Annotated in this window: 100 protein-coding genes, 1 pseudogene and 1 riboswitch (1 of these 102 cut by a window edge); of the genes and pseudogenes, 58 read left to right on the top strand and 43 right to left on the bottom strand. The window is 71.2% G+C overall.

From position 1 onward, the window contains the following. The 7 genes from ACIRHA_RS30110 to ACIRHA_RS30080 form a co-directional block, all read left to right on the top strand. Positions 1-267 carry the final stretch of a serine/threonine-protein kinase gene (locus tag ACIRHA_RS30110; RefSeq protein ID WP_403852447.1) on the top strand. 1743 nt of this gene lie to the left of the window's left edge, so the window shows 267 of its 2010 coding nt (coding positions 1744-2010); its start codon lies off the left edge, out of view; it ends in the stop codon at positions 265-267. Positions 268-353: 86 nt separating this feature from the next. Continuing rightward, on the top strand, positions 354-2477 hold the full coding sequence (locus tag ACIRHA_RS30105) for a protein kinase (RefSeq protein ID WP_403852444.1): 2124 nt from the start codon (positions 354-356) through the stop codon (positions 2475-2477). 135 nt (positions 2478-2612) lie between these two features. Next, positions 2613-4298: a serine/threonine-protein kinase gene (locus tag ACIRHA_RS30100; RefSeq protein ID WP_403852871.1), complete on the top strand. Its 1686-nt coding sequence runs from the start codon at positions 2613-2615 to the stop codon at positions 4296-4298. 66 nt (positions 4299-4364) lie between these two features. Next, positions 4365-5957, top strand: coding sequence for a serine/threonine-protein kinase (locus ACIRHA_RS30095; RefSeq protein WP_403852441.1), 1593 nt, complete (start codon positions 4365-4367; stop codon positions 5955-5957). A 72-nt stretch (positions 5958-6029) separates the two neighbouring features. Beyond that, complete coding sequence (locus ACIRHA_RS30090) at positions 6030-7715, top strand: serine/threonine-protein kinase (protein ID WP_403852438.1); 1686 nt, start codon at positions 6030-6032, stop codon at positions 7713-7715. 132 nt (positions 7716-7847) lie between these two features. Then, positions 7848-9476 (top strand): succinic semialdehyde dehydrogenase, encoded by a 1629-nt coding sequence (locus ACIRHA_RS30085; protein WP_403852435.1) that lies wholly within the window; start codon positions 7848-7850, stop codon positions 9474-9476. Positions 9477-9520: 44 nt separating this feature from the next. Further along, complete coding sequence (locus ACIRHA_RS30080; protein WP_403852432.1) at positions 9521-11338, top strand: GMC oxidoreductase; 1818 nt, start codon at positions 9521-9523, stop codon at positions 11336-11338. A gap of 83 nt (positions 11339-11421) precedes the next feature. Here the strand turns inward: ACIRHA_RS30080 and ACIRHA_RS30075 are convergent, their stop codons facing one another. Together ACIRHA_RS30075 and ACIRHA_RS30070 are read right to left on the bottom strand one after the other, a co-directional pair. Then, on the bottom strand, positions 11422-11784 hold the full coding sequence (locus ACIRHA_RS30075) for a hypothetical protein (protein WP_403852429.1): 363 nt from the start codon (positions 11782-11784) through the stop codon (positions 11422-11424). A 336-nt stretch (positions 11785-12120) separates the two neighbouring features. Further along, entirely contained in the window at positions 12121-12381 is a 261-nt protein-coding gene (locus tag ACIRHA_RS30070; RefSeq protein WP_403852426.1) for a chorismate mutase, read from the bottom strand. Between the two features lie 336 nt (positions 12382-12717). On the opposite strand from ACIRHA_RS30070, the gene guaA reads away from it, so the two are divergent. Both guaA and ACIRHA_RS30060 read left to right on the top strand, forming a co-directional pair. Then, the gene (gene guaA, locus ACIRHA_RS30065; protein ID WP_403852424.1) at positions 12718-14298 is read left to right on the top strand and encodes a glutamine-hydrolyzing GMP synthase; all 1581 of its coding nucleotides are present in this window, start codon (positions 12718-12720) and stop codon (positions 14296-14298) included. A gap of 181 nt (positions 14299-14479) precedes the next feature. After that, positions 14480-15271: a class II aldolase/adducin family protein gene (locus tag ACIRHA_RS30060; protein WP_403852421.1), complete on the top strand. Its 792-nt coding sequence runs from the start codon at positions 14480-14482 to the stop codon at positions 15269-15271. Between the two features lie 38 nt (positions 15272-15309). On the opposite strand, the gene ACIRHA_RS30055 is transcribed toward ACIRHA_RS30060, so the two are convergent. Continuing rightward, complete coding sequence (locus ACIRHA_RS30055) at positions 15310-16188, bottom strand: DUF4429 domain-containing protein (RefSeq protein WP_403852418.1); 879 nt, start codon at positions 16186-16188, stop codon at positions 15310-15312. Positions 16189-16339: 151 nt separating this feature from the next. Between ACIRHA_RS30055 and ACIRHA_RS30050 the strand changes: the two genes are divergently transcribed. Both ACIRHA_RS30050 and ACIRHA_RS30045 read left to right on the top strand, forming a co-directional pair. Continuing rightward, positions 16340-17611 carry a hypothetical protein gene (locus tag ACIRHA_RS30050; protein WP_403852416.1) on the top strand — a complete coding sequence of 424 codons (1272 nt, stop codon included), beginning with the start codon at positions 16340-16342 and terminating at the stop codon, positions 17609-17611. A gap of 102 nt (positions 17612-17713) precedes the next feature. Beyond that, positions 17714-18238: a DoxX family protein gene (locus ACIRHA_RS30045; RefSeq protein ID WP_403852414.1), complete on the top strand. Its 525-nt coding sequence runs from the start codon at positions 17714-17716 to the stop codon at positions 18236-18238. Between the two features lie 109 nt (positions 18239-18347). Here the strand turns inward: ACIRHA_RS30045 and ACIRHA_RS30040 are convergent, their stop codons facing one another. Then, on the bottom strand, positions 18348-18584 hold the full coding sequence (locus tag ACIRHA_RS30040) for a hypothetical protein (protein WP_403852412.1): 237 nt from the start codon (positions 18582-18584) through the stop codon (positions 18348-18350). Beyond that, entirely contained in the window at positions 18574-19890 is a 1317-nt protein-coding gene (locus ACIRHA_RS30035; protein WP_403852409.1) for a PspC domain-containing protein, read from the bottom strand. Before ACIRHA_RS30035 ends, ACIRHA_RS30040 begins: the two co-directional genes overlap by 11 nt. 221 nt (positions 19891-20111) lie before the next feature. On the opposite strand from ACIRHA_RS30035, the gene ACIRHA_RS30030 reads away from it, so the two are divergent. The 3 genes from ACIRHA_RS30030 (at position 20112) to ACIRHA_RS30020 (ending at position 22808) form a co-directional block, all read left to right on the top strand. Beyond that, complete coding sequence (locus tag ACIRHA_RS30030; RefSeq protein WP_403852407.1) at positions 20112-21419, top strand: PspC domain-containing protein; 1308 nt, start codon at positions 20112-20114, stop codon at positions 21417-21419. Further along, positions 21416-22099 (top strand): LuxR C-terminal-related transcriptional regulator, encoded by a 684-nt coding sequence (locus tag ACIRHA_RS30025; protein WP_389270347.1) that lies wholly within the window; start codon positions 21416-21418, stop codon positions 22097-22099. Before ACIRHA_RS30030 ends, ACIRHA_RS30025 begins: the two co-directional genes overlap by 4 nt. 64 nt (positions 22100-22163) lie before the next feature. Further along, on the top strand, positions 22164-22808 hold the full coding sequence (locus tag ACIRHA_RS30020) for a LysE family translocator (protein ID WP_403852869.1): 645 nt from the start codon (positions 22164-22166) through the stop codon (positions 22806-22808). Positions 22809-22831: 23 nt separating this feature from the next. Here ACIRHA_RS30020 and ACIRHA_RS30015 read toward each other — a convergent pair whose 3' ends face one another. Continuing rightward, positions 22832-23872, bottom strand: a complete 1041-nt coding sequence (locus ACIRHA_RS30015) for an NlpC/P60 family protein (protein WP_403852404.1) — start codon at positions 23870-23872, stop codon at positions 22832-22834. Between the two features lie 294 nt (positions 23873-24166). Here ACIRHA_RS30015 and ACIRHA_RS30010 point away from each other — a divergent pair, with 294 nt between their 5' ends. Then, positions 24167-24520 (top strand): hypothetical protein, encoded by a 354-nt coding sequence (locus ACIRHA_RS30010; RefSeq protein WP_403852401.1) that lies wholly within the window; start codon positions 24167-24169, stop codon positions 24518-24520. Positions 24521-24560: 40 nt separating this feature from the next. Here the strand turns inward: ACIRHA_RS30010 and ACIRHA_RS30005 are convergent, their stop codons facing one another. Continuing rightward, positions 24561-25745: an NlpC/P60 family protein gene (locus tag ACIRHA_RS30005; RefSeq protein WP_403852398.1), complete on the bottom strand. Its 1185-nt coding sequence runs from the start codon at positions 25743-25745 to the stop codon at positions 24561-24563. Between the two features lie 7 nt (positions 25746-25752). After that, a riboswitch (cyclic di-AMP (ydaO/yuaA leader) is annotated at positions 25753-25905 on the bottom strand. A gap of 185 nt (positions 25906-26090) precedes the next feature. Between ACIRHA_RS30005 and pcrA the strand changes: the two genes are divergently transcribed. After that, the gene (pcrA, locus tag ACIRHA_RS30000; protein ID WP_403852394.1) at positions 26091-28604 is read left to right on the top strand and encodes a DNA helicase PcrA; all 2514 of its coding nucleotides are present in this window, start codon (positions 26091-26093) and stop codon (positions 28602-28604) included. A gap of 70 nt (positions 28605-28674) precedes the next feature. Here the strand turns inward: pcrA and ACIRHA_RS29995 are convergent, their stop codons facing one another. Continuing rightward, on the bottom strand, positions 28675-30330 hold the full coding sequence (locus ACIRHA_RS29995) for a M23 family metallopeptidase (RefSeq protein ID WP_403852391.1): 1656 nt from the start codon (positions 30328-30330) through the stop codon (positions 28675-28677). A gap of 242 nt (positions 30331-30572) precedes the next feature. Next, the gene (locus tag ACIRHA_RS29990) at positions 30573-31571 is read right to left on the bottom strand and encodes a lipase family alpha/beta hydrolase (protein WP_403852388.1); all 999 of its coding nucleotides are present in this window, start codon (positions 31569-31571) and stop codon (positions 30573-30575) included. Positions 31572-31974: 403 nt separating this feature from the next. On the opposite strand from ACIRHA_RS29990, the gene ACIRHA_RS29985 reads away from it, so the two are divergent. Then, positions 31975-32397, top strand: coding sequence for a cobalamin B12-binding domain-containing protein (locus tag ACIRHA_RS29985; RefSeq protein WP_403852385.1), 423 nt, complete (start codon positions 31975-31977; stop codon positions 32395-32397). Positions 32398-32554: 157 nt separating this feature from the next. On the opposite strand, the gene ACIRHA_RS29980 is transcribed toward ACIRHA_RS29985, so the two are convergent. Together ACIRHA_RS29980 and ACIRHA_RS29975 are read right to left on the bottom strand one after the other, a co-directional pair. Further along, positions 32555-34120: a DUF5691 domain-containing protein gene (locus ACIRHA_RS29980; protein ID WP_403852382.1), complete on the bottom strand. Its 1566-nt coding sequence runs from the start codon at positions 34118-34120 to the stop codon at positions 32555-32557. Between the two features lie 353 nt (positions 34121-34473). Next, positions 34474-35868 carry an SWIM zinc finger family protein gene (locus ACIRHA_RS29975; RefSeq protein ID WP_403852379.1) on the bottom strand — a complete coding sequence of 465 codons (1395 nt, stop codon included), beginning with the start codon at positions 35866-35868 and terminating at the stop codon, positions 34474-34476. Between the two features lie 188 nt (positions 35869-36056). On the opposite strand from ACIRHA_RS29975, the gene ACIRHA_RS29970 reads away from it, so the two are divergent. The 7 genes from ACIRHA_RS29970 to sucD all read left to right on the top strand — a co-directional run bounded on the left by ACIRHA_RS29970 (position 36057) and on the right by sucD (position 45886). After that, positions 36057-37214 (top strand): AAA family ATPase, encoded by a 1158-nt coding sequence (locus ACIRHA_RS29970; RefSeq protein WP_403852376.1) that lies wholly within the window; start codon positions 36057-36059, stop codon positions 37212-37214. Continuing rightward, positions 37211-39490 (top strand): DUF5682 family protein, encoded by a 2280-nt coding sequence (locus tag ACIRHA_RS29965; RefSeq protein WP_403852373.1) that lies wholly within the window; start codon positions 37211-37213, stop codon positions 39488-39490. Before ACIRHA_RS29970 ends, ACIRHA_RS29965 begins: the two co-directional genes overlap by 4 nt. A gap of 71 nt (positions 39491-39561) precedes the next feature. After that, entirely contained in the window at positions 39562-40761 is a 1200-nt protein-coding gene (locus ACIRHA_RS29960) for a VWA domain-containing protein (protein ID WP_403852867.1), read from the top strand. Between the two features lie 72 nt (positions 40762-40833). Next, positions 40834-42087 carry a hypothetical protein gene (locus tag ACIRHA_RS29955; protein WP_403852370.1) on the top strand — a complete coding sequence of 418 codons (1254 nt, stop codon included), beginning with the start codon at positions 40834-40836 and terminating at the stop codon, positions 42085-42087. Positions 42088-42176: 89 nt separating this feature from the next. Next, positions 42177-43394, top strand: coding sequence for a hypothetical protein (locus tag ACIRHA_RS29950; RefSeq protein ID WP_403852367.1), 1218 nt, complete (start codon positions 42177-42179; stop codon positions 43392-43394). 411 nt (positions 43395-43805) lie between these two features. Next, a complete protein-coding gene (sucC, locus tag ACIRHA_RS29945; RefSeq protein ID WP_403852364.1) occupies positions 43806-44984 on the top strand; it encodes an ADP-forming succinate--CoA ligase subunit beta in 1179 nt (392 codons plus the stop codon). A 20-nt stretch (positions 44985-45004) separates the two neighbouring features. Next, a complete protein-coding gene (sucD, locus tag ACIRHA_RS29940; protein WP_403852361.1) occupies positions 45005-45886 on the top strand; it encodes a succinate--CoA ligase subunit alpha in 882 nt (293 codons plus the stop codon). A gap of 72 nt (positions 45887-45958) precedes the next feature. Here sucD and ACIRHA_RS29935 read toward each other — a convergent pair whose 3' ends face one another. Then, positions 45959-47149, bottom strand: a complete 1191-nt coding sequence (locus ACIRHA_RS29935; RefSeq protein ID WP_403852358.1) for a helix-turn-helix domain-containing protein — start codon at positions 47147-47149, stop codon at positions 45959-45961. A gap of 122 nt (positions 47150-47271) precedes the next feature. On the opposite strand from ACIRHA_RS29935, the gene ACIRHA_RS29930 reads away from it, so the two are divergent. Then, positions 47272-48612 carry a DUF6350 family protein gene (locus tag ACIRHA_RS29930; RefSeq protein ID WP_403852355.1) on the top strand — a complete coding sequence of 447 codons (1341 nt, stop codon included), beginning with the start codon at positions 47272-47274 and terminating at the stop codon, positions 48610-48612. A gap of 171 nt (positions 48613-48783) precedes the next feature. Here ACIRHA_RS29930 and ACIRHA_RS29925 read toward each other — a convergent pair whose 3' ends face one another. Further along, on the bottom strand, positions 48784-49578 hold the full coding sequence (locus ACIRHA_RS29925; protein WP_403852352.1) for a hypothetical protein: 795 nt from the start codon (positions 49576-49578) through the stop codon (positions 48784-48786). 238 nt (positions 49579-49816) lie between these two features. Here ACIRHA_RS29925 and purN point away from each other — a divergent pair, with 238 nt between their 5' ends. Next, a complete protein-coding gene (gene purN / locus ACIRHA_RS29920) occupies positions 49817-50500 on the top strand; it encodes a phosphoribosylglycinamide formyltransferase (RefSeq protein WP_403852349.1) in 684 nt (227 codons plus the stop codon). Next, positions 50497-52080 carry a bifunctional phosphoribosylaminoimidazolecarboxamide formyltransferase/IMP cyclohydrolase gene (gene purH, locus ACIRHA_RS29915; RefSeq protein WP_403852346.1) on the top strand — a complete coding sequence of 528 codons (1584 nt, stop codon included), beginning with the start codon at positions 50497-50499 and terminating at the stop codon, positions 52078-52080. Before purN ends, purH begins: the two co-directional genes overlap by 4 nt. A gap of 116 nt (positions 52081-52196) precedes the next feature. Here the strand turns inward: purH and ACIRHA_RS29910 are convergent, their stop codons facing one another. Continuing rightward, complete coding sequence (locus ACIRHA_RS29910; RefSeq protein ID WP_403852343.1) at positions 52197-52907, bottom strand: RDD family protein; 711 nt, start codon at positions 52905-52907, stop codon at positions 52197-52199. A 230-nt stretch (positions 52908-53137) separates the two neighbouring features. Between ACIRHA_RS29910 and ACIRHA_RS29905 the strand changes: the two genes are divergently transcribed. The 12 genes from ACIRHA_RS29905 to ACIRHA_RS29850 all read left to right on the top strand — a co-directional run bounded on the left by ACIRHA_RS29905 (position 53138) and on the right by ACIRHA_RS29850 (position 67846). Then, positions 53138-54001, top strand: a complete 864-nt coding sequence (locus ACIRHA_RS29905; protein WP_266713264.1) for a bifunctional methylenetetrahydrofolate dehydrogenase/methenyltetrahydrofolate cyclohydrolase — start codon at positions 53138-53140, stop codon at positions 53999-54001. Between the two features lie 91 nt (positions 54002-54092). Further along, the gene (locus tag ACIRHA_RS29900) at positions 54093-54533 is read left to right on the top strand and encodes a DUF3017 domain-containing protein (protein ID WP_403852340.1); all 441 of its coding nucleotides are present in this window, start codon (positions 54093-54095) and stop codon (positions 54531-54533) included. Positions 54534-54821: 288 nt separating this feature from the next. Then, on the top strand, positions 54822-55868 hold the full coding sequence (locus ACIRHA_RS29895; RefSeq protein ID WP_403852338.1) for a DUF2690 domain-containing protein: 1047 nt from the start codon (positions 54822-54824) through the stop codon (positions 55866-55868). Positions 55869-56131: 263 nt separating this feature from the next. Beyond that, complete coding sequence (locus ACIRHA_RS29890) at positions 56132-57124, top strand: malate dehydrogenase (RefSeq protein ID WP_403852335.1); 993 nt, start codon at positions 56132-56134, stop codon at positions 57122-57124. A gap of 196 nt (positions 57125-57320) precedes the next feature. Further along, positions 57321-59081, top strand: coding sequence for a hypothetical protein (locus ACIRHA_RS29885; protein WP_403852332.1), 1761 nt, complete (start codon positions 57321-57323; stop codon positions 59079-59081). After that, positions 59068-59433, top strand: a complete 366-nt coding sequence (locus ACIRHA_RS29880; protein ID WP_403852329.1) for a hypothetical protein — start codon at positions 59068-59070, stop codon at positions 59431-59433. The genes ACIRHA_RS29885 and ACIRHA_RS29880 overlap by 14 nt, the downstream gene beginning before the upstream one ends. Next, positions 59430-60245, top strand: coding sequence for a hypothetical protein (locus tag ACIRHA_RS29875; protein ID WP_403852327.1), 816 nt, complete (start codon positions 59430-59432; stop codon positions 60243-60245). Before ACIRHA_RS29880 ends, ACIRHA_RS29875 begins: the two co-directional genes overlap by 4 nt. A gap of 201 nt (positions 60246-60446) precedes the next feature. Next, entirely contained in the window at positions 60447-61949 is a 1503-nt protein-coding gene (locus tag ACIRHA_RS29870) for an aldehyde dehydrogenase family protein (protein ID WP_403852324.1), read from the top strand. A gap of 153 nt (positions 61950-62102) precedes the next feature. Then, the gene (locus ACIRHA_RS29865) at positions 62103-63644 is read left to right on the top strand and encodes a GMC family oxidoreductase (protein ID WP_403852321.1); all 1542 of its coding nucleotides are present in this window, start codon (positions 62103-62105) and stop codon (positions 63642-63644) included. Then, positions 63644-64909, top strand: coding sequence for a glycine betaine/L-proline ABC transporter ATP-binding protein (locus ACIRHA_RS29860; RefSeq protein WP_403852319.1), 1266 nt, complete (start codon positions 63644-63646; stop codon positions 64907-64909). Before ACIRHA_RS29865 ends, ACIRHA_RS29860 begins: the two co-directional genes overlap by 1 nt. Further along, the gene (locus tag ACIRHA_RS29855; protein WP_403852316.1) at positions 64909-66876 is read left to right on the top strand and encodes an ABC transporter permease; all 1968 of its coding nucleotides are present in this window, start codon (positions 64909-64911) and stop codon (positions 66874-66876) included. Before ACIRHA_RS29860 ends, ACIRHA_RS29855 begins: the two co-directional genes overlap by 1 nt. A gap of 4 nt (positions 66877-66880) precedes the next feature. Further along, positions 66881-67846, top strand: a complete 966-nt coding sequence (locus ACIRHA_RS29850) for an ABC transporter substrate-binding protein (RefSeq protein ID WP_403852314.1) — start codon at positions 66881-66883, stop codon at positions 67844-67846. A gap of 90 nt (positions 67847-67936) precedes the next feature. Here the strand turns inward: ACIRHA_RS29850 and ACIRHA_RS29845 are convergent, their stop codons facing one another. From ACIRHA_RS29845 to ACIRHA_RS29825, 5 genes are all read right to left on the bottom strand, one after another. Then, the gene (locus ACIRHA_RS29845) at positions 67937-68254 is read right to left on the bottom strand and encodes a type II toxin-antitoxin system PemK/MazF family toxin (RefSeq protein ID WP_403852312.1); all 318 of its coding nucleotides are present in this window, start codon (positions 68252-68254) and stop codon (positions 67937-67939) included. After that, positions 68251-68451 carry a hypothetical protein gene (locus ACIRHA_RS29840; RefSeq protein ID WP_403852309.1) on the bottom strand — a complete coding sequence of 67 codons (201 nt, stop codon included), beginning with the start codon at positions 68449-68451 and terminating at the stop codon, positions 68251-68253. Before ACIRHA_RS29840 ends, ACIRHA_RS29845 begins: the two co-directional genes overlap by 4 nt. A gap of 56 nt (positions 68452-68507) precedes the next feature. Further along, positions 68508-69293 carry a hypothetical protein gene (locus tag ACIRHA_RS29835; protein ID WP_403852307.1) on the bottom strand — a complete coding sequence of 262 codons (786 nt, stop codon included), beginning with the start codon at positions 69291-69293 and terminating at the stop codon, positions 68508-68510. A 221-nt stretch (positions 69294-69514) separates the two neighbouring features. Further along, positions 69515-69700 (bottom strand): DUF397 domain-containing protein, encoded by a 186-nt coding sequence (locus ACIRHA_RS29830; protein ID WP_403852304.1) that lies wholly within the window; start codon positions 69698-69700, stop codon positions 69515-69517. Next, positions 69697-70500: a Scr1 family TA system antitoxin-like transcriptional regulator gene (locus ACIRHA_RS29825; protein ID WP_403852865.1), complete on the bottom strand. Its 804-nt coding sequence runs from the start codon at positions 70498-70500 to the stop codon at positions 69697-69699. The genes ACIRHA_RS29830 and ACIRHA_RS29825 overlap by 4 nt, the downstream gene beginning before the upstream one ends. Before the next feature lie 84 nt (positions 70501-70584). Here ACIRHA_RS29825 and ACIRHA_RS29820 point away from each other — a divergent pair, with 84 nt between their 5' ends. Beyond that, positions 70585-71001, top strand: a complete 417-nt coding sequence (locus ACIRHA_RS29820) for a nuclear transport factor 2 family protein (protein WP_403852301.1) — start codon at positions 70585-70587, stop codon at positions 70999-71001. Between the two features lie 20 nt (positions 71002-71021). Here ACIRHA_RS29820 and ACIRHA_RS29815 read toward each other — a convergent pair. From ACIRHA_RS29815 to ACIRHA_RS29780, 8 genes and pseudogenes are all read right to left on the bottom strand, one after another. Further along, positions 71022-71635: pseudogene (locus ACIRHA_RS29815) on the bottom strand (transposase family protein). 340 nt (positions 71636-71975) lie between these two features. After that, the gene (locus tag ACIRHA_RS29810; protein WP_403852298.1) at positions 71976-72326 is read right to left on the bottom strand and encodes a hypothetical protein; all 351 of its coding nucleotides are present in this window, start codon (positions 72324-72326) and stop codon (positions 71976-71978) included. Between the two features lie 22 nt (positions 72327-72348). Then, complete coding sequence (locus ACIRHA_RS29805; RefSeq protein ID WP_403852296.1) at positions 72349-77022, bottom strand: putative T7SS-secreted protein; 4674 nt, start codon at positions 77020-77022, stop codon at positions 72349-72351. A 3-nt stretch (positions 77023-77025) separates the two neighbouring features. Next, positions 77026-77634 (bottom strand): hypothetical protein, encoded by a 609-nt coding sequence (locus ACIRHA_RS29800; protein WP_403852294.1) that lies wholly within the window; start codon positions 77632-77634, stop codon positions 77026-77028. After that, positions 77631-78038: an SseB family protein gene (locus ACIRHA_RS29795; RefSeq protein ID WP_403852291.1), complete on the bottom strand. Its 408-nt coding sequence runs from the start codon at positions 78036-78038 to the stop codon at positions 77631-77633. Before ACIRHA_RS29795 ends, ACIRHA_RS29800 begins: the two co-directional genes overlap by 4 nt. A gap of 151 nt (positions 78039-78189) precedes the next feature. Continuing rightward, positions 78190-78921 carry an isocitrate lyase/phosphoenolpyruvate mutase family protein gene (locus ACIRHA_RS29790; RefSeq protein ID WP_403852288.1) on the bottom strand — a complete coding sequence of 244 codons (732 nt, stop codon included), beginning with the start codon at positions 78919-78921 and terminating at the stop codon, positions 78190-78192. Continuing rightward, on the bottom strand, positions 78915-79364 hold the full coding sequence (locus ACIRHA_RS29785) for a carboxymuconolactone decarboxylase family protein (RefSeq protein WP_403852285.1): 450 nt from the start codon (positions 79362-79364) through the stop codon (positions 78915-78917). Before ACIRHA_RS29785 ends, ACIRHA_RS29790 begins: the two co-directional genes overlap by 7 nt. Then, positions 79361-79858 carry a carboxymuconolactone decarboxylase family protein gene (locus ACIRHA_RS29780; RefSeq protein WP_403852282.1) on the bottom strand — a complete coding sequence of 166 codons (498 nt, stop codon included), beginning with the start codon at positions 79856-79858 and terminating at the stop codon, positions 79361-79363. The genes ACIRHA_RS29785 and ACIRHA_RS29780 overlap by 4 nt, the downstream gene beginning before the upstream one ends. A gap of 46 nt (positions 79859-79904) precedes the next feature. On the opposite strand from ACIRHA_RS29780, the gene ACIRHA_RS29775 reads away from it, so the two are divergent. The 3 genes from ACIRHA_RS29775 to ACIRHA_RS29765 are packed head-to-tail and all read left to right on the top strand — an operon-like array spanning position 79905 to position 82938. Beyond that, positions 79905-81329: a PLP-dependent aminotransferase family protein gene (locus ACIRHA_RS29775; protein WP_403852279.1), complete on the top strand. Its 1425-nt coding sequence runs from the start codon at positions 79905-79907 to the stop codon at positions 81327-81329. Between the two features lie 51 nt (positions 81330-81380). Further along, entirely contained in the window at positions 81381-81716 is a 336-nt protein-coding gene (locus ACIRHA_RS29770) for a hypothetical protein (protein WP_403852276.1), read from the top strand. A gap of 25 nt (positions 81717-81741) precedes the next feature. After that, positions 81742-82938, top strand: coding sequence for a glutathionylspermidine synthase family protein (locus tag ACIRHA_RS29765; protein WP_403852273.1), 1197 nt, complete (start codon positions 81742-81744; stop codon positions 82936-82938). 16 nt (positions 82939-82954) lie between these two features. Here ACIRHA_RS29765 and rocD read toward each other — a convergent pair whose 3' ends face one another. Further along, complete coding sequence (gene rocD / locus ACIRHA_RS29760; protein WP_403852863.1) at positions 82955-84184, bottom strand: ornithine--oxo-acid transaminase; 1230 nt, start codon at positions 84182-84184, stop codon at positions 82955-82957. A 333-nt stretch (positions 84185-84517) separates the two neighbouring features. On the opposite strand from rocD, the gene ACIRHA_RS29755 reads away from it, so the two are divergent. Continuing rightward, entirely contained in the window at positions 84518-85966 is a 1449-nt protein-coding gene (locus ACIRHA_RS29755) for a glycine hydroxymethyltransferase (protein ID WP_403852270.1), read from the top strand. Positions 85967-86557: 591 nt separating this feature from the next. On the opposite strand, the gene ACIRHA_RS29750 is transcribed toward ACIRHA_RS29755, so the two are convergent. Beyond that, positions 86558-87193, bottom strand: a complete 636-nt coding sequence (locus ACIRHA_RS29750; protein WP_403852267.1) for a hypothetical protein — start codon at positions 87191-87193, stop codon at positions 86558-86560. Positions 87194-87340: 147 nt separating this feature from the next. On the opposite strand from ACIRHA_RS29750, the gene trpS reads away from it, so the two are divergent. Next, positions 87341-88357 carry a tryptophan--tRNA ligase gene (gene trpS, locus ACIRHA_RS29745; RefSeq protein WP_403852264.1) on the top strand — a complete coding sequence of 339 codons (1017 nt, stop codon included), beginning with the start codon at positions 87341-87343 and terminating at the stop codon, positions 88355-88357. Positions 88358-88434: 77 nt separating this feature from the next. Continuing rightward, positions 88435-89019 carry a 2'-5' RNA ligase family protein gene (locus ACIRHA_RS29740; RefSeq protein ID WP_403852261.1) on the top strand — a complete coding sequence of 195 codons (585 nt, stop codon included), beginning with the start codon at positions 88435-88437 and terminating at the stop codon, positions 89017-89019. Between the two features lie 20 nt (positions 89020-89039). On the opposite strand, the gene ACIRHA_RS29735 is transcribed toward ACIRHA_RS29740, so the two are convergent. Continuing rightward, positions 89040-89795 (bottom strand): decaprenylphospho-beta-D-erythro-pentofuranosid-2-ulose 2-reductase, encoded by a 756-nt coding sequence (locus ACIRHA_RS29735; RefSeq protein WP_403852258.1) that lies wholly within the window; start codon positions 89793-89795, stop codon positions 89040-89042. Positions 89796-89832: 37 nt separating this feature from the next. Beyond that, positions 89833-91233, bottom strand: a complete 1401-nt coding sequence (locus tag ACIRHA_RS29730; protein WP_403852255.1) for an FAD-binding protein — start codon at positions 91231-91233, stop codon at positions 89833-89835. 101 nt (positions 91234-91334) lie between these two features. Here ACIRHA_RS29730 and ACIRHA_RS29725 point away from each other — a divergent pair, with 101 nt between their 5' ends. Continuing rightward, complete coding sequence (locus tag ACIRHA_RS29725; protein ID WP_403852252.1) at positions 91335-92243, top strand: YihY/virulence factor BrkB family protein; 909 nt, start codon at positions 91335-91337, stop codon at positions 92241-92243. Here the strand turns inward: ACIRHA_RS29725 and ACIRHA_RS29720 are convergent. After that, positions 92230-93471 carry a D-alanyl-D-alanine carboxypeptidase family protein gene (locus ACIRHA_RS29720; protein WP_403852249.1) on the bottom strand — a complete coding sequence of 414 codons (1242 nt, stop codon included), beginning with the start codon at positions 93469-93471 and terminating at the stop codon, positions 92230-92232. The two genes, ACIRHA_RS29725 and ACIRHA_RS29720, sit on opposite strands and share 14 nt — an antisense overlap. Positions 93472-93580: 109 nt before the next feature. On the opposite strand from ACIRHA_RS29720, the gene ACIRHA_RS29715 reads away from it, so the two are divergent. Beyond that, positions 93581-93823 (top strand): SCO4848 family membrane protein, encoded by a 243-nt coding sequence (locus ACIRHA_RS29715; RefSeq protein ID WP_351342197.1) that lies wholly within the window; start codon positions 93581-93583, stop codon positions 93821-93823. Between the two features lie 12 nt (positions 93824-93835). Beyond that, on the top strand, positions 93836-95077 hold the full coding sequence (locus ACIRHA_RS29710) for a metallophosphoesterase (protein WP_403852246.1): 1242 nt from the start codon (positions 93836-93838) through the stop codon (positions 95075-95077). Positions 95078-95091: 14 nt separating this feature from the next. Here ACIRHA_RS29710 and ACIRHA_RS29705 read toward each other — a convergent pair whose 3' ends face one another. The 7 genes from ACIRHA_RS29705 to ACIRHA_RS29675 all read right to left on the bottom strand — a co-directional run bounded on the left by ACIRHA_RS29705 (position 95092) and on the right by ACIRHA_RS29675 (position 100844). Then, positions 95092-96234, bottom strand: coding sequence for a D-alanyl-D-alanine carboxypeptidase family protein (locus tag ACIRHA_RS29705; RefSeq protein ID WP_403852243.1), 1143 nt, complete (start codon positions 96232-96234; stop codon positions 95092-95094). Positions 96235-96291: 57 nt separating this feature from the next. Continuing rightward, complete coding sequence (locus ACIRHA_RS29700; protein WP_403852241.1) at positions 96292-96693, bottom strand: VOC family protein; 402 nt, start codon at positions 96691-96693, stop codon at positions 96292-96294. Between the two features lie 97 nt (positions 96694-96790). After that, on the bottom strand, positions 96791-97567 hold the full coding sequence (locus ACIRHA_RS29695; RefSeq protein ID WP_403852239.1) for a succinate dehydrogenase iron-sulfur subunit: 777 nt from the start codon (positions 97565-97567) through the stop codon (positions 96791-96793). Next, the gene (gene sdhA, locus ACIRHA_RS29690; protein WP_403852237.1) at positions 97567-99321 is read right to left on the bottom strand and encodes a succinate dehydrogenase flavoprotein subunit; all 1755 of its coding nucleotides are present in this window, start codon (positions 99319-99321) and stop codon (positions 97567-97569) included. Before sdhA ends, ACIRHA_RS29695 begins: the two co-directional genes overlap by 1 nt. A gap of 19 nt (positions 99322-99340) precedes the next feature. Next, the gene (locus tag ACIRHA_RS29685; RefSeq protein ID WP_403852235.1) at positions 99341-99826 is read right to left on the bottom strand and encodes a succinate dehydrogenase hydrophobic membrane anchor subunit; all 486 of its coding nucleotides are present in this window, start codon (positions 99824-99826) and stop codon (positions 99341-99343) included. Positions 99827-99834: 8 nt separating this feature from the next. Then, a complete protein-coding gene (gene sdhC, locus ACIRHA_RS29680; RefSeq protein WP_266713332.1) occupies positions 99835-100215 on the bottom strand; it encodes a succinate dehydrogenase, cytochrome b556 subunit in 381 nt (126 codons plus the stop codon). 149 nt (positions 100216-100364) lie between these two features. Beyond that, positions 100365-100844: a 2-oxo-4-hydroxy-4-carboxy-5-ureidoimidazoline decarboxylase gene (locus tag ACIRHA_RS29675; protein ID WP_403852861.1), complete on the bottom strand. Its 480-nt coding sequence runs from the start codon at positions 100842-100844 to the stop codon at positions 100365-100367. A gap of 423 nt (positions 100845-101267) precedes the next feature. Here ACIRHA_RS29675 and ACIRHA_RS29670 point away from each other — a divergent pair, with 423 nt between their 5' ends. From ACIRHA_RS29670 to ACIRHA_RS29655, 4 genes are all read left to right on the top strand, one after another. Continuing rightward, positions 101268-102839, top strand: a complete 1572-nt coding sequence (locus tag ACIRHA_RS29670; protein WP_403852233.1) for a glycoside hydrolase family 20 protein — start codon at positions 101268-101270, stop codon at positions 102837-102839. A 101-nt stretch (positions 102840-102940) separates the two neighbouring features. After that, complete coding sequence (locus ACIRHA_RS29665) at positions 102941-103444, top strand: hypothetical protein (protein WP_403852230.1); 504 nt, start codon at positions 102941-102943, stop codon at positions 103442-103444. Positions 103445-103543: 99 nt separating this feature from the next. Next, on the top strand, positions 103544-104110 hold the full coding sequence (locus ACIRHA_RS29660; RefSeq protein ID WP_403852228.1) for a hypothetical protein: 567 nt from the start codon (positions 103544-103546) through the stop codon (positions 104108-104110). 196 nt (positions 104111-104306) lie between these two features. Continuing rightward, entirely contained in the window at positions 104307-105827 is a 1521-nt protein-coding gene (locus ACIRHA_RS29655; RefSeq protein WP_403852226.1) for an MFS transporter, read from the top strand. A 36-nt stretch (positions 105828-105863) separates the two neighbouring features. Here ACIRHA_RS29655 and ACIRHA_RS29650 read toward each other — a convergent pair whose 3' ends face one another. The 4 genes from ACIRHA_RS29650 to ACIRHA_RS29635 all read right to left on the bottom strand — a co-directional run bounded on the left by ACIRHA_RS29650 (position 105864) and on the right by ACIRHA_RS29635 (position 110894). Further along, complete coding sequence (locus tag ACIRHA_RS29650) at positions 105864-108500, bottom strand: N-acetylmuramoyl-L-alanine amidase (protein WP_403852224.1); 2637 nt, start codon at positions 108498-108500, stop codon at positions 105864-105866. 238 nt (positions 108501-108738) lie between these two features. After that, positions 108739-109608 carry a hypothetical protein gene (locus ACIRHA_RS29645; RefSeq protein WP_403852221.1) on the bottom strand — a complete coding sequence of 290 codons (870 nt, stop codon included), beginning with the start codon at positions 109606-109608 and terminating at the stop codon, positions 108739-108741. A 181-nt stretch (positions 109609-109789) separates the two neighbouring features. Continuing rightward, a complete protein-coding gene (locus tag ACIRHA_RS29640; RefSeq protein WP_403852218.1) occupies positions 109790-110083 on the bottom strand; it encodes a DUF397 domain-containing protein in 294 nt (97 codons plus the stop codon). Continuing rightward, the gene (locus ACIRHA_RS29635; RefSeq protein ID WP_403852215.1) at positions 110067-110894 is read right to left on the bottom strand and encodes a Scr1 family TA system antitoxin-like transcriptional regulator; all 828 of its coding nucleotides are present in this window, start codon (positions 110892-110894) and stop codon (positions 110067-110069) included. The genes ACIRHA_RS29640 and ACIRHA_RS29635 overlap by 17 nt, the downstream gene beginning before the upstream one ends. A gap of 114 nt (positions 110895-111008) precedes the next feature. Here ACIRHA_RS29635 and ACIRHA_RS29630 point away from each other — a divergent pair, with 114 nt between their 5' ends. The 5 genes from ACIRHA_RS29630 (at position 111009) to ACIRHA_RS29610 (ending at position 115095) form a co-directional block, all read left to right on the top strand. Then, positions 111009-111236, top strand: coding sequence for a hypothetical protein (locus tag ACIRHA_RS29630; protein ID WP_403852212.1), 228 nt, complete (start codon positions 111009-111011; stop codon positions 111234-111236). Between the two features lie 219 nt (positions 111237-111455). Beyond that, positions 111456-112211 carry a hypothetical protein gene (locus tag ACIRHA_RS29625; RefSeq protein ID WP_403852209.1) on the top strand — a complete coding sequence of 252 codons (756 nt, stop codon included), beginning with the start codon at positions 111456-111458 and terminating at the stop codon, positions 112209-112211. 114 nt (positions 112212-112325) lie between these two features. Continuing rightward, on the top strand, positions 112326-112904 hold the full coding sequence (locus ACIRHA_RS29620; protein WP_403852206.1) for an RNA polymerase sigma factor: 579 nt from the start codon (positions 112326-112328) through the stop codon (positions 112902-112904). A 404-nt stretch (positions 112905-113308) separates the two neighbouring features. Continuing rightward, complete coding sequence (locus ACIRHA_RS29615; RefSeq protein ID WP_403852203.1) at positions 113309-113986, top strand: RNA polymerase sigma factor; 678 nt, start codon at positions 113309-113311, stop codon at positions 113984-113986. After that, on the top strand, positions 113986-115095 hold the full coding sequence (locus ACIRHA_RS29610) for a hypothetical protein (RefSeq protein WP_403852200.1): 1110 nt from the start codon (positions 113986-113988) through the stop codon (positions 115093-115095). The genes ACIRHA_RS29615 and ACIRHA_RS29610 overlap by 1 nt, the downstream gene beginning before the upstream one ends. Positions 115096-115343: the final 248 nt, after the last annotated feature.

Below are 115343 nucleotides of genomic sequence, written 5' to 3'. Positions count from 1 at the left end.
TGGCGCAACCAGGAGAAGTACATGGTCCGCTCCCAGTACCACCGGGTGCGCATAGCTTCGGTGGAGTACCGCGACTGGAAGACGGCCGACTGGGAGTTCACGTACGCCGACGGCGGCACGAAGTGGCACTCGATAGACCGGGGGACCGTGGTGAACGGCTCGCTGGGATACGGGCTGATGTACACCGCCAAGGACTCCGCATGGGGCGGCGAGCAGCGCAAGTCGGCCTGGAAGGCATTCACACAGACGTTCAAGCCCAAGTCCTGAACCGGTGGGCCGTGTGGCACGTATCGTGAATGTTTGCGGACCGTGCGCAGTCGCTCGGCAGAGCCGGTGGATCAGGGGGAGGCGTCGTGGACGAGTACGCGGGGCGGGTGCTCGCCGGCCGGTACCGGCTGCCGGTTCTCTCCTCGGACGCGTACGAGTCCCCGGCGGCCGAGACGCGGGCCTTCGACACGTACAGCGGGCAGGAAGTCCTCGTGCGGCAGGTGCCGTTGCCCGAGGTCGTCGAGGCGGAGGTCCTTGACGCGGACGGGCTGCCGGAGGGGTTCCGGCCCGACGGCGATACGGGGCGGGAGGCCGCCGAGCCTTCCGTGGCGCGCGCGGTTGAAGCGGTGCAGGCCGCCGCGCGGATCCCCGACCACCCCCGGCTCGACCAGGTCTTCGACGTGTTCGCCGAGGGCGGCTCGCTGTGGATCGTGAGCGAACTGGTGGCGGCGCGACCGCTGTCCGCGCTGCTCGCGCGTGGGCCGCTCAGTCCCTACCGGGCCGCCGAGGTCGCCGCCGACGTGCTCACCGCGCTGCGGGTGCTGCATGCGCACGGGTGGGTGCACAGGAACGTCACGGCGCGGACGGTGCTTGTCTGCGACGACGGGCGGGTGATGCTCACGGGGCTTGCCGTGGGGGCGGCGGAGGAGGCGTTGTGCGGGTATGACGTGGTGCCGCCGGTCGAGCGGGATGCGGACGAGGTGGAGTCCGTGGCCGTGGGGGCCGGTGGTGGGGCGGGGGCGGCTGTTGTGCCGGCTGCCCGGTGGAGTGAGCTGATATCCGGGGGTGACGACTCGGGGCTCCGCCCCGGGCCCCGCGCCTCAAACGCCGGCGGGGCTGGAATTGTTGACGACTCGGGGCTCCGCCCCGGACCTCGCGCCGCAAGCGCCGGCGGGGTTGGGTTTGGCGGCGGGGCTGTGATGGCCGAGCGAGCCCGTCAAGTACGCATGAACGTCGTCGGGCCCGTCACTGAGCGGTGGGCGCCCGAGCAGGCGTATCCGGTGCAGGAGAATTGGCAGTTGGCGGCGCCTGTTGGGCCGGCCACTGATTTGTGGGCGCTTGGGGCGTTGTTGTTCCGGGCCGTGCAGGGGCATGCGCCGTATCCGGAGGAGTCCACGCCCGAGCTGGTGCAGATGGTGTGCGCCGAGCCGCCCGCGTTCGCCGAGGAGTGCGGGCCCGTGCGCCCGGTCGTCGAGTCGCTGCTGCGCCAGGACCCCACCGAGCGGCTCGACATCGAGGAACTGCGCGGATGGCTGCGGTCGTTGGTGCGCTCCGCGCCGGAGCCGGAGGCCGGGGCGAACGTCATCCCCGCGCCCGCCTTCGACGCGGCCCGGCTGCCCGTCGTACGCCGCAGGGGAGAGCTCGTCCGCAAGCGCCGGGCGCGGGTTCCGGCCACCGGAGGGCAGCACGGCCGGCACAAGCGGGGCCGGGCCGTCGAGCGCGCGCCGCGGCCCGCGCGTGCGCCCCGTGCGCGGCGGCCGAGATCGCTCGGGCGCTGGCTGCTGGTGCTGATCCTGCTCGGGCTCGTGGGCGCCGTGGTGTACGCGATGGTGTTCATGCCGAAGGCGGGTCAGGGCACCGGTGCCGGGGCGGCGGGTACCCGGCAGGAGAATGCGGCCGGCGCGGCGCCCTCCGCCTCCTCGGACGACCGGGGCAAGCCGTCGTCGAAGCCGTCTCCGGAGCCGTCGAAGTCGGCCACATCGCCGGCGGGCAAGCGCAGTTCGACGCCTTCCTCCACCAAGCCGCAGTCCGATGTGGCCCCCGGTTTCGTGCTCCGTGAGGACGCCGCGGGATTCGAGGTGGCCGTCGCCAAGGGGTGGCAGCGGACGGGCAAGAACGGGCGGGGGCAGGTCGTGTACGCGCACGGCGCCTTCGAGCTGATCGTCGTCCCTGGGCGCGACTCCACGGCGACGTTCGGCAAAGACCCGATGAGGTACCAGCGTGAGGACGAGCGGGAGTTGCAGCCGTTCAGGGACTCCACCTGGGCCACGTCGAGCGGCATGAAGAGCATCGACGTCGGCGGACGGACCATGGCCGAGGGGCAGTTCACCTGGCAGGGCTCCGACGGGCGTGAGATGTACGTCCGCAATCTCGCGATGGTGATCGGCGGCAAGTACCACGTGGTGCAGGTGCGCGGCCCGGAGGCGGAGCGGGACGAGGTCACGCGGCTGTACCAGCAGGCGTACTCGACGTACCGCTACGGTGGTTGAGCCCGCTCGCCCCAGCGGTTGAGCGCGCGACAAAGCGTCACAGTGCGGTCTCTGTGGGACCCCGGCTGTTCCTTGTGTGCCGCCTGATCCCTAGTGTGAACCGGGTCGACACAGTAGCGGGGAAACGTGAATCAGATGCAGGGCGAGGTCCTCGCCGGGCGGTATCGGCTCGGTGAATCCATAGGACGCGGCGGCATGGGCCGGGTGTGGCGCGCGCACGACGAGGTGCTGCACAGGACTGTCGCCGTGAAGGAGCTGACGGCTGCCCAGTGGGTGGCCGAGGCGGACCGGGCCGTCCTGCTCGAGCGTACGCGGACGGAGGCGCGCGCCGCCGCCCGGATCAACCACCCCGCCGTCGTCACCGTGCACGACGTCCTTGAGCACGACGACCGGCCGTGGATCGTCATGGAGTTGGTGGAGGGGCGGTCCCTCGCCGATGCCGTCAAGGAGGACGGGCGGGTCGCGCCCGCCGAGGCCGCCCGGATAGGTCTGTGGACGCTGCGGGCGCTGCGCGCCGCGCACACCGCCGGTGTGATGCACCGGGACGTGAAGCCCGGCAATGTGCTGCTCGCCGGCAACGGGCAGGTCAAACTGACGGACTTCGGCATCGCCCAGGTCGAGGGCGACTCCACCATCACGCGGACCGGCGAGATAGTCGGCTCCGTCGACTACCTCGCGCCCGAGCGGGTACGCGGCTCCGATTTCGGCCCCGCCGCCGACCTGTGGGCGCTCGGCGCGACGCTCTACACCGCCGTGGAGGGGCTCTCCCCGTTCCGGCGTACGTCGCCGATCGCCACGATGCAGGCCGTCGTCGAGGACGAGCCGGAGGCACTGGAGAACGCCGGGGCGATCGGGCCCGTCATAGGCGCGCTGCTCAGCAAGGACCCGGCTGCCCGGCCCACCGCCGACGAGGCGGAGGTGATGCTCGCGGAGGCGGCGGAGGGGCGTCGGGCGAACGCGGCGCAGGCGTATGTGCCGACGCAGGTGCATGTGCCGGCGGCGCGTGGTTCGGCGGGGTACGGGGCGGCGGCGTACGGGGCGGCGGGGGATGTGGCCGGGCAGCCGACCGTGACGATTCGGGACACCGGTCCTGCGTCGCGGGGCTCTGCCCCGGGCCCCGCGCCTCAATCGCCGGCGGGGCTGGCATCGGCTGGGCTTGATGTGCCCCCGGCCCCCGTCGCGAAGACGCGGCGGTGGCCGAAGGTGCTTGCTGCGGTTCTGGCTGCCGCGCTCATCGGCGGTGGAGGGGCGCTGGGTGCCATGTACTACATCGATCAGCGTGCCGCCGACAGCAGCAGTAGCAGTGCGGGGGCGGATCAGGGGTCCGGGAGCAAGGAAGAGACGGTCCCCAAGGACGGGGCGATTCCCGACAGTTGGGTGCGGCGGGACGACGTCGAGGGGTTCAGCCTGATGCTGCCGCCCAGCTGGAAGCGGCAGCAGGAGGGCTCGCAGATCGACTACACGCCCGACGGCGGGCAGCGGTTCCTCCGGATCGCCATCGACAAGGCCTCCGACTGGAAGGACTCGTACCAGCACCAGTTGGACCTGGAGAAGGGGCTGCGGCCCAAGCTGCCGGACTACCAGCGGGTGCTGTTGCAGTCGAACATGTTCCGGGACCAGACCGGTTCGCTGTGGGAGTTCACCTGGACCGCCGGGACGCAGGACACGACGTCCGGGCCGCGGCACGCCATCGAGCAGACCTACCGGGCGCACGACGGCACGGAGTACGCCATCTATCTGTCCGTCCCCGAGTCGGACTGGCCCGACGCGCGACAGCAGTTCGACGCGATGCTGCGCGGGTGGGAGCCTCCACAGGATTGACCAGGTGAGGGCCCCTGGCCGGAACCGTGCAGTCCCGGTGAACAAGCGTGCGGCATGATGGGGCGCATGGGGACCGAGGGGGACAACGCCCGTGTGATCGCCGGGCGTTACCGGCTGGAGGCCAGAATCGGCCGTGGCGGCATGGGTGTCGTCTGGCGGGCCTCCGACACCTTGCTGGGCCGCCAGGTCGCCGTCAAGGAACTCGCCGTCGACGAGACGCTCTCGGAGGACGAGGCCGACCAGCAGCGGGAGCGGATGCTGCGCGAGGCGCAGGCCGTGGCCCAGCTCCGGCACCCGAACGTGATCGTCGTGCACGACGTGGTGCTGTACGAGGAACACCCGTACATCGTCATGGACCTGGTGGGCGGCGACTCGCTCGCCGAGCGCATCGCCAGGGAAGGCTCCGTCGAACCCCTGGAGGCCGCCCGGATCGGGCTCGCGCTGCTCGCCGCGCTGCGCGTCGCCCACGCCGCGGGCGTGCTGCACCGGGACCTGAAGCCCGCGAACGTACTCCTGGAGAGCTCGACGGGCCGGGTCGTCCTCACCGACTTCGGGATCGCCCAGGTCGAGGGCGCCACCACGCTCACCGAGAACGGCGGGTTCGTCGGCTCGCCCGAGTACACGGCGCCGGAGCGGATGCAGGGGGACCGGGCCGGGGCAGGGGCCGACCTGTGGTCGCTCGGGGCGCTGCTCTGCGCGGCCATGAGCGGCGAATCCCCGTTCCGCCGGGACTCGTTGGGCGGCATCCTGCACGCCGTCGTCTACGAGGAGATCAGACCGCCCGAGGAGGCCGAGCCGCTGCTCCCGGTGATCTGCGGACTGCTGGAGCGGGACCCCGCGCGCCGGATGAACCTGGACGAGGCCGAGCGGCTGCTGCGCGCGTACGTCGCCACCGGGGCGACGCCGCAGCCCGCGATCCCCATCCCGCTCGTGCCGCGGGTGCTCTACACCCCGACGCAGGCCAACGTGCCGACGGCGCGGCGCAGACGTGTCGTGTCGACCCGGGCGCTGCTCGTCGCGGCCGCGCTCGTGGCCGCGCTCGCGGGGGCCGGGGTCGCCACCGCGGTGCTGCTGGCCGGGGACAACGGCAAGACGCCCGCGCCACCGCCGACGACCACCGTCTCCGCGTCGACCGGTACGCCATCGGCCTCCGGCTCGCCGACTCCCACGGTCACCGTGACCCGGCCGGGGACCCGTACGCCGGACGCAGGGCCCCCGCAGGGCTATCGCACGGTCGCGGACCCCGAGGGCTTCCGGATCGCGGTGCCCGAGGGGTTCACGCGCTCCGTGGACGGGCCGCGGATCTTCTACATGTCGCCCGGGGGGACCTACCGCATCGGCATCAAGGTGGGGCGCGCGCAGAGCGGCGGCCCCGGCGCCGTGCAGCGGCGTTCCGACGCCGAGGGGCCGAAGAACAATCCGGGTTACCGCGCCGCCAAGGTCACCGACACCTCGCACAACGGGCACGACGCCGCGCTGTGGGAGTTCACCTGGGACGGGTTCAGCGCCTCCGAGGGCGCTCGGCGCACCGTCGACCTGTGCTGGGAGGAGGGCGGCCGGTTGTACGACGTGTGGGTGTCGGCCCCCGTCGGCGACACCGCCCGAGCACGCGCCCACTTCGACGCGGCGGTCGACACCTTCGCGGTGCGGGGACGGTAGCTCGCATCAGCGTGGTCACAACTCCGTGCTCCCAGTGGTCCCGGGCGTGTCCCGCACGGTACTGATGGACCCATGAGTGACAACGGGGGACCCGCACACGGCCCGAACGATCCCACCAGCTTCGCCCTGCGACCGCCGCAGCAGCCGTACGCGCCGCACCCCGGCAACCCGTACGCCCAGCCCCCGCAGGTCCCGCTCCCGCCGCAGTCCCAACCGCCGCAGCCGCAGCCCACGCAGGTCGTGGCCGAGCAGCAGGACCCGGGCGCGGGCCGCCTCGTGGCCGGGCGCTACCGGCTGCTGAGCAAGCTGGGCCACGGCGGCATGGGCACGGTGTGGCGGGCGAAGGACGAGACGGTGGACCGCGAGGTGGCGGTCAAGGAGCCGCGGCTGCCGGACCACCTGCCGGAACGGGAGCGGGCCAACGCCTTCGAGCGGATGCGCCGCGAGGCCCGCGCCGCGGCCCGGCTCGACCACCCCTCCGTCGTGAACGTGCACGACGTCGCGGTCGAGGACGGCCGGCCGTGGATCGTCATGGAGTTCGTGCAGGGACGCTCGCTCGGCGCCGCCCTCCAGGAGGGCACGCTCGGCGTCCGGGAGGCCTCCCGTATCGGCCTCGAAGTGCTCGGCGCCCTGGAGGCCGCGCACGCCGCGGGGATCCTGCACCGCGACGTGAAGCCGGACAACGTGATGCTCGGCCGCCACGACCGCGTGATCCTCACCGACTTCGGCATCGCCCAGATCGAGGGCGAGACGAATCTGACCGACACCGGCGGCTTCGTCGGCTCGCCCGAGTTCATCGCCCCGGAGCGGGTCCTTGGGCAGCGCCCGGGTCCCGCCTCCGATCTGTGGTCGCTCGGCGTCGTGCTGTACGCGGCGACCGAGGGTGTGTCCCCGTTCCGCCGCAACAACACGCCCGCCACGCTCCAGTCCGTGCTCAACGCGACACCGGCCGCGCCCGCCGCCGCGCAGGGCCCGCTGGCCGACGCCATCAACGGGCTGCTGCAGAAGGACCCGGCCCGCCGGCCCAACGCGGCGCAGGTGCGCGTCCTCCTGGAGAAGGCCGCCGAGCCCCCGTCCCAGGCGCCCACCCAGGTCGTCCGGATCGGCTCGGCACAGGGCGGCCTGCGCCTGGGCCGCAAGACCCTCCTGGGCATCGGCGCGGGCGTCGTGGTGGCGGCCGTCGCCGCGTACCTGGTCGTCGCGAACCCGTTCGCGGGGCCGCTGCCTGACGGGTGGAAGGAGTTCGAGGCGGGGGCGCCGCTGGACGCGACCCTCGGGCTGCCGGACTCGTACATCCCGATCCCGGACGAGGACGACAAGTCGGTGATGACGTACGCGGATCCGAGCGGCGCGATCACCGTGAACCTGTCGCGCGCGGACCACAAGGACAAGGTGGCCGACATCGCGAGCACGGCCGACGCCGAGGCCTCCAAGGACTCCGAGGACATCAAGGGCGGCACGTTCAGCGGCGCCGGGGCGTCGATGTCGAGCGACACCAAGAGCACCAGCGAGACCGACTCCAACGTCACGTACCAGGACCGCGACGCCGCGCTCAACACGATCACGTACGGCGTGCGAAGCATCGGCACGGACTTCGACAAGGACGTGCCGCGCGAGGCGAAGGCCTTCTACTACAAGACCAAGGCAGGCGACATGTACCGGCTGTGGGTCGACTATCCGGGCAAGGGAGACTTCACCGAGCGCGGTCGCGAGGTCGCCAAGGGTGCCATCGACAACCTGAGTGTCAAGAAGCTCTGAACTTGCGTTCGTTGGCGGCAAAGCCCTGATCAGCGGCTTTGCTGCCAGCGATCACTGGCGCGGTGTGTGCAGTCGGTGAAACCTGTTACCGACGGGTACCGAAAGCGGGCGCCCGGACCTACGCTCGCCCGTATGACCCAGTCGCAGGCCACCCCCGAGCACGTGGCAGAGAAGACCCGCACGAACCCGGTCGCGGCCGCCCCCGAGGGCGCCCGCACGGCCGTCGACGTGGTCACGCCCGACCTGATCGCCCGCCTCACGCGGGACGTGGTCGGCTCGGGGCGGACGGCGAACCACACGCCGTTCACCGGCGAGAAGCTGGCCGACCTGCCGGAGTCCACGCCCGAGGACGTCGCCACCGCCTTCGAGCGGGCCCGCGCCGCCCAGGAGGTCTGGGCGAAGACGCCGGTCCGCAAGCGTGCCGCCGTCCTGCTGCGCTTCCACGACCTGGTGCTCGCCCGCCAGGCCGAGGTGCTCGACCTGATCCAGCTGGAGACCGGCAAGGCCCGCCTGCACGCGCACGAAGAGGTGCAGGCCGTCACGGTCGCCGCCCGGCACTACGGCCGCAAGGCGCCGTCGTACCTGAAGCCCAAGGGGCACACGGGCGCGGTCCCGACGCTGACCAAGGTCACCGAGCTGCGCCAGCCGCGCGGTGTCGTCGGCCAGATCGCGCCGTGGAACTACCCCCTTGAGCTGTCGGTGGGCGACGCGCTCCCCGCCTTCGTCGCGGGCAACGCCGTCGTCATGAAGCCCGACACGGAGACCTGCCTGACCGCCCTGTGGGCGCGCGACCTGCTGATCGAGGCGGGCCTGCCGTCCGAGGTCTTCCAGGTCGTACTCGGCGAGGGGCCGGTCGTCGGCCCCGAGCTGGTCAAGCACGCCGACTACGTCTCGTTCACCGGCTCGACCCGCACGGGTCGCGAGGTCGCGCAGGGCGCCGCCGCCCGTCTCGTCGGCGTCTCCCTCGAACTGGGCGGCAAGAACGCCATGCTCGTCCTTGAGGACGCCGACGTGGAGAAGGCCGCGGCCGGCGCGGTCCGCGCCTGCTTCTCCTCGGCCGGTCAACTGTGCATCTCCATCGAGCGGTTGTACGTCCACGAGTCCATCGCCGACGCGTTCGTGGCCCGGTTCGCCGCCCGCACCAAGGGGATGCGACTCGGCCGCTCCCTCGCGTACGGAGCGGAGATGGGCTCGCTCGTCGGGGAGCGGCAGCTGGAGACGGTGACGCGGCACGTCGACGAGGCCGTCGCGAAGGGCGCCACGCTCGTCGCGGGCGGCGCCGCGCGCCCCGACATCGGCCCGTACTTCTTCGAGCCGACGATCCTCGACGGCGTCGAGGCCCCGATGGCGGTCTGCAACGAGGAGACCTTCGGCCCGGTCGTCTCGATCTACCGCTTCAGCGACGAGGACGAGGCGATCTCGCTCGCCAACTCGACGGCGTACGGCCTGAATTCCTCGGTCTGGACGAAGAGCGCCAAGCGCGGCCACGAGGTCGCGGCCCGCCTCCGTACCGGCACCGTGAACATCAATGAGGGGTACGCCCCCGCGTACGGCAGCGTGCAGTCGCCCATGGGCGGCATGAAGGAGTCCGGCCTCGGCCGCCGGCACGGCTCCGAGGGAATCCTCAAGTACACCGAGGCCCAGACCGTCGCCCACCAGCGCGTCATGCCGATGGCCCCGTCGTTCGGCATGGACGACGAGGCGTACGCGAAGTTCATGAGCGTGAGCCTGTCGGTGATGAAGAAGTTCCGCCTGAAGTAGCCATCGGCCGCCCCACCGTTCAAAGTTCAAAGGAGAACGCATACGTGACGCAGGACGGCTACGACTACGACGTGGTGGTCATCGGCTCCGGCTTCGGCGGATCCGTGTCCGCCCTCCGGCTCGCCGAAAAGGGTTACAAGGTAGGGGTCCTGGAAGCGGGCCGCCGCTTCACCCCGGACACCCTCCCCAAGAACTCCTGGGACCTGAAGAACTACCTCTGGGCGCCCAAACTCGGCATGTACGGCATCCAGCGCATCCATCTGCTCGGGAATGTCATGGTCCTGGCAGGCGCGGGGGTCGGCGGCGGTTCGCTGAACTACGCCAACACCCTCTACGTGCCGCCGAAGCCGTTCTTCGAGGACCCGCAGTGGGCGCACATCACGGACTGGCAGGAGGAGTTGAAGCCGTATTACGACCAGGCGCAGCGCATGCTCGGCGTACGGCTCAACCCGACGATGAGCCCCGCCGACGTGCACCTGAAGGCGGCGGCCGAGTCGATGGGTATCGGCGACACCTTCCACCTGGCGCCGGTCGGTGTCTTCTTCGGCGACGGCAAGGACGCCGAGGGCGAGTCGAGGGCGGCCCCCGGCACGCGGGTCGAGGACCCGTACTTCGGCGGCGCGGGCCCCGCCCGCAAGGCGTGCACCGAGTGCGGCGAGTGCATGACGGGCTGCCGGCACGGCGCGAAGAACACCCTCAACGAGAACTACCTGTACCTCGCCGAGAAGGCGGGCGCCGTCGTCCACCCGATGACGTCGGTGGTCTCGGTGACGGACGACTCGCAGGGCGGATACGCGATCGCGACACTGCCCACGGACGACAAGAAGGCGGCCGGCCGGACCTTCACCGCGCCCAAGGTGATCGTCGCGGCGGGCACCTACGGCACGCAGACCCTCCTGCACCGCATGAAGGCGAGCGGCCAACTGCCGTACCTGTCCGAGAAGCTGGGCGAGCTGACCCGCACCAACTCCGAGGCCCTCGTCGGCTCGCAGACCACGAACCGCCGCTACAAGAAGAAGCACGGCGTCGCGAAGGTCGACTTCACCAAGGGCGTCGCCATCACGTCCTCGATCCACCCGGACGCGAACACGCACATCGAGCCGGTCCGCTACGGCAAGGGCTCGAACTCGATGGGCGGCCTGTCGGTCCTCCAGGTCCCGTACGCGGAGGGCTCGTCGCGGGTCGCCGGCTGGCTGGCGAACGTGGTCAAGCACCCGACCCTGATGGTCCGTTCGCTCTCCAACCGCCGCTGGTCGGAGAAGACCATCATCGGTCTCGTCATGCAGTCCCTCGACAACTCGCTGACCACGCATCTGAAGGCGGACGGCGTCGGCAAGGGGCTGCTCACCGCGCGGCAGGGGCACGGCGCCCCCAACCCCAAGCAGATCAAGGCGGCGACCGAGGGCGCCACGGCGATCGCGGCGGAGATCAACGGTTTCGCGGGCTCCAACGTCGGCGAGCTGATCGGCACCCCGCTGACCGCCCACTTCCTGGGCGGCTGCCCGATCGGCGACTCGGCCGAGACCGGCGTGATCGACGCGTACCACCGGGTCTACGGCCACCCCGGCATCTCCGTCGTCGACGGCGCCGCCGTCACCGCCAACCTCGGCGTGAACCCGTCCCTGACGATCACGGCGCAGGCCGAGCGGGCCCTGTCGTACTGGCCGAACAAGGGCGAGGAGGACACCCGCCCGGAGGTCGGCTCGGCGTACCGGCGGCTCGCGCCCGTCGAGCCGAGGAACCCGGCGGTCCCGGCGGAGGCCTTCGGCGCGCTGAAGCTCCCGCTCCTCGCGGTGCCGGAGGTGCCGCCGAAGCAGGGCATGAGCAAGCGGGGCGACAAGGAGCCGTCGCAGTCCAGTTGACCCTTGTGGCGATACGAGAAGGACCCGCACCCCCCTCCGAGTGCGGGTCCTTCCCGTACGTACGGATGGCTACGCCTCGTTGCTCACCGTGCGGCGACGTACGGCGTACATGACCGCACCGCCCGCCACGACGCGGAGGCCGACGCGGTGGCTGTGGCTGTGGCCGTGGCTGTGGGCTTCGGCGAACCCGTGTGGCCGCCGACCGGCGGCACATGGCCGGGGGCCGACTCGTCCTCGTACGCGAACGAGAACGCGTACACCTGCGCCCGCGCCGACGCGAAGTCCTGGTCGGTCATGTTCGTGACGCGGAACGTGAAGCCGTGCCACCCGGAACCGGCGACGATCTTCGACGGGAGCCCTCGCAGCTCGGCGAGGGGGCCGGGGCTGTCCTCGCCCGCGGTGCACTCCTCGGAAGGCTCGGCCTTGAGCGCGCGACGAAGTTTCATCGGGTCCTCAGAGGCTGGGATGTTCCGCTGAAGTGACCCGCGATGGCCGGAAAGGGTTGTACGGGAGGCCGGTCGGCCCCGGGCGTCCCCGAGGCCGACCGTTCTCTGGTGTGACCGGGCTGCTGTCCCCTGCCGTCCGGTCACTTGTCTGGAGCGAGGTCCCACGACGTACGGCATGACCGATACGTCTCAACGCTCCAGCGGAGCCACGCGTGGTTCGATCGGCCCGCCCCTGGCTGGCACGGACACCGGGACCAACGAAGCCTGTGCCAACGGGTCACGCGCCGTATGGGTGAGGACGCAACCGAACTGAGGTGCCCCGCCGGCCGGAGCCGGTCAGACCCGGCCCCGGCACAGTTCGAGCAGCGTCATGGCAAGCGAGGTGCCGGGCCTGCCGAGCGCGTCCCTGTAGCGCCCGAGCACCTCGTTCTCGCGCGACAGGTTCACCCGCCGCCCGCCCGAGGCGATCCGCGCCTCCTGGACGACGGCGGAGACGGCCATGCGTTCCTGGACGAGGCCGATGATCCGGTCGTCGAGCGCGTCGATGCGCTCGCGGGCGCCGGAGATGACCTCGGTGGTGGTGTCGGTGGTGGTCATGAAGGGCTCCTCGGGTGTGGTGGGGGAGCCCCGAATCGACGAGTCCCGGAAACGCCAGACGCCCCGGGCCTTGTCGGCCCGGGGCGTCTGGTGAATTCGCTTGTCAGTAACTCAAGCAGCACGACCATGACACCCGGCGAGCCGGCTGCCATAGCTAAAGACGAAGGTCGTGAGCGAGAACATGCGGACATCATAGCCCCCGCCGCTCACATCAAGCCCGCACTTTGGACGAGAGCCCGCGGGGTCCGGGGGCAGAGCCCCGTGGCCGCAACCACGGCTGCCGCACCCGGTAGAATCGGCCCCACGACCCCCCGCTAAGCCGCCGGAAGGCAACCCGTGTCATCAGCGACCTCCGCTGCCGCCGCCCCCGACACCGTCCTGGTCGTCGACTTCGGTGCGCAGTACGCCCAGCTCATCGCCCGCCGCGTCCGTGAGGCCCGGGTCTACAGCGAGATCGTCCCGAGCACCATGCCGGTCGACGAGATGCTCGCCAAGAACCCGGCGGCGATCATCCTCTCCGGCGGCCCCTCGTCGGTCTACGCGGAGGGCGCCCCGAGCCTGGACCGCGCGATCTTCGAGGCCGGCGTCCCCGTCTTCGGTATGTGCTACGGCTTCCAGCTGATGGCCACGACCCTCGGCGGCACCGTCGACGACAACGGCGCCCGCGAGTACGGCCGCACCCCGCTCTCCGTGTCGAAGGGCGACTCGACGCTCTTCGAGGGCACCCCCACCGAGCAGCCCGTGTGGATGTCGCACGGCGACGCCTGCTCCGCGGCGCCCGAGGGCTTCACCGTCACCGCGTCCACGGACGTCGTACCGGTCGCGGCCTTCGAGAACGACGAGAAGAAGCTGTACGGGGTCCAGTACCACCCCGAGGTCATGCACTCGACGCACGGCCAGCAGGTCCTGGAGCACTTCCTGTACCGCGGCGCCGGCATCGAGCCGAGCTGGACGACCGGCAGCATCGTCGAGGAGCAGGTCGCCGCGATCCGCGCCCAGGTCGGCGACAAGCGCGCGATCTGCGGCCTGTCCGGCGGCGTGGACTCCGCGGTCGCCGCGGCTCTCGTCCAGAAGGCCATCGGCTCGCAGCTGACCTGCGTGTACGTCGACCACGGCCTGATGCGCAAGGGCGAGACCGAGCAGGTCGAGAAGGACTTCGTGGCCGCGACCGGCGCGAACCTCAAGGTCGTCGACGCGTCCGAGCGGTTCCTGAACGCGCTCGCCGGGGTCTCCGACCCCGAGGAGAAGCGCAAGATCATCGGCCGCGAGTTCATCCGCGTCTTCGAGCAGGCCCAGCTGGAGATCCTCCAGGAGGACGGCCCCGAGGTCGCGTTCCTCGTGCAGGGCACGCTCTACCCGGACGTCGTCGAGTCCGGTGGCGGCACCGGCACCGCGAACATCAAGTCGCACCACAATGTCGGCGGGCTGCCCGACGACATCGAGTTCGAGCTCGTCGAGCCGCTGCGCCAGCTCTTCAAGGACGAGGTCCGCGCGGTCGGCGCCGAGCTGGGCCTGCCGGACGAGATCGTCCAGCGCCAGCCGTTCCCCGGCCCCGGCCTCGGCATCCGCATCGTCGGAGAGGTCACCAAGGACCGCCTCGACCTGCTCCGCGAGGCCGACGCCATCGCCCGCGAGGAGCTGACCACGGCCGGCCTCGACCGCGAGATCTGGCAGTGCCCGGTCGTCCTGCTCGCGGACGTCCGCAGCGTCGGCGTTCAGGGCGATGGCCGCACGTACGGCCACCCGATCGTCCTGCGCCCCGTCTCGTCCGAGGACGCCATGACGGCGGACTGGACGCGGATGCCGTACGACGTGCTCTCGAAGATCTCGACGCGGATCACGAACGAGGTCAAGGACGTCAACCGGGTCGTGCTCGACGTGACGTCGAAGCCCCCGGGCACCATCGAGTGGGAGTAGTCCTGTGAAAGTGCCGTCCACCTTCGGGTGGGCGGCACTTTCGCTTGCGTCGCCTACGACCGCTTCATCACCCGGACCCCCTCTCCCGACGCCCCCCGGCCGGTGTCCCCGCGCGTTTCGCCGCATTCTTTTCACACATCGGCCCTGTCACCCTGCGGTTCGCGGAGGTACCTTCCGCACCATGTCGACGCAGAACCCCGCCCCGATACCCCACGACCAGCTCCAGTTCGCGATGCCGCCGCAGCACGAGACGTACGCCGACGAGCGCAGGTACCGCAAGGAGCGGCTGGCGGGCGCCCTGCGCGTCTTCGGCCGGTTCGGATACGAGGAAGGGGTCTCCGGGCACATCACCGCCCGCGACCCGGAGTACGACGACTGCTACTGGGTCAACCCGTTCGGCGTGCCCTTCAAGCACGTCACGGTGAGCGACCTCGTGCTCGCCAACGGGGACGGGCAGGTCGTGGACGGCCGCTTCCACGTCAACCAGGCCGCCTTCACCACGCACGTCGCGGTGCACCGGGCCCGCCCCGAGGTGGTCGCGGTCGCGCACTGCCACTCCACGTACGGCCGCGCCGTGGCCGCGCTCGGCGAACTGGTCGAGCCGATCACGCAGGAGGCCTGCGCGTTCTACGAGGACCACGCGCTGCTCGACGAGTACACGGGCGTCGGCGTGGACCCGGAGGAGGGCAAGCGGATCGCCGTCGCCCTCGCCTCGCACAAGGCGCTCGTGCTGCGCAACCACGGGCTGCTCACGGTGGGCGACTCGGTGGACGCGGCGGCCTGGTGGTTCATCGCCCTGGAGCGGGCCTGCGAGGTGCAGCTGGCGGCACGCTCGGCAGGGCGTCCGGTGCTGATCGACCGGCGGCAGGCGATGGCGACCCGCGAGCAGACGGGCAGCGACCTCGTGGGCTGGATCAATTATCAGAGCCTGTGGCAGGACATCACGCGCAGCGAGCCGGACCTGCTGTCGTAACTGTCGGCACTGTCGTCACTCCCGTGGGCAGCCGGTGATCACCGGAAGTCGCGCAGCACCGCCCGTTTCGTCCTCGCGAATTCCTCGTCCGTGAGTACGTGCCCGCGGTGCAGCTCGCCCAGCTCCCGCAGGCGCCGCAGCAGCACGTCGTGGTCGGCCTGCCGGGGCAGCAGCGGGGGTGTGCCGCGGGGCGCCGAGGGGTGCGGGAGGCGGGCCGTGACCGCTGCGGCGACGAGGGCGGTCAGCAGGTCCTTGCGGGCGTTGCCCCAGAGGTCGAGGGCGTACGGGTCCTTCTCCGCCGGCAGCTTGGAGTGCGAGGAGCCCTTGGAGTACGGGGAGCCCTTGGGGACGAAGCGCAGCACCCCGTCCTCGTAACCGGAGTTGGGTACCCACTCGACCTCGTCGAGGTCGTCGAGCGCGATGACGCGGGGGCCCGTGGAGCGCTTCACCCGGTCCGAGGTCTCGCTCCAGTCGATGCGGACCCGGCTGCCGTCGAAGGAGACGAGGCCGTCGCTGGAGCGCACCGAGACCGGCACGGCGGGCCCCGGTACGAGGTACGAATCGGCGGGGCCCGGCGGGAGTTGTTCGAGCAGCAGGGCCTGCCGGATCTCCTCGGCGACGTATTCGGCGACCCCTGAGCGGTCCGCGTCGACCGTGAGCCGGTACGGGTCGGCGGTGTCCGGGAGGCGGCCGCCGGTCGCCTGGAGCAGCGGGTCCGCGGCCTCGCGCAGGGTGAGGCGGAGGCGGCCGCGTCTGCGCTCGGGTTCGTAGGCGACGCCGGCGACGGCGGTGAGCGGCACGTCGATCTCGCCGTAGGTCTGCCGCAGCAGGGCGACCGACCGGTGCAGACCTGGGGTGATGCGGACCATGGTCCCGTCGAAGGCCCAGGTTCCGTCACGCTGGATGATCTCGGCCATACGGAAATTCTCGCAGCGACGTCAATACTCCGGTCAATGCAGGTCAAAGCCGTTCACCCGTGCGGGGTGGGCCCGTGCGAGGTTCACGCCCCCGGCGTGCGGCACAATTCCCCTTCAAGGTGCGGAAGTTGACGAGGGTGGGGCGGCGGCAGTGGCGGTGCAGGAAGCGCGGAACGACCGGACGGCGCACGAGGGCGGGTGCACCTGCGGCGACTGTCCGCGGGGGGCGCGCGAGGGGCATCGCAGGGCCGTCGCCCGATTCGCGGCGAAGCGGGACGAGTTGGCGGCGGGGCAGGGGCTGCCCGCGGCCGTCGCGCACTCGGCCGGGGCGTCGCGGCAGTGGATCTCCGACGAACTCACGCAGTCCGCGCGGGCGATGGCCGACCGCGGCCGCGAAGAAGGCGTCGCCTGGTTCACCCGGCTGTGGCCGCGCACGCTGTACGTGGTGTGGGGCGGCGGGTGCGCGCTGCTGATCGGCCAGTCGCTCACCGCGATCGGCGCCGGCTGGACCGCCGCCCGCACGGCGGGGCTCGTGGCCGCGCTTGTGGTGGCCGGGCTGCTCACCGCGGCCGGGTATCTGCACCGGGCGCGCGGCGGTCTGCTCGCGCCGCTGATCGGCGAGGACAACCGCCTGTCGACCTCGCGCGCGGTGGCGTGCGGCGTCCTCCTGCTGGTGGTGTACGCCGTCCTGGTACTCGCGGGTGAACTGGCGCTCGCGGCCGGCCCCGCGCACCGTGACGCCCTCATCGACGGGCTCGAACTCGGCCGTGGCGCCGGCCTGTTGACCGTACTGGCCGTGGTCTGCGCGGTCGCCGTGCTCGTCCGGCGGGTGGTCGGGGTCCGTGTCGGCGGGCAGCGGCTTCAGAAGCTGCGGGCGCCCCGACCGCGCGCCGCCGACCTGCTCACCGACGACTCCGGGCGCGGCAGCTTCACCGACGTCCAGTACGTCGCCGTGGGTGCGGCAGCCGTCGTCTGGGCGGCCGTCCGCCTCGCCCGCCGCCCCGACCAGCTGCCGGACCTGCCGTGGTCCCTCGCGGTCCTGGTGGGCGTGTCCGCGGCGACGTATCTCGCCGGCAAGTACGCGGAGGGCGGCCGGCCGGCGATCCTGTCCGTGGTGCGGGCGCGGGAGGCCGGCGACCTGGACGCGCCGATCCGTACCGGCGACGACATCGAGATCCGTGGCTCCGGATTCGTGCCGCCCGGCGCGGGCGCCGTGGACCAGCTCGCGCGGGTCGCCGTGCGGATCGGCCCGGTCCACGTCCATGTGCCGCTCGTCCCGGTCCCCGGCGGCTTCACCAACCCGACCGACGCCCTGCTCACCGTGCCGGTCCCGGTGGACGTCGAGCCGGGGCGGGTCGAGGTGCAGGTGATCACCGCGGCGGGCGTCGAGACGAACCGGTGCGGGATCGACGTGGTCGATTGAGGCGGCCGAACGGCTTCAGCGCTGAGCCGGGGCGTGCTCTCGTACGTATGGTCAGGTAAAGACACCAGGCGCGAGAGGCGCGCGAGAGGCGGCGGAGCGGCTATGGCGCACAGCATGCGATCCGACCTGACCACGAACTACGGCCCGCCACGGGGCGACTGGCGCGAGACGGCGCAGCGGTACGCCCTCGTGCCGCTGCGCGTCTTCCTCGGCGTCACGTTCATCTACGCCGCCCTCGACAAGCTCACCGACAGCGCGTTCTTCAAGGCCAGTGGGGGCGGCTCGATCGGTGACCAGATGCGGGGTGTGCGGGACACGTCCGCGATCCCGGAGCTCGTCGACCTCGCGCTGAGGTCACCGGCCGGGTTCGGCTACGCGATTGCCTTCGGCGAGCTGGTGGTCGGGATCGGCACGCTGCTCGGGGTTCTCGCGCGGCTCGCGGCGGTCGGCGGGGCGCTGATCTCGTTGAGCCTGTGGCTGACGGTGAGCTGGGCGACGGAGCCGTACTACCTCGGGAACGACTTGGCGTACCTGATGGCGTGGCTCCCCCTGGTCCTGGCGGGGGCGGCGGTGTGGTCGATCGATTCGTGGTGGCGCGGCCGGAGGCTGAGGTCGCCCGAGTACTGACCCGAACGCCACCTACGCCTCGGGGCTCTGCCCCGGGCCCCGCGCCTCAATCGCCGCAGGGGCTTGATGTGTGCCGACGGTTGGATCATCCGAGTCCGGCGGGGTCGGATTATTTGAGCCCCTGCGGCGATTGAGCAGCGGGGTCCGGGGCGGAGCCCCGGGGGCGGGAGGTCATCCGCCGGACCGTGCCCACGACCGCCGCCAGGCACAGCCCTCCGCACACCAGCGGAATCCCCACGAACCACGGCGCGTCCCACGCGCCCCCCGCATCGCCGACGTACACGACCGCCGTCGCCAACAACACCAGCCCGGCCACCAGCCGCCCCGGATGAAATTCACGCCGCACGATCCACCTCCACCTGTCCGAGCCCGACCTCGACATGCAACTCGATCGTGCCGGAGGCCTCCGCGCCGTCCTTCGAGCCCGGCGGCGTGAGCGTCACGGTCTGTTGCTGGTCCGGGCGGATGTCGATGTCGCGCGACGGGTCGTCGGGCAGCCGGATGTCCCCTACGCCGACCTCCGCCCGCAATCGCGCCGTCTCGTCCGCGGGCAGCACGATCCGGAGCTTGCCCGCGCCCACCTCCACATGCGTCGCGAGGGTCTTTCCCTCGGCCACCGACACCTTGGAGAGGTCGAGCGTGCCGACGCCCGAGCCCAGTTCGTAGTGCGGCCGAACAGCCGCCGCGCGCGCGGGCGTCCAGTCGGCACGGGCCCACTGCGTGCTGATGTTCCCGGGCAGCGCGGCGGACGCCGTGAGCAGGCCCGCCGTGATCAGCGCGAGCAGGATCGAGCCGACCCCGGTGCGGCCGCGGAACGCGCTCACCGCGATGCCGAGGCCGAACACGGCGAGCGCACAGGCGAGTCCGGTCTGGAGGCTGACGTCGAGGGTGCGCTCGTCCCACGTCACTCCCGTGCCGATGCCGCCCGCGATCAGCGCGCCGAGGAACGTGAGCGCGCCGATGCCGCGCGGCCCGGCCGGCCGCGGTGGCGCGGCGGGCCCGGCGGCGACGGGCCCGCGCCAGGAGCCGAACCGCGCCGCCGCCGGGCGCTCCTCGGTGCCCGCGGGACCCCAGAGGTAGCCGGTGCCGCCCTCGTGCGTGCCGTCCTTCACGATCGGGTCGCGCCACCACGAGGGCCCACGCGCGACCGGCGGCGCCTGCGCCTCCGGCGGCGCGTCCGCGACGGCCTGGGCGGCCACCGGGTCCGGATCGGCGGTGCGCCGCGCCTGCGACCAGTAGCCGGCGCCTGCGAGCAGCAGCGCGAGCACGACGGCGAAGGTCAGCGCGCCCCCGTTGTTCAGCATGGAGAGGAACACCCCGCAGCCGACGAGCGCGGTGACGATCGCGGCGAGGCCAGGACCGTCCACCCGCCCCGTGAGGAGCTTGCGGAACTCGTTCTCGTCCTCGTACGGGACGAACAGCCACGCGAAGCCGTAGAAGATCAGCCCGACGCCGCCGGTCACCGAGAGCACCGAGAGGCCGATGCGGAAGATCACCGGGTCCATGTCGCAGTGCCGGCCGAGCCCCGCGCACACCCCGCCCAGCGTCTTGTACCGCCGGTCCCTGCGGAAGCCGCGCAGCGGCCGTGGTGACCTCGCGTCTTCAGGGGGTGCGTCGTGCGGGGACGCGTCGTGAAGGGGCTGCTCCGTCATACGTACATCGTGACGGCCGGGGCCCGCTCGCGGCAGCCGGGACAACCCTGGACGAACCCTGAGATCGCCCCTGAGGCACCCGTGTCACCCGCGGCCACGGCCCCCGGCCCGACGAGTCACCGACCCCGGCCCGAAGAGTCACTGCCCCGGCCCGAAGATCAGGGAAGTATCCGGGCCGAACCCTGATGCCCGGCCCCGTGCGGCGTGTGACGATCGGTGGCATGCCGGAAGCAGCGCCCGCCCCTCTCGCAGGGAACCGAGACGACCCGCGGCCGCCGCGCAAGCTCTACCGCAGCAGCGACGGACGCTGGCTGGGCGGAGTGGCGCGGGGCCTCGCGGGGCATCTCGGGCTGCCGGTGATCTGGGTGCGCCTGGTCTTCGTGGGCCTGTTCATGGCGGACGGGCTCGGGGCGCTGCTGTACGCGGCGTTCTGGTTCTTCGTGCCGCTGGGCGTGGGCGGCGTCGGCGCGGACCGGCCGCCCGTCCTCAGCACGGAGACGTCCACCGACGGCCGCCGCAGGCTGGTGACGCGCAAGCCGGACAAGGGCCAGATCCTCGCCCTGCTCCTGATGGTCGTCGTAGCGATGATCTTCGTGGAGAACGTGAACCTGACCGGCAACACCAAGGCGTATCTGATCCCCACCGTGCTCGTCGCGGCGGGCGTCGCGCTCGTCTGGCGGCAGGCCGACAACGCGCGCAGGGCCCGCTGGATGGAGGTCGGCCGCCGCCGGCGCACGCTGAGCCTGGCGCGCGCGGGCTCCGGGGTGCTGCTCGTCGGCGCGGGCGTCACCGGCATCTTCGTCACGCAGGGCGCCACCGAGCACATCGGCCCGATTCTCCAGGCGGCGCTCGCCGTCCTCGTGGGCATCGCACTCCTCGCGGGCCCCTACCTGATCCGGATGACGCAGGACCTTTCCGAGGAACGCCTGATGCGCATCCGTGCACAGGAGCGGGCGGAGGTCGCGGCCCATGTGCACGACTCGGTCCTGCACACCCTCACCCTGATCCAGCGGGGCGCGGACAACCCGGCCGAGGTGCGCCGCCTCGCCCGCGCCCAGGAACGCGACCTGCGCGCGTGGCTCTACAAGCCGGCGGCCGCGGAGAACCCGCAGGAGCCGGAGACGGTGGCGGAGGCGGTGAAGCGCAACGCGGCCGAGGTCGAGGACAAGCACGGGGTCCCGCTGGAGGTCGTGGTGGTGGGCGACACCCCGCTCGACGAGCAGTTGTCGGCACAGATGCAGGCCGCGAGGGAAGCGATGGTGAACGCCGCCAAGTACGGTGGCACGGGCGGCGCCGTCCAGGTGTACGCGGAGGTCGAGGGGGACGTCGACGGGGACATGGTCTTCGTCTCCGTACGCGACCGGGGCCCCGGCTTCGACCTCGATTCCATCCCGCCCGACCGCATGGGCGTAAGAGAATCGATCATCGGCCGAATGGAACGCAACGGCGGGACGGCCCGGCTGCGGGCGGTGCCGGACGGCGGCACGGAGGTCGAACTGACCATGAAGAGGGCGGAAGGGACGTCATGACCGACGAGGCAGCTCAGACACGACGGGTACGAGTGGTCCTGGTCGACGACCACCGGATGTTCCGCACCGGCGTCCAGGCGGAGATCGGCCGCACCGAGGAGACGGGCGTCGAGGTGGTCGGCGAGGCCGCCGACGTCGACCAGGCGGTCACGGTGATCACGGCGACGCGGCCCGAGGTGGTCCTCCTCGACGTGCACCTCCCCGGCGGCGGCGGCGTCGAAGTGCTGCGCCGCAGCGCCCAGATGATGGCGGACGCGGAGAACCCGGTGCGCTTCCTGGCCCTGTCGGTGTCGGACGCGGCGGAGGACGTGATCGGCGTGATCCGTGGCGGCGCCCGCGGCTACGTCACGAAGACGATCACCGGCACGGACCTCGTCAACTCCATCTTCCGTGTCCAGGAGGGCGACGCGGTGTTCTCGCCGAGGCTCGCGGGTTTCGTCCTGGACGCCTTCGCCTCCACCGACGCGCCGCCGGTGGACGAGGACCTGGACCGCCTCACACAGCGCGAGCGCGAGGTCCTGCGCCTCATCGCGCGCGGTTACGCGTACAAGGAGATCGCCAAGCAGCTCTTCATCTCCGTCAAGACGGTGGAGTCGCACGTCTCGGCGGTGCTCCGCAAGCTCCAGCTCTCGAACCGGCACGAGCTGACGCGGTGGGCGACGGCGCGACGACTGGTGTGAGCGCCGGCCGGCCGGGGCGAAATCCGTTTGGGCGGGAGGCATCCGCTGTGCCTCAATGGACCCCATGATGTCCGCCGACCGCCTTCTCGCCTTCGCGGCGATGTCCTTGCTGCTGATCGTCATCCCAGGGCCGAGCGTGATCTTCGTCGTCGGCCGGGCCCTCGCCCAGGGCCGCCGCGCGGCGCTGACGACGGTCGTGGGGAACGCGCTCGGGGCGTACGTCCTCGTGATCGCCGTGGCCCTCGGTATCGGCTCGCTCGTCGAGCGTTCGGTGGCCATCTTCATGACGCTGAAGCTGGTGGGCGCGGCGTACCTGATCTATCTGGGCATCAAGGCGATACGGGGGCGGCGTTCGCTGCGCGCGGTGTTCGAGGAGGAACGGGGCGCGGCGGGCACCACCACCCTGCGCACCCTCAGGGAGGGCTTCGTGGTGGGCGTGGCGAACCCCAAGACGATCGTCTTCTTCGCGGCGGTGCTGCCCCAGTTCGTCGACCGGGAGGCGGGGCACACGGTGCTCCAAATGCTGCTCCTGGGCCTGGTGTTCAGCGTCATCGCGATCGCCTCCGACAGCCTCTGGGGCCTCGTCGCGTCCACGGCCCGCACCTGGTTCGCCCGCTCTCCGCGCCGCCTCGCTGCGGTCGGCGGCGCCGGCGGCCTCGCGATGGTGGGCCTCGGCGTGACGGTGGCGGCCACGGGGCGGGCGGACTGAGAAGCGTCGGGCGTCCGGCAGGATCACGCCACCCGTGTCGCCCCCGCGAAGGGCATCTCGTCGATCGGGGCCACCCGGACCGGTGCGCTCGGGTTCGGGGCGTGGATCATCTTGCCGTCGCCGATGTAGAGGCCCACGTGGCTGATCGAGGAGTAGAAGAAGACCAGATCGCCGGGTTGGAGCCGGGACTTCGGGATGCGCGGGCCCGCGTCGATCTGGGCGTACGTCGTGCGGGGGATTGAGACCCCGGCCGCCTTGTACGCGGCCTGCGTCAGGCCCGAGCAGTCGAAGGCGGAGGGGCCGGTGGCGCCCCATACGTAGGGGCTGCCCAGGGCGCCGTACGCGAAGGAGACCGCGGCCTTGGCACGGGAGTTGGTGGCCTGGGAGAGGTCGGCGCGTTCCGCCGAGCGCGAGGCGTGTCCGCTCTGCGTGGCGGTGGGCGTGCGCTTCTCAGGGGTGAGGCGGTCGAGGAGGCGGCGTGCCTCCGCGAGTTTTCGCTTCACCTTCTTCTTGTTGTCCTCCAACTCGGCCTTCTTGGCGCGGAGTTCGGAGAGTGTGCCGTCGGCGTCGCCGCGCAGCTGGTCGATCTCGCGGAGTTCGCCCTGTACGCGGGTGACCGAGGCGGCCTGCCGGGCGCCGATGCGCTCCGTGAGGGACGCCTTGTCGAGGTAGGCGTCGGGGGAGGAGGAGAGGAGCAGCTGGACCGACGGGTCCACGCCTCCGGTGCGGTACTCGGAGGCCGCCACCGAACCCAGCTTCTCGCGCTCGGAGTTGAGGGATTCGGTGCGCCGGGACGCCTCGTCCTGGAGCGCGTCCACCTTCTTCCGCGCCCCGTCCGCCTTCTCCTTCGCCCCGTTGTACTTCTGGGTGGCGACCTCCGCCTCCTGGTACAGCTTGTCGACCTTGGCCCGCACCTGGGTGGGGCTGAGCTCGGGCTCCGCGTGCGCCGCCCCGCCGTCGAGGGCGGTGACGGTGGCCGCGGAGGCGAGGGCGAGGGTGGCCGCGGTGCGGCCCGTGCCACCGCTGAGCGAACGCGGTCGGGGCTTGCGGTGCGCTGCCGGCACAAGGTCCTCCTCTGGGCGGCCGTCCGAAACGCACGGCCCCCGGTCGCGCGTCCGGCGGCGGCCCGCACAGGGGGAGCGGGTCGCCGCCGGACCTTTCTCGGCGGGGGTGTCCGACTGCCGCCCCTGGTTCGGGCGGCGGTGGGGAGCCGGTCACCTGAGCAAGGACGCTAAACCTCGGCGTAACGGGTTGGTGGCCGATTGTTCGCAACTGGCCCATTTGTTACGGGCGGTGGCAGAGAGTGACAGCCGGGCCTCCGAAGTGGCCCGAAACGGGCCCAAGTAGGCTCCGGCCCCATGGACGTACTCATCAACCTCTTCGTCGGTCTGCACATCATCGGCATCGCCTCGCTGCTCGGCGGCTTCCTCACGCAGATGTCGGCGATGAAGGAGGGCGCGGCCCGCTTCAACAAGGCGATGCTGCACGGCGCGCTGACGATGCTGGTGACCGGCGTCGCCCTGGTCGGCCTCAACCAGGCCGACGGCTCCACCGTGAACAACATCAAGATCGGCGTGAAGCTCGCGGTCCTGATCGTGATCCTCGGCATCGTCTATGTGAAGCGGGACGAGGAGAAGGCGGAGAAGGGCCTGTTCGCGACGGTCGGCGCGCTCACCGTCGCGAACATCTTCATCGCGGTGCTCTGGACCTGATCACAGGCGTCACAGGCGTCACAGGCGTCACCGACGGGGCTCAGGCAGGCCGCACCACGCTGTGGATCGACGACGTGCCGTCGTAGTAGATCGACTCCTCGCGCACCACCGCGCCCGGCTTCGGCGCGTGCACCATCATGCCGTCGCCCATGTAGAGGCCCACGTGGCTGATGTCGTCGTAGAAGAACACCAGGTCACCGGGTTGGATATCGGAGAGCGGCACCGTCTTGCCGATCTCGACCTGGTCCCAGGTCGTCCGCGGCAGCGAGATCCCCGCGGACTTCCACGCCGCCTGCGTCAGACCCGAGCAGTCGTACGAGTCCGGTCCCGTGGCACCCCACACGTACGGCTTGCCCTCCTGCGCCTTGGCGAACGCGAGCGCCTGCGCGGCCTTGGTGGCGTACGAGGCGTCCGATGAGCCCGCCGAGCCGGTGGAGGAGCCCGAGGAACCGGAGGACTGCCCCTGCTCCTTCGCCTCCTCGGCCGCCTTCCGCTTCGCCGCCTCCGCGGCCTTCTGCTCGGCGGCCAGCTCGGCGGCCTTCTTGCGGGCCGCCTCCTCCTTGGCCTTCTCGATCGCGGCGAGCCGCGCCTTCTCCTCGGCGGTCAGCTTGGACAGCAGCTGACGCGCGTCGGAGAGCTTCGTCTGGACGGTCTCCTTCGAGGACCTCAGCTCGGCCTGCGAGTCGGTGAGGTCCTCGAGGCTCGACTGGGCCTCGGTGCGCTTCTTCGCGGTCTCGCGTGTCTGCTTCTGATAGTCGTCGATCGACTTCTTCTGCTCGTCGGTCAGCCGGCTCATCAGCTGGCGCTGCGAGAAGTAGTCCTCCGGGTCGTCCGCGAGGAACATGGTCGCGGTGTCGCTCACACTGCCCGAGCGGTACTGCTCGGCGGCGTACCTGCCGAGCTTCTGGCGGGCCGTGTTCATGTCCTCGGTGCGCTGCGCGACATCGTCGAGGAGCTTGTCGACCTGGTGCTTCTTGGAGTCGGTCCGTTCCTTGGCGCCGTTGTACTTCTGGGTGGCGACCTCGGCCTGCCGGTACAGGGTGTCGACCTTCTGCTGGACCTCTTCGAGACGCGGCTTCGACGACGGCTGCGCGGGCGCGGCCTGCGCCGTCTGCGAGAGCAGGGCCACGGACGTGAGGGCGGCGGTCGTGATGCCGACCGCCGGGGTCGTGCGAAGGCCGCCGGTCATCCGGGAACGGCTGCGGGGCTTGCGGTGCGACGCCAAGGCAGGCGACTCCTTCCGTCGTCCGCCTACCGGGTTAGCTGTCGGGTTCGGGCGTGGTACGTGGAAGGCTGCCCTACGGTCGGCTGACCGATTCACCCCAAGGTCGGTTGGGTCCCCGGTTCCCTGCCTCGCGGCGTACGGAACTCAGCGGGGGCTGCCCGTTCGCCGCGACTTCCGCGGGCGGGGGGACGGGCTGCCCGGCTGCACCGTAGCCAACTCGTGTGGCTGCTGTGAAGGTTGATGTTCGATATGCCCGATACATTTTCGTGATCTCTTCCTCTGGGCCCCCTTGGATTTCCAAGGGGGCCGCGGGTTGTCAGTGGGGCGGCCTAGACTCGTAGAGCGATGAGCAGCCTCTTTGACGACAGCTTCCTGACCGGCCTCCAGAACAGTGCGGAGGAGCCCCCGCCGCCGCCCCCGGACCCCGAGTACGACGACGGGGCCCCGGAGCCGATGCCGGACGGGCTGTTCGGTGTGCCCCCGGAGCGGGACGCGCACTATCGGGACGGCGCCCCGCGCCCGGTCCTCGACTCGGCCACCCTCCTCGAGGGGCTGAACGAGAACCAGCAGGCGGCCGTCGTGCACGGCGGCGCCCCGCTGCTCATCGTCGCGGGCGCCGGATCCGGCAAGACCCGCGTCCTCACGCACCGCATCGCGTACCTGCTCGCCGAGCGCGGAGTGCACCCCGGCCAGATCCTCGCGATCACGTTCACGAACAAGGCCGCGGGCGAGATGAAGGAGCGCGTCGAGGACTTGGTGGGCCCGCGCGCGAACGCCATGTGGGTCTCCACCTTCCACAGCGCCTGCGTCCGCATCCTGCGCCGGGAGAGCAAGAAGCTGGGCTTCACGTCCTCCTTCTCGATCTACGACGCCGCCGACAGCAAGCGGCTCATGGCGCTCGTCTGCCGCGACCTGGACCTTGACCCGAAGAAGTTCCCGCCGAAGTCCTTCAGCGCGAAGATCAGCAATCTCAAGAACGAGCTGATCGACGAGGAGGACTTCGCGGGCACGGCTGCCGACGGCTTCGAGAAGACCCTCGCCCAGGCCTACGCGATGTACCAGGCACGCCTGCGTGAGGCGAACGCGCTGGACTTCGACGACCTGATCATGACGACGGTGAACCTGCTGCGCGCGTTCCCGGACGTCGCCGAGCACTACCGCCGCCGCTTCCGCCACGTCCTCGTCGACGAGTACCAGGACACGAACCACGCGCAGTACGCGCTGGTCAGGGAACTGGTCGGCCCCACCGAGGGCGAGGACGCGGACCCGGCCGAGCTGTGCGTCGTGGGTGACGCGGACCAGTCGATCTACGCGTTCCGTGGCGCCACGATCCGTAACATCCTGCAGTTCGAAGAGGACTACACGAACGCGAAGACGATCATGCTGGAGCAGAACTACCGCTCCACGCAGACGATCCTCAGCGCGGCGAACGCGGTGATCGAGCGCAACGAGTCGCGCCGCCCCAAGAACCTCTGGACCAACGAGGGACCCGGCGCCCAGATCACCGGCTACGTCGCGGACACCGAGCACGACGAGGCGCAGTTCATCGCCGACGAGATCGACCGGCTCACGGACGCGGGCGACGCGCTGGCGGGCGACGTCGCGGTCTTCTACCGGACGAACGCGCAGTCCCGTGTCTTCGAAGAGATCTTCATCAGGACCGGCCTGCCGTACAAGGTCGTCGGCGGCGTCCGCTTCTACGAGCGCAAGGAGGTCAGGGACGTCCTGGCCTACCTGCGCGTGCTCTCCAACCCCGAGGACTCGGTGCCGCTGCGCCGCATCCTCAACGTGCCGAAGCGCGGTATCGGCGACCGCGCCGAAGCGATGATCGACGCGCTCTCCCAGCGCGAGAAGATCTCCTTCCCGCAGGCGCTGCGCCGCGTCGACGAGGCGTACGGGATGGCGGCCCGCTCGGCGAACGCCGTGAAGCGGTTCAACACGCTGATGGAGGACCTCCGCACGATCGTGGAGTCGGGCGCGGGTCCTGCCACGGTCCTCGAGGCCATCCTGGAGCGCACCGGCTACCTCGCCGAACTGCAGGCCTCCACCGACCCGCAGGACGAGACCCGGATCGAGAACCTCCAGGAACTCGCCGCCGTGGCCCTGGAGTTCGAGCAGGAGTCCGCCGCGGGCGAGGACACGGCGGAGGGCGGGACCGAGGCGGGCGGCGGCACGGCCGAGGGTGAGGCCGGGACGAGCGGCGGGGGACTCTCCGCCTTCCTGGAGCGCGTCGCCCTCGTCGCCGACTCCGACCAGATCCCCGACGAGGAGGACGACGGGAGCGGCGTCATCACGCTGATGACGCTGCACACGGCCAAGGGCCTGGAGTTCCCGGTCGTCTTCCTGACCGGCCTGGAGGACGGCGTCTTCCCGCACATGCGCTCCCTCGGCCAGGCCAAGGAGCTGGAGGAGGAGCGCCGCCTCGCGTACGTGGGCATCACGCGCGCGCGACAGCGCCTCTATCTGACGCGTGCCTCCATGCGCAGCGCCTGGGGCCAGCCTTCGTACAACCCGCCCTCCCGGTTCCTGGAGGAGATCCCGGTCGGCCACCTGGACTGGAAGCGCACCGGCCCGTCCACGCCCGCGGCCTCGACCAAGAGCATCGGTGGCGGCATCGCGGCCACGCTGTCGTCCTCGCGCTCCCGCACGGGTACGACGCCGGCCTTCGCCACGAGCCGGGCGAACTCCAAGCCGGTGGTGGCCCTCAGCGTCGGCGACCGCGTCACGCACGACCAGTTCGGTCTCGGCACGGTGGTGGGCGTGTCGGGCACGGGTGACAAGTCGGAGGCGTCGATCGACTTCGGCGACCCGAAGCCGAAGCGGCTGCTGCTGCGGTACGCGCCGGTCGAGAAGCTGTAGCGGCCTGCCGCCTCGCTGAGCCGCTTGCTCGAAGGGGGAGCGGCTCAGCGAGGGCTGTGGAGGGAGCGGCTCAGTTCGGGTTGAGGCCGTGGCTGCGCAGCCACGGCAGCGGGTCGATCGCCGCGCTGCCGCCGGGCCGCACCTCGAAGTGCAGGTGCGGGCCGGTCGAGTTGCCGGAGTTCCCGGACCGCGCGATCACGTCACCGGCCTTCACCGGACCGCTCGTCACGGTGTGCGTGGACAGGTGGCAGTACCAGGTCTCCGTGCCGTCCTTGGCGACCACTTTGGCCATGTTCCCGTACGCGCTGTTCCACTCCGTCTTCACGGTGCCGTCCGTCGCGGCCATCACCGGAGTCCCGTACGAGACGGGGAAGTCGATGCCGGAGTGCTGGGACATCCAGTTGACGCCGGCCTGCCCGAAGAAGGCGCTCAGCCCGTGCTGCTTCACCGGCAGCACGAACTTGGGCCGCGCCGCTTCCTTGCGCGCGGCCTCCTCGGCGGCCTGCTTGCGCGCCGCCTCCTGCTTCGCCTTGAGGTCGATCCGCTCCTGCGTGCGGCTCGCCCGGTCGGCGAAGTCGCCCGCGTCGGCGGACAGGTCCTTCAACTGCGAGTCCAGCTTGTTGTTGGCGACGGCCGGCTTCACGGCCTGCGCGTCCGAAGCGGCCGCGGCCTGCGTCTCCTTGCCGCCGTCCCCGCTGCCCCCGCCGACGCTCGCCGCGGCGATTCCGGCGACGCCGACCACACAGACCGAGGGCACGACGACGGTGACGAGCGCGGACCGCTTGGCCGGCGGACGACGACGGCCTGCGCGCCCACGCGAGACGTTCTTCCCGGCCCGGCGTGACGTGGGCTGCGGGGGCGCGGGGGAGGGCTCGGGGGTGGGGTCGAGGCCGGGAGTGGGGCCGAGATCGGAGTCGAGGTCGGGGCCGTGCGCATGCGCATGGTCCGCTTCGGGGGCCGGGTCCACGATCGGCTCGTGCTCGTGCTCGTGCCCGTGCTCGGCAGCGTTCCACTGTGTGGCGTCGTACGCGCCCGTGTCGTAGGCGGTCGTACCGAAGACCGGGGACTGGAAGGTGTGGGTGAAACCCTGGGTGTCGTGCGGGTCGGGCGTGCCGAGCATGTCGTGCGTGCTGAAGCTCTGCGTCTCGAAGGACGGCGCCTCGAAGCTCTGGGTCTCGAAGCCCTGCGCTTCGAAGTGCTGCGCCTCGAACCCCTGGAACTCAAAACTCTGCGTCTCGAAGCTCTGCGTCTCGAAACTTTGGGGTTCAAAGGTCTGCGTGTCGAAGCTCTGCGTCCCGAGGGACGGGGCCTCGAAGCTCTGCGTGTCGGGGTGCTGAGCCGCGTACATCTGCGTCTCGTACGCCGAGGTGTCCCATTGACCCGTGGCGTGCTGCTCGGCCATCGTCCGGGGCTGCTGCGCCGGGATGTCCGCGACCTGCTCGTACCCGGCGGTCGGCCAGGCGCCGGTCGTGTCATAGGCGCCGGTGTCGTAGATACCGGTGTCGTAAGTACCGGTGTCGTACGTGCCGGTGCCGTAATACGCGGAGGCGTAGGGGTCGGCGTACTGCTGCTGGGGGTCCGTGTGCCACTGGCCGGTCGCGTGGGAGCCGGGTTCGTAGGGGTCCTCTGCCATGTCGCCGAAGAGCGGATCGCTTGCGAAGCTGGTCGCGGAGTGACCGTCGTACGCCGCGTAAGGCGCGGTCCCCGACGGATTGCGGTCGTTCACCAACTTCTCTTTCGCCTCGACAACAGGGCTGCCAGAGCAGTGCGGTGACTGTACCCGTCGGTATGAGGGCGCGACAATCTTCGTCGGGTTTCCGGGCCCGGGGAAACGGGCAATCAGCCGCCTTTGGGTGGACTGTGGACAGTTCCTTGGCCCTGAGTTCGAGACTCGTTCGACGAAATGGCTGCGCAGCGGCGTGGAACGGGTGCCGATCAGCGCCGCTGAGCTCGGATCGGGCGGTCAGGTCAGGCCACTGTCAGGCCACCGCCGGGATTGGCAGCGGCGAGCGCTCCTTCCGCGTGCCCCGTGTGCTCCGTGTGCTCCGCGTCGAGTGCCTGCCGGATACCGATCGCGACGGCCGGGTGCACCGGCAGTGCGAGATGGCCGATGCCCGTGACCCGCACGTTCTGCGCGAGCAGGTCCGCGTGGTCCACGCACGCCGTCTCGAGGGGCAGCATCAACTGGTCGAGATCGCTCCAGAAGCTCACGAAGCGCGTACGACAGCCGGGCGCCGGCCGCTTCAACTCCTCGACGACGGACGAACCGGGCCGCATCTGCCGGACGATCGGGTGCGCGTCCGCGAGTGGCGCCACCCGCGTGCCGCTGTGCGGGGTGCCGAGCGTGACGAGCGTGCGCACCCGCGTGTCACCGCCGAGGCACTGCACGTAGTAACGGGCTATCAGGCCGCCCAGGCTGTGCCCCACGATGTCGACCTTGTCCCGGCCCGACCTCTCGCAGACCTCCTCCACGTGCCGGGCGAGCAGCTTGGCCGCGGCCCTGATGTCGCAGGTGAGAGGGGAGTAGTTGAGCGATTCGACGTGCTGCCTGCCGTGCTGCGCGAGGGAGCGGCGCAACAGGACGAAGACGGAGCGGTTGTCGATGAAGCCGTGCAGGAGGAGGACCGGGGGCTTGGCCGGTGCGGGCAGGCGCGGCGCGTCCGCTGCTGTCGGGGCGCTCGGTTCTGCCGGTTCCGCCGGTTCTGCTGGTTCTGCTGGTTCTCCTTGGAGGTTCGCCTCCGCCGTGACCGTTTCTACGTCCACCGGGACGTACGCCGAGGGGTGGCGGGGCAGCGCCAGGGGCTGCCTCCGCTCGGGGAGGATGCCGGAGGGGTAGAGGAGTAGATGGCCCGCGAGGATCGCCAGTTCCAGGGCGGTCGCCTTCAGGAGCGCGATCGAGAGGCCGGCCAGTCTGGTGGGCAGAAAGTGGCAGAGGGGGCGAAAGGGCAGGGTCCTCGTGACCTTCATCGGTCAACCTCCCGTCGGCACACGGGAAGACGCCTCTGGCCCCCGTGTGCGCTCATGAGAGCCGACCGAAGCGGTCCCGCGGCGCCGGCCGTGCCCGATGCGCCGACTCATCGGTCCGAACGGCAGCGGGAAGCACCGTGCCACCGTGCCGTGCGGCTGTCGGCGCGGTGGCGCGGCGACCTCGAAGCGGCTCCCTCGCGCCTGTCCTGGATCCGGCGGTGTGTCCCGCCTGTGGCAGACGCGGCGCGCAGCGAATGTGTCCCACCGTGTGATTTCCCCCTCGGTCCGCACCGCGAAACGGCGGCTTGCGGGATGCTGTCGATAACGTTCGTTCACTTCGGGCATCAGTCTTTTGAACAATCGCTTCAACTTTTGCTTGAGCAGTCGTTTCAGGGAGGCAGTGATGGGTGTGGCAGCCGGGCCGATCCGCGTGGTCGTCGCGAAGCCGGGACTCGACGGCCACGATCGAGGGGCCAAGGTGATCGCGCGGGCGCTGCGCGACGCGGGGATGGAGGTCATTTACACGGGCCTGCACCAGACGCCCGAGCAGGTCGTGGACACCGCCATCCAGGAGGATGCCGACGCGATCGGTCTTTCCATCCTGTCCGGCGCGCACAACACGCTCTTCGCCCGTGTCATCGAGCTTCTCGCCGAGCGTGACGCCGCGGACATCAAGGTCTTCGGTGGCGGGATCATCCCCGAGGGGGACATCGCGCCGCTGAAGGAGAAGGGCGTCGCGGAGATCTTCACGCCGGGGGCAACGACGGCGTCCATCGTCGAGTGGGTGCGGGCCAATGTGCGGCAGCCGGCGGCGTCCGGGGGTTGACGCCACGGGGCTCCGCCCCGGACCCCGCGCCTCAATCGCCGGCGGGGCTTGAAATGCGTGGCTCCGTCTGCCCCGTCGCCTTGGGCAATCTGCCGCCTTGGGCGGCAGGGTGGGCAAGGCGGCACCCCGGTGCCGCGCAACGACGGGGCGGGCCCGGTCACGGCGGGGCCAGCTCGTCCCGCATGGACCGGCGGAGCCGGAGTGTGGAGGCGAGGCGTTGGAACGCCTCCGTCCAGTACCCCCCGGCCCCGGGCGCCGAGCCCTCCGGTTCCTCCACCGCCGCCGTGAGCCCGTCGAGCCGCACCACCTCCTCGGGGTCCAGGCACCGCTCCGCGAGCCCCATCACCCCGCTGAAGCTCCACGGATAACTCCCCGCGTCCCGCGCGATGTTCAGCGCGTCGACCACGGACCGCCCGAGCGGCCGCGCCCACGGCGTGCCGCACACCCCCAGCAGCTGGAACGCCTCGGACAGTCCGTGCGCCGCGATGAACTCCGCCACCCAGTCCGCCCGTTCCGCCCCCGGCAGCGCCGCGAGCAACTTCGCCCGCTCGGCGAGCGACACCGCCCCGGGCCCCGCCGCGTCCGACGCCGTCGGCGCCCCGAGCAGCGCCCGCGACCAGGCGATGTCCCGCTGCCGGACCGCCGCCCGGCACCACGCGGCGTGCAGTTCCCCGCGCCAGTCGTCGGCGACCGGCAGCGCCACTATCTCCTTGGGCCCCCGGCCGCCGAACCTGTCCGGCCACCGGCCGAGCGGCGCCGCCTCGACCAACTGCCCGAGCCACCACGCCCGTTCCCCGCGTCCCGCGGGCGGCTTCGCCACGATGCCGTCCCGCTCCATCCCCGCGTCGCACTCGTGCGGCGCCTCCACGACGATCGCCCCTTCCGCACGGTCGAGCGCCACACACGTCAGCGCCCGGTCCGCCATCCGCGCGGCGAGCGCAGAGCGGGGGAGTGCGGAGAGCAGCTCGGCCGCCGTCGCCCGCACGTTCTTGCTGCGGTCGGTCAGCGCCTGCTCCAGGAACGGCTCGTCCGCGTCGCCGAGCCCCGTGCGCAGCGAGTCGAGGAACATCAGGCGGTCCTCGGCGCGCTCCGTGCCCCAGGTCCCGGCCAGGAGCGTCCGGGCCGCGGCCGGGTCGTGCGCCCGAATCGAGGCGAGCAGTGCCACCCGCTCCGCGAACAGGCCCTCTTCCCAACGCAGTTGAACCTGCTCACTCTCCTCCGGCGCCGGCAGCGCGGCGCCGGCGCCCGGCGTCGCGCGCAGCGCGAACTTCCAGTCCGGGTTGAGCCGGGCCAGCCATCGGGCACGCGGCCCCGCGAACGTGAGGGCCGGTGGGCGCAGGTCGGTGCGGCCACGCGCCGCGTCGAGCAGCGCGGGCAGCAGCTCGGGCGGCGGCGCGTACCCGTACGCGTTGGCCGTGGCCAGCCACTGCGGGAGCAGTTCGAGGAGGTCGGGGGCGGTGCCGCGGCGCGCACCGGTGCCGCTGGAGCGGTCGGTGAGCAGGAGCGCGAGGCGCTGGCGCGCGGCGGGCGGCAGGGGGTGGCGTGGGTCGTCCTCGGCGCGCTCCGGTGGGGCGGCGGCCGTGGCCGGTCGCAGGCCGGCCCTTTGCCGGACGGTCTGTACGGCGGCCTCGTCGAGGAGGGTGAGGGGGGTGTGGTCGGGGCGGCGGTCGGTGCCGAGCAGCGCGGTGCTGACCAGGTCGTCCCAGGTGGCGGTGGTCGTCATCGGGCCTCTCCGTGAGTCTCGGTGGGTGGGTGGGTTGTTGGGTCGGGGTGAATGGGACACCGGCACCGGCGTTGCGGCCTCGGGGCTCCGCCCCGGCCCCCGCGCCTCAATCGCCGGCGGGGCTGGAAAGATCGGGGCTCTGCCTCGGGCCTCGCGCCTCAAGCGTTGGCGGGGCTGGAAAGATCGGAGATCCGCCCTGGGCCCCGCGCCTCAATCGCCGGCGGGGCTGGAAGGATCGGGGTTCTGCCTCGGGCCTCGCGCCTCAAGTGTCGGCGGGGCTGGAAGGATCGGGGCTCTGCCTCGGACCCCGCTGCTCAAGCGCCGCAGGGGCTTGAGCAGCGGCACCGGGGCTGTCAGTTCAGCGGTATGAGCTCGCCCGGCTGGGTCGGCCACATCGCCAGCGGGCGGAAGCCCGTCGGGCCGCATTCGCCGAAGACTGTCACTGGCGTGCCTCCCGAGACGGCGATCAGGCGCCACAGGCCGGGGGATGCCGCCGCGTGTGCGGTGAGGGGGAGGGCCGACTTGCCTTCGCCGTCCGCCAGTTGCCAGTGGCCGTCCGCGTCCCGCGTCGGTATCACCCCCGCCAGCGTCACCGGCCAGGACTCCAGCCAGGGGTCGGCCGCGAGCGCCGCTCCGTAGGCGGCGAGACCTGCGGTGACGTCAACTCCCTTGGGACGTATGCCGTCCGACTCCGCCGAGGCGAACTGCTCGCCCAGCTCCGCCCGCAGGGCACCCGCTCCCGGGTACGCCGACACCGCGGCGTCGAGCGTGCGCCCGGTCGGCAGCGCGAGCCCAGGGGCGCGGCCGGCCGCCCCGTAGGAGAGGAGCAGCACGGTGCGCGCGCTCTGTGCGCCGTGCAGCCATATCCGGCGTGTGGTGAGGTGGCCGTCCGCCGTGTCGTACTGGGAGAGGACCAGCCAGCGGTCGCGCAACGGTGGCTCTCGGTCCGCAGCCGGCAGGCCCACACGCGAGCGGACCGTCGCCGCCAGGTCGTCGGGCAGCGCATCGCGGCGCAACCAGCCCTGGTCGAGAAGGTGGAGCAGCGCGCACGCCTCGAGCAGCCGCACCGGCCACCCGGAGCCGGACGCCGGGATCGCCCCCAACTCCCGGGCGCGCGCGGCAAGTCCGGGCGCCTGCGCGTCGACCATGCGCGCGGCCGTCTCCTCCCACAGTCCGTAACCCGACTGCTCCGCCTGCGCGAGGCCGCCGCGCAGCAGGTCGGCGAGGCGCTGCTCCAGCTCTGTCGCGCCCGCCGTGATCCGCTGGGCGCGGCGCTCGGCTCTGCGCCGGGCCGCCTCCGGATCCGCCGGGACGCTGCCCGGGACGGCCGTCGGCGCCGCGGCCTGCCGGGACCCGGCCCGCTTCCGCCGCCCCGCCAGCCATGGCTCGGCCCACTCCGGCGGCGACTGGCCCGCCGGCACCTGTGCGTCGCCGCCGGCCCAGAGCAGCAAGAGCCCGAGCGCGTGCTTGCACGGGAACTTGCGGCTCGGGCAACTGCATGTGTACCCCGGCCCGTCCGCCCCCGAGGCACCCCCGCCGATGTCCACGATCGTCTGGTACGGCTTGCTGCCGCTCCCCTTGCACAGTCCCCATACCGCCCCCTCGTCCGAATCCTCCGCACCCGCGGAACTCCCGGTCCCCGACCACGGACCCGGGCCCCCGAGCTTGCTTCCCGCCTTGCGTGACGCGTCGTCAGGCGCCAGTGCGAGCACCTGATCCGTCGTCCAGCGCACCCCCAGCTGATTCATGTCCTCGACGGTAGATCCCGCCACTGACAATCCGTCCGGTGGCGGCTCTGACCTGCGGTGATGCTGCGGTCGATGTCGATTGTCAGTGGCGTGGTGCACCGTGGAATCCAGCACGCGACGAGAGCGGTCGATGGCTCGTCGTGCGGGTTCGAGCGGGTTCGAGCGGGGCGAGTTGGAGGGGGACAGCCATGACCATTTCCGTCGAGGGCCAGACCGAGGATCGGGACGGGAGCGGGGCCGGGAGGCAGGCAGGGAATCCGGCCGCGGACGGGGTGCTGCGGCCGCATGCCGAGGACGCGTTCGCCGAGGAACTCGCGGCGCTGGCCGCGCAGGACGACCGGCTGCGGCCCGCCCGCTGGCGCCTGTCGCCGTGGGCCGTCGCGACATATCTCCTCGGTGGCACGCTGCCCGACGGCACGGTGATCTCGCCGAAGTACGTGGGCCCGCGACGCCTCGTCGAGGTCGCCGTGACGACGCTGGCGACCGACCGGGCACTGCTCCTGCTCGGTGTGCCCGGCACCGCCAAGACCTGGGTGTCCGAGCATCTCGCGGCCGCCGTGAGCGGGGATTCGACGCTGCTGGTGCAGGGCACGGCCGGGACGCCGGAGGAGGCCATCCGATACGGCTGGAACTACGCGCAGTTGCTGGCCAACGGGCCGAGCAGGGACGCCCTCGTGCCGAGCCCGGTCATGCGGGCGATGGCGGAGGGAATGACGGCGCGCGTCGAGGAGCTGACGCGCATCCCGGCCGATGTGCAGGACTCGCTGATCACGATCCTGTCCGAGAAGACCCTGCCGATACCGGAGTTGGGGCAGGAGGTGCAGGCCGTACGCGGGTTCAACCTCATCGCCACGGCCAATGACAGGGACCGCGGGGTCAACGATCTGTCGAGCGCGCTGCGGCGCCGGTTCAACACGGTCGTGCTGCCGCTGCCCGCGAGCGTGGAGGACGAGGTCGACATCGTCTCGCGCCGGGTCGACCAGGTCGGCCGCGCACTGGAGTTGCCCAGCGCTCCCGACGGGATGGACGAGATCCGCCGCGTCGTCACCGTCTTCCGCGAGCTGCGCGACGGTGTGACCGCCGACGGGCGGACGAAGGTGAAGTCGCCGAGCGGCACGCTGTCGACCGCCGAGGCGATCTCCGTCGTCACCAACGGCCTCGCGTTGTCCGCCCACTTCGGGGACGGCGTGCTGCGCCCGTCCGACGTGGCCGCCGGCATCCTCGGGGCCGTGGTGCGTGATCCGGCGGCGGACCGCGTCGTCTGGCAGGAGTACCTGGAGGCCGTGGTGCGCGAGCGCGACGGCTGGAAGGACTTCTACCGGGCCTGCCGAGAGGTGAGCGCATGACGACACCGGCCACGGGGCCCGCGCTGCTCGGCGTGCGACACCATGGGCCCGGCTCCGCGCGCGCCGTGCGCTCCGCGCTCGACACCGTGGAGCCCCGGATCGTACTGATCGAAGGGCCGCCGGAAGCCGACGGTCTCGTGCCGCTCGCCGCCGAGGCCGGCATGCGGCCACCGGTCGCGCTGCTCGCGCACGTCGTGGACGAGCCGGGGAGGTCGGCGTTCTGGCCGTTCGCCGAGTTCTCGCCCGAATGGGTCGCGATCCGCTGGGCGTTGGGGCGCGACGTGCCGGTGCGCTTCATCGACCTGCCGGCCGCGCACAGCCTGGCGATGCGGGTGGAGGACGCCGACGGCGGCGACCGGGAAGAGGGGACGGGGGAGGAGGAAGGGGGCGACTCCGTACGCGTGGACCCCCTGCGGGTCCTCGCCGAGACCGCCGGATACGACGACGCGGAGCGCTGGTGGGAGGACGTCGTCGAGCACCGGGACGGCGACGCCTTCGCCGCGCTCGGCGAGGCGATGGGCGCGCTGCGGGAGACGTGCGGGGACGGGGGACACGAGCGCGATCCGCTGCGCGAGGCGTATATGCGGCTCCAAGTGCGGGCGGCGCAGCGTGAGTTCGCGGACGACGTGGCCGTCGTGTGCGGGGCGTGGCACGTGCCCGCGCTGCGGCAGAAGACAACCGTCGCGGCCGACCGCGCCCTGCTCAAGGGGCTGCCGAAGGCGAAGGTCGACATGACGTGGGTGCCGTGGACGCACCGGCGCCTGGCCCGCGTCAGCGGATACGGGGCGGGGATCGACTCGCCCGGCTGGTACGGGCATCTGTTCAGCGCGCCCGACCGGCCGGTGGAGCGCTGGCTGACCAAGGTCGCCGGGCTGCTGCGCGCGGAGGACCGCATCGTGTCATCCGCCCATGTCATCGAGGCCGTACGGCTCGCGGAGACCCTCGCCGTGATGCGCGGGCGGCCGCTCGCGGGACTCACCGAGACCACCGACGCGGTGCGGGCCGTGCTGTGCGAGGGCTCGGACGTACCGCTGGCGCTCATCCACGACAAGCTGGTCGTCGGCGATGTGCTGGGGGAGGTGCCCGAGGCGGCGCCCGCGGTGCCGCTGCAGCGCGACCTCACGCGACAGCAGCGCTCCCTGCGGCTCAAACCGGCCGCCTCGGAGAAGGAGTTGGACCTCGACCTGCGGGGCGACACCGACGCCGCGCGCAGCCGTCTGCTGCACCGGCTGCGGCTCCTGGGCGTGGCCTGGGGCGATCCGGCGAGATCGGCGCGCGGCTCCACGGGGACGTTCCGCGAGTCGTGGCGGCTGCGCTGGGAGCCGGAGCTGTCCGTGCGGGTCGCGGAGGCGGGGGTGTGGGGGACGACCGTGCTCTCCGCCGCGACCGTCAAGGCGGAGACCGACGCGGTCGCGGCCAGGGCGCTCGCCGACGTCACGGCGCTCGCCGAGGTCTGCCTGCTCGCGGGGCTCGCGGAGGCGCTGCCGACGGTGATGCGGATCCTCGCCGACCGCGCCGCCCTCGACGCGGACGTCGGCCACCTCGCCGGCGCCCTGCCCGCCCTGGTCCGCGCCCTGCGCTACGGCGACGTGCGCGGCACCGACACCGGGGCCCTCGCCGACGTGGCGGCGGGCCTCGCCGAGCGGGTCTTCGTCGGTCTGCCCCCGGCCTGCGCGGGGCTCGACGCGGAGGCGGCCGAAGAGATGCGCGGCCACGTCGACGCGGTGCACTCGGCCGTCGCGCTCCTGGAGGACGCCGGGGTGCGCGGGCGCTGGCGGGCCGTGCTGCGCGTGCTCGCGGAGCGGGACGGCGTGGCCGGGGTGATCCGGGGGCGGTGCGCGCGGGTCCTGCTGGACGAGGGCGTGCTCGACGAGGACGACGCGGCCCGGCTGATGAGCCTCGCCCTGTCGCCCGGCACCGCGCCGGCCGAAGCGGCGGCGTGGATCGAGGGCTTCGTCGGCGGCGGTTCGGGCGGTGGGCTGCTCCTGGTGCACGACGAGCGGCTCCTGGGCCTGGTCGACGCGTGGCTGACGCGGGTGTCGGGCGACGCGTTCACGGACGTACTGCCGCTGCTGCGGCGCACGTTCTCGGCGTACGAGCCCGGCGTGCGGCGGACCTTGGGCGAACTGCTCCGGCGCGGGCCCTCCGGGAGCGGGCGGGCCCCGGTCGCCGGCGGGCCGCGCGGCTTCGCGGAGGAACTCGACGCGGAACGGGCGGACGCGGTGCTGCCGGTGCTGCGCCTGCTGCTCGGCGACGCGGTGGGAGTGGGCGGATGAGCGGCAGGGCGACCGGAGCGGACGGCGGGGCGTGGGGCGTGGACCACGTGGCAACCAACGGAGGCGACCAGATGACGCACACCGCGACAGCCGAGGACGAGCGTATGCGTCGTTGGCGGCTGGTTCTCGGTGGTGAGGCCGCCGACGGGACGGGCTGCCAACTCGCCGGGCAGGACGCCGCGATGGACGGTGCCCTCGATGCCCTCTACGGCTCGGGCCAAGGAAAGCAGCAGGCGCCCGGCGGCAGCCGGAGCGCGGGGCTCGGGGCGTCCGCTCCGGCCGTGGCCCGCTGGCTCGGCGACATCCGGAGCTACTTCCCGTCCTCCGTCGTCCAGGTCATGCAGCGGGACGCCATCGACCGGCTCGGGCTGTCCGCGATGCTGCTGGAGCCGGAGATGCTGGAGGCCGTCGACGCGGACGTGCACCTCGTTGGCACCCTGCTCTCGCTCAACAAGGCGATGCCCGAGACGACGAAGGAGACGGCCCGAGCCGTCGTGCGCAAGGTCGTCGAGGACCTCGAGAAGAAGCTCGCCACGCGCACCCGCGCCACGCTCACCGGAGCACTCGACCGCAGCGCCCGCATCCAGCGGCCGCGCCACCGCGACATCGACTGGCACCGCACGATCGCGGCCAACCTCAAGCACTATCTGCCCGAGTACCGGACGATCGTGCCCGAGCGGCTGATCGGTTACGGGCGTGCGGCGCAGTCCGTGAAGAAGGAAGTCGTCCTCTGCATCGACCAGTCGGGTTCGATGGCGGCATCCGTCGTCTACGCCTCCGTCTTCGGAGCGGTGCTCGCCTCCATGCGCTCGATAGCGACCCGGCTCGTCGTCTTCGACACGGCCGTCGTGGACCTGACGGACCAGCTCGACGACCCGGTCGACGTCCTGTTCGGCACCCAGCTCGGCGGCGGCACGGACATCAACCGGGCACTCGCGTACTGCCAGTCGCAGATCACCCGGCCCGCCGAGACCGTCGTCGTGCTGATCTCCGACCTGTACGAAGGAGGCATTCGCAACGAGATGTTGAAGCGGGTCGCCGCGATGAAGGCGTCCGGCGTGCAGTTCGTGACGCTGCTCGCACTCTCCGACGAGGGCGCGCCGTCCTACGACCGGGAGCACGCCGCGGCGCTCGCGGGTCTCGGTGCGCCGGCCTTCGCCTGCACCCCGGATCTGTTCCCCGACGTCATGGCCGCGGCCATCGAGAAGCACCCCTTGCCGATACCGGACGCGGCATCGGAAAAGGGTGCACGCGCGGCGAACCGGATATGAGTACCCATCGGTAACACGGGGGTACACGGGGCTTGCGCCGCCTCCCTCGCCCCATGCGAGGATTCGGCCACCGTGACTTCCCCGATGGCACTTCCCGCCCCCGTCGCGCGCCCTGTGCGCGCGACGGCAGGACGGCGTGCGCTGCAACTGGCGCTGCTGTTCGGCGCGTTGTTCGTCCTCGGGATGGTGTGCGGCGGCCGGGCGCAGGCGGACGGGTTGTCCGACGCCGGTTCGCTCGGGGCGGGGCACGTGGCGGTGCGGGAGCATGTCGCCGATTCCGTGCGGAAGTTGCACGAGGCGGGCCCCGACGTGGCCCCGGCTCCCTCCGAGGCCACCGGGGCGTCCGACGCATCCGGGGACGCATCCGGGCCCGCGCACGCGAAGCCGACCACGCCCCCGCAGGATCGGAAGGCGGCACCCGTCGCCGACCCCGCACCTGCACAGGCACCCGCACAGGCACCCGCACAGGCACCCGCCCCGGTCCGGCCCGCCACGCCGGCACCGAACCCGGTCGCCCCGGAGCACGCCCCCGGCGTGCAGCCCTCGCCCGACGCGAAGCCCGTCTCCGGCATGAAGCGCCTGGCGCGACACCTGCACGACAAGCCCGCCACTCCCGGTGCCCCCACCGCTCCCAGCAACCCGGGCACCACCAAAGCCGGCGCCGGCGCCACCGCATCCGTGCGGACCTACCTCACCGACCCCCTGCGTCAGCGGATGGAGGCGCTGGGGGGTGACCAGACGCGGTTGCGTTCCGTCGCCGACGCGTTGCGGTATCTGACGGCGCCGGTCGGTGCCACCGTGCGCCAGGTGGCGGGTCCCGTCGAGGAGTTGGCGACGCGTGCCGTCGCGGAGCTCGTCGGAGCGGTGCCGGAGCAGCTGACGCACGGCCGCCTCGCCGGGATCATCGGCATCGTGGACCCCGCCGACGCCCGCCCCGGGCCGCCCGCCGCGACCACGCCGCAGCAGTCGGACACCCCGGCGGCGGACGGCGACCGGCCGACCAAGGCCACGGCCGATGACCGTTCCCACGCCGCAGTGAGCGCCCCGCAGCCGTACGACGTCGCGCGGTTCGGCGACGTACAGAAGACGGAAGCGGGCGCGCGGGCCGAGGCGCGTCCCGCGTCGCCCGTCGTGCCGCAGCGTCCCGACGGTGCGCCGTCGGCCGGTGCGAGCGCGGGCGACGGCGGTTCGTCGCGCCACGGTGATCTGCACGCGGCCGCGTTCGGCGACCGCGCCCCCGTTCTGCTCGCGTCCGGCGCCACGGCGTCCGCGGGCACCGCGCCGGTGGTCGACCGGCTTCGTGACATTCCCGAATTCCCCGGCTAGGGCAGCCAGTTCCCCGCTCGTGACCTGCCACGCGGGGGTGGAACAGGTCTGCCCAGTCGTGAAGTGAATTCGAAGGAACTGACGTACCCATGAACAAGAACATTCGCCGCTCCATCGTCATAGCCGCCGGCGTCTCCGGCGCCTGGGCGCTCGGCTCCGCCGTCGCGAGCGCCGACGAGCTGCCCGCCCACTCGCTGTCCGTCCCGGACGTCGCCGGTGACACGGTCTCCGACCTGCAGAACACGACGTCGGACGTGCAGGACACCACCGCGAAGGTGACCGACAAGGCCAAGGCCGCCACCCGGGTGACCGACAAGGTCGAGCACACCCAGGTCGCCAACAAGGCCAAGGCCACCGCCCAGCACGCCAAGGCCCAGGTCCAGTCGCACGCCCACCAGGTCCAGGCCCCGGACGTGCAGGCCCCGAACGCCGCCGACCTCACGAACACCGCCGACGTCGCGGGCGTCAAGGACAAGGCCGCCGGTCACGTCGCCGACGCCCAGGGCCGCGCCCAGGAGGGCGTTGACTACCTGTTCGGCCCGCTCGACGCCTTCGCCCCGCAGCTCCAGCAGGAGCTGACGCAGGCGGCGGCCCAGGCCCCCGCCTACGTACAGAGCAACGCCCAGAGCACCGTCGACGGAACCGTGCAGAACGTCCGCACGAACACCGCCCCGGCCGTCGGCGAGACCGCCGACGCCGTGCTCCCGCCCCTCGCGAACACCGCCGTGCAGGGCGTGCTGCCGGTCGCCGGCCAGGCCGTCGGCGACGTGACCACCCTGGCGGGCGGCGCGGTCGGCGACGTGACGCCGTTCGCGCAGACCGTCGTCGGCGACAACGTCGCGCCCTTCGCGCAGGGCGTCACCGGCCAGGTCCAGCCGCTGGCCCAGGGCGTGGCCGGCGACAACGTGGCCCCGTTCGCGCAGAGCGTGGTCGGCAACGACGTCACCCCGTTCGCGGGCGGCGTCGTGGACGCGGTCCAGCCGCTCGTGCAGACGGTCGTCGACCACGTGCAGCCGGTCGTCGGCGGCGTCGGCACCAGCGCGCAGGGCCTGGCGCAGGGCGTCACCGGTGACGCCCAGCCGCTCGCGCAGGGCCTGGTCGGCGACAACGTCGCCCCGTTCGTCCAGACCGTGGTCGGCGACAACGTCGCCCCGCTGGCCGGCGGCGTGACCCACGAGGTCGCCCCGTTCGCGCAGGGCCTGACCGGCACCGTGACCGCCGACGCCCAGCCGCTCGCGGGCAACGCCGTCACCGGCGTGCAGGGTGTCGCCGGTTCCGTCGCGCCCAGCTACCTGCCCGGCGTCTGACCGACGCGACGGTGCCCGGACGGCCGAAAGCCATCGGTCGGATCGGGTCGCTTTACGTGCATGACGGCGGGTGGTCCGCTTGGGGACGTGACCACCCGCTGACCTGCGGCCTCACCGAGCGCACCCCCGCTGGGTGAGGCCGCTTTCATTCCCGGGGACCCTCGGCGGCACCGGCAGATAGCACCACAAACAGGACGCTCTGTGATGGGTATCACCGCTCAGGTGTGATCTGCGATTTAGAAGCCGTCCCTGAGCGGCGATAACCTGCGAGACGGACATGCCGCGTACCCGGCCACTGTGTACGCCTCGTACGCCTCCCTTGTGACAGCGGAGTCACGTTGCCCTTCGCGGCACGCCCACGCAGACAGACAGACCGCAGAGCGGCGAGATCACTGATAGGGACGGACGCGCGTGGACCTGTTCGAGTACCAGGCGAGGGACCTCTTCGCCAAGCACGGTGTACCGGTGCTGGCCGGTGAAGTCATCGACACGCCTGAGGCGGCCCGCGAGGCGACCGAGCGTCTGGGCGGCAAGTCCGTCGTCAAGGCGCAGGTGAAGGTCGGCGGCCGCGGCAAGGCCGGCGGCGTGAAGCTGGCCGGCACCCCCGACGAGGCCGTGCAGCACGCGACCAACATCCTCGGCATGGACATCAAGGGCCACACGGTCCACAAGGTGATGATGGCCGAGACGGCTCCGGAGATCGTGGAGGAGTACTACGTCTCCTTCCTCCTGGACCGCACCAACCGCACCTTCCTCTCCATCGCCTCCGTCGAGGGCGGCATGGAGATCGAGGAGGTGGCGGTCGAGCGCCCCGAGGCCGTCGCCAAGACGCCGATCGACGCCAATGAGGGCGTGACCCCCGAGGTCGCCCGCAAGATCGTCACGGACGCGAAGTTCCCGGCCGAGGTCGCCGACCAGATCGCCGAGATCCTCCAGACCCTGTGGAAGACCTTCGTCGAGGAGGACGCCCTCCTCGTCGAGGTCAACCCGCTCGCGAAGGTCGCCTCCGGCAAGGTCATCGCCCTCGACGGCAAGGTGTCGCTGGACGAGAACGCCGAGTTCCGGCACGCCGACCACGAAGCCCTCCAGGACAAGGAGGCGGCCGACCCGCTCGAGGCCGCCGCCAAGGAGAAGGGCCTCAACTACGTCAAGCTCGACGGCGAGGTCGGCATCATCGGTAACGGTGCCGGTCTGGTCATGTCGACGCTGGACGTCGTCGCGTACGCCGGTGAGAACCACGGCAACGTGAAGCCGGCCAACTTCCTCGACATCGGTGGCGGCGCGTCCGCCCAGGTGATGGCGAACGGCCTGGAGATCATCCTCGGCGACTCCGACGTCAAGTCGGTCTTCGTCAACGTCTTCGGCGGCATCACCGCCTGCGACGAGGTCGCCAACGGCATCGTCCAGGCGCTGGCGCTCCTCGAGGAGAAGGGCGAGAAGGTCGAGAAGCCCCTCGTCGTCCGCCTCGACGGCAACAACGCCGAGCTGGGTCGCAAGATCCTCTCCGACGCCAACCACCCGCTGGTGCAGCGCGTGGACACCATGGACGGCGCGGCCGACAAGGCCGCCGAGCTCGCGGCCGCGAAGTAAGGACGAGGGACTAAACAGCCATGGCTATCTTCCTCAACAAGGACAGCAAGGTCATCGTCCAGGGCATGACCGGTGCCACGGGCATGAAGCACACCAAGCTCATGCTGGCCGACGGCACGAACATCGTCGGCGGTGTGAACCCGCGCAAGGCCGGCACGTCCGTCGACATCGACGGCAACGACATCCCGGTCTTCGGCACGGTCGCCGAGGCGATGGAGAAGACGGGCGCCAACGTGTCCGTGCTCTTCGTCCCGCCGGCCTTCTCCAAGGCCGCCGTGGTCGAGGCCATCGACGCCGAGATCCCCCTCGCCGTCGTCATCACCGAGGGCATCGCCGTCCACGACTCGGCCGCGTTCTACGCGTACGCCAAGTCCAAGGGCGACAAGACCCGCATCATCGGCCCGAACTGCCCCGGCCTCATCACGCCGGGCCAGTCGAACGCCGGCATCATCCCGGGCGACATCACGAAGCCGGGCCGCATCGGCCTGGTCTCGAAGTCCGGCACGCTGACGTACCAGATGATGTACGAGCTCCGTGACATCGGCTTCTCGTCCGCCGTCGGCATCGGTGGCGACCCGGTCATCGGCACGACGCACATCGACGCGCTCGCCGCGTTCGAGGCCGACCCCGAGACCGACCTGATCGTCATGATCGGTGAGATCGGCGGCGACGCCGAGGAGCGTGCGGCCGACTACATCAAGGCCAACGTGACGAAGCCGGTCGTCGGCTACGTCGCGGGCTTCACGGCGCCCGAGGGCAAGACCATGGGCCACGCCGGCGCCATCGTCTCCGGCTCCTCCGGCACCGCGCAGGCGAAGAAGGAGGCCCTTGAGGCCGCCGGCGTCAAGGTCGGCAAGACGCCGACCGAGACGGCGAAGCTCGCGCGCGAGATCCTCAGCTAAGAGGTTCTCCTACGCAGCTCAGTGGGCCCGCACCGGTGACGGTGCGGGCCCACTGGCGTTGCGCCACGCGCGCTATTCGGTGCTCGGCGTGAGCCGCTCGGGCCCTCCGCTGAGCTTCTCCCGCAGCTCCTTGCGCAGCTCCAGGTCCGCCGGTGTCAGCGGTTCGGGACCGGTCAGCGGCGGCACCCCGGCGATCGGCGAACCCGGTGCAGGGACCGGCTCGTAGTGCGTGGGCGCCACCCGCACGGTCAGCGCCGTCGCACCGATGATGAAGACCGTGAACGCGACAGCGGCCCGCGTCCAGAACCGGGTCCGCCGCTCGCCACCGCTGCGCACCACCGTGGACACGGGCGCGTCCAGCTTCTCCGAACCCGCCAGCTCGGTGAGCCGCCGGTGCAGCTGCTCGGGGACCGCGAGGTCGGGCAGCCGCCCGGCGACCGCCTCACGGGCGTGCAGGATGCGGTTGGCGGCGGCCGGGGTGCTGGCCTCCGTCTCCGCCGCGGTCTCCGGCAGGTCCAGGCCCACCCCGTCGTACAGCAGCAGCGTGCGCCGGTAGACGGGCGGCAGGTCCAGGAGCGCGCCGAGCAGCTCGCGGTCCTCCGGGGTGGCCGGCGGGGCCTCCGGCTCACGGCGGCCGGGGCGCAGACCGTGCCAGGGCGACATCGCGTACTCGTACGCCGCCGCGCGCACCCAGCCCGCGGGGTCCGGGTCGACCGCCACCTCGGGCCAGTTCTGCCACGCCTGCTGGAAGGCGCGCTCGACGGCCTCGCGGGCGAGGATCCTGCGGCCGGTGAGCAGATACGTCTGCCGGACGAGGAACGGCGCGGCGTGCGTGTAGAGCGCGTCGAAGGCCTCGGCGGCGGTACGGGCACGGGCTGCCGCCGCGACGGGTTCCGGCGCGGGGACGGGCTCCCGCTCCACCACGGCCGTGGCGGTGGTGGTCGCCGGGGCCGTCGGTGGCTCGGGTTCTTGTATCGCGGCGGCCTTCGGGCTCGGCGTCGCCGTCGTCGCAGCCGCCGTCACCCCGGTCGGCTCCTCCGTCTCCGGGGTCGGCTCCTCCGCGGCGGTCAGCTCCGCCAGGAGGCGCGCGTACGTCTCCCGTTTCTGACCCTTTGGAGTGGTACGGCCGGCTTCCCAGCGGCGGACGGTCTCGCTTGTCACGCCGACCCGCTCGGCGACCTGGTCCCGGGACAGCGAGCCGGCCTCGCGGAGCCTGCGGCGCTCCTTGGGCGGCGGCAGTGGGGTAGCAGCGCCCTGCGTCATCGTGAACTCCACACACCCTTTCGTGCGAAAAAGAACATAAACGTATCTTGTGCGACACATCCGGGCTTCGCCTGTTGCGCGAGGTATGGGTGTGTCGTTGGGAGCATGGTCCGGTGACCCAAATGACCGGCCTTGGACTCTCGTTGCCCCTGCTCCTGACCCGGCTGCGGGAAAGGGCCCCGGGCCCCGTCCGGGGTGCGCTGCGCGGGGCCCTCGCGGCGGGGCTCGGGCTCGGGGCGTGCGCCGTGCTCGTGATGGTGCTGTGGATCAGCTCGCCGTTCCCCGACAGCGGGTCCGGCGGCGCGCTGCACACCGCCGCCGCGCTGTGGATCCTGGCGCACGGCGCCGAGGTGATCAGAACGGACACCCTGTCAGGGGTCCCCGTACCGCTGGGAGTCAGTCCTCTGCTGCTGCTCGCGCTGCCGGTGTGGCTGGTGCACCGGGCGGCGCGGGACGCGGCGGAGGAGTCCGAGACCGTGGCGGGCGTCTGGGCCGGTGTGGCGGTCGGCTATCTGTCGGTGGCGGCCGCGGCGACGTACTACTGCGCGGACGGCGAACTGCGCCCCTCGTGGGTGAGCTGTGTGGCGCACCTGGTCGTGGTCCCGGTGGCCGCGGCGGGTTTCGGGGTGTGGACGGCGTACGGGCGTCCGTACGGTCCGCTGCCAGGGCCGCTGGCGCGGGTGATTCCGGAGGGGTTCGTACGGGAGGTGGCGCCGGTCGCCGTGCGGGCGGCGGCGGCCGGGGTGCTCGCGCTGGTCGCGGGCGGGGCGCTGCTGGTGGCCGGGATGCTCGTGTGGCACGGGGAAGCGGTGCGGGAGTCGTTCCTGCACCTCACGGGGGCCTGGTCGGGGCGGCTCGCGGTGCTGCTGCTGTGCGCGGGGCTCGTGCCGAACGCCGCGATCTGGGGTGCCGCGTACGCGCTCGGTCCCGGGGTCGTGCTCGGCGTCGGGCACACCGTGGGGCCGCTGGGCAGCTCAGGGGCGGCGATGCTGCCCGCGTTCCCGCTGCTCGTGGCGGTGCCGAAGGCCGGGGACGGGTCGCCGCTCACGTGGGCCGTGGGGGCGGTTCCCGTGGTGGCGGGGGTCGTCGTCGCGGGGTTCGTCGTGGCGGCGGGAGCGGGGTGGTCGTGGCGGCGGACCGCGGGTGCGGTTGCCGGGGCCGGGGTGCTGTGCGGGGCGGCGATGGGGTGCCTGGCGGGGGCCGCCGGTGGGGCCCTTGGCCGGACGGCGCTCGCGGAGTTCGGGCCGGTGGGATGGGTGACCGGGGCGGTGGCCGTGGGGTGGATCTGTGTGGTGGGGGTGCCGGTGGGGTCGGCGGTGTGGTGGTGGCGTGAGCGCCGCAACCGGCCCACCGAGGCCGAGCCGCAGCCGCAGCCGGAGGCCGGTCTGGAACCGGTCACCTCGCCGGAGTTGCCGCCGGAGCCCTACGACTTCTTCGACGAGGCCTTCCGCCCGGAGCCGTAACCATCCCCCACCCCACCCCTTCCCGAAAGTCCTGCCGGACGGGCCTGCTCAATCGCCGCAGGGGCTCCAAAAGATCGCCTCAATCGCCGGCGGGGCTTGAAATATCAAGCCCCGCTCTTGTGACGAGAGCCCGCGGGGTCCGGGGCGGAGCCCCGTGGCCGTAACCGCGGCTCAGCGTTCGCCGAGCAACGGCCGGAGTTCCTTCGGCAGAAGGTCTTCGCAGGACTTCTTCGCCGCATTGGTCAACGCGTCCGTACGGCACTCGTAATAGTCGCTGTAGACCATCTTCGCCGTGAACAACGACGCCACCATCGCCAGCGCGAGCGCCCCCGTGACCAGGCCACTGATCGCCGCCGTCGTCTGCGGGCGCGCCGACTCGGAACCCGCGGGGCGGGACGTCGCGGGCGCCGGGGCGTCGGGGTCCGCCGGACGGGGCTTCATGCGCAGCGTGCTGATGCCCCAGTACAGAGCGAGCACGCCGAGCAGCAGCGCCACGTACGGCCAGCTGAACAGGGCGAAGAAGAAGCCCCACATGCCGGAGAGCAGCGCGTAGCGCGCACGGCGCTGGACCGGGTCCGTCGGATCCCAGCGCATCCCGCCGGGTCCCGGGCCCTGCCCGCCGTTCTGCCCCTCGGGGCCGCCCCCGCCGTTGCCCGGCCGGTCGCCGAAGCGGCCGCCCTGGGCGCGGCCCGGCTGGCGGTCGCTCCACTGGCCGCCCCAGGGTGCGCCGCCCCCGCCCTGTCCGGAACCGGATCCGGATCCCGAGTCGGAGTCCGAGCCCTCCGGGCGGCGCGGCTGCCACGGCCGGTCGGGCGCGTCATCGGCCGGCGGCGCGAACGGATTGCTGTCCCTGGAGTCGTCCGATTCCTTGGACGGCGGCGACGGCGGCGACGGCGGTGTGGGGCGGCCTTCGCGCGGCAGGACGGCGCCGGTGGGCAGCGTGAGGCGAAGGCTTCGGTCCGGCATCAGATGTGCGTCTTCCCCTAGGTCGTCGGTCACGGAGCCGCCTGCGGCGGCCCGGCGTGGCGTTCTTCACGTCAACGTCCGATGGCCGCTCAGCGTTCCGTCCCGGCCGACGCTACCTGTCGGCCCGGCCCCCGTCCCATGGGGCCCGTCGGCAGTGCCGGTATCGTTGCTGCCGGTCGGCCGCTTCGTAGGGTTCCCCGTATCGGGGAAGGCGAAGCGTTCGTGCGAACGCACAAGGATGCGGCCGCACGCGCCGACCGCGCACCGTAGCTCCCCTAGAAAGGGCCCCGTCGTGGCCAAGGCCAAGCGCCTCGTCGTGCTGGTCTCCGGATCAGGAACGAATCTGCAGGCACTCCTCGACGCGATCGCGGCGCAGGGGGCCGACGCGTACGGCGCCGAGATCGTGGCCGTCGGCGCCGACCGGACGGGCATCGTCGGTCTGGAGCGCGCCGAGCGCGCGGGCCTGCCCACGTTCGTGTGCCGCGTCAAGGACCACGCCACCCGCGAGGAGTGGGATCGCGCGCTCGCCGAGGCCACGGCCGCGTACGAGCCGGACCTGGTGGTGTCGGCGGGGTTCATGAAGATCGTGGGCAAGGAGTTCCTGGCCCGCTTCGGCGGGCGGTTCGTGAACACGCACCCGGCCCTGCTGCCCAGTTTTCCCGGTGCGCACGGCGTGCGGGACGCGCTCGCGTACGGCGCCAAGGTCACCGGCTGCACCGTCCACTTCGTCGACGACGGCGTCGACACAGGACCGATCATCGCCCAGGGCGTGGTCGAGATCGTGGAAGAGGACACCGCCGACGGTGAAAGCGCTCTGCACGAGCGCATCAAGGAAGTCGAGCGCACGCTGCTCGTCGATGTCGTGGGGCGGCTCGCCCGTAACGGCTTCAGCATTGAGGGACGAAAGGTAGTCACCCCGTGACCGCGGAAAACAGCGCCGGAACCGCCGGAAGCAACAAGCGACCCATCCGCCGGGCGCTCGTCAGCGTCTATGACAAGACCGGTCTGGAAGAGCTCGCGCGCGGGCTGCACGAGGCGGGCGTCGAGCTGGTCTCCACCGGCTCCACCGCCGGGAGGATCGCAGGCGCCGGAGTGCCGGTCACCAAGGTCGAGGAGCTCACCGGGTTCCCCGAGTGCCTCGACGGCCGCGTGAAGACGCTGCACCCGAAGGTGCACGCCGGCATCCTGGCCGACCTGCGCCTGGAGGACCACCAGAAGCAGCTCGCCGACCTCGGTGTGAAGCCCTTCGACCTGGTGATCGTGAACCTGTACCCGTTCCGGGAGACCGTCGCCTCCGGCGCGACGCCCGACGAGTGCGTCGAGCAGATCGACATCGGTGGCCCTTCGATGGTCCGCGCCGCCGCCAAGAACCACCCGTCGGTCGCGATCGTCACGAGCCCCGAGCGGTACGCGGACGTCCTCGCGGCCGTCAAGGACGGCGGCTTCGACCTGACCACCCGTAAGCGCCTCGCCGCCGAAGCGTTCCAGCACACCGCCTCGTACGACGTGGCCGTCGCCTCCTGGTTCGCCGATGACTACGCGGCCGCCGACGACAGCGGTCACCCCGACTTCATCGGCGCCACGTACGAGCGCAAGAACGTGCTCCGCTACGGCGAGAACCCGCACCAGGGTGCCGCCCTCTACGTCGACGGCACGGGCGGCCTCGCCGAGGCCGAGCAGCTGCACGGCAAGGAGATGTCGTACAACAACTTCACGGACACGGACGCCGCGCGCCGTGCCGCGTACGACCACGAGGACCCCTGCGTCGCGATCATCAAGCACGCCAACCCCTGTGGCATCGCCGTGGCTTCGAACGTCGCGGAGGCGCACCGCAAGGCCCACGCCTGTGACCCGCTGTCGGCGTTCGGCGGCGTCATCGCCGTGAACCGGCCGGTCACCAAGGAGATGGCCGAGCAGGTCGCCGAGATCTTCACCGAGGTCATCGTCGCGCCCGACTACGAGGACGGCGCCCTCGAAGCCCTCACCAAGAAGAAGAACATCCGCGTGCTGCGCGCCCCGAACGGGCCGTCCGCGAAGGTCGAGACGAAGCAGATCGACGGCGGCGCGCTGCTCCAGGTCACCGACCGCCTCCAGGCCGACGGCGACAACCCGGCCTCCTGGACCCTCGCGACCGGAGACGCGCTCTCCCAGGGCGAGTTGGACGAGCTGGCGTTCGCCTGGAAGGCGAGCCGCGCGGTGAAGTCCAACGCCATCCTGCTCGCCAAGGACGGCGCCTCCGTCGGCGTCGGCATGGGTCAGGTCAACCGCGTGGACTCCGCGAAGCTCGCCGTCGAGCGGGCAGGCGAGGAGCGGGCGCGCGGCTCGTACGCCGCCTCCGACGCGTTCTTCCCGTTCCCGGACGGCCTGGAGATCCTGACGGCCGCGGGCGTCAAGGCCGTGGTCCAGCCCGGCGGTTCGGTCCGCGACGAGCTGGTCGTCGAGGCCGCGAAGAAGGCGGGCGTGACGATGTACTTCACGGGCACGCGCCACTTCTTCCACTGAGCACCGGCCGAGCGCCGCAGCACCGGCCGAGCGTCGAAGCACCGGCCGAGCGTCGAAGAGGCGGGGCCCGTACGACATGTCGTACGGGCCCCGCCTCTTCGTGTCGCGGCGAGGGGTCAGCCCTTCACGTTCACGACGACCGTGCCCGCGACCTTGTCGTGCCAGCCCTGGTTGCGCTTGTTGCCGTCCCAGAACGGGGACAGGTAGACGAGCAGCGCGCCGATGCCGCAGAAGAGCCCGCCGACCATCGGGATCACCCAGCGCAGGAAGCCCGCGCCGACGCCCGGCTTCGCACCGGTCTCCAGCTTGAGGACGCGGATGCCGACCGCCAGCTTGCCGAGCGTGCCGCCGACGAGGCCGATCATCAGGGCCTCGTAGAGCATGACGAGCACCATGAACACGGCCGCGATCGGCAGGATCTCGGAGTACCAGTCCATCACCGCGTCGTTCACGCAGGTGCTGTCCGTCGAGGAGCAGGCCTTGACGGCGTCCATCAGGTCGCCGATCTTCGCCCCGAGGACGATCGAGTAGACCACCGAGAAGATGAGACCGTCGATCAGGCGTGCGCCGAAGCGGCGGCCCATCGACGCGAGCGGCGGCACGCCGGCCGGGCCCCCGGGCTGCTGCGGGTAACCGCCGTACTGCTGTGCCGGCGGCTGCTGCGGGTACGCGCCGTAGGGCTGGCCGGGCTGTCCCGGCGGCTGCTGCGGATAGCCGTAGCTCTGCGGCGGGACGCCCTGGGGAGCGCCCTGCGGGGGCTGCTGGCCGTACGGGTTGTTCTGCGGCGGCTGCTGCCCGTAGGGGTTGTTCTGGTCGCCGAAACTCATGGCGGGATTCCTCCGGTCCTGGCAAACGGGGACGACGCGGACTTTTGGAGGAGTGGAACAGCCATACGTGGTGATGCGGCCGCCTGAGCGGATCTTCCCCCCTGCCGCTGCCCGCGGCACTATGCGCGGATCATGCTCGTAAACCGGACACCCTCCTGTCCAGTGGGCCTCGCAGGCTGTTGTGCAAGTGCAACTTGGGTGAACCCCCGCCGCCCTGAAACAATGGCGGCATGACCGCCCAGATTCTCGATGGCAAGGCCACCGCAGCCGCGATCAAGTCCGATCTGACCGCCCGCGTGGCGGCGCTGAAGGAGAAGGGGGTCATGCCGGGGCTCGGCACGATCCTCGTAGGGGAGGACCCCGGAAGCCAGAAGTACGTCGCAGGAAAGCACCGGGACTGTGCGCAGGTCGGCATCGCGTCGATCCAGCGCGAGCTGCCCGCGACGGCCACGCAGGAGGAAATCGAGGCCGTCGTCCGCGAGCTCAACGAGGACCCGGCCTGCACCGGCTACATCGTCCAGCTCCCGCTGCCCAAGGGCATCGACGAGAACCGCGTCCTCGAACTGATGGACCCGGACAAGGACGCCGACGGCCTGCACCCCATGAACCTCGGCCGCCTCGTCCTGAACGAGCCGGCGCCGCTGCCCTGCACCCCGTACGGCATCATCACGCTGCTCCGGAAGCACGGCGTGGAGATCAAGGGCGCGGAGGTCGTCGTCGTCGGCCGTGGCGTCACCATCGGCCGGCCGATGCCCCTGCTGCTCACCCGCAAGTCCGAGAACGCCACGGTGACGCAGTGCCACACCGGTACCCGTGACCTGTCCGCGCACCTGAAGCGGGCCGACATCGTCGTGGCCGCCGCGGGCGTGCCGCACCTGATCAAGCCCGAGGACATCAAGCCGGGCGCCGCCGTGCTGGACGTCGGCGTCTCGCGCGACGAGAACGGCAAGATCGTCGGCGATGTGCACCCCGGAGTCACCGAGGTCGCGGGCTGGATCTCGCCGAACCCGGGCGGTGTCGGCCCGATGACCCGCGCCCAGCTCCTCGTGAACGTGGTCGAGGCCGCCGAACGGGACGCGAACGGTGTCGGCTGAGGCGGCGGGAGACGCCGCCATGGGCGGGTCGAAGGGCGCCACTGGGAGCGCGGCCGGGGCCGCTTCCGTGAGCGCGTCCGGGAGTGCCGCCATGGGTGCCGCCGAGGGCGCCGCGCCCGAAGGTGCCTCCCAGGACCCGAAGAAGTCCGGCAGCCGGCGCTTCCCGCTCTTCACGCGCGACACCGCGCGCCCGGAGGGCGGCGGCCGGGCCGCCGGCGGGGACGCGCCCGCGCCCGCCCGCCAGTGGCCGATCATCGCCGTTCTCTCGGCGACCGCGCTCGGGCTGCTGCTGACCGCCTTCGGCCTCTTCCGTGTCGGCACGATCCTGGTGGGTGTCGCGCTGCTCGGCGGGGCCGTGCTGCGCTGGCTGCTGCCGGACGTCGGGATGCTGGCCGTGCGCTCGCGCTTCACCGACATGGTCACGTGTGCGGGCCTCGGCCTCGTCATCGTGCTGCTGGCGATGATGGCGCAGCCGGACCCGTGGCTGAAGCTTCCGTTTCTTCAGGACACGCTGCACTTCACGGTGCGCTGAACCGTCGAACGGGCCGCCGATGAGCCGTCCGTGAGCCGCTGACGACCCCAAGTGACAGGCGGGGCCTCCTCCTTGGAGGCCCCGCCTCCTTTTGTGGTGATCTCCGGCACGTTCTCGGGGTTTTCCGCACGCAGGGCCCGGTGCACGCTGTCGAATGACCCCATACGCCCCCGGACCGGGAACTGACATCCTGGTTTCCCGCATCCCAATGGGTAGCCAGTGGGGGCCGAAGCGCGACGCGCGGCGCGGGGGAACAGGGCTCGCGGGGGGAATAGGGGGAAGGGCGATATGCCTCGTTGGAAGGCGCTTCCGGATGAACTCGACCCACAGGTCAGGGAGTTCGCCGGACAGCTGCGCCGGCTTGTGGACCGAAGCGGCCTGGGGATCGCCGCGCTCGCGGACCGTACCGGGTACAGCAAGACGTCGTGGGAGCGGTACCTGAACGGGCGGTTGCTCGCGCCCAAGGGCGCCATCGTCGCGCTCGCCGAGGTGACCGGCACCAATCCCGTTCATCTGACGACGATGTGGGAGCTCGCGGAGCGTGCGTGGAGCCGTTCCGAGATGCGCCACGACATGACCATGGAGGCCATCCGGATCTCCCAGGCGCGGGCCGCGCTGGGCGAGTTCGGGGGACCGGCGCAGGCCACGCAGACCAAACCGGCCAAGCAGACCAAGCAGGCCAAACCCGCCAAGCAGGCCAAGCCGGCGGAGCAGGCCGGGGCGCAGCGCCCGACCGTGCCGCCGCAGGCGACGGCGCCGAGCGTGGACCAGTTCGGCCCCGCTCCCGTGCTGTCGCCGCAGGAGCCGCCCCAGGGGCCGCCGCGGGGCGCGGTGCCGGGCGGCGGGGGCGGCAGGCGCCGGCTGCTGATGCTCGGGGCGGGGGCCCTGGGCGCGGCCCTGATCATCGCCATCGGCTTCTTCGTGCTCAGGGGGAACGGGAGCGACGGAGCCGAGGCCGGGAAGTCGCCCTCGCCGAGCGCGAGCGCGACCCAGCTGCCCGAGGGCGTCAAGTGCGTGGGCGCGGGCTGCGCCGGCAAGGACCCGGAGGCCATGAACTGCGGCGGCGATCTCGCGCTGAACTCCAGCGACGCGGTGGTCGGCACCGTCACCGTCCAGGTCCGCTACAGCAAGACGTGCAAGGCGGCCTGGGCCCGGATCCAGGGCGCGGCCCCGGGCGACGCCGTGCGGTTGCAGAAGGGCGCCACGTCCTCGAAGAAGGGCACGGTCAGCGCCGCGGACACGGACGCGTACACGCCGATGATGGCCGTGGACGCGGCCACCGACGTCAAGGCGTGCGCGACGCTCGCGAACGGGCAGAAGGGCTGCACCAAGTAGTCGCGCATGGGTGCGCCGCTTCGGGGAAGGCGGACCACTACCCCCACGGGACGGCGCAGTAGCACCCCCACGGCGGCCGCCTGAGCCTTTCTCTCCCGGGCTCGGCGGCCGTTCGCGTGTTCGGACCGGGGCACGGGAGGGCCGCTGTGGGGCGATCCACAGGTACCTGTGGTTCCCGTGCGGGCGGGGCGCGATAGCCTGACGAACGGATCTCTTGATACCAAGAGATCGATCAAATGACCTGCTGTCCTACGGAGAACGCCATGACCCGCACTCCCGTGAACGTCACCGTCACCGGCGCCGCCGGCCAGATCGGCTACGCACTGCTCTTCCGCATCGCCTCCGGCCAGCTGCTCGGCGCGGACGTGCCGGTCAAGCTGCGTCTCCTGGAGATCACCCCGGCGCTCAAGGCCGCCGAGGGCACCGCCATGGAGCTCGACGACTGCGCCTTCCCGCTGCTTCAGGGCATCGAGATCACCGACGACCCGAACGTCGCCTTCGACGGCACCAACGTCGGCCTCCTCGTCGGCGCCCGCCCGCGTACGAAGGGCATGGAGCGCGGTGACCTCCTCGAGGCCAACGGCGGCATCTTCAAGCCGCAGGGCAAGGCCATCAACGACAACGCCGCGGACGACGTCAAGATCCTCGTCGTCGGCAACCCGGCGAACACCAATGCGCTGATCGCCCAGGCCGCCGCTCCGGACGTACCGGCCGAGCGCTTCACCGCGATGACCCGCCTCGACCACAACCGCGCGCTGACCCAGCTCGCGAAGAAGTCGGGCGCCACGGTCGCCGACATCCAGCGCCTGACGATCTGGGGCAACCACTCGGCGACCCAGTACCCGGACATCTTCCAGGCCACGGTCGCCGGCAAGCCCGCCATCGACGCCATCGGCAACGACGAGAAGTGGCTGGCCGAGGACTTCATCCCGACCGTCGCCAAGCGCGGTGCCGCGATCATCGAGGCCCGTGGCGCGTCCTCGGCCGCCTCCGCCGCCAACGCCGCGATCGACCACGTCCACACGTGGGTCAACGGCACGGCCGAGGGCAACTGGACCTCCATGGGCATCCCGTCGGACGGCTCGTACGGCGTGCCGGAGGGCATCATCTCGTCCTTCCCCGTCACCACGAAGGACGGCAAGTACGAGATCGTCCAGGGCCTGGAGATCAACGAGTTCTCGCGCACGCGCATCGACGCGTCCGTGCAGGAGCTGGTGGACGAGCGCGAGGCCGTGCGCGGCCTGGGCCTCATCTGATCCGCATCTGATCGGCGCGCTCAAGGCGGCTGCCCCTCGGACATCTTGATGTCCGAGGGGCAGCCGCCTTTCTGCGGTCCCATGCGGAGTATCCAGTTCTGGATGTCACCGCGACGTCCTATGCTTCTCCTTCATCAACTGCCGCACGAGAACGGGCAGTTCGAACAGTCATCATCGATGGCATCGGGGGAGTGGTGTGAGCACCGCCTATGTACCGCAGCAGTCGCCGTCCGAGGGCGACGTCGGGGTGGCGGGGCCACCCCCGTCGGCGAAACCGCCGCACGCCAGCGAGGCCACCCGGCTGCTCTGCGCCGGCGCCTATCTCGACCAGGGCTACCGGGACCGGGTCATCGAACAGCTGCACCTGTACGAGCAGCGCATCGCGGCCCCCTCGCTCGGCTTCGACGCGGCCCGCGTCCTCGCGCACGCGTTACGCGCCCGGCGCATCGAAGTGGCCTGGTCCTGGGCCGTGCTCGGCCTGTGGGTGGTGGGGCTGCCGCTGACCGGCTACTGGATCCTCGCGTTCCTGCTGCCGTCCGCGCTGCTCGCGCTCGGCGTGTGGATCCGCGGGCCCGGCGAGCGGCCGCCGATCTACCGCCGGGTGGTCGCCTGGTACGTGCGCTGGTGGGGGCGGATCCTGCTGGCGATGCTGCTGCTCTCCACCGTGGGCATGGTCCTGGGCGGGGGCGAGGAGGACTACGACAGCGCCTCCTACGAGATCCGCTCGTTCCTGTACGACGTCCTGCCCGACTCCCTGAGCTGGATGATCCCCCAGGGCGCCGGTTCCGGTGACGCCCTGCACGGCTGGCTCACGTTGCTGCTGCTCGCCCTGATCGCCGCGTGCGTGGGCGCCCAGCGCAGCCAGTTCGCACGAGCCCTCGGCGCCGAGCTGTCCGAGGCGCGGTTCGGGGACGCGACCGCCGACCCCGCGGAGAGCGCCGAAGGGGCCCGCTTCCAGCGTGTGAAGCGGCGGATCAGGATCGAGCAGCACGCACCGCTGATCATGTACCACGCGGTCCGCCCGTTCTGCGGGGCGGGCGAACCGGTCGACACCTGGACCCTCGCCGTCGAGCTGCGGCCCGACCGGATGAAGAAGCAGCAGCCGCTCAACAACCGGAAGATCCTGGAGCAGGTCCGCCCGCTGCTCGAACAGCTGCGACTGCCCGCCGAGTTCGCGGGCACCACCGTGCGCGACCGGCTGCGCTGGCTGGAGATCGACGAGTGCGTCTTCCTGCCCGCCGAGGGACTCACGCACCGGGAGGACGCCCCCTACCGGCCGGAGTCCTTCGAGGAGCACCGGGCGCGCTCCGTCGAGGAGGGCGCGGAGAAGCGCCGGCACTTCCTGCGGATCCGGGTCGGCGGCTGGGAGGAGGAGCTGGTCGTCACCGTCTTCGTCCGCGTCCACACGCAGGGCCGGATGCTGATGCTGGAGATCGCGCCGCACGTCCTCGCCCCGGTGCGGGAGCCGTTCCAGAACGCGGACCGCACCGCCCACCAGTTCCGCCACAACAACCCGCTCGGCAAGGCCGCTTGGGCCTTCGCGCGGGTGGCGGGCTCTCCCGTGCGCTCCCTCGTCACCATCGGCCGCTGGGCCGGGTACGGCTGGCAGGTGCTCACCGGTGGGCACGGCAGCGCGCTGCCGGACGGCCCCGCCGTGTCGGTGCGCGAGCTCGGCTCGGAGGGCCCCGGCTCGCTGTTCCAGCAGATGGACGTCGAGCGCTACCTCAAGTCGATCCAGGACCGCATCGCCAACGGAGTGCTGCACGCGCTCGCCGAATCCGGCTACCAGACCGGCGAGTTCGTCCAGAAGATCGTGAACATCAGCAGTGGCGGCGTGAACATCGACCGGGTCGAGGACTCCACCTTCGCCGTCGGTACGCACGCCCGCGCGACGTCGGGAGCGGCCGACGGCGCCACCCCGAAAGAGAAGGGAACCGACGACCATGGCGGCGAATGACGAGCCCTCGGTCTCCATCGGTGACGTCCACGGCAGCACCTTCGCCATCGGCAGCCACGCCCACGCGGAGAGCCACACGAACAGCGGTCCGCAGCAGGACGAGGCGATGCGGGAGCTGCTCGAGGCGGTGCGTGCGCTGCGCGCGGACCTGCCCCGGCTCCGGGACGAGGACGGCCGGCTGCGCACCCTCGACACCGAGCTCGCCGAGACGGAGGGCGAGATCACCCGTACCGGCAGCGCCCCGGCGAGCCGGATCGAGCGGCTGCGCGCGCTGCTCGGCGACTCGCAGGCGCTCGTCTCGCTGCTCTCGTCGGCCGGCACGGTGGCCGCGATGCTGGGGAATCTGAGATGAGCGGACGCCACTGGAACGAGGAGACCCAGCGCTGGGAGGAGGCGGGCTCGGGCCCCGGAGCGGTGTCCTCGCCGCCCCCGCCGCGGCCGGAGTTCGCCCCGCCGGCGCCCTGGCCGGGACCAGAGGACCCGGGGCCGCCCCCGTCGCCGTCCGGCCGGAACCGGCGCTTCGCCCTCGTGCTGGTGGGCGCGGCCGTGCTCGGCGCCGCCGTCGCGACGACGGTGGTGCTGCTGGGCCGCAGTGACGATCCGGGTCCTGACCCGAAGCCGACCAGGACGTCCGCGGCGCCCACCAGCTCCGGCCCGGAGCCCACTCCCACCCCGACTCCCACGCCGACCGGCGAGCTCCCCGCCGGCTATCGGCAGGTGGCGGACGAGGCGGGCTTCGCGCTCGCCGTGCCCGAGGGCTGGGACCGCAGCGAGAGCAAGCAGGGGGTGTTCTACACGTCCCCCGACGAGTCCTCGCTCATCCAGGTCTTCACCATCACGGAGCCGGACACCACACCGCTCGAATCGCTCCGGGTCGCGGCCGACAGCCTCTCGAAGAGTCTTTCGGAGGACGGGTACGAGGAGAGCTCACTGGAGGAGACGCCGGCCCCCGAGGGGGCCTCGGAAGAGGTCACCGACGACGCGGCCGAGCTCGTGTACGCGTACGACAGCGAGAAGCTGGGCGCGCGCAGAAAGGTGGTCGACTTCTCGTTCACCGCGCAGGACGGCACGCAGTACGCGGTGCTCGTCGCGGGCCCGGAGTCCGAGTGGCCGGGGCAGCGGGACCGGCTGGCCACCGTGCTGTCGCGGTTCGCGCAGGAGTGAGCGGGCGCGGGCGGCCCGCACCGTTCTCACGCAGCGTCGCCGCCCGCACCCGCGCGGTGTCGTGACACAGCGCACTTTCGTCGATGTGGGGGCATGCTTGCCATACGCCGGGGCAGGGGAATCCGACGTCACCGGAGAGAGCGCCGAAAGGGCGTTTGCGGTGCTCGGGGGACATTCCCGGAACGGAAGGCGAAGCAGGTCGTGTCAGTACAGAACACCATCCATGTCGACGGAGAGTGGCGCGGGGCCGCAGCAGGGGCCACGCGCGAGATCCTCGACCCTGCGGATGCCAAACCGTTCGCCGTGATCGCCGAGGGCGGCGCCGAGGACGCGGACGCCGCGATCGCCGCCGCCCGCAAGGCCTTCGACGAGGGCCCCTGGCCGACGACGCCCGTCGCCGAGCGCGCGGCCCTGCTGCGTCGCGTCGCCGACCTCCTCGTCAGGGACCGCGAGAAGATCGGCCTCCTGGAGAGCCGGGACGCGGGCAAGACCGTCGAGGAGGGCCGCGTCGACGTCGACTGCGTCGCCGACGCCTTCCGCTACTTCGCCGATCTCGTCATCGGTGAGGGCGCGGGCCGCGTCGTCGACGCCGGATCCGACGACATCCACAGCGTCGTCGTGCACGAGCCCGTCGGTGTCTGCTCCATGATCACGCCGTGGAACTACCCGCTCCTGCAGGCGAGTTGGAAGATCGCCCCGGCGCTCGCCGCGGGCAACACCTTCGTCATCAAGCCGAGCGAGATCACGCCGCTGACGACGGTCGTGCTTGTCGAGCTGCTGGTCGAGGCCGGTCTTCCGCAGGGCGTCGCCAACATCGTGACGGGGCCCGGCGCCACCGTCGGCGCCCGCTTCGCCGACCACCCCGACGTCGACCTCGTCTCCTTCACCGGCGGCCTGATCAGCGGCACCAAGGTCGCGCAGGCCGCGGCCGTCTCCGTCAAGAAGGTCGCCCTCGAACTCGGCGGCAAGAACCCGAACGTCGTCTTCGCCGACGCGTGCGAGACGGACGAGGACTTCGACACCGCCGTCGACCAGGCGCTCAACGCCGCGTTCATCCACAGCGGCCAGGTCTGCTCCGCGGGCTCCCGGCTCATCATCGAGGAGTCCGTGCGCGAGCGCTTCGTCGCCGAACTCACCCGCCGCGCCGAGAAGATCCGCCTCGGCCGCGGCACCGAGGACGGCGTCGAGTGCGGCCCGCTCGTCAGCGAGCCCCAGCGCGACAAGACCGAGGACTACGTCGCCTCCGCGCTCGCCGAGGGCGCCGTGCTGCGCTGCGGCGGCAAGCGCCCCGAGGCGTCCGAGGTGCGGCCCGCCACCGGCTACTTCTACGAGCCGACCGTCCTCGACCAGTGCCACCGCGGGATGCGCGTCATCCGTGAGGAGACCTTCGGTCCGATCCTCACCGTCGAGACGTTCCGCACCGAGGACGAGGCCGTCGAGCTCGCCAACGACACCGAGTACGGTCTCGCGGGCGGCGTGTGGACCACGGACGCGGGCCGGGCCCGCCGCATGGCGCGCCGTCTCCGGCACGGCACCGTGTGGATCAACGACTTCCACCCGTACCTGCCGCAGGCGGAGTGGGGCGGGTTCGGAAAGAGCGGTGTGGGTCGTGAGCTGGGTCCTGCGGGGCTCGCCGAGTACCGGGAGAGCAAGCACGTGTACCAGAACCTGGCGCCTAAGCCCGTCCGGTGGTTCGCGGGCTGACGTCCACTTCCTCTTGGGCCTCGCGCCCGTGCACGTACGCCGCCTGAACGACTCGGGGCTCTGCCCCGGACCCCGCGCCTCAATCGCCGGCGGGGCTGATTTTGTCCGGCCGGGCTCTCCCTTCCGGCCGGCCGGATTACTTGGAGTTGAGTCATGTCCGAAAACACCTACGACTACGTCATTGTCGGTGGCGGAACGGCAGGGTCGGTGATCGCGTCACGCCTCACCGAGAACCCGGACGTCACCGTCGCCGTCATCGAAGGCGGACCCAGCGACATCGACCGCGACGACGTGCTGACGCTGCGCCGCTGGCTCGGCCTGCTCGGCGGCGACCTGGACTACGGCTACACCACCACCGAGCAGCCGCGCGGCAACTCGCACATCCTGCACAGCCGCGCCAAGGTGCTCGGCGGCTGCTCGTCGCACAACACGCTCATCTCGTTCAAGCCGCTGCCCGGCGACTGGGACGAGTGGGCGGCGGCGGGCGCCGAGGGCTGGGACCACAAGGCGATGGACCCGTACTTCGCCAAGCTGCGCAACAACATCGTGCCGGTCGACGCGAAGGACCGGAACGCGATCGCGAGCGACTTCGTCGAGGCCGCGCAGGCCGCGACCGGCGTGCCGCGCGTCGAGGGCTTCAACAAGGGCCCGTTCAAGGACGGCGTCGGCTTCTTCGACCTCGCGTACCACCCCGAGAACAACAAGCGTTCCAGTGCGTCGGTGGCGTACCTGCACCCGCACATGGAGGCGGGCGACCGCCCCAACCTGACGCTGCTGCTTGAGACTTGGGCGTACAAGCTGGAGTTCGACGCCTCGGACGAGGGGCTGCGGGCGCGCGGCGTGCGCGTGCGCGGCAAGGACGGCGTGGAGAAGCTCATCTCCGCGCGCACCGAGGTCCTCGTGTGCGCCGGCGCCGTCGACACCCCGCGCCTCCTGATGCACTCCGGCATCGGCCCGAAGGCAGACCTGGAGGCTCTCGGCATCCCGGTCCTGCACGACCTGCCGGGCGTGGGCGAGAATCTGCTCGACCACCCGGAGTCGGTCATCGTCTGGGAGACGAACGGCCCGATCCCCGAGAACAGTGCCATGGACAGCGACGCGGGCCTGTTCATCCAGCGGGACCCGGAAGCGGCCGGGCCCGACCTGATGTTCCACTTCTACCAAATCCCGTTCACGGACAACCCGGAGCGCCTCGGCTACGAGCAGCCGGAGCACGGCGTGTCCATGACGCCGAACATCCCCAAGCCGAAGAGCCGCGGCCGCGTCTACCTGACCAGCGCGGACCCCGAGGTCAAGCCCGCCCTCGACTTCCGTTACTTCACGGACGAGGACGACTACGACGGCCGGACCCTCGTCGACGGCATCAAGATCGCCCGCGAGGTCGCCAAGACCGAGCCGCTGGCCGGCTGGCTCAAGCGCGAGGTCTGCCCCGGCCCCGACGTCACGGACGACGAGGCGCTCAGCGAGTACGCGCGCAAGGTCGCGCACACCGTCTACCACCCCGCGGGAACTTGCCGCATCGGTACTGCGGACGACGAACTCGCCGTGGTAGACCCCCAGTTGAAGGTCCGCGGGCTGCAGTCCATCCGTATCGCCGACGCGTCCGTCTTCCCGACGATGCCCGCGGTGAACCCGATGATCGGGGTGCTCATGGTCGGGGAGAAGTGCGCCGAACTGCTGGGTGGTGATGCGTGATGAGCGCGACGATGTCTTCCGCGAATGTTGAGAAGCGGACCGATTCCGGGTCCGAGACCGTGTTCGCCGTACGCAATCTGTGGAAGGTCTTCGGGCCGAAGGCGGACCGCGTGCCGGAGCAGACCGAGCTGGCGGACCTGAGCGCCGCCGAACTGCGGGCGAAGACCGGCTGCACGGCCGCCGTGCGCGATGTGTCGTTCGACGTGAAGCGGGGCGAGGTCTTCGTTGTCATGGGCCTGTCGGGCTCCGGCAAGTCGACCCTCGTACGCTGCCTGACCCGGCTCATCGAGCCGACGTCGGGCAAGCTGGAGATCGACGGCGAGGACGTCCTGGGCATGGACAAGTCCCGCCTGCGCGAATTGCGCCGCCACCGCGCGGCCATGGTCTTCCAGCACTTCGGCCTCCTCCCGCACCGCACGGTCCTCGACAACGTCGCGTACGGCCTGGAGATCCAGGGCATGGGCCGCGCCGAGCGCCGGGCGAAGGCCATGGAGGTCGTCGCGAAGGTCGGCCTCGACGGGCTTGAGCAGCGCCGCCCCGGGCAGCTGTCCGGCGGCCAGCAGCAGCGCGTCGGGCTGGCGAGGGCGTTGGCCGTCGACCCCGAAGTCCTCCTGTTCGACGAGCCGTTCAGCGCGCTCGACCCGCTGATCCGGCGCGACATGCAGGAGGAGGTCGTGCGCCTGCACCGTGAGGAGGGCCGCACGATGGTCTTCATCACCCACGACCTCCAGGAGGCGCTGCGGCTCGGCGACCGGATCGCGCTGATGCGCGACGGTCGCGTGGTCCAGCTCGGTACGCCCGAGGAGATCGTGGGCGCGCCCGCCGACGACTACGTCCGTGAGTTCGTGCGTGACGTGCCGCGCGAGCAGGTCATGACCGTACGCAGGGCCATGCGGCCCGCCGATGCGGATGAGGCGGAGCGGGGGCCGTCGATCGAGGCGGATGCGACGGTTTCGGAGGCGATCGAGGCGGTGGCTTCCAGCGGGTTCGCCGTGCGGGTGGTGGATGCCGGCGGCGTGTGTGTCGGCGTCGTCGACCATGAGCGGCTGCTGGGGGTTGTGGCGGGCGTCTCTCCCGACACCGGCACCGGTCCTACGCCTCGGGGCTCTGCCCCGGACCCCGCGCCTCAATCGCCGGCGGGGCTTGATAAGGCTCAATCGCCGGCAGGGCTTGATAAGGCTCAATCGCCGGCGGGGCTTGATGTGCCCAGTGCCGCCGATGAGGAGGCCCCAACCCCGGGTGACCCCGACGAGGGGACCGTGTGATGGCTACCGCCGTAACGGCCGTCTCGGCCAAGAATGCGGGGGAGCGGCCACGGGCCCTCTGGCGTAACCGCTCCCTGGGCAAAATCGTTCTGCTCGCCGTCGCCGCGGCGATCCTCGTCCCCCTGGCCATCGCCAAGTGGCACAACGGCACCTGGCCGGGCGCCCTCACCGTCAACCTCACCGAACCCCTCGGCAAGGCCACGGACTGGATCATCGACAACCGGGACAGCCACCCGCTGTTCCTGTACTTCTTCGGCTACGTCAGCAACGCGGTCGTCGTCTCCGTACGCGCCGTCTACCTGGTGCTGCTGGCCGCCGGCTGGGCCGGAGTGACGGCGGGCGCCGGGCTCATCGCCTGGCGCGTCGCCGGCTGGCGCCTCGCCGCGTCCACCGTGATCGCGTTCCTGGCATGCGGCGCCCTCGGCATGTGGGTGCCCACCATGCAGACGCTCGCGCTCATGGTGATCGCCGTGCTCGCCTCGGTGATCGTCGGCGCCCTGCTCGGCCTCGCCGCGGGCCTGAGCGACACCATGTACCGGGGACTGCGCCCGGTCCTCGACACCATGCAGGCGCTCCCGGCGTACGCGTACCTGCTCCCGGTCGTCCTCGTCTTCGGCATGGGCGTCCCGGCCGCCGTGCTCGCCACGGTCGTCTACGCCGCCCCGCCGATGGCCCGCCTCACCGCGCTCGGCCTGCGTTCCGTGGACGGCGGCGTGATGGAGGCCGTCACCTCGCTCGGCGCCACGGCCCGGCAGCGGTTGCTGAGCGCGCGCCTGCCGCTGGCCCGCAAGGAGCTCCTCCTCGGCCTCAACCAGACGATCATGATGGCGCTCTCCATGGCCGTCATCGCCTCCGTGATCGGCGCGGGCGGCCTCGGTGACCGCGTCTACCAGGCGCTCGCCTCGGTCGACGTCGGCGCCGCGCTCGCGGCCGGCATCCCGATCGTGCTGCTCGCCGTCGTCCTCGACCGGGTCACGGCCGCGGCGGGGGAGCGGATGGGCTCGCACGACAGGGCCCCGGCCCCGTGGAAGTGGGGTGTGGTCGCGCTCGGCACCGTGGTGGTCGCGCTGGCGGCCCGCTTCATGGACCGCCTCGACTGGCCCGACTCCTGGGTCGCGAACATCTCCACGCCGGTCAACGACGCGGTCGACTGGATGACCGACCACCTCTACACCGGCGTCCCGTACATCGGCGGCACCGCCGACTGGGCCGCGCACTTCACCACGGGGGTCCTCAACCCGGTGCGCGACGGCCTCACCTGGCTGCCCTGGTGGTCGGTGCTGCTGATCGTCGCCGCGCTCGCCTGGCTGATCGGCACCTGGCGCACCGCGCTCACCGCGGTCCTCGCGATGGCCGCGATCGGCGTACTGGGCGTGTGGAAACCGTCCCTCGACACGCTGTCGCAGGTCATCGCCGCGGTCCTGGTCACCCTGGTCCTCGGCGTCGCGATCGGCATCGGCGCGGCCCGCAGCGAACGCATCGAGCGGCTGCTCCGCCCCGTCCTGGACGTGTTCCAGACGATGCCGCAGTTCGTGTACCTGATCCCGGTCGTCGCCCTCTTCGGCGTCGGCCGCGCCCCGGCCGTCGCGGCGGCCGTGGTCTACGCGCTCCCCGCCGTCGTACGCATCACGACACAGGGCCTGCGACAGGTGGACCCGGCCGCGATGGAGGCGTCCCGTTCGATGGGCGCGACGACGTGGCAGCAGTTGCGCCAGGTCCAACTCCCGCTCGCCCGCCCGGCGTTGCTGCTCGCCGTCAACCAGGGCGTCGTCCTGGTCCTCGCCGTCGTCATCATCGGCGGCCTGGTCGGCGGCGGCGCGCTCGGCTACGACGTCGTCTTCGGCCTCGCCCAGGGCGACCTCGCCACGGGTCTGGTGGCCGGCGCCGCGATCGTCTGCCTCGGCCTGATGCTGGACCGGGTGACGCAGCCGACGCAACGCCGGATCACCACCGGAAAGGAGGCCTGACACCATGCGAACGCGCAGAATCATCACGGCAGTTGCCTCGGTCGGAATCCTCACGGCCGCGACGGGCTGCGGCGCGGCCGACATGACCAAGCAGGCCTCCCCGTACGCCAACGCGCAGGGCGCCAAGACGGTGACCCTCTCGGTCCAGTCCTGGGTCGGCGCACAGGCGAACGTGGCGGTCGCCCAGTACCTCCTGGAACACGAACTCGGCTACCGGGTCGACACGGTCCAGGTCGACGAGGTGCCCGCCTGGGACGCCCTCAGCCAGGGCCGCGTCGACGCGATCCTGGAGGACTGGGGCCACCCCGACCAGGTGCAGCGCTACGTCGAGGACAAGAAGACGATCAAGCCGGGCGGCGACCTCGGCGTCACCGGCCACATCGGCTGGTTCGTCCCGACGTACTTCGCGAAGAAGCACCCGGACGTCACCAACTGGAAGAACCTCAACAAGTACGCGAACCAGTTCAAGACAGCCGAGTCCGGCGGCAAGGGCCAACTCCTCGACGGCTCCCCTTCGTACGTCACGAACGACAAGGCGCTGGTCAAGAACCTCGATCTGGACTACCAGGTGGTCTTCTCCGGTTCGGAAGCCGCCCAGATCACGCAGATGAAGCAGTTCGCCAAGCAGAAGAAACCCTTCCTGTCGTACTGGTACACCCCGCAGTGGCTCACGGAGCAGGTGCCGATGACGGAGGTGAAGCTGCCCAAGTACAAGGAGGGCTGCGACGCCGACCCGCAGAAGATCACCTGCGCGTACCCGACGACGCCGCTCCAGAAGTACCTCAACACGGGCTTCGCCAAGAACGGCGGCGAGGCGGCGCAGCTCCTGAAGAACTTCAAGTGGACGACGGAGGACCAGAACCAGGTCTCCCTCCTCATCGCCGACAAGAAGCTCACACCGGAGGCGGCCGCCAAAAAGTGGGTCGACACCCACCGCTCGACGTGGAAGCAGTGGCTCCCGAAGAAGTAGCCACCCCTGTCGGTTCGAGTGCGCCCCCGGCTGCCCGCATGGGCGTCCGGGGGCGCACTCGTTGGGCCGCGCTCGTTGTGTACTTCTCGGTCACAGCCCCAGGTAACGGCTGACCGCGTGCTCGACTTCGGCCATCTCGTCACGGTCCAGGTAGTGCACGGGGTCCCCGTGCAGGAACTGGGTGTCGACCGTGCGCATCTGGTCCACCAGGAGTCGCGTCAGGGTGCCGCCGATCTCCAGTTCCGGACGGAAGATCGAAGGCTGCGCGCTGGTGGACGTGGGGATGACCGTGGCGACGCTCCACGGCAGGGACGACGGGCTCATGACGAGCCCGAACCTGCGCCCCCGCTGCTCGTGCCCTCGCTTGGCGTCGCCCAGATCCACGCGATAGACGGCGCCCCGGATCACCAGGCGTCCGGTTCCGCCGAGAGATCCTCGTCCGCCAGCCGCTCCGCTGCTGTGCGCGCCTCGGCCAGCCACACCTCCCGCTCAAGCAGACGCAGGCCGCGCCGGATCACGTCGCTGGTGCTGTCGCCCTCGTGCATGGCGGCCTTGATGATGCGCTCGTCTTCTGCGGTGGGCCTGAACCCTATGGTGCTCGCCATACTCCGAGAGTACCGATCCGTTCTACACCTGTGCAACAGGTGTAGAACGTCACCGGTCACAGTCGGCACCCCCGGCACAGCCCGCCCGGCAAGGCCTCAGGCCGGCCAGGCCGCCCGCACTCCGTGCACTCCATGAGTGCGCGGGGCGCGGGCGGGGGAGCGGTGGGGGTGATCCGGATGCGGTGCGGGGGCAGCTTGTCGCGGAGGCGGGTGGCGACGAAGGCGCGGGGTGAGTGGACGGTGCTGGGCAGCCCGCCGGTCATGGCCTGCGCGAAGACCTGCGGGTCGGGTTCGCGGGCCAGCCATTCGGTGGCGGCCGCTTCCAGGGCGGTGCAGTCCGCTGCGGAGAGGGTCAACCGGGGGTCACGTAGGCCCAGTTGGGCGAGTCGGCGGTAGGCGTCGGTCCGAGCGGGCCGCCGCTCCTGCTTGCGTTCCGGCTCCGGTACGTCACCGTCGAGAAACCGGGCCCACCATTCGTCGCTGCGTGCGATGCGCGACCAGTACGTGTGGATCACCCAGCGGGTGGTGCCGCTCGCGGTGCCGGGGTCGGAGAGCCGCCGTACGCGACGCAGATGCCCGGCGACGGACAACTCGTTGAGCGCGGACCGTACGGCTGCCTGCCCGTACAGCGGCTGCTCCTTCGCGAGCGTCTTCGCGTCTATGGCCGAGTGCTCGGGGAGCGCGTCGATGAACCCGGCGATGTAGCGGGCGCGGAGGGGGAGATGGGCGAAACTGTCGCGCCGGAGGGGGTCCTGGTCGGGGGTTCCGCGTTTGCCGTAGCCGGGGTTGGCCATGGGGTGCGCGGCGGAAGGCAGGGCGGAGATAGAGTTTTCGCTAGCCACGAGATCGCGTCCTTCGATCTGGTCGGTCAGACCTCGGTTCGGGTGTTGGTAGCACCCGGCCGGGGTCGTTTGTTGCGGCGAACGCTATGGGGTGGACACGGTGCGTGGCAACCCGATCGCGGAAAGTCATGTGCGCTGGCCGCGGCGGGGAGGGTGGGGGGTGGGTTGAGACCCAGCCACCCATTCCTCATAAGCGCGGCTCGGGTTTCGCGGCTCGAAGCTCAGGCGGTACGAGCGTGCGCCAGGAAGGCGTTCCAGGCGGTCGCGGCGGCGGTGAAGGTCGGCCCTTGCGGCCCGAGCTTCGAGTCACGGACGTGGATGCGGGTGGGCCGCGTGGCGACTTCGAGGCATTCGCCGCCCTGGCTGTCGCTGTAGCTGGACTTGAACCACGTCAGGCGGGCGTTCACTGTTCCTCCGCCACCTTTCTGATGAACTCGGCCGAATCCTCGGGGCTCAGAGCGTGCATGCGGATCATGCCATGGGAACGCGTGAGCGCACTGACCTTGTTCGGGTCGGCGTACAGGGTGCTGGTCTCCGGGCCTTCCACATACGCGTAGTGCTCGTGGTCGGCCGTCTCCAGCAGTGCGATGGCCCCGTTGAGTGCGACGCCGTAGGCCCTCCCGAACGGCAGCGCCTGAATCGATACGTTGCGCAACTCGCCTACGTTGAGCAGGTGTTGCAGCTGTCGCTGCATGACGCCGCGACCGCCCACCTCCGTACGCAGTGCCGCCTCGAACACCACGAAGCTGAACATGACGCCCGGCCGTGCGGTCAGTGCCTCCTGCCGCTTGAGGCGCCCGGCGACGCGCTCCTCGACCGTCTCGTCGTCGAGCGGTGGGGAGCTGGCGCCGATGAGCGCCTTCGCGTACTCCGGAGCCTGCAACAGCCCGGGAATCAGCAGGGGTTGGTACACGCCCACGGCGATGGCGTCCTTCTCCAGGGCCATGTACTCCTGTGACCGCTGAGGGTGCGGCTCCGGCTTCAAGTACTCCTGCGCCGCCAGGATCTTCCCACCCGCACCGCACAGTTGGTCGGCGACCTGGAGGAGCCGGAGCGTCGGCTTGCGGCGCCCGTTCTCCATCGATTTGACGTACTCGCAGGCGTAACCGGCCTCCTTGGCGAGCGCCTCGCGGTCGATGCCCGCCTCGGTGCGCCACATCTTGATCTGACTGCCGCAGTACCGCCACGCGTTCGACTCGCTCGACATCTGCACGCACACCTCCACCGGGGGCCCCGGTGCTGACGACGTATCGATGCTTGGCGTTGCCGCGCCGAGCCGGAGAGGACGCGTGTGTCACTCACTCTTGAAGATCGCTTGGCCATCACCGAACTGGTCTCGCTGCACGGACACCTTGTTGACGAAGGAAGCCTTGACCGGTTGGAGGAGTTGTTCACCCTCGATGTTGTCTACGACCTCACTGACTTTGGCCAAGAGCCGCTGTTCGGGGTGGAAGCAATCCAAGAAGCGGCATGGGCACTTGGTGCTGCCAACCCCGTCGCGCATCACGTCACCAACATCGTCGTGACGGTGCAGGCAGACGGTCGGGTGCAGGTCCGATCCAAGGGCCTGGGCGTCAAGACGGACGGCTCGTGCGGCTCCGTCTCCTACGATGACACCGTCGTGCGCACCGCTCACGGCTGGCGGGTCAGTCATCGCAGGCTATCGCCACGCCGTACTCCCTTGGGTGGGATGGCAAAGCCCGGCTGATCAGGCATGTCTGCCTGCTTCTAGCCGGTGCGGGCAAGGTTGTGCAGGCGGGCGATGCCGAGCATGGCGTGGTGGACGCTGTCGCCCTTGAGTCGGCAGTCGCGCAGGATCTTCCAGCTCTTCATGCGTGCGAAGGTGTGCTCGACGCGGGCACGGACTCGCTTGTGGGAACGGTTGTGTCCCTCCTTTCACGCCGGGAGATCTTTGTCCATTGTCCTGCGGTGCGGGATGACCAGGCCGGTGCCCTGGTAGCCGCCGTCAGCGATGGTCATGGTCTTGCAGACGGCGTCCTTGGCTCCGGATTCGTCCCAGCCGCGAGAGCCATGCCGGTTGCCCGGCAGCGGCCGGCCGACCACGACGACCAGGCGAGTGTCGGCGTGTTGATGATCCGGTCGGCAGCCGACTTCGAAGTACCGAACAGCGTGGCCAGCTGGCGCATCGTCAAGTTCGTACGCCAGTAAGCGGTGACCAGCAGGATGCGGTCCTCCAACGAGAGGCCCCAGGGTCGTCCACGCCCCCTGCTGGCATTGGCCTCCCGTCGTACCGCGGTCACCAACTTGCCGAAGCAGCACGGACTCAGCCCAGTGAACGGGGCTATCCAGGACGGCTCCGACGCCGTGATTACACCAGTCACACCAAGATCATCCCAGTCGCCCTATCATCCGGTCCATAGAGATGAGCACCGTTGAGGGGTCGATGGAGATGGCCGCAGCACGCATGGCAGCCGCCATACTGGCCACATGGGCCACGCTGATCTTGCTCCTACTCGCGCCGTCGCCCCTGCCAGAGCATTGGCGCTACTACATCTACTCTCCAGCGAGCGTGGGCCTGTGGCTGCTGGCTATGCTCGTCGCTCTGTCGTGGTCTGCATCGTGAAATGGCCATGGATCAAGTCGATCGGCAGGTGAATCTCGACTTGCATACGGACCCGCGGACTACCCCTTAACTCCTCGTCATCAATTACGGGACGACCCTTAGGTGAAGAGTTGCTGGTCGGAGATCTCGATGTGGGGGAATACCTGTAGCTTCAGTTCTCCCTGCGTTCCCCCCAAGGAGAATCCGATGACGATGACTGTCCGGCTGTCGCGAGAGGAGAGGCGCATGTAGGTGGCGCCCTCCCTGTAGATGTCGATCGTGCGGCTTCTCCCTGTATCCCAGATGATCCGGACAGACCTTGCCGCCTCGCTGGCGGTAAGCGAAAGAGGTTCTCCGGTCGTTTCGCTCAGGTTTAGTGTGAATGTGTCGCCGTCGTCGCTCCGGGTTGGTTCCACGCCGAGCTCTTCAAGAAACTCTGTCTCAAGTGGAACCTGAAAGATTTGATGCATTTCCCCTCCATGTCTTGTGCCCTCATGAGCCACCTCGGAAGATTGCAGTGGTGAAACGGTAGCTGCCGTCTGGCATGGCCTGCCAGGTGCTCTCGACGCCTCGGATCCCGTGCGGTCCATAGATTACAGAGTTCGTGACTCCGTACTCCCCGTACTCGGTGGTGAAGGTTCTATCGAAACCGTTGCTGACTGATTCCTTGAGGTGATCCATGACGTAGGAGCGGGAGGCTGGAGTGTCATGGAATCCCATGCTGGCCAGTTGTCGTGCATTCTGAACGGCTCTGGGGGAGTTGTGGTCGTTTGGCGTGATGTCCCGATTGAATAGGTAGTCCATTTTCCGGTGGTCCACCTGAGGACAAGGACTGAGCCCGAGCGGGTCGGCCCACGCATGCGGGTTGTGGACGTAGGTGGCGGGATTGTCAGCAGGTTCCAGACCGAGGGGGTCAGACGTGCAATAGCGGGCCGTTTCAGGGTCGTAATGGCGGAAGTAGTTGTAGTGGAGGCCCGTTTCCGGGTCGAAGTATTGGCCCGGGAAGCGGAGTGGGGTGTAGGCCGTGGAGGTGCGGGGCCAGGTTGTCGTGCCCCAGAGGGTGGTGCGGGTGCGCCAGGCGATGTCGCCCTGTTCGTCGACGAGTTCGGTGGGGGTGCCGACGAGGTCGGTGACGATGGCGAAGAAGCGTTCGTCGATGTCCCGCTGCGGGGCGGTTGTCAGTGACTTGTTTTCCCGCTGGGCCAGCGGGCGCTGGCCGTCGTGGTCCCAAGTGAGCGTTATCGCAGGGGTGGTGGAGTCCGGAGCATGTGTCGTCTGCTCGCAGAGGGTTGTGGCGTCCCATGTGAAGTCGGTCTGGTCCAGGACCGATTCACCGTCCGACGCCAGGAGCTGCTTCCTGGTGCGGCGGCCCAAGGGGTCGTAGCGGTAGCGCCACCGCGTGCCGTCAGGGGTGGTGCAGGTCGTGAGGCGGTCCTCCGCGTCCCAGGTGTAGTGCCAGGTGTCCGGCTTCCGGGAGAGGCGGGTTTTCTGGCGGAGGGTGGTGCGGCCTGCCGCGTCGTGTTCGTAGCGGATGTTGCCCGCGCGGGTGATGCGGGTGCCGGTGTACGTGCGTTCGCCGGTGGCGGTCTGGCCGCCCGGCATGGTGTCCGGCCAGACCGCCCGGGTCTGGTTACCGGCGGAGTCGTAGGCGTAGGTCTCCGACCAGTCGCGGGCGTTGACCGCCGTGACGCGGCCCGCCGTGTCCAGGGTGAAGCGGCGCGGACCGTTGAGGGCGTCGTCGACGGCGGTGAGGTTGCCGTCGGCGCGGTAGGTGTAGGCGCGGTGCTGGAGACGCTCTGCGCGCGGGCCTGTCACGTCGTGAGTCGTGAGGCGGCCCAGTGTGTCCCAGGTGCTCGACAGAGTGAGAGTGTCGCCGAGTGCACGGGCGAGTTCCTGGCCCAGGGCGTCGTGCGTGAACTCGATGGTGCGGCCGGAGGCCGTCAGCGTCGACCGGTTGCTCGCGGCGTCGTACGACCACTCGCTGACCGCGCCGGTCGGCGTCGTGCGGGAGGTGCGCCTGCCGAGGGCGTCGTACGTGTAGGTGACCGTTCGGCCGTCCGTCGACTCGGACAGGGTGCGGCCCGCCGTGTCGTACGCGTACGCCAGCGTGGCGTCCGGGCCGCTGATGCGGGTGGGGCGGCCGGCCAGGTCGTACGTGTAGTGGGTGAGGGCTCCCGCCGCGTCCTTGGTCGTGAGGTTGCCGAGTGGGTCGTAGGCGAGACCGATCGTGTCGCCGAGTGGTGTGGTGCGGGTCGTGAGGCGGCCCGCCGGGTCGTGCTCGTACGTGACCCGACGGTCGTCGAAGTCCGTCTCCGTGAGCAGGCGGCCCGCCTGGTCGTACGAGTAACTCCACACCAGCCCCTGCGGGTTGGTGACCTGCGTCAGGCGGAGTTCCGTGTCGTGGGTGAACGTGTGGCGCGTGCCGTCGGGGTCCGTGCGGGACGTCAGCAGGTCGAAGTGGGTGTACTCGAACGTGGTGACCTGGCCGAGGGCGTCCATGTGATGGGTGCAGTTGCCCTCGCCGTCGTATGTCCACGACTCGACAGCGCCGTCCGGTGAACGGCGTTGGGCGAGTTTCCCCTCCACCGTCCAGAGCATCGACGTGCGGTGGCCGAGCGCGTTCGTGACGGAGATCGTGCGGCCGAAGGCGTCGTGTTCGTACGTCGTGGTCGCGCCCAGCGGGTCCGTCACCGACAGGGGGAGGCCCGCCCGGTTCGTCGTGACCGTCGTCGTCGCCCCCAGCGCGTCCGTGATCGAGGTCAGGTGGCCCGAGGCGGCGTACGTGTAGCGGGTCGTGGCTCCGGTCGGGTCCGTGACCGTCGTCGGGTTGCCGCGCTCGTCGTACGTGCGGTGCCACACCGCGCCGTCGGGGGCGGCGACGGTCGTGGGCAGGCCCAGGCGGCCCACGGCGGCGCTGGTGTAGTGGCCGTCCGGGCGGATCACCAGACTCAGGTGACCCGCCTCGTCGTACGCGAACTGCGTGGTCCCACCGAGGGGGTCGGTGATCGACCGGACCTTGTTGAAACGGTCGTAAGCGGTGCGCGTCGTCGCGCCCGTCGGATCGGTCTCCGCCACCACCTGGCAGCGGTCGTTGACGAGGTAACGGCTGGTCTGGCCAAGGGAGTTGGTGAGAGACGTCGTGCTGAGACCGGTGTCCGGATCGCGGTCCCCGTACACGAACGTGTTGGCCATGTGGCCTTCGACGCCGCCCTGTCCGACGCAGCGGTCCCGGTCGTCGTAGACGTAGTGGAAGGACGAGTCGTTCGTGTCGGTCCAGGACGTGATGCGACCGAGTGCGTCATTGCCGAAACGGGTGGGAATTCCGGAGGAGTTGGTGACTTCGGCGAGGTGGCCGGCCCCGTCGTACCCGAAGCGCACGAGCTCGGTGTCGCCGCCGTCCTCGGCCGCGCCCGCCAGGTGCAGAGCCGTGATCCGGCCGCCGAGGGTCGTGACCTTGAGGTGGTAGCCCGCGCTGTGTGCGATGGAGGTGGGCGCGCCCTCTTCGTCGTAGGCGAAGGTGATCCACTGGCCGGTGCGGTCCGATATCTGCGCGAGCGGCGCGATGCCGTCCGGCCCGTCCGTCGGGGCGTCGAAGTGCAGGACGCGGCCCGACCCGGGGTCGGTGAGGGTGTATTCGCCGTGGAGGTCGATCTCCAACGGATGGCGCGGGCCCTCGGCGGGCAGCACGGGCAGGCCCGGGACCGGGTGCGGGTAGGCCAGCATCGTGCCGTCGGCGCTGATGAAGATGACGCCCTCCGCGTCGACCTCCAGGCGTTGGTCGGCAGTTGAGGTCCAGGTGGGGCCGAACCAGCGGCCCGCCCGCCAGGACGACTCGAAGAACCGCTCGAAGGTCAGCGGCAGCAGTGCGGGCAGGGTGATGTCCGTCTGCGGCAGCAGCATCCGGCCCGTCGCCACGTCGACCGGGTCCGACGCGCACTTGCGGTCGAGGAATCTGCGCGCGGACTCTATGAGGCGACCGCCCAACCCCCTGCGCGCCGCGCCCTCCGCGCCCGCCTTCAACCCGCCCCGCAGCCCGGCCTTCGCGGCCCCGCCCGCGCCCTTGCCGCCGATCAGGTTTCCCAGCAGGACTCCGGTGGCCTCGCTGGGGTCGCTCTTCCATCCGGAGCCGATGATCGCCTTGGGGAGTTGCTCGGGGTGCGTGGCGAGGTTGGTCAGTCCGGCGAGCACCATCTGCTGCTGGGCGAACGCCTGGGCGGGGTGGGTGAGGTTGTACGGGTCCAGCGGGTTCATCGTGCGGGCCAGTTTCGCCACGTCGGTGAGGCTCTTGACGACGCCTCCGGCCGCATGGGTCGCGCTGAGCGTGCCGGTCGCGATCCAGTCCTCGCCGTTGGCCTTCAACCGGTCGGTGAAGGCCGGCTTCCGCGGCGCCGTCTCCAGTGCCGCGGCCATCCGCCGCTGGGCGTCCTGACCCGCGTCGCTGCGCTGCCGCCGAGCCTCGGTGAGCAGGTGCTCCGCCGCTTCCCTTCCCTCCTTGCCCGGGTCGGTGAACGGTCCGGGCTTGTCCGGGACAGCACCCGGCGTCCCGCCCTGCTCAAGGGCGCTGTTGTACGTGTCGACGTCGCTGTTGTACGCGTCGATACGGGTGTTGTAGCTGTCGACCGCCCGCTTCGAGGCCTGCTCGGCGGCCCGCCACTTGGCGATGGCCTCGCGGGCCTGGTTCTGCGCCCAGCGGACCGTGTCCGCGTACGTTTCCAGAGCTTTGGCCGCCGACTCGCAGGCGTCCGCCGCGGTGAGCCACGCCTTGGGCTGGACGTCGAACTTCTCCCGGAAGGCGTCCCCGGCCTTGCCCTGCCAGTCGCCGGAGTCCAGGCCGCGCAGTCCCTGACCGACGTTCTCGAACGCGGAGAAGAAGTCCCGCAGATGGCGCGCGGTCGACTCGATCTTGTCGGGGCTGCCGTGGAGCAGTTCCTTGGGATCGTCGCTCTCGCCGAGGTCGCGCTCGTCGACCTCGGCGCCCAGCCGGTTGGCGAGTGACTCGCCGCCGTCCCGCAGGTTCTCGGCCGTACCGTCCAGGCCGACCTGGTCGAGGCCGTCGGCGGCCTTGTCCGTACCCCATTCGACCGCGCCGCCGACCGCTTTCTTCGCCGAGCCGACAGCGCCCTCGAGACCGTCGCCGGCCTTGTCTATGTACTCCCCGATGCCCACCGGTCAGCTCCGCCCCTCGGTGTTCGCGGAACCGTCCCCTGGAGCGCCGTCCCACTGCCAGTCGACGTCCGTGCCTCCGCCGGACAGGGCCCCCGACGCGCCCAGCACAGGCGAGGACTTCGCGTTCTCCGCCGCCTGGTCCCAGGCCGCGTCCGCCTGCTGCAGCGCATCCGGGGCGGAACCTGCCGCGTATTCCGGGTTCAGCGATTGGGTCACCGGGCTCGTCAGCGTGTCGCTCCAGCTCTGGCGCGCCACCTCTTCCTCCGACAGGTATGGATTGCCGCCCGCTGCTGTGTAGGCGGACTTCAAGGTGGTCGAGACGTACTGCTCCTGCTCGTGGTAGAGCCCGGCCGACAGTCCGAGGCCGTGCGCCAGTTCGTTCGCGTCCCGCATCAGCGAATGCACGCCCCAGCCCCACCGGTCGCAGAACTCGGCGAACGTCTCCGTCAGACCGGCGTGCCCCGACTCCAGTCCGGTCAGCTCCAGCTCGTCGAAGCCGCGTCCGAGGTTCGCCTCGATGTCGAAACCGAGCTCCTTCAGCTCCGACATCGAGGCGTTGATGCCCTTGGTGATCCGCCGCAGAGTCTCGGGATCAACGGAGTAGCCGGTCATGTGGTCGCCTCCGCCGCGTCGACCGCGACGGCGTCAGGGACGATGCCCGCCACCGGCGGGAACAGGACGCCGTCCGGCGATCCCGGGTCCAGGGCGACGCCGCACGGCACACCCGCCGCGCCGACCGCCTCGTCGAGCAGCCGCGCGCCCAGCACCTTGAGATAAGGCCAGTCGCGAGTGGCCTCCGCCGTGCCGCGCGCCTCGACGAAGCGGGCCAGCGCCTCCTCGTGGGAGAACGCGCAGATCCAGCGCAGCCCGCCGGACTCCGCCGACCACAAGCCGTCCTGCTCGTCCTCGCCTGCCAGCGGCACCAGCACCGCCGCCCGCCGGAACTCCCCCAGCAGCGCCGCGAACTCCCGTTGCGCCGAATCGGCCTGCTCTTCACGCCCCCGTATGGCATCCATGGCCAAAGATCCTGGCATGCGTGATTTCTCGTGAGCAACGAGTGACAGGATCTGTCGGAGAGGTCACAGAAAGAGGCGGGAAACAGCTGGGTCCCGGCCTTCGCTCAAGGCCGGGACCCGGTACGTCACGCCACGTGATGGGTGGTGGTGCTCAGCGCAAGCCCTCCGCGATCTCCCGCACCGCCGCGGCAGCGCGTCGCTGCAACCCCGGGCCGAAGGTGATGCGGGTCGCGCCCAACTCGCCCCACTCGCGGAGCGAGGGGCCCTCCGGCGGGGCGCCCACGTTGATCGGGCCCTCGATGCCCGCGCGCAGGGCCGGGACGGCTTCCGGTGGGGCGCCGATCGGGTAGACGCAGTCGGCGCCCGCGGCGACGTACAGGCGGGCGCGGTCGATCGCCTCGGCGATCGGGTCCGCCGCGCCGCGGATGAACGTGTCGATACGGGCGTTGAGGACGATGCGGTCGCCCGCCACCGAGCGGACCTCCGCCAGCCAATCCGCTTGCTGCTGCGGGTCCTTGAGGGATCCGTTCGCGTGGTCGGAGTCCTCCAGGTTGCAGCCGACCGCGCCTGTTTCCAGGAGCCGGGCGACCAGTTCCTTCGGGGCGAGGCCGTAGCCGCCCTCGATGTCCGCCGACACCGGGACCGACACCGCGCGCACGATCCGGTGGACCGCCGCGAACATCTCGTCCGCCGGGGTCTGCCCGTCCTCGTAGCCGAGGGACGCCGCCACCCCCGCGGACGGTGTCGCCAGCGCCGGGAAACCCGTCTCCTCGAAGACGCGGGCGCTCGCCGCGTCCCACGGGCCGGGGAGGACGAGCGCGTCGCCGGGGGAGCGGTCGTGGTGCAGGGCGCGGAGGGTGTCGGCGGGACTCGGACTCACCATGCGGGGCCTCCAGGCTCGATGCGCCGGCTCACCATCAGCCGGTTCCAGTTGTTGATGACCACGATCGAGGCGATGAGGTGCGCGAGTTCCTGTTCCGTGAAGTGCTTTGCTGCCCTCTCGTACGCCTCGTCCGGGACGTAGCCGTCCGTCAGGAGCGTAATAGCGTCGGTGAGCGCGAGCGCAGCCTTTTCTCGGTCGTTGAAGGCCTTGCCCGCCTCGCGCCAGGCGTTGAGCAGTGCGATGCGCTTCGGGCTCTCGCCGTTCTTGTCGAGCGCGATGTCCACGTGCATGTCCAGGCAGAACGCGCACTGGTTGAGCTGCGACGCCCGGATCGACACCAGTTCGGTGAGGGTCGGGTCGCCGAGGCCCTTCTTGGCTGCCGCGCTCAGCGTCTGCATCGCCGATCGGACCCCGGCGTCCAACTGGCGCGTACGAAGCGTCACTTGTAGTCGCCCGGCGTGTAGTGGCCCGGCGACTGGCGCGTCGAGACGCCGAAGCGGTTCCAGGCGTTGATGACCGTGATCGCCGCGATCAGCTGGGTCAGCTCCTGCTCGTCGTAGACCTTCGCCGCCTTCTCGTACACCTCGTCCGGCACGAAACCGTCCGTCAGGACCGTGATCGCTTCCGTGAGCTCCAGCGCCGCGATCTCCTTCTCCGTGTAGAAGTGCTGCGACTCCTCCCACGCGCTGAGCTGGATGATCCGCTCGACGCTCTCGCCGGCCGCCAGGGCGTCCTTCGTGTGCATGTCGAGGCAGAGGGCGCAGCGGTTGATCTGCGAGGCGCGGACCTTGACCAGCTCGGCGACCTTGGGGTCGAGGCCCGCGCGGGCCGCCGCGTCCAGCTTGATCATCGCCTTGAAGACCTCGGGGGCCTGCCGGGACCAGTCGAGGCGGGGGGTGTGCTCGTGGACGTACGGGGCGTTCTCGTTGTTCGTCATGCTTCGAGCCTACGAAGGAAGTAGCCCAGGGGTATGGTCCATTTACGTGGAAGAATCTTGGGCCAATTCGGCGTCCGGACGGGCGCTCGGCATCGATCTGCACATCGACCCCCATCCCTCCGGGGGCGTACGTCGCGGGCTGACCGACGCGCTGCGTGAGGCCGTACGCGGCGGGCGGCTCGCCCCCGGCGTCCGGCTGCCCGCCTCCCGCACCCTCGCCGCCGACCTCGGCCTCGCCCGCAACACCGTCGCCGACGCCTACGCCGACCTCGTTGCCGAGGGCTGGCTCACCGCCCGGCAGGGCTCCGGCACCCGGGTGGCCGAGCGGCCGGGGCGGGCGGCGAGCCCGGCCCCCGCCACCAACCGTGTCCCCTTCGGCGGGCACCGCTACGACCTCATGCCCGGCCGCCCCGACCTCTCCTCCTTCCCCCGCGCCGAGTGGCTGAAGGCCGCCCGCCGCGCCCTGACCGCCGCCCCGAACGAGGCCCTCGGCTACGGCGACCCGCGCGGCCGCCCCGAACTGCGCGGCGCTCTCGCCGGCTATCTGGCCCGCGCCCGCGGCGTGCAGGCATCGCCGGAGCGGATCGTCGTCTGCGCCGGGTTCGTGCAGGGCATGATCCTGCTCGGCGAGGTGCTGCACCGGCGCGGCGTGCGCGACGTCGCCGTCGAGTCGTACGGGCTCGATCTTCACTGGGACTATCTGACCCGTCCCGGACTGCGGACCCGCCCTCTGTCTTTCGATGAACTGGGCGCGGATGTGCGGGAGTTGGGCTCCAGTGATGAAAGGGTCGCCCTGCTCACCCCCGCCCACCAGTTCCCCCTCGGCGTCGCCCTGCACGCCCGCCGCCGCGCCGCCGCCGTCGACTGGGCGCGCCGCACCGGCGGGCTGATCCTGGAGGACGACTACGACGGCGAGTTCCGCTACGACCGCCAGCCCGTCGGCGCCCTCCAGGGCCTCGACCCGGACCGCGTCGTCTACCTCGGCACCGCCAGCAAGTCCCTCGCCCCCGGACTGCGCCTCGGCTGGATGGTGCTGCCCGCGCCGCTCGTCGACGAGGTCGTCGCGGCCAAGGGGCACACCGACTGGTCCTGCGGCGTCCTCGACCAGCTCACCCTCGCCGAGTTCATCGAGTCGGGGGCGTACGACCGTCATGTGCGCGCCGGGCGCCTCCGCTACCGGCGCCGCCGCGACCAGCTCGTCGCCGCCCTCGCCGAACGTGCCCCCGCCGTGCGCGCCACCGGCATCGCGGCCGGACTGCATGCCGTGCTCCAACTCCCGCCCGGCACCGAGCGGTCCGTCGTGCAGGCCGCCGCCTGGCAGCGCCTCGGCATCTCGGGCCTGGCCGAATTCCGCCACAAGGACGCACCGGAACCGGAAGTTCCCATGGACGCCCTGGTCGTCGGCTACGGCACCCCGCCCGATCACGCGTGGCCGGGCGCGTTGGATACGCTGTGCCGCGTCCTGCCCTAGGGCGGGGCACGGGTACACGTACGTATACGCATCGCAACGGGGGAGAACTTCATGACGGACAACACCACCCAACGACGGCTGCGCTCCGGCACCGTCGCGCTCGGCGGCGTGGGCCTGCTGGCCGCCGCGCTCACCGCCTGCTCGTCCGACGTCGACAAGCGCTGCATCGACCGCGGCAGCTACAACGCCGGCAAGGGCTACAAGGTCGTCTCCGACAAGTACTGCAAGTCCTCGTCGACCAAGTCCTCGGTCAACGGCGGTTGGTACTACGGCGGTTCGAAGAAGGGCGCGCGCGTCGGCGGCGGCTCCTTCACCAAGTCCTCCGGCGGTGGTGTCACGCGCGGCGGCTTCGGCAGCGGCGGCAAGGGCGGAAGCTCCGGCGGCTGATCCCCGGAAAGCGTTACACATTCCGATGAAGCGTCACACCATCACGCCACGCCCCCGCTGGCAGCAGACCGTCGAAGAGCAGGGGCTCATCTATCCGCTCACCCGCTACCCCGACGACTCGCTGCGCCCGTACTGGGACGAGAGCGCCTACTACGAGTTCTCGCTCCCGGAGGTCGAGGCGCTCGAAGAGGTCGTCGAGGAGCTGCACCGGATGTGCCTCGCCGCGGCCGAGCACATCGTCCGCAACGACCGCTTCGCCGACCTCGGCATCACCGACCCGCGCGTCGCGGCCGCGGTCGCCGAGGCCTGGGAGCGGCGCGCCGAACTCCCGTCCGTGTACGGCCGGTTCGACCTGCGCTACGACGGCACAGGCCCCGCGAAGCTCCTCGAGTACAACGCCGACACCCCCACCTCACTGGTGGAGGCCGCGAGCCCCCAGTGGTTCTGGATGGAGGAGCGGTTCCCCGGCGCCGACCAGTGGAACTCGCTCCACGAGCGGCTCGTCGACGCCTGGAAGAAGCAGGCCGCCCTGCTTCCGCCCGGCAGCCCGCTCTACTTCGCGCACTCCTCGGCCGACGAACTCGGCGAGGACCTGATGACCGTCGGCTATCTGAAGGAGACCGCCGAACAGGCGGGCCTGGACACCGACTGGATCTCCATGGAAGAGATCGGGTGGGACAGCTTCTCCGAGCGGTTCGTCGACAACCAACTCCGGTACATCCGCAGCATCTTCAAGCTGTATCCGTGGGAGTGGCTGACCTCCGACGCGTTCGCCCCGCACGTCCTGGGCGGCCTCGACAACGGCGGCGGCACGGGTACGACGATGTGGATCGAGCCCGCCTGGAAGATGCTGCTCAGCAACAAGGCGCTGCTCGCGGTGCTGTGGGAGCTGTACCCCGGCCACCCGAACCTGCTCCCCGCCTACCTCGACGGACCGCGCGAACTCGCCACCGATATGAGCGGCCCCGGCTACGTGTCGAAGCCGCTGCTCGGCCGCGAGGGCGCGGGCGTCACGATCCACGAGCCGGGGTCCGAACCTCCCGCGAACCCCGAAGAGCCCTGCTGCTACCAGCAGTTGAGCGAACTGCCCGACTTCGACGGCAACCGCGTCGTCCTCGGCGCGTGGGTCGTCGAGGACGAGGCGGCGGGCCTGGGCATCCGGGAGTCGGCGGGTCTCGTCACGGACGAGTACGCCCGCTTCCTGCCCCACGTCATCCTGTGAGCCTGGGCAAAGGGGCCTACGCGCCCAGGACCGCCCGGAGCTGATCGAGGCCCCAGTCCAGGTCGTCCTTGCCGATCACCAGCGGCGGGGCGATCCGGATGGTGGACCCGTGGGTGTCCTTCACCAGGACCCCGCGGTCCATCAGCTTCTCCGAGATCTCCCGGCCCGTCCCGTACGACGGGTCGATGTCGACGCCCGCCCACAGGCCGCGCCCGCGCACTCCGGTCACCTTCCCCGTCCCCGTCAACAGGCCCAGTTCGGCGTGCAGATGCTCGCCCAGCTCCGCCGCCCGCTCCTGGAACTCCCCGGTACGCAGCATCGCGATCACCTCAAGGGCGACGGCGCAGGCGAGCGGGTTCCCGCCGAACGTCGACCCGTGCTCGCCCGGCCGGAACACCCCGAGCACGTCCCTGCTCGACACCACCGCCGACACCGGCACGACGCCGCCGCCGAGCGCCTTGCCCAGCACGTACATGTCCGGCACCACGCCCTCGTGCTCGCACGCGAAGGTGCGGCCCGTGCGGCCGAGGCCCGACTGGATCTCGTCGGCGATGAACAGGACGTTCCGGTCACGGGTCAACTCCCGTACGCCTGCCAGGTATCCGGGCGGCGGGACGAGCACGCCCGCCTCGCCCTGGATCGGTTCGAGCAGCACCGCCACCGTGTCGTCCGTGACCGCGGCGCGCAGCGCGTCCAGATCCCCGTACGGGACGATGTCGAAGCCCGGCGTGTACGGACCGAAGTCGGCGCGGGCCTCCTCGTCGGTGGAGAAGCTGACGATCGTCGTCGTCCGGCCGTGGAAGTTGTCGCTCGCGACCACGATCCTGGCCTGCCCGTCCGGCACGCCCTTGACCCGGTAGCCCCACTTCCGGGCGGTCTTCACGGCGGTCTCGACGGCCTCCGCGCCCGTGTTCATCGGCAGCACCATCTCCATGCCGCACAGCTCGGCGAGGCGCGTACAGAACTCGGCGTACCGGTCGTGGTGGAACGCGCGGGACGTCAGCGTCACCCGCTCCAGCTGGGCCTTCGCCGCCTCGATGAGCCGGCGGTTGCCGTGCCCGAAGTTGAGCGCCGAGTAGCCGGCGAGCATGTCGAGGTAGCGCCGCCCCTCGACGTCCGTCATCCACGCGCCCTCGGCGCTGGCGACGACCACGGGGAGGGGGTGGTAGTTGTGCGCGCCGTGCTCCTCGGAGGCGGTGATGAAGTCCTGCGTGGTGTGTCCTGCGGGGGTGGTGGATGGAGTCACAGAAGTCACGGGATCTCCGTTCGTCGCGGCTCATGGCACGAGGTGTGGGACGGGCTTGTGGCCCCTTCCTATCGTCGCTCGCGATGTGGACGTGGAAACCTCGCCGTGCGATGCGCCCGCAGTGCTGTCCCGGGGGCAACCCCCGGACCCCCGGCCGGACGAGCAGGCCCGTCGGCGTGACCCGAGCGGACCGGACACGGCGAATCTGAGTAGGGTGACGGCAGGGCCGTGACTGGCGCGCTGGGATGGGATCGACCATCGGGGAGCGGTCCGAGCAGTGAGTGCCGTGCGCCTGGGCCGAACCGTGAACCGACCGTGTCCGGAGGCTGCCCCATGACCGAATCCCCGCTGTCCCCCGAATCCACCGCTTACCGCGCCGCGCTCGACGTCGTGCGCGCCGTGGAGCCGCGCGTCGCCGACGCCATCGGCCAGGAGCTCACCGACCAGCGCGAGATGCTCAAGCTGATCGCCTCGGAGAACTACGCGTCCCCGGCGACCCTGCTGACCATGGGCAACTGGTTCAGCGACAAGTACGCCGAGGGCACCGTCGGCCGCCGCTTCTACGCCGGCTGCCGCAATGTCGACACCGTCGAGTCGCTCGCCGCCGAGCACGCCCGCGAGCTGTTCGGCGCGCGGCACGCGTACGTCCAGCCGCACTCCGGCATCGATGCGAACCTCGTCGCGTTCTGGGCCGTGCTCGCCGACCGCGTCGAGGCGCCGTTCCTCGCGAAGACCGGGGTCCGGCAGATCAACGACCTCAGCGAGGCGGACTGGGCCGAGCTGCGGCAGGCCTTCGGCAACCAGCGGATGCTGGGGATGTCGCTGGACGCGGGTGGTCACCTCACGCACGGGTTCCGGCCGAACATCAGCGGCAAGATGTTCGACCAGCGGTCGTACGGGACGGATCCCGTGACCGGGCTCGTCGACTACGAGGCGCTGCGCGCGCAGGCCCGTGAGTTCAAGCCGATGATCATCGTCGCCGGGTACTCCGCGTACCCGCGCCTCGTGAACTTCCGGATCATGCGGGAGATCGCCGACGAGGTCGGGGCGACGCTCATGGTCGACATGGCGCACTTCGCCGGTCTGGTCGCGGGCAAGGTGCTGACCGGTGACTTCGACCCGGTGCCGCACGCGCAGATCGTCACGACGACCACGCACAAGTCGCTGCGGGGGCCGCGCGGCGGCATGGTGCTGTGCGACGACTCGCTCAAGGACCAGGTCGACCGGGGCTGCCCGATGGTGCTCGGCGGGCCGCTGCCGCACGTCATGGCCGCGAAGGCGGTCGCCCTCGCGGAGGCGCGGCAGCCGGCGTTCCAGGACTACGCGCAGCGCATCGTGGACAACGCGCGGGCGCTGGCCGAGGGGCTCATGCGGCGGGGCGCGACGCTGGTCACGGGTGGCACCGACAACCACCTCAACCTCATCGATGTGGGCGCCTCCTACGGGCTCACCGGGCGGCAGGCCGAGGCCGCGCTGCTCGATTCCGGCATCGTCACGAACCGCAACGCGATTCCGGCGGACCCGAACGGGGCCTGGTACACGTCCGGCATCCGGATCGGTACGCCGGCGCTGACCACGCGGGGGCTCGGCACCGGTGAGATGGACGAGATCGCGGGGCTCATGGACCGTGTGCTGACGGCCTCCGAGCCGGGGACCACGAAGTCCGGGGCGGTGTCGAAGGCGAGTCACGTGCTGGAGCCGAAGGTCGCGGACGAGGTGTCCCACCGGGCGACGGACCTGCTGGCCGGGTTCCCGCTGTACGGGCAGATCGACCTGGGCTGATCCCCTCCGTGGCGTGAGCCGGTCACCCGCCCTCACGCCACGGGGCCCCGCCCCGGGCCCCGCGCCTCAATCGCCGGCGGGGCTGGAGGGCGGGGCTCCGGCCTGGGCCCCGCGCCCCAAACGGCGGCGGGCCGAAAAGACCGGGGCTCCGCCCCGTACCCCGCTGCTCAATCGCCGCAGGGGCTTGATGTGCTCACCCGCCGCCGGGGCTTGATTTGCCTACCGGCAGGGGATCGCCCGGGTGCCTCGCCCATCTCCCACCACCCGCCCCCTCCGGGGGCGTCGGCCGCGCGGGGTGCCGCACCGCCTTGGGCAATCTGCCGCCTTGGGCGGCAGGGTGGGCAAGGCGGCCCCCGGCGCCGCGCGCCCAGGACGATGGGCGTCGACCACGTCGTAGCCGCCGGCCCCCGTCTCCGCGTGACGGACGGGGCCCCGGACGAGCGGGAGCCCCCGGAGGGGGCGGGTGGTGGGAGGTGAGCGGGGCCCGGTGCAGTCGGTGAGACGCCTCGCGACGTACCGATCGCGTGACGCCGCTCCCAGGCCCCCCCGGGCCTCGCGCCCCCGGCACGCCCCCGTAAACAAAACCGCGCCCTAAAGGTCGACCAGTTCCTGGCGGGGCTCGTGGGGGTGACGGGGGCGTGCGCGGAGGCGCCATGCCGTGGCGGACGTCGTGAGGCCCACGGCGAGGCCGGCCGCGCCCCACCACCACGGGGACCGATCGGTCGGCTCGCTGGGGGCCGTCGGGAACACGCCGGACCGTGTCAGATGGTCGACCAGCGCGCGGGGCGCCCGGTGCCAGCGGAGGTCGTCGTCGTTCACGTCGACCGCCGGGTCCGTGCGGATCCACGGCGTGCCGTCCTCCGCGTAGAACAGCTGGTCCTGACGCTCGACGACCGTGTCGCCGCCGGGCGCCCGGTGCGTCTGCGGCCAGCCGCCGACACCGGTCAGGCCCCACACGACCGTGGCCACGACCCGCGGGAAGCGCCCCTCCTGCCAGGACTCGGGCACCCGCTCGGTCACCGTGTCGAAGTCCGTCGTCAGCCGCTCGAGGCCGGCGAAGTCACGGTCCTCGGCCCGCACCGTCACGGTGTGCCCCGTGCCGCCCGCGATCACCAGCGCGAGATCCGGCACATCCATCCCGCCCGGATTCGTCGGCCGCGCGTGCGCCACCCCGGCCCCCGCCCACAGCAGCAGCACCGCCACCAGCAACCCTCGTACGTACTGCATCGCCACCCCCGCCGACGCGCCCCCACGTGACTCCCGCCACATCGACAAGCTACCGGCGCCCACTGACAACGACCAGGTCGCGCCCCGCAACGTAAAGGACCTTCGGCCGCTGCGGAGCTGTACGTGGCACCTGAGACAATGAGGCACATGGCCTCTGATGTTCGCCCTCGTGTGCTCTCCGGTATCCAGCCCACCGCCGGCTCGTTCCACCTCGGCAACTACCTCGGCGCGGTCCGCCAGTGGGTGGCGCTGCAGGAGTCCCACGACGCCTTCTACATGGTCGTGGACCTGCATGCGATCACCGTTCCGCAGGACCCGAAGGAGCTGCGGGCGAACACCCGGCTCGCCGCCGCGCAGCTGCTCGCCGCGGGGCTCGACCCGGAGCGCTGCACGCTGTTCGTGCAGAGCCACGTGCCGGAGCACGCCCAGCTGGCCTGGGTCATGAACTGCATCACCGGCTTCGGCGAGGCGAGCCGCATGACGCAGTTCAAGGACAAGTCGGCGAAGCAGGGTGCCGACAGGGCGAGTGTGGGGCTGTTCACTTACCCGGTGCTTCAGGTCGCCGACATTCTGCTGTACCAGGCCAACCAGGTTCCCGTCGGTGAGGACCAGCGCCAGCACATCGAGCTGACCCGCGACCTCGCGACGCGCTTCAACGGCCGCTTCGGCGACACGTTCACGCTCCCGGCGCCGTACATCCTCAAGGAGACGGCGAAGATCTACGACCTTCAGGACCCGTCGATCAAGATGAGCAAGTCGGCGTCTACGCCGAAGGGCCTCATCAACCTGCTCGACGAGCCGAAGGCGACCGCCAAGAAGGTCAAGAGCGCCGTCACCGACACCGACACCGTGATCCGCTACGACGCGGAGAACAAGCCGGGCGTCAGCAACCTGCTCACCATCTACTCCACCCTCACCGGGGCCGGTATCCCGGAACTGGAGGAGAAGTACGAGGGCAAGATGTACGGTGCGCTGAAGACGGACCTGGCCGAGGTCATGGTGGACTTCGTGACACCGTTCCGGACCCGCACCCAGGAATATCTGGACGACCCGGAGACGCTTGACTCGATCCTGGCCAAGGGCGCGGAGAAGGCGCGGACCGTCGCCGCGGAGACCCTTTCCCAGGCCTACGACAAGGTCGGCTTCCTGCCCGCCAAGCACTGAGCCGAGCACGGAGAGCACGGAAGCGTTCCGTACGTACGCGACGCCACCCGCCCGCCACACGACGACAGGAGTATGACGTGGGGACCGTAACGATCGGTGTTTCGATCGCGGTCCCGGAGCCTCACGGCAGCCTGCTCCAGGAGCGGCGCGCGGGCTTCGGCGACGCCGCGGCGCACGGCATTCCCACGCACATCACCCTGCTCCCGCCGACCGAGGTGGAGGCCTCCGACCTCACGGCGATCGAGGCGCACCTGGAGGAAGTGGCCTCCGGTGGCCGCCCGTTCGCGATGCGGCTGTCCGGCACGGGCACGTTCCGGCCGCTGTCACCCGTCGTGTTCGTGCAGGTCGTCGAGGGCGCCGAGGCCTGTACCTGGCTGCAGAAGCAGGTGCGGGACGCGTCGGGCCCGGTCTCCCGCGAGCTGCAGTTCCCGTACCACCCGCACGTGACCGTGGCGCACGGCATCGACGAGGAGCTGATGGACCGCGCGTTCGCGGAGCTCGCCGCGTACGAGGCGGCCTGGGCGTGCACCGGGTTCGCGCTCTACGAGCAGGGCGCCGACGGGGTGTGGCGCAGGCTGCGGGACTTCACCTTCGGCACGTCGTCGCTGCCCGCGCAGACCTCGGGCCGCACGACACGCGGGCCCCGGCTGCCCGCCCGGTAGGACCCGCCAGGCAGGACCCGTCAGACCGGCAGCCGCCGGAACACCGGCCGCGGCACATGCCGCAGCGCCGACATCACCACGCGCAGCGTCCCCGGCACCCACACCGTCTCCGACCTGCGCCGCAGCCCGACCTCGATGGCCTGCGCCACCGCCTCCGGAGTCGTCGCCATGGGCGCCTCGACGAGCCCGGCCGTCATCTTCGACCGTACGAAGCCGGGGCGGACGACCATGACGTGGACGCCCGTCCCGTGCAGCGCGTCCCCGAGCCCCTGCGTGAACGCGTCGAGGCCCGCCTTGCTGGAGCCGTAGATGAAGTTGGCCCGGCGGGCCCGCTCACCCGCCACCGACGACAGGACGACGAACGAGCCGTGGCCCTGGGACTGCAGCGCCCGCGCGCAGACGAGGCTCGCGGAGACGGCGCCCGTGTAGTTGGTCTGGGCGACACGGACCGCCGACATCGGGTCGTCCTCGTCGTGGGCCTGGTCGCCGAGGATGCCGAACGCGAGCAGCACCATGTCGATGTCGCCCTCGGCGAAGAGCTTGCGGAGCGTCTCCTCGTGCGCGGTGGGGTCCAGCGCGTCGAAGGGCACCGTACGGGTGTCGGCGCCCAGGGCGCGCAGCCCGGCGGCGGCCTCGTCGAGCGCGGGCGACGGGCGGCCCGCCAGCCACACGGTGCGGGTGCGCCGGGCGACGAGGCGGCGGGCGGTCGCCAGCGCGATCTCGGAGGTGCCGCCGAGGACGAGCAGGGACTGGGGGGTACCGAAGGCGTCTTTCAACGGGGGCTCCAGGGAGGCGGTTCGAGCGGGCAGCGGGTCACAGGCGGAGGCGCCGTGACAGGTCCGAGCGGAACACCCCCCGCGGGTCCCAGTGCGCCCGCAGCGAGCGGAAGTCGTCGAGGCGCGGGTACATGGCGGCGAGCAGCTCGGGCCGCAGCCGGGAGTCCTTCGCGAGGTGGACGCGCCCGCCGGCGGCGGCCACCTCCTCGTCCAACTCGTCGAGGAAAACGCCCAGTTCGGGCAGGCTCGCCGGAATGTCGAGTGCGAGGGTCCAGCCCGGCACCGGGAACGACAGCCAGCCCGGGTCGCCTTCGCCGAAGCGCTTGAGGGTGGCGAGCAGCGACGGGCAGCGGCGTTCGCAGGCGCGGTGCACGATGCGGCGCAGCGCCTCCTCCTCGCCGCGCCCGACGGCGAACTGGTACTGCACGAAGCCGCCGCGCCCGTAGACGCGGTTCCAGTGCGGTACGCCGTCGAGCGGGTGGAAGAACGCGGAGAGCTTGCGCAGTTCACCGGTGCGGGCCCGGGGCGCCTTGCGGTACCGGAGTTCGTTGAACAGGCCGACGCTCGTGGGGCCGAGCAGCCCCTCGGGGAGGAGGTCCGGGGCTCCGGGCAGGCGGGTGGGGCGGAACTCCAGCGGGTGCCTGCGGGCGCGGGCGGGCAGCGCTTCGAGCGGTGCGTGCTCGCCGTGCGTGAGCACTCCGCGGCCCGTCGCGGCGCCGCGCGCGAGGAGGTCGACCCAGGCGGCGGAGTAGCGGTGACGGTTCTCCGTGGCGGCGAGCCGGACCATCAAGTCGTCGAAGTCGGCGGCCCGTTCGGTGTCGACCGACATCAGCGACGTCTGCACGCGCCGCAGTTGGATGGTCGCCGTGAGGATGATCCCGGTCAGGCCCATGCCGCCGGCCGTCGCGTCGAACAGCTCGGTGCCGCGCTCCACGACGCGTACCCCGCCGTCGGCGGTGAGGAGTTCGAGCATCGGGACGTGCCGGGCGAAGGAGCCGGAGACCTGGTGGTCGCTGCCGTGGATGTCGGCACCGATCGCCCCGCCGACCGTGACGTAGCGGGTGCCGGGCGTGACCGGCACGAACCAGCCGAGGGGGAGCAGCACCTCCATCAGGCGGTGCAGCGAGACGCCCGCGTCGCACAGCACGGTGCCGCCGGCGGCGTCGATGGCGTGGATCTGGTCGAGCCCCGTCATGTCGAGGACGGCCCCGCCCGCGTTCTGCGCCGCGTCCCCGTACGCCCGGCCGAGGCCTCGCGCGATGCCCCCGCGGCGTCCCGTGGCGGCGCAGTCCCGGACCGCGAGGACCGCGTCCTCGTAGGAGCGGGGGCGGATCACGCGGGCCGAGGTGGGGGCGGTGCGGCCCCAGCCGCTGACCGGTACGGAGTGCGGGACGGAGGGGAGAGTGGATACAGGGTCGGTAGCGGGGTCGGCAACCATGACGGTGACCGTATCGCCCGAAGGTGCGAAGTTTGTCGTAAACCTTGCGTCTGCTCACCGGAACGGGTGATCGAAGTGGGGATGGGGGGCAGGCTGAGATCATGGATTGGCTGAAGAAACTCCCTGTCGTCGGGCCGCTGTTCACCCGGCTGATGCGGACGCATGCCTGGCACGCCTACGAGCGGCTCGACGAGGTCCGCTGGTCCCAGCTCGCCGCGGCGATGACGTTCATCAGCTTCCTCGCGCTGTTTCCGCTGCTCACCGTGGCCGCCGCGGTGGCCGCCGGCACCATGGGCCCCGAGCAGCAGAAGAAGCTGGAGCAGACGCTCAGCGACCAGGTTCCGGGTATCTCCAACCAGTTGGACATCGGGGCGCTGGTCGACAACGCGGGCACGATCGGGATCATCGCGGGAGCGCTGCTGCTGTTCACGGGCGTCGGCTGGGTCGGCTCGATGCGGCAGTGCCTGCGGGACGTGTGGGAGCTGCCCGACTCCGACGAGAACCCGGTCATGCGCAAGCTCAAGGACGCCGGGATCCTCGTCGGGCTCGGCCTCGCGGGCATCGTGTCGCTCGCGGCGTCCACCCTCGCGGCCACGGCCGTCGACTGGACGGCCGACCAGATCGGCATCGACAAGGCGGGCTGGGGCGGAATACTGCTCCAGGCCGCCGCCTTCGCGATCGCGGTCCTCGCGGACTTCCTGATCCTGCTCTACGTCCTGGCCCTGCTGCCCGGAGTGCAGCCGGGGCGCCGCGATCTGATCACCGCGGCGCTGATCGGGGCAGCGGGCTTCGAGCTGCTGAAGCTGGTGCTCAGCGGCTATATGAAGGACGTGGCGGCGAAGAGCATGTACGGCGCGTTCGGTACGCCCGTGGCCCTGCTCCTGTGGATCAACTTCACCGCGAAACTGCTGCTGTTCTGCGCCGCGTGGACGGCGACGGGCCGGGTGGGCCTGCGCAAGACCGAAGAGGCGGAGGCGGAGGCAGCCGCGGAGGAGATCAGCCCTTCGTGATCTTCAGCGGCCACTTCTTGCGGACGACGAAGACCGCGCCCGCGAGGACGACCAGGACCCCGCCCACGATCGCGAGCGCGATCCCGACGCCGCTGGACCCGCCGCCGGTGACCGCGGCGTGCGCGGCCGACTTGTGGGGCCCCGCGTCACCGGAGCCGGAGGACGCGGCGCCCGCGGGCGTCTTGCTCCTCGGCCCGACGAGATGGCCGACGGGGGAGACCTTGCCGTCCGCCTGGAACCCCCAGTCGAAGAGCCGCGTGGTCTCCTTGTAGACGGCCTGGCTCTCCTTCGCCTTGGGGTTCATCACGGTCACGAGCAGCACCCGGTTCCCGCGCTCGGCGACCCCCGTGAACGTGGCCCCCGCGTTCGTCGTGTTGCCGTTCTTCACACCCGCGATGCCCTTGTACGCGGGCAGCCCCAGGGAACCGGTGAGCAGCCGGTTGGTGTTCTGGATCCCGAACTGCTTGGTGGTCTTCCCCTTCTTCTGCTTCATGGGGAACTCGGCGGTGGCCGTGGCGGCGTACTCCCGGAAGTCCTTCTTGTGCAGCCCGGACCGGGCGAAGAGCGTCAGGTCGTACGCGGAGGAGTGCTGCCCCGGCATGTCGTAGCCGTCGGGGCTGACGACGTGGGTGTCGCCCGCCTGCAGCTCGTCGGCGTGCGCCTGCATGTCCTTGACGGTCCGCGCGACGCCCTGGTTCATGGCGGACAGGACATGCACCGCGTCGTTGCCCGACCGCAGGAAGACGCCAAGCCACAGATCGTGCACCGAGTACGTGAAGCCCTCCTTGACGCCCACGAGACTCGAACCGGCGCCCATCCCCGCCAGGTCGGAGGGCACCACCTTGTGCGTCGTCGTCTTCGGGAACTTCGGCAGCACGGTGTCCGCGAACAGCATCTTCAGCGTGGAGGCCGGCGGCAGCTCCCAGTGCGCGTTGTGCGAGGCGAGCACCTCGCCCGACTCGGCGTCCGCGACGAGCCAGGACTTCGCCGTCACATCCTTCGGCAGGACGGGCGCGCCCCCCTGGAGGTTCACCTGCGTCCCCGGCTTCCCCAACTGGGCGCCGCCCACCCGGGACATCGACGCGGGCGGCTTGGCGTCGTCCTTGTTCTTGTCCTTGTCCGCGGCGGCGGCGGGCAGCGCGCCGGCGAACGTCAGGGCGGATGCGGCGAACAGCACCGCGGCCTTCTTCAAGTGCGACGTCGGTCGCGCGGCGTGGGAGTCGGACACGCTGGTGAAGGTACCTGTACCTGCCCCGTAAGTCTCCACCGCTGCGGCCTGTGTTCGCCCTGGCCCACCCCGGCGGCGGTGCGCGCGGCCGCGCGGCGATACTGAGGGTATGAAGCTCAGCCGCCCCGTGTCCTGGTTCCTGCTCGCCTTCGGGGTGTGGAGCTGGATCATCTGGATCACTTTCGTCAAAAACCTCGTCAAGGACGGCAGCGGCCTCGCCTTCGACGACGCCGGGGATCCGACCGCGTACTTCTGGGTGCATCTGACGCTCGCCGTCGTCTCCTTCGTATTGGGGACGGTTGTCGGGGGCATCGGGTTGCGTTCGGTACGCACACTGCGTCGGACCTCATAGGCGCCCGGGCAGATGATCGTCGTCTTCGTACTCGTCGCCGCCGCCGTTCTCGCGGCCTTCGCGGCGCTGCACTACTACGCGTGGCGCCGTCTCGTACGGGAGACGACCGCCAAGGGCGGATGGCCCAGACGGACCGGCACCGTGGTGTTCGTGGCCGGTCCCGTCCTGGTGTTCGCGGCGCTGGGGGCGGAGCGTGGCGGGGCGCCGTTCCTGCTGCAACAGGTGCTGGCGTGGCCGGGGTTCCTGTGGCTGGCGTTCGCGCTGTATCTGCTGCTCGCGCTCCTCGTGGGGGAGGTCGTGCGGCCCCTGCTGCGGCGCGTCCTCGAACGGAAGGCGCCGACCGCCGCCAAGGGCGCGGTCTCGGTCCGGGTGCCGGTGCCGGAGCTGCGGGACCTCGACCCGGTTCCGGGGGTGGGGCCCGCCCCCGCGCCCACCCGGCGTCTCGTCCTCGCCCGGACCGTCGGCGCCGCCGCGACGGTGGCCGCCGCGGGGGTCGTGGGGGCCGGCGCGTACGGCGTGCTGAACGGGCCGACGGTCAAGCGGGTCACCGTGCCACTGGCCAAACTGCCGCGCGCGGCCCACGGGTTCAGGATCGCCGTGGTCAGCGACGTGCACCTCGGGCCCGTGCTCGGGCGTGGCTTCGCCGAGCGGGTCGTCGACACCATCAACGCGACGCAGCCGGATCTGATCGCCGTCGTCGGTGACCTGGTCGACGGCAGTGTGGAGGATCTCGCGCCCGCCGTCGCCCCGCTCGCGCGGCTGAGCGCGCGGCACGGGACGTACTTCGTCACCGGCAACCACGAGTACTTCTCCGGCGCGGACCCGTGGGTGGAGCACGTGCGCGAGCTCGGCCTGCGGCCGCTGGAGAACGCGCGCGTCGGCATCGGGGCCTTCGACCTCGCGGGGGTCAACGACCTCGCGGGCGAGAACTACGGCGAGGGCCCCGACTACGCGAAGGCGCTCGGCGACCGCGACACCTCCCGCGCCTCCGTCCTCCTCGCCCACCAGCCCGTGATGATCCACGAGGCGGTGAAGCACAGCGTCGACCTGCAGCTCTCCGGGCACACCCACGGAGGACAGCTGTGGCCGGGCAACCTCGTCGCGGCCGCGTCCAATCCGACCCTCGCGGGCCTCGACCGGTACGGCGACACCCAGCTGTACGTCAGCCGGGGTGCGGGCGCGTGGGGGCCGCCGGTGCGGGTGGGCGCGCAGTCCGACATCACCGTGGTGCAGCTGGCTTCCAAGCAGGCCTGAGGACGGCGCAGGACTCAGGCCTTCCTGCGCCGTCCCGTCGGCTTCGCGCGGCGGCGCAGGGCCAGCAGGCCGCCGCCCGCGAGGGCCGCCAGGGCCATGGATCCGCCGAGCGCCCAGTCGTCTCCGTGCGAGCCGGTGGCCGTGCTCGCGGCGGGACCCGCGCCCGCCACGTGCGGCGCGCGGGTCGATGCCTTCGGGCGCTCGCTCAGCGGCGTCGCCAACGCACCGACGGGGCGCACCTTGTTCGCGGCCGCGAAGCCCCAGTCGAGCAGCGCGGCCGTCTCCTCGTACACCGCCTCGTAGCCGGACTTCGGGTGCATGACGGTGACCAGGAGGGTGCGGCCGCCGTGGGTGGCGGCGCCGGTGAAGGTGTTGCCCGCGTGCGAGGTGTAGCCGTTCTTGACGCCGATGAGGCCCTCGTACGGGGTGACGCCCTGCCCGGTGAGGAGGCGGTCGGTGTTCTGGATCTGGAAGGTCTTGGAGCCGCCCGCAGGGAAGTCGGCGACCTTGGTGGCGCAGTAGCCGCGGAAGTCGTCGTTCTTCAGCCCGGCGCGGGCGAAGAGCGTCAGGTCGTACGCGGACGAGACCTGCCCCTTGTGGTCGAAGCCGTCGGGGCTCACGACGTGCGTGTCGTTCGCCTGGAGGTCCTTCGCGCGGGCCTGCATCTGCGCGACCGTCCTGTCGACGCCGCCGTTCATGTTCGCGAGCACATGCACCGCGTCGTTGCCGGAGCGAAGGAACACGCCCTGCCACAACTGGTGCACGCTGTACGTCGTCCCGGCCTGGACGCCGACGAGGCTGGAGCCGAACGGTATGTCCGCGAGATCCTCGGCCGTCACCTTGTGCTTCAGCGTGTGGTCGAACTTCGGCAGCACGGTGTCGGCGAACAGCATCTTCAGCGTGGAGGCCGGGGGCAGCCGGCGGTGCCCGTTGTACGAGGCGAGCACCTCGCCGCTGTCGTTGTCGGCGATCAGCCACGCCTTCGCGGCGAGCTTCGGCAGCTTCGGCGCGCCCGCCCGGTACCGCACCTGGAGCCCCGAGGCCGCCGAGGCGGACTGCGCGGGCAGCGCGAGGGCGGCGGCCGCACCCGCCCCGAGGCCGAGGGCGGCGCGGCGGGTGACGGGCGTGGAGGAAGCGGAAGCGGTGGTGCCGGACATCCCGTGAAGGTACAGGCCAAAGGGCGGGTAAAGACCGGCGGGTCCCCGGCGGCCGGTTCAGCTCCGGGCCAGCTCCGGCCTCTTGAGGTAGTCCGTGAAGCCGAGGACGTTGCCCCACGGGTCGGCGAACTCCACCACGTATCCGGTGGAGGTGGAGAAGGGCGCGTCGAGCAGCTCGACGTCGGCGGCGCGCAGCGCGTCGGCCGTCGCGCGGGCGTCCGGCACCTCCAGCCACAGGCGGCCCGCGGGCCAGGCGGGCGGTCTGCGGTCGAAGCCGTCCTCGACCCGCAGCAGCAGCCCCGGCGTCTCCTTGCCGACCGCCAGCAGCGCGATGCCGGCCTCGTCGATCCGCGCCTTCACAGGGAAGCCGACGCGTTCGTAGAAGGCCACGGCCTCGCCCAGATCGCCGACGGGGAACAGGACGTTGTCGAACCCGAGAATCTCCAGCTCTTGTGGCATAGCGGAAGATTAGCGAGCAAGCGGGCAAAAACGGCGAAGGCCCCGCTCCCGAAAGGGAACGGGGCCTTCAGAGCCCTGCGGCGAAAAGCCGGGAAGGTCAGAAGCGGCGCGTGATCAGCGCGCGCTTCACTTCCTGGATCGCCTTGGTGACCTCGATGCCACGCGGGCAGGCGTCCGTGCAGTTGAAGGTCGTGCGGCAACGCCACACACCGTCACGGTCGTTGAGGATCTCCAGGCGCTGCTCCCCGGCCTCGTCACGCGAGTCGAAGATGAAGCGGTGGGCGTTCACGATCGCGGCAGGACCGAAGTACTGGCCGTCGTTCCAGAACACCGGGCAGGACGACGTGCACGCGGCGCACAGGATGCACTTGGTGGTGTCGTCGAAGCGGGCCCGGTCCTCGTCGGACTGGTGGCGCTCACGCGTCGGCTCGTTGCCCGTCGTGACGAGGAACGGCATGACGTCGCGGTACGCCTGGAAGAACGGGTCCATGTCGACCACGAGGTCCTTGAGGACCGTGAGGCCCTTGATGGCCTCGACCGTGATCGGCTTCTCCGGGTTGATGTCCTTGAGAAGCGTCTTGCAGGCCAGACGGTTCTTGCCGTTGATCCGCATCGCGTCGGACCCGCAGATGCCGTGCGCGCAGGAGCGACGGAACGTCAGGGTGCCGTCCTGCTCCCACTTGATCTTGTGCAGCGCGTCGAGAACCCGCTCCTTGGGGTCCATCTCCAGCTGGAAGTCCTGCCAGTTCGACTCGTCGGAGACCTCCGAGTTGAACCGGCGCACGCGCAGCGTGATCGTGATGTTCGGGGTGTCGGCGAAGCCGGCCTCGGGCGCACCCGCGGCTTCCGCCTTGTCCATGGTCGGGGTAGCCATCAGTACTTACGCTCCATCGGCTGGTAGCGGGTCTGGACGACCGGCTTGTAGTCGAGACGGATGGACTCGGAGCCGTCGTCGCCGACCTCGCGGTACGCCATGGTGTGGCGCATGAAGTTGACGTCGTCGCGCGTGGGGAAGTCCTCGCGGTAGTGACCGCCGCGGGACTCCTTGCGCGCCAGGGCGGAGGTCGCCATGACCTCGGCCAGGTCGAGCAGGTTGCCCAGCTCGATGGCTTCCAGGAGGTCCGTGTTGAACCGCTTGCCCTTGTCCTGGACGGACACGTTCTTGTAGCGGGCACGCAGCTCGGCGATCTTCTCGACGGCCGTCTTGATCGTCTGCTCGGTGCGGAACACCATCACGTTGGCGTCCATGCACTCCTGCAGTTCGTTGCGGATCACCGCGACGCTCTCGGTGCCCTGCGCGTCACGCAGCCGCTCGACGAGCTCCTCGACCATCGTCGCCGGGTTCTCCGGCAGCTCGACGAACTCGGTCTTGTGCGCGTGCTCGGCCGCCGCGATGCCCGCACGACGCCCGAAGACGTTGATGTCGAGCAGCGAGTTGGTGCCGAGGCGGTTGGCGCCGTGCACGGAGACACAGGCGACCTCACCGGCGGCGTACAGGCCGGGGACGACGGTGGTGTTGTCCGCGAGGACCTCACCCTCGACGTTCGTCGGGATGCCGCCCATGGCGTAGTGCGCGGTCGGCTGGATCGGGATCGGGTCCGTGTAGGGCTCGATGCCGAGGTACGTGCGCGCGAACTCGGTGATGTCCGGGAGCTTGGCGTCGAGCTGCTCCGGCGGGAGGTGCGTGAGGTCGAGGTAGACGTGGTCGCCCTCGGGACCGCAGCCGCGGCCCTCACGGATCTCCGTGTAGATGGAGCGGGACACGACGTCACGGGACGCGAGGTCCTTCATGACCGGCGCGTACTTCTCCATGAAGCGCTCGCCGTCCTTGTTACGGAGGATGCCGCCCTCACCACGGGCGCCTTCCGTAAGGAGGATGCCCATGCGCCAGATGCCGGTCGGGTGGAACTGGAAGAACTCCATGTCCTCCAGCGGGATCCCGCGCCGGTAGCAGGCGGCCTGGCCGTCGCCGGTCAGGGTGTGCGCGTTCGACGTCACCTTGAAGAACTTGCCGGTGCCGCCGGAGGCGTAGATGACCGACTTGGCCTGGAAGACGTGGATCTCGCCGGTGGCCAGCTCGTAGGCGACCACACCGGCGGACTTCTTGACGCCGTCTTCCTCGACGAGCAGCTGGTCCAGGACGTAGAACTCGTTGAAGAACTCCACGCCCTCCTTCACGCAGTTCTGGTACAGCGTCTGAAGGATCATGTGGCCCGTGCGGTCCGCGGCGTAGCAGGACCGGCGGACCGGCGCCTCGCCGTGGTTACGGGAGTGACCGCCGAAGCGGCGCTGGTCGATGGTGCCGTTCGGGGTGCGGTTGAACGGCAGGCCCATCTTCTCCAGGTCGAGGACCGAGTCGATGGCCTCCTTCGCCAGGATCTCGGCGGCGTCCTGGTCGACCAGGTAGTCGCCGCCCTTGATCGTGTCGAAGGTGTGCCACTCCCAGTTGTCCTCCTCCACGTTGGCGAGCGCGGCGGCCATGCCGCCCTGCGCCGCGCCCGTGTGGGAGCGGGTGGGGTAGAGCTTGGTCAGCACGGCGGTGCGGCTGCGCTTCGTCGACTCGATGGCCGCGCGCATGCCGGCGCCGCCGGCGCCGACGATGACGGTGTCGTACTTGTGAATCTTCACGGTTTCGCTCGCCTCGGCTTTAACGGATGTTGGGGTCGAAGGTGAAGATCACCAGCGTGCCCAGCAGGACGGTGAAGACCGTCGCGGCGTACAGCAGGCCCTTCAACCACATACGGGTGTTGGGGCGCTCGGCGTAGTCGTTGATGACGGTACGCAGGCCGTTGGCGCCGTGCAGCATCGCGAGCCACAGCATCAGCAGGTCCCAGCCCTGCCAGAACGGGGACGCCCAGCGGCCCGCCACGAAGGCGAAGCCGATCTTGGAGACGCCGCCGTCGAGGACGAGCTGGATCAGCAGGTGGCCGAGGACCAGGACGACGAGGACCACGCCGGACAGGCGCATGAAGAGCCAGGCGATCATCTCGAAGTTGCCGCGCGTCGAACGCGGGGTCTTCGAGGTGCGCTTGCGGGGCGCCTCGATGTACGGGGCCGGGTTGTCGACGTCGTAGAGGGAAACGCCCTCCACGGGGCCGACGCCGGGCGTCGCGGGGGTGGTGTCAGCAGACATGTCTGGCCTCAGCTCCCGAAGAGTGCGCGGACGGCGTGGCCGAGTACGGGGTACAGGGCCCCGACCATCAGGACGATCCAGATGCCCATGACGGTCCAGAGCATCTGCTTCTGGTAGCGCGGCCCCTTCGACCAGAAGTCGACGGCGATGACACGCAGTCCGTTGAGCGCGTGGAAGAGAATCGCGGCCACGAGGCCGTATTCCAGAAGCGCGACGATCGGCGTCTTATAGGTACCAACGACATCGTCGTACGCCTCGGGGGAGACGCGGACGAGAGCGGTGTCGAGGACGTGCACGAACAGGAAGAAGAAAATGAGGACACCGGTGACTCGATGAGCCACCCACGACCACATGCCTTCCCGGCCGCGGTACAGCGTTCCAGCCGGCACGGAAGAACCCTCCGGGAGCGGGGACTAGAGCCGCGCCGGCTTCAGTGTCGGGCGGGCCCGGCCGGGTACGGTCCACCGGCCGCTCGTCATCGTATCGACGAGTTGTCGGCACATCCGCACGGGGGGCTTATGTGTGATCAAACAGGCAATCAAACAGGCACGTACGGGCTATTGATGCCGGTTTCCCGGCCGGTTTCCGTGCGGGTCAGCCGGGCGAGCCGGCCCCGGGCGAGTCGCCGCAGCTCCTCGGCGGCCAGTTCGCGCTCGTGCACCGGGTCGTGGCCGAGCCGGGTGCGCAGGCCCGCGAGCAGGTGATCGAGGGCCTCACCGGGCGCGATGTCGTCCAGGCAGATCACGAACGGGTGGCCGAAGCGGGTCTGGTACGCGCTGTGGGCCGCGACCAGCGCGGTGTTGGCGACCGAGTACGCCGAGTAGCCCGAGTGCCCCGAGTACACGGCGGGGTCGGGCGGCAGCACCAGGTCCTCGCCGGTCAGGGCCTCGGTGATGTCGTCCGGGGCGAGGTCGTACGCCGCCTCGTCCGCCGCGGCGAGCAGCGCGTCCACGTCCGGGTACGGGCGGTGTGCCGCGACCCGGCGCGCCCAGGCCCGGCTGCGGCAGCACGTGTGCAGTGTCTGCTCGGCGGCCTCCCGCGGCAGCGCGTTGAAGCGCGCGAGGCCTCCGGCGGGTGCGGGTGCGGGTGCGGGTGCGGGTGCCGTGGCCTGGGCCGGTATGGGCAGGCGGCCGGGGGACTGGAGGGGGCTCAGAGCGGTCTCCGGCGGGGCGGGGTGGGGTGGTTGTGGCGTAACGCTAGCTATGGGGAGGGGTGGGTGTCCTAAGGAAGCGTGAATTTCACTCGGACGGGAGGGTTTGAGATGGGTGGGTGACGGTGCGCACGAGTGCCGGGGTTTGGTCTGTTTGCTTGGTGGGTGTCCGACGCGTCGTGGTTGCGTTTGCGCCACGCGGCGGAGCCGCAAATTGACACGTCCCCGCGCCCCTGGGGAGCCGCCGTTAACGTCGGCGGCGTACGTGTCGGTCTCTCGGGGTTCAGCGAGGTGTTCGTGAAGAAGGAGCGGCAGGCTCTGGTGGCCGTTGGTGTCGGGGTCGTCCTGGTCGCGGGCGTGGGGTGCTCGGGTGGGGGCGGGTCGCCGTCCGACGGGAAGTCGGCGTCGTCCGCGGCGCCCTCGCCCACCCGTTCGTACCCGCTGTCGAAGCCCGCGCACACGATCCCCGAGGTGCGGGACTTCACGCCCGCGCACGGGCCGGGCTGGAAGCCGGACGGCGGCAAGGTCGTCGTGAAGGACGGCGAACTGGCGGAGGAGGGGCGGCTCCTCGCCCGCGAGCTGGGCCTGAAGTACGCGGGCGAGGGCGAGGACGCGGGGTCCGGCGACGTCGAGCTGGCGCTCGGCGGGAAGAGCGGCGCGAACCCGGAGTCGTACCGGATGTCCGTGAAGGCGGGCACCGTGCGGATCGCCGGGCCGAGCGACACCGGCGTGTACTACGGGACGCGCACCCTCAAGCAGGAGGTGCACGACGGGGCCACCGCGCCCGAGGGCGTCACCGCGGACGAGCCGGCCAAGGCGCAGCGCGGGTTCAGCCTCGACATCGCGCGCAAGCACTTCACGGCCGACTGGATCAAGGACCGGATCCGGGACATCGGGGACCTCAAGTACAACCAGCTGGGGCTGCACTTCTCCGACGACCAGTCCTTCCGGATCGCGTCCGACTCGCACCCGGAGGTCGTCTCCAAGGAGCACCTCAGCAAGGCGGAGGTGCGGGACATCCTGAAGCTCGCCGCCGAGCGGCACATCACGGTCGTGCCGGAGATCGACTCGCCGGGGCACCTGGGCGCCGTGATCGCCGCGCACCCGGATCTGCAGTTGCGCGACGCGAGCGGGGTGGCGGCGCGCGGCGCCGTAGACATCTCGAAGCCGGGCGCCGCGAAGATCGTCGACGATCTGCTGAAGGAGTACGCGAAGCTGTTCAAGGGTGCGTACTGGCATCTGGGCGCCGACGAGTACCGGGCGCTGATGAGCGAGAACCCCGAGGCCTCCTACCCGCAGCTCGCCGCCGCGGCGCGGAAGAAGTACGGGGCGAACGCGAAGGTCCAGGACCTCGCCCAGGGCTGGCTCAACGACCGGGCGAAGACCATGGCCCCCTACGACCGCAACCTGAAGGCCTGGAACGACGGGTTCTACAAGGGCGGGGTCGTCGACGCGGACAAGGGCATCGAGGTCGCGTACTGGACAGGCAAGGAGATCGGGGCGCGCGAGCCGCTGGAGTACTTGGACGAGGGCCGCAAGCTGACCAACTACAACGACGAGTACCTGTACTACGTCCTCGGCCAGCCCAACACCTTCGTCTATCCGACCGGTGAGCGGATCTACAAGAGCTGGACGCCGCGCGTCGTGCGCGGGAAGAGCCCGGTGCCCGCGAAGTACGACGACCAGATCCTGGGCGGCTCCTTCGCCGTGTGGTGCGACATCTCGGGGGCGCAGACCCCGGCGCAGGTCGCCAAGGGCATCCGGATGCCGCTGCGGGCGACCGTGCAGAAGCTGTGGGACCCGAAGACGCCGGAGCTGAGCTGGCCGAAGTTCGTTGCCCTGGCCGACAAGCTGGACGGCTGACCGTCGCGATCCGCTGTTCTGGTGGCGAAGTCCCGTACGACTGTGGTCTATTCGGCCGCAGGTAGGACGTATGTGGCGTACACCGGGACGGGGGAACGGCCATGGGCTACTGGGGCTACTACGTGGTCGCGAGAAGCGCTCAGCCGCTGGACAAGTGCGAGGCCCTGGGCGGGGTGCGCGAGGAGCTGATGCTCCTGGAGGAGCGGGCCGCCGGCTGGCAGGTGTGGGAGTGCCCCGGCGGCGGCGAGCAGGCGCGGGACGTGGGCAGCATGAACGCGCTGGCGGCGGAGACCGGGGCGCCCGCCCTGTTCGCGTACGTCATGGACTCCGCCTGCGCGGTCGTCGAGGCGGCCGGGCCCGAGAGCGGCTCGTGGACGGCGTGCCTGGGGCGCGCCGCGATGACCGGGTACATCGGTGGGGACGAACGCGCCCTGGAGGACTACTTCCTGCCGCCCGGCGACGCCGCGGAGCGGGCCGTCGCCTGGGCCGGCGAGTGCGGTCGCGAGGTGCCGCTGGAGCCGCTCGACGAGGTGCTGCGCTCGGCCGCCGAGCCCTCGGCCGAGGAGCTGTTCTTCCGCTTCCTCGACCGGCTCGGCGTGCGGTGATGTGACGTTCACTGTGACGTTCCCCGCTGTGCGGACGCAGTGGGATACGTAGGTGGCAAGGGGAATTGCTGGATCCGTGTCCGGAGGAGCGTTACGTCCATGAGCCTGGTGGAACTGATCGCGGAGGCCGACGAACGCGGCCTCGCCACGAGCGGGCTCGGCTGCCTCGACCGGTGCGTGCCGCTGCTGGGCGTCGGCGGGCCCGGCGACCCGGAGGAGGACGTGCTGCGCCCGCTGTGGGCGAGCCTCGCGGAGGACGGCGCGGACTGGGGCGCGCGGCTCGTGGCGGCGCGCGACGCGCTGGACGGCGCCGAGGGCGAGGGCGAGGCCGCGGAGCTGGTGCGGCGGATGCTCGGGGCCGCGCCGGAGCGGGCGGTGGCCGAGGCGTGGCGGGAGTGGGCGGACGCCTGCTCGGTGGCCGCGCTCCAGGTGCACCGGATGCTCGATGTGACACAGGACCGGGCGGTCGGCGTGAGCGCGCGCCGCGAGGGCAGCACCGAAGGGATGTCGCCGCTCGTCGCGGCCGAACTGCGCCGCCAGACCCAGATCCTGGAGCTGCTCGCGGGTGGTGGCGCGGGTGGGCTTCGGCAGGCCCTGGTGGTCTCGACGGAGGGGCGCAGGGTGCTGCGGGCGGCCGTCTCGCGGCGCGCGCGGGGGCGCGGCTGACGCCTTCGGCGCGGCTCTCGGAGTCGTGACGCACGCGTCGGCGCAAGAAGGGCACACACGGCGGGCGTACACGGAGGGCGCAAATCGGGCACAAACCGGGCGCACGAGGCGGTGCGAAACGGGCGTACGGGCGGAGGATGAGAGGCGATGCGCGCCATCAGGTCCGCGCAGCCGTCGATGCAGGAGGCCGAGTCCCGTGGCCGATACCCGCCCCGCCGCACAGAGCCAGGACCAGCCTCCGCCCGACCCCCGCCGCTGGTGGGCCCTCACCGTCATCGCGGTCGCCCAGCTGATGGTCGTCCTCGACATGACCATCGTGAACATCGCGCTGCCATCGGCCCAGACCGACCTGGGCATGACCGACGGCAACCGGCAGTGGGTCATCACCGCGTACACGCTCGCCTTCGGCGGACTGCTGCTGCTCGGCGGGCGGATCACGGACCTGATCGGGCGCAAACTCGCCTTCTGTATCGGCCTGTTGGGGTTCGCCGCCGCGTCCGCGCTGGGCGGCGCCGCGGCGGGACCCGGGATGCTCTTCGGGGCGCGGGCGCTGCAAGGCGTGTTCGCGGCGCTGCTCGCGCCCGCCGCGCTGTCGCTGCTCGCCACGACGTTCACCGAACCCCGGGAGCGCAGCCGGGCGTTCGGCGTGTTCGGGGCGATCGTCGGGGCAGGCGCCGCCATCGGGCTCCTCGCGGGCGGCTTCCTCACCGAGTATCTCGACTGGCGCTGGTGCCTGTACGTGAACGTGCCCATCGCGCTCGCGGCGTTCGCCGGGGCCCTGGTGCTGCTGCACGGCGGCCGGGTGATGACCGATCCGCACCTCGATGTGCCGGGCGCGGTGCTCGGCTGCGCGGGGATGCTGGCCATCGTCTACGGGTTCTCGGAGGCCGAATCCCGTTCCTGGGGCGACGCGTTGGTGCTCACGCTGCTCTTCGGCGGCGTCGCGCTGCTCGTGCTCTTCGGGTGGTGGCAGCGCCGGGCGCGGGTGCCGCTGCTGCCGATCTCCGTGGTCAGGGACCGGCAGCGCGTCGGGGCGTTCCTGACGATCCTGTTCGTGACCGTCGGGATGTTCGGCGTCTTCCTCTTCCTGACGTACTACATGCAGCGCGTGCTCGGATACTCGCCGGTGAAGACGGGGGTCGCCTATCTGCCCATCACGGCGGGCATGATCGTCGGTTCGACGCAGGTCGCCGCGCGGCTGCTGCACCGGGTGCCGCCGCGCACCCTGATGGTCCCGGGGCTCGTCGTCGCGGCGGGCGGACTCGCGATCATCGCGCAGGTGGGGACCGAGCCCGCGTACGCCTCGCACCTGCTGCCGGGCATGCTGATGCTCGGCCTCGGCATGGGTACGGCCATGATGACGTCGGTGTCGCTCGCGACCGGCAGCGTCGCCCCGCAGGACGCGGGCGCGGCCTCCGCGACCTTCAACACCGCGCAGCAGGTGGGCGGTTCGATCGGTACGGCGCTGCTCAATACGATCGCGGCGAGCGTCACCGCGCGGTACCTCACCGAGCACGCGACGCCCGGCGCCGACCGCCGCGAGCTCGCCTCGCGCGCCGCCGTGCACGGGTTCAACGTCGCGACCTGGTGGGCGGTGGCCTCGGTGCTGCTCGCGGCGGTGGTCGCGGCGGTCGTGGTGAACGCGCCGCGACCGCCGGCGGCGGGGAGCGCGGCGCCGGTCACCGATGACGTAAAGGAGAGGGCCGTGGGGGACTGAGCGGCCCCCACGGCCCTCACTGGTGCGATTCGCTTACTACGGAGCCAGGTTGGTTCCGATGCGCGCGGTCGCCGAGGTGCCGAGCGTCGTCTTCGTGAAGGTCTTGGTCGAGGACAGACCCAGACCGCTGGAGTTGCTCGGTACGTACGTCAGGTTGCCCTCGCCCGTGTTCTCGCCCGCCGTGCCGAGCACCAGGTCGGCGCGGCCGTAGCCGGAGAGGTCGGTCAGGGCGACCGCCGAGCCGAGGTTGTCGTCGGTCTCAGTGGAGCCGGGGACGCCGGTGGTGTCCTGCGTGACGGTGAGCGCGCCGGTGCCGGTGATCCCGGTCGAAGTCCCCTTCAGGAGGATCGAGTTGCCGGCGTTGGAGCGGTTCTTGCCGTCGCGGGTGATGTCCTCGTTCGGGGCGCCCGCGAGAACGTCCGCGTAGCCGTCGAGGTTGTAGTCGCCCACCGCGATCGAGGCGCCCATCGCGTCGCCCGACTCGGCGGCGCCGGGAACGCCCGACGTGTCCTGGTTGACGCTCTTGGCGCCCGTGGCGGTCAGCCCGCCCGCGGCCGTGGATGTGGCCGGCGAGCCCTTGACGAAGGTGACCTGGCCGCCGGCCGCGGCGCCGGACTCGGCGGTGTACGGCTGGCCGATGGCGATGTCGTCGACGCCGTCGCCGTTGATGTCGCCCGCGCCGATGGAGCGGCCGCCCTTGACGGTCAGCGTCGCGGCCTTGCGCAGGCCGCCCGCACCGCCCTTGTACCAGACGACCTTGCCGAGGCCGGCGCCGTCGCGGTAGTTCAGTGCGACGTCCGCGTAGCCGTCCCGGTTGAAGTCGCCGGACGCGGCGTCCGCGTAGGACAGGTTGTCCTCGGTGGTGGTGATCGTGGAGTCGGTGTCCCAGTCGTCGCCGTAGCGGGCGCTCCAGGTGCCGCCGGTACCGGTGGAGGCGGCGAACACGTCGGCCTTGCCGTCCGCGTCGAAGTCGCCGACGGCCACGGCGGATCCGAAGCGCGCGTTGGTCAGCTCGTAGCTGCCGTCGATGTTCACACCGGTGCCGGAGGTGAAGGCCGGGCCGTACAGGATGGTGTACGCGCCGCGGTTGGAGTGGCCGGCCGTGTCGTCCTCGCCGGGCTGGCCGACGACGATGTCGGTGGCGCCGTCGCCGTTGATGTCGCCGGTGGCGGTGGAGGCGCCGAACTCGTCACCGCTCTCGCCCGCGCCGGGCACGCCCGAACTCGACTGCGAGATCAGCTTCTTGCCGGTGGTCGTGGGCCCTGCGGCGCTGCCGGGTACGAGGGCGATCTGACCGCCGCTGGAGCCCTTCGGGAGGCCGGCGACGATGTCCGAGGTGGCGTCACCGACGACGTTCTGGCTGGGCAGCGCGTGGGAGATGCCGGGGGCGGCGGCCTGCGTCGCGATGCGGCTCAGCTTGGGGTACAGGTTCGTGCCGGGGCACAGGGTGGAGTTGGTGTCCTTGTGGCCGAAGACGCGGGGGAGGGTGATGGAGCTGCCGTTGGCGACCTTGTTGCCGTCGACGCCGAGGTCGCCGTTGGACGTCAGCGTCACCTTCCCGGCCGGGTCGAGGCCGTACTGGCCGAACTTCCAGGCGACGACGCGGGCGATGGCGTCGAGACCGGCCTTCGTGGGCTTCGCCGACTGGAAGTTGCCGAGGTAGGAGATGCCGACGGTGTCCGTGTTGAACCCGTAGTCGTGTGCGCCGTGCACCGGCAGGTCCATGCCGCCGCTGCGGCCCTCGAATATCTGGCCACAGCGGTCGACCACGAAGTTGTAGCCGATGTCGTACCAGCCCTTGGCGATGTGCTCCTGCTGGACCGTGCGGACACGGGCGGCGGAGTTGGCGCACGGCGAGCTGTTGTCGACGTCGACGCCGGTGTGGTGCACGACGGCGGCCTTGATCGAGTCGTCGTACACCGGCGTGCCGTTGTACTCCGTGCTCGCGCCCCACTGGGCCTGCGTGATGATGTGCGGCTTGACGACGGTGGAGGGGCGGGCCTCGGGGACGGTCTCGGTGGGCTCGGGCGCGACGGAGGCGCTCGTGCTCGTGCTCGCCGCGGGGCTCGTGGAGGTGTCGGCCTTCGGAGTCGCGGAGGCGGAGTCGGAGGGCGAGGCGCTGGGGCTCGCGGACGCGGAGGCCGACTCGTCGGAGGCGACGCTGTACGCGGCGTTCTGCGGGTCTGTGCCGGTGGCGGTCTTGCCGGGCCCGGTGCCGGGGTCGAGCAGCTTGACGTTCATCCCGGAGGGCAGCTCGGACGCGGAGCCGTCCTCGGCGACGACCCGCACCTCGACGCCGTCCGCGTCGTCCTCGGTGGGCACGGATACGGTGCCGCCGCGCATCCCGGCGCGGGTGCGCTCGACGCCGTCGGTGTCGTTCTGGTCGCTCAGCGGGATGCTCGTCCAGCCGCTCCACGCCCCGGACCCGGCCTCCCGGGACCGGAACTGGGCGGTGCCGTCCAGCTCGGCCTTCGGGTTCTTCCACGTGAGCATCACGGCGCCGAACGTGTCCGTCGACTTCCGCGGCACGACCTTGCGGTCGGCCTTCGTCTCCAGGCCCAGCGTGTGGATCGCGGCGGGCCGCTTCTTGGCGACCGCCGCCGTACCGGCGTCCGTCGGCCCTGCCATCGCGTACGACACGACTCCGGCGCCGCCGACCACGACCGCCCCCATCGTGATCCACGCTCTCCGCTTGAGACTCAGCGGCTTGTACGCGTGCGATCTGCGCGCGCCGGCCGCGTCTTCTCGCGAATGTCGCGGGCTCAATTGCCCCACCCCTTGATGAAGTTCACATGGACCCCGCGTGCACACGCGGGTAGATGCTCTATCCAGCGAACGACTGTTGAAGAACGTCACTGGTTGTGCGGATGTGGCGCGCGTCACTCCGTGCGGATGCCGGGGTGTTCTCGCGTCAGACGGCGAACATCGACCCGCCGTCCTCGAAGCGGACGATCTCGGAGGCCGCCGGGCGGCGTACGGTCAGCGGCCTGTCGTACTCGGAGAACTTCACATCGGCCGTCATGTCCTTGTCCGTTGCCCTCAGGGACCGCAGATACGGCTTCGCGCCGGCATCCACGTAGGCCATGCCCTCTTCCCCGGATTCCGGGGCCGGTACCAGCGGGACCATACGTCGCCCGCCGTGCTGTACGGGCTTCAGCGCCTTCGTCCCTTCCACGTCCTCGTTCTCGCCCATCTTGTGGGCGAGAGTGCACAGTTCGGCGAGGGACTTCGCCCCCTTCGGGCCGGAGGGCGCCTTCAGGTACTTGCCGCGCATCAGGGCGATCCGCTGCCGCATCCGGTCGGCGACCTGCGTGCCCCGGGTGTTCGCCATGCCCTGCAGTTCGTTCAGCGCCGTGGCGCTGAACTTCATGTACGCCTCCGGTTCCTTGCCCGCGAGGGCGACGAGGTGCCCGCGCTGGCCAGGGCCCGCGTCGAAGTCGCCCGCGCAGTTCTCCTCGCGGTCCATCCGTACGTCGAGCCGTATGTGCTGCGTGCCCTTGCGGATGTCCGCGGCCACCCGCACCGAGCGGGCCTCGCGCAGCAGGCCGCTCGCCTGTGCCAACAGGAGTTCGCCAGGCGGGAGTTGAGTGATGCTCGGCGCTTCGACCGGGTCGATGACGCTAGCGGCCCAGTCCGCCTCCGCCCCCGACGTGACCATCGGCTCGTCGCGGGGCGCGGCCCACCACACGGCTCCCGCCGCCAGTACCCCGACGCCCACCACACCGGCCACCGCACCCCGTACGGTCACGGCGCGACGCGCGCCGTCCCCCTCGCTGCTCATCGAGCGCACCCCTCGGCTGATCGGAAGGGAGGCGCCGTGATCCCGGCGGCTCCCGCACTCTTTCCTCAGCGGAGTCGGCCGCGCGGACGTCACAGGAAACGCACATGTTGCTTGTCACAGGGGCAACCGGGACGTCGCGTACAACCAGCGGGGCTGTTCGTTCGTCGTGCTGGAATTCCCCCTACGTCGTGGCGCCCTTGAGCGACGTCACGAACGCCGTCCAGGCGCCACCACTGAACACGACCGCCGGACCGGTCGGGTTCTTGCTGTCGCGGACGGGGAGGTGGGCGGTGCAGGCCGCGTCGTTGACCTCCAGGCAGTCGCCGCTGTCGCCGCCGCTGTACGTGGATTTCCGCCAGGCGTCGCTCACTTCGAGGCAGGCGCCGCTCTCGCCTCCGCTGTAGCTGGACTTGCGCCACATCGTCAGGGCCGAGGCGTTCGGGATGGTCGCGTGCTTCTCATTCCAATTGCGCATGCTCGTAATCCTCCGCGACGGAGCGGATCAGCGCCAGGGAATCCCGGTGGGACAAGGCGTCGCCCATGGCTTGGTCGTAGGCCCACTGGCACTGCCGTACTACGGAGGGGACTTCAAGTACCCGGCCCGTGTTCAGGCCCTCCACATATGCGACCGGCGGTAGGTCCTCGAACCACATCAGCGAGACCACACCCTCCATCAGCGCGTGCAGGCCCACCGAGAAGGGGAGCACATGCACTCGGATCCGGTAGGTCTCGCCCAACTCCGCGATGTGACGAAGCTGTTCGCACATCACGGAGGGCCCGCCAGCCGGGCGTCGCAGCACCGCCTCGTCCAAGAGCGTCCACACCACCGGGCTCCCGAAATCGGCGAGGATCCGGGCCCGGTTGAGGCGTGTGACAAGGAGCTTGTCACGTTCCTCGGGGGTCTTCGGCGGGAAGCCGGACGCCAGGACCTCGCTCGCGTATGCCCTGGTCTGGAGGATGCCGGGGACCAGTTTCGGTCCGTACACCTTGATCGTCGTCGCCTGCTCCTCCAGCCGCAGCGCCTCCGCGAAGTGTTCCGCCACCGCGCCCTCGCCCTGCGTCGGTAGAAAGCGCTCGAAGACGCCTCCCGCGTTCAGGACCGCGTCCAGGCGCCGCGCGTCCTCCAGGGACGGTCTGCGTCGGCCGCCCTCGATGTGCGCGATGTGCGTGCGCGACATCACCGCACGCACGCTCAACTCCTCCTGCGTCAGGCCGGCCGCTTCGCGGCGGCGGCGCAGTTCGTCGCCGTAGCTGGTGCGGGATCCGGGGTTGTCCTCGATGGCCATACGCGACTCCCGTATGTGACAAAGCGTTTGTCACGCTCCGACCTCTGGCGAGCCTAGCTGCGATGACTCCACAGTGTGACCGTTCTCAGGCGGAAAGTAGCGAGGAGTGGTGCTGTGGAAGGCGTTCCGTACGGCGAAGGGGTGTACGTCGCCCATGCCGAGACCGACGTGTACGGGCCCGGCAAAGTGCTGGCCGTCGACGGGGAGTTGAGGCGGGTGCGGTTCGTGTACTTCGTCGCCACCGTGGGGGTGGGTGTGCTGCGGGCGGCCGACGCGAGCGAGGAGGCGTGGGTGCGGGCCTGGATCGCCGAGCGGCGGCAGCGGTACGGCGGGCAGTGGTGATTACCGTAAGTGGTCGTGCGGTTACGGGAGTTGCGCTACGGTTACCGAAAGTTAAGCGGCCCCCGCGCTGGTAGCAGCCAGCGGCGAGGGCCTACATCCCCAGTGGCTGCTATCCCGAAAGGCCCACCGGCAATGTTGCGTCATGTTATCCCTCCCACCGGTTCCTTCAGTCAGGTTCCGAACTCCCTCATCCGACATCCCCGGCTCGGATCCGATGCCGTGCGACTGCTCACCTGGCAGCTTTCGCTCCCCGCCGAGGCGAGTGACTCCCTCTCCAAGACCGCTGAGAAGGCCGGGCTCGGCAAGTGCGCCTTTCTGCGTGCCAAGCGGCAGTTGAAGGCCGAGGGCTTTCTGCACGAGTGGCGGGTGCAGGGGCAGCGGGGGCGCTGGGAGACCGTGCAGTTGGTGTCGAGCGTGCCCCTTACGGAGGACGAGGCCGTCGCCGTACGCGATGACGGCGCCGCTCCGGCGGGCGACCGTCCGGCCGTCGGTGGGCCGAACCGTCCGGCCGTCGGTCGTCATCCAAAGGCAGAAGATCTTGGGGTGAACACCTCCACCCCTCCGGCGGCGGCAGCCGAATCCGCGCCGGAGACCGACGCCGCCGCCCAATTCGTCGCCGGGCTGACGGAGTTGGACGCACGGCTGCGCGTTCCGCGCGCCATGGTCGCCGAACTCGCCGCCCGCGTACGGGACTGGTTCGCGCGCGGGCACACCGCCGCCAGCCTGTGGCAGCACATCCGGTTGAACCTGCCGGGGCGGCTCGGGTGGATCGAGCGGCCCGGTGGGCTGCTGCGGTACGTGCTCGCCGAGATCGCGCCCGCGCCCGCCGTCGCGGCGGTCCACATTCCCGTACAGCGGAGCGAGCCGGTCGTGCCTCGGGTCGCGCGGATGCGGGAGTGCGAGGGGCAGCATGTGCAGGCGCGGCTCTTTGTGCCGTTCGGGGACGAGCGGTTGTGCGGCGTCTGCCGGGCGTGATCTCGCGAGGTGGCATGACTGTGACGTTTCTGTGCAGGACGGCGCTGATCTCCAGGGGAGTTGGTGGACGCAGACGCGTTCGCCTCATGAGGAGACGCGCGAAGAGGGAAGCGGTTGGGCCAGGGAGGGGGACCACGTCGTGCGCAGGCGCACGACGTGGAGCTGGGCGCAGCCGTCGCGCGGGCACAGGAGGGCGACGAGGCCGCCTTCGCCGTTGCCTACCGGATCGTGCAGCCGGGGTTGCTCGGGTACGTGCGCGGGCTTGTCGGCGACGAGGCGGAGGACGTGGCCGCCGACGCGTGGCTGGAGATCGCCCGGGACCTGGGGCGGTTTCGCGGGGACGGGGCGGGGTTCCGTGGGTGGACCGCGACCATCGCCCGGCACCGTGCGCTCGACCTGATCCGGCGGCAGAAGGTGCGGCCGAAGCAGTCCGTGCTCGAACAGGACGTGCTGGAGCTGCCGGGTCGGCAGAACACGGCCGAGCAAGCGCTGGAGGCGCTCTCCACCGAGCGGGCGCTCGCGCTGCTCGAACAGCTGCCCCGTGACCAGCGGGAAGCGGTGCTGTTGCGGGTCGTCGTCGGGCTCGACGGGCCCGCCGCCGCACGGGTGCTCGGGAAGCGGCCCGGCGCCGTGCGCACGGCGGCGTACCGGGGACTCAAGCGGCTCGCCCGGGAGCTGAGTGGGGCGGGATGACCGACACGCCGCCCCTCGCCCCCGCAGCCGTCGGCGCGCTCCTCGCCGCCGCCCTGACCGGTACCCCGGACGCGAACGCCGAGCGGCAGGCGCTCGCCGCGTACCGCGCGGCCCGCGCACATCAAGCCCCGCCGGCGGGGCTGGTAAGCGGGACGGCCGAGGTCGCCACCCCCCACAGGAGAGACCCCGGCCGCCGCGCGTCACGGGTCGCGAGCGGCCCGTACTTGTGTCAGCGCCGCCGGTGCGTTTTCTGTCACACCACTCCGGGACACCATTGGTTGTCTGTTGTACGAACATGGACGCGAGGACGTTTCAGGCCGTAGCGTTCTGGTTCGCGCCGGGCGCGCGCACCCGTATCTACGGCGCACACGGCTTCACGGCCAGAGCAGGGCAGGGGCAGGGGAGTGCTGGGGGACGACGCGGAGCTGACCGCCGCGGTGCTTGCGGCGCGGGACGGGAGCGAGGCCGCCTTCCGGACCGTGTACCGCGCCGTGCACCCACGCCTGCTCGGATACGTACGCACGCTCGTCGGCGACCCGGACGCGGAGGACGTCGCGTCGGAGGCCTGGCTGCAGATAGCCCGCGACCTCGACCGGTTCGAGGGCGATGCCGACCGGTTCCGCGGCTGGGCCGCCCGGATCGCCCGCAACCGCGCGCTCGATCACATACGCATGCGGGGACGCCGGCCCGCCATCGGCGGCGACGAGACCGAGCTCACCGGCCGACCCGCACTCTCCGACACCGCCGCCGAGGCCATGGAGTCCCTGGCCACCGGCAGCACGATGGCCCTCATCTCCGAACTTCCGCAGGACCAGGCAGAGGCCGTCGTACTGCGCGTCGTCGTCGGGCTCGACGCGAAGAGCGCCGCACAGACCCTCGGCAAACGGCCCGGCGCGGTCCGCACCGCCGCGCACCGCGGCCTGAAGCGGCTCGCCGAACTGCTCGGCGCCGCCGAGCCCACGGCGGACGGGGGCGCCGCCGACTCCCTCGAAGCGGTACCGACTCCACGGCGCGACCGCACCCGTACGTCGACGTCCGCAGGTGTGACGCATTCGCGTTCGCGGACGCAGAAGGACATGTGATGGCCGACGAGCACGACAAGTGGCTTAACCGCGACGCGGCGGACCGCCTGCTGCGCGGAGAGGCCCCGGCCGTATCCGGAGACGACGCCCGGCGGGCCGAAAGGCTGACCGCCGCGCTGCACGCGCTGGCCGAGGTACCGGCAGGACCCGAGGGTGAACTCCCGGGTGAGGACGCCGCGTTGAAGGCGTTCCGTGAGACACGCGCCGTCACGGCCGTGGACGGTGCCGTGAACGGCGCCGTGAAGGGATCCGCGCGCGCGGGTCGCGCCCGGCGGTCCGCCCGGCCGGCCCCGAAGGCGTCCGTGCGGCGTTCGCGCTGGGGCCGCCCCGCGCGGCTCGGAGCCGTCGCCGCGTTCGCCGCGTGCATGGTCGGCGGGGTCGCGGTCGCCGCGGGGACGGGGGTGCTGCCCTCTCCGTTCCGCGAATCGGGCGATCCGGCGCCGGCCGCGTCCGTGTCCGCCGCCGCGAGCCCCGACCGGCCGCTCGCCTCGTCCTCCGCGGGGGTCACGGAGGACGGCCACGCGGTGCCGGGCCCGACGGAACCGTCCGGCGCCTCCGGCAGCGGGTCCGCCTCCGGCTCCCCGTCCGGTGGCAAGGACAAGGGCAAGGGCGCTCCCGGCGCCGGCCGTACGTCCAAGGGGCACGGTCCCGGATCGGACGTGACCGGCGCCGACGGGGCGAGGGCCCAGGCGCGCAAGCTCGTCGACACCTGCCGCAAGTACCGGGGCGGGCAGTCCGGCGCCGCGGACGTGCAGCGCCTGGAGGCGTCCGCGAAGGCCCTCGGACAGGACACGCGGAGCCTCGACCGCTTCTGCGACCGCGTCCTGGCCCGCGACAGGACCCCCACGGCGCCGGCCGACAGGACCGTCGCGCAGCACACGGACGGCAAGAGCGACTCGGGCAGCCAGAGCGGCTCGGACGACGGCAAGGGGTCGGACGGCAAGGGCGGCGGCGACCGCGGAAACGGCAACGAGGACGAGGACGGCGACGCGGGCGGCACCGCGAGCCCGAGCCCCAGCACGACCTCCGGTTCCAGCGCGACCTCCGGTTCCAGCGCGACCACCAGCCCGGCCGCCGGCCCGAGCCCCAGCGCGGATCCGACTCCGTGACCTGCGGAAACGTAACGGCCAAAGAGCTCGCGCTCCGGGTGTGACGTTTCTGGACGACGCGGCGCAGTAATGAGTGAGCCGACTGGTCATCGGCAGCGCACGAGCCCGGGTTCCCCCCGTACCTGGAGCTCCGTGCCACTGGCGCGGGGGGGGGGCGGGGCCCCCCCCCCCCCCCCCCCCCCCCACACAAAAAACCCCCCCCCCCCCCCCCCCCAACCCCCCCCCCGCCCCCCCGGCGCCCACCCCCC

It is taken from the genome of Streptomyces sp. NPDC102360 (assembly GCF_044766085.1).
Lineage (GTDB): Bacteria > Actinomycetota > Actinomycetes > Streptomycetales > Streptomycetaceae > Streptomyces.
Note: the sequence above shows the minus strand (reverse complement) of the source record. Positions and strands in the feature narration are given on the sequence as shown.

Coding starts and splice junctions, on each gene's coding strand:
- ACIRHA_RS29840 (WP_403852309.1), bottom strand. CDS start 68,451: ATGGCGAGCACCATAGGGTTCAGGCCCACCGCAGAAGACGAGCGCATC.
- ACIRHA_RS29985 (WP_403852385.1), top strand. CDS start 31,975: ATGGGTGTGGCAGCCGGGCCGATCCGCGTGGTCGTCGCGAAGCCGGGA.
- ACIRHA_RS30085 (WP_403852435.1), top strand. CDS start 7,848: ATGACCCAGTCGCAGGCCACCCCCGAGCACGTGGCAGAGAAGACCCGC.
- trpS (WP_403852264.1), top strand. CDS start 87,341: ATGGCCTCTGATGTTCGCCCTCGTGTGCTCTCCGGTATCCAGCCCACC.
- ACIRHA_RS29610 (WP_403852200.1), top strand. CDS start 113,986: ATGGCCGACGAGCACGACAAGTGGCTTAACCGCGACGCGGCGGACCGC.
- ACIRHA_RS30060 (WP_403852421.1), top strand. CDS start 14,480: ATGTCGACGCAGAACCCCGCCCCGATACCCCACGACCAGCTCCAGTTC.
- ACIRHA_RS29975 (WP_403852379.1), bottom strand. CDS start 35,868: ATGAATCAGCTGGGGGTGCGCTGGACGACGGATCAGGTGCTCGCACTG.
- ACIRHA_RS29730 (WP_403852255.1), bottom strand. CDS start 91,233: ATGGTTGCCGACCCCGCTACCGACCCTGTATCCACTCTCCCCTCCGTC.
- ACIRHA_RS30055 (WP_403852418.1), bottom strand. CDS start 16,188: ATGGCCGAGATCATCCAGCGTGACGGAACCTGGGCCTTCGACGGGACC.
- ACIRHA_RS30020 (WP_403852869.1), top strand. CDS start 22,164: ATGATGTCCGCCGACCGCCTTCTCGCCTTCGCGGCGATGTCCTTGCTG.
- ACIRHA_RS29960 (WP_403852867.1), top strand. CDS start 39,562: ATGACGCACACCGCGACAGCCGAGGACGAGCGTATGCGTCGTTGGCGG.
- ACIRHA_RS29850 (WP_403852314.1), top strand. CDS start 66,881: ATGCGAACGCGCAGAATCATCACGGCAGTTGCCTCGGTCGGAATCCTC.
- ACIRHA_RS29930 (WP_403852355.1), top strand. CDS start 47,272: ATGACCGGCCTTGGACTCTCGTTGCCCCTGCTCCTGACCCGGCTGCGG.
- ACIRHA_RS29980 (WP_403852382.1), bottom strand. CDS start 34,120: ATGACGACCACCGCCACCTGGGACGACCTGGTCAGCACCGCGCTGCTC.
- ACIRHA_RS29700 (WP_403852241.1), bottom strand. CDS start 96,693: ATGCCACAAGAGCTGGAGATTCTCGGGTTCGACAACGTCCTGTTCCCC.
- pcrA (WP_403852394.1), top strand. CDS start 26,091: ATGAGCAGCCTCTTTGACGACAGCTTCCTGACCGGCCTCCAGAACAGT.
- ACIRHA_RS29725 (WP_403852252.1), top strand. CDS start 91,335: ATGGATTGGCTGAAGAAACTCCCTGTCGTCGGGCCGCTGTTCACCCGG.
- ACIRHA_RS29750 (WP_403852267.1), bottom strand. CDS start 87,193: ATGCAGTACGTACGAGGGTTGCTGGTGGCGGTGCTGCTGCTGTGGGCG.
- ACIRHA_RS29970 (WP_403852376.1), top strand. CDS start 36,057: ATGACCATTTCCGTCGAGGGCCAGACCGAGGATCGGGACGGGAGCGGG.
- ACIRHA_RS29710 (WP_403852246.1), top strand. CDS start 93,836: ATGATCGTCGTCTTCGTACTCGTCGCCGCCGCCGTTCTCGCGGCCTTC.
- ACIRHA_RS29715 (WP_351342197.1), top strand. CDS start 93,581: ATGAAGCTCAGCCGCCCCGTGTCCTGGTTCCTGCTCGCCTTCGGGGTG.
- ACIRHA_RS29965 (WP_403852373.1), top strand. CDS start 37,211: ATGACGACACCGGCCACGGGGCCCGCGCTGCTCGGCGTGCGACACCAT.
- ACIRHA_RS29635 (WP_403852215.1), bottom strand. CDS start 110,894: ATGGCCATCGAGGACAACCCCGGATCCCGCACCAGCTACGGCGACGAA.
- ACIRHA_RS29905 (WP_266713264.1), top strand. CDS start 53,138: ATGACCGCCCAGATTCTCGATGGCAAGGCCACCGCAGCCGCGATCAAG.
- ACIRHA_RS30090 (WP_403852438.1), top strand. CDS start 6,030: ATGAGTGACAACGGGGGACCCGCACACGGCCCGAACGATCCCACCAGC.
- ACIRHA_RS29755 (WP_403852270.1), top strand. CDS start 84,518: ATGACCGAATCCCCGCTGTCCCCCGAATCCACCGCTTACCGCGCCGCG.
- ACIRHA_RS30010 (WP_403852401.1), top strand. CDS start 24,167: ATGGACGTACTCATCAACCTCTTCGTCGGTCTGCACATCATCGGCATC.
- ACIRHA_RS30075 (WP_403852429.1), bottom strand. CDS start 11,784: ATGAAACTTCGTCGCGCGCTCAAGGCCGAGCCTTCCGAGGAGTGCACC.
- ACIRHA_RS30095 (WP_403852441.1), top strand. CDS start 4,365: ATGGGGACCGAGGGGGACAACGCCCGTGTGATCGCCGGGCGTTACCGG.
- ACIRHA_RS29895 (WP_403852338.1), top strand. CDS start 54,822: ATGCCTCGTTGGAAGGCGCTTCCGGATGAACTCGACCCACAGGTCAGG.
- ACIRHA_RS29800 (WP_403852294.1), bottom strand. CDS start 77,634: ATGACCGGCTACTCCGTTGATCCCGAGACTCTGCGGCGGATCACCAAG.
- ACIRHA_RS29990 (WP_403852388.1), bottom strand. CDS start 31,571: ATGAAGGTCACGAGGACCCTGCCCTTTCGCCCCCTCTGCCACTTTCTG.
- sucD (WP_403852361.1), top strand. CDS start 45,005: ATGGCTATCTTCCTCAACAAGGACAGCAAGGTCATCGTCCAGGGCATG.
- ACIRHA_RS29780 (WP_403852282.1), bottom strand. CDS start 79,858: ATGACGAACAACGAGAACGCCCCGTACGTCCACGAGCACACCCCCCGC.
- ACIRHA_RS30030 (WP_403852407.1), top strand. CDS start 20,112: ATGCCGGAAGCAGCGCCCGCCCCTCTCGCAGGGAACCGAGACGACCCG.
- ACIRHA_RS29810 (WP_403852298.1), bottom strand. CDS start 72,326: ATGCATCAAATCTTTCAGGTTCCACTTGAGACAGAGTTTCTTGAAGAG.
- ACIRHA_RS29860 (WP_403852319.1), top strand. CDS start 63,644: ATGAGCGCGACGATGTCTTCCGCGAATGTTGAGAAGCGGACCGATTCC.
- ACIRHA_RS29695 (WP_403852239.1), bottom strand. CDS start 97,567: ATGGCTACCCCGACCATGGACAAGGCGGAAGCCGCGGGTGCGCCCGAG.
- ACIRHA_RS29790 (WP_403852288.1), bottom strand. CDS start 78,921: ATGGTGAGTCCGAGTCCCGCCGACACCCTCCGCGCCCTGCACCACGAC.
- ACIRHA_RS29795 (WP_403852291.1), bottom strand. CDS start 78,038: ATGGATGCCATACGGGGGCGTGAAGAGCAGGCCGATTCGGCGCAACGG.
- ACIRHA_RS29825 (WP_403852865.1), bottom strand. CDS start 70,500: ATGTCGAGCGAGTCGAACGCGTGGCGGTACTGCGGCAGTCAGATCAAG.
- purN (WP_403852349.1), top strand. CDS start 49,817: ATGCGGCCGCACGCGCCGACCGCGCACCGTAGCTCCCCTAGAAAGGGC.
- ACIRHA_RS29890 (WP_403852335.1), top strand. CDS start 56,132: ATGACCCGCACTCCCGTGAACGTCACCGTCACCGGCGCCGCCGGCCAG.
- ACIRHA_RS29910 (WP_403852343.1), bottom strand. CDS start 52,907: ATGAGTTTCGGCGACCAGAACAACCCCTACGGGCAGCAGCCGCCGCAG.
- ACIRHA_RS30035 (WP_403852409.1), bottom strand. CDS start 19,890: ATGACGGAGCAGCCCCTTCACGACGCGTCCCCGCACGACGCACCCCCT.
- ACIRHA_RS29660 (WP_403852228.1), top strand. CDS start 103,544: ATGAGCCTGGTGGAACTGATCGCGGAGGCCGACGAACGCGGCCTCGCC.
- ACIRHA_RS30100 (WP_403852871.1), top strand. CDS start 2,613: ATGCAGGGCGAGGTCCTCGCCGGGCGGTATCGGCTCGGTGAATCCATA.
- ACIRHA_RS29640 (WP_403852218.1), bottom strand. CDS start 110,083: ATGCGCAATTGGAATGAGAAGCACGCGACCATCCCGAACGCCTCGGCC.
- ACIRHA_RS29650 (WP_403852224.1), bottom strand. CDS start 108,500: ATGGGGGCGGTCGTGGTCGGCGGCGCCGGAGTCGTGTCGTACGCGATG.
- ACIRHA_RS29950 (WP_403852367.1), top strand. CDS start 42,177: ATGAACAAGAACATTCGCCGCTCCATCGTCATAGCCGCCGGCGTCTCC.
- ACIRHA_RS30045 (WP_403852414.1), top strand. CDS start 17,714: ATGGCGCACAGCATGCGATCCGACCTGACCACGAACTACGGCCCGCCA.
- ACIRHA_RS29705 (WP_403852243.1), bottom strand. CDS start 96,234: ATGTCCGGCACCACCGCTTCCGCTTCCTCCACGCCCGTCACCCGCCGC.
- ACIRHA_RS30025 (WP_389270347.1), top strand. CDS start 21,416: ATGACCGACGAGGCAGCTCAGACACGACGGGTACGAGTGGTCCTGGTC.
- ACIRHA_RS29880 (WP_403852329.1), top strand. CDS start 59,068: ATGGCGGCGAATGACGAGCCCTCGGTCTCCATCGGTGACGTCCACGGC.
- ACIRHA_RS29875 (WP_403852327.1), top strand. CDS start 59,430: ATGAGCGGACGCCACTGGAACGAGGAGACCCAGCGCTGGGAGGAGGCG.
- ACIRHA_RS29770 (WP_403852276.1), top strand. CDS start 81,381: ATGACGGACAACACCACCCAACGACGGCTGCGCTCCGGCACCGTCGCG.
- ACIRHA_RS29865 (WP_403852321.1), top strand. CDS start 62,103: ATGTCCGAAAACACCTACGACTACGTCATTGTCGGTGGCGGAACGGCA.
- ACIRHA_RS29935 (WP_403852358.1), bottom strand. CDS start 47,149: ATGACGCAGGGCGCTGCTACCCCACTGCCGCCGCCCAAGGAGCGCCGC.
- ACIRHA_RS29855 (WP_403852316.1), top strand. CDS start 64,909: ATGGCTACCGCCGTAACGGCCGTCTCGGCCAAGAATGCGGGGGAGCGG.
- ACIRHA_RS29900 (WP_403852340.1), top strand. CDS start 54,093: ATGGGTGCCGCCGAGGGCGCCGCGCCCGAAGGTGCCTCCCAGGACCCG.
- ACIRHA_RS29685 (WP_403852235.1), bottom strand. CDS start 99,826: ATGTCTGCTGACACCACCCCCGCGACGCCCGGCGTCGGCCCCGTGGAG.
- ACIRHA_RS29765 (WP_403852273.1), top strand. CDS start 81,742: ATGAAGCGTCACACCATCACGCCACGCCCCCGCTGGCAGCAGACCGTC.
- ACIRHA_RS30070 (WP_403852426.1), bottom strand. CDS start 12,381: ATGACCACCACCGACACCACCACCGAGGTCATCTCCGGCGCCCGCGAG.
- ACIRHA_RS29645 (WP_403852221.1), bottom strand. CDS start 109,608: ATGAGCAGCGAGGGGGACGGCGCGCGTCGCGCCGTGACCGTACGGGGT.
- ACIRHA_RS29925 (WP_403852352.1), bottom strand. CDS start 49,578: ATGCCGGACCGAAGCCTTCGCCTCACGCTGCCCACCGGCGCCGTCCTG.
- ACIRHA_RS29665 (WP_403852230.1), top strand. CDS start 102,941: ATGGGCTACTGGGGCTACTACGTGGTCGCGAGAAGCGCTCAGCCGCTG.